At 63.9% G+C, this 115,343-nt stretch carries 96 protein-coding genes, 4 tRNA genes and 2 pseudogenes (2 of these 102 running past the window's edge); 28 read left to right on the top strand and 74 right to left on the bottom strand.

Annotated features, from left to right (window positions below; all coding sequences use genetic code 11):
• The 6 genes from BL8807_RS07280 to BL8807_RS07255 all read right to left on the bottom strand — a co-directional run.
• Positions 1 to 674, bottom strand: the start of a protein-coding gene (locus tag BL8807_RS07280; protein WP_072726550.1) for an immunoglobulin-like domain-containing protein. The gene continues 2,575 nt to the left of window position 1, outside the view; only the first 674 of its 3,249 coding nucleotides appear in the window; it begins with the start codon at positions 672 to 674; its stop codon lies off the left edge, out of view.
• Positions 675 to 760: 86 nt separating this feature from the next.
• The gene (locus BL8807_RS07275; protein ID WP_072726552.1) at positions 761 to 1,666 is read right to left on the bottom strand and encodes a metal ABC transporter solute-binding protein, Zn/Mn family; all 906 of its coding nucleotides are present in this window, start codon (positions 1,664 to 1,666) and stop codon (positions 761 to 763) included.
• Between the two features lie 187 nt (positions 1,667 to 1,853).
• Positions 1,854 to 2,240 carry a Fur family transcriptional regulator gene (locus BL8807_RS07270; protein WP_072726554.1) on the bottom strand — a complete coding sequence of 129 codons (387 nt, stop codon included), beginning with the start codon at positions 2,238 to 2,240 and terminating at the stop codon, positions 1,854 to 1,856.
• Positions 2,241 to 2,307: 67 nt separating this feature from the next.
• Positions 2,308 to 3,465 carry a 5-(carboxyamino)imidazole ribonucleotide synthase gene (gene purK, locus BL8807_RS07265; protein ID WP_072726556.1) on the bottom strand — a complete coding sequence of 386 codons (1,158 nt, stop codon included), beginning with the start codon at positions 3,463 to 3,465 and terminating at the stop codon, positions 2,308 to 2,310.
• On the bottom strand, positions 3,449 to 3,952 hold the full coding sequence (gene purE, locus BL8807_RS07260; protein ID WP_072726558.1) for a 5-(carboxyamino)imidazole ribonucleotide mutase: 504 nt from the start codon (positions 3,950 to 3,952) through the stop codon (positions 3,449 to 3,451). Before purE ends, purK begins: the two co-directional genes overlap by 17 nt.
• Positions 3,953 to 4,228: 276 nt before the next feature.
• Positions 4,229 to 5,224: a zinc-binding dehydrogenase gene (locus BL8807_RS07255; RefSeq protein WP_072726560.1), complete on the bottom strand. Its 996-nt coding sequence runs from the start codon at positions 5,222 to 5,224 to the stop codon at positions 4,229 to 4,231.
• A gap of 297 nt (positions 5,225 to 5,521) precedes the next feature.
• Between BL8807_RS07255 and BL8807_RS07250 the strand changes: the two genes are divergently transcribed.
• Positions 5,522 to 7,510: a 1-deoxy-D-xylulose-5-phosphate synthase gene (locus tag BL8807_RS07250; protein ID WP_094725252.1), complete on the top strand. Its 1,989-nt coding sequence runs from the start codon at positions 5,522 to 5,524 to the stop codon at positions 7,508 to 7,510.
• Positions 7,511 to 7,526: 16 nt separating this feature from the next.
• Here the strand turns inward: BL8807_RS07250 and BL8807_RS07245 are convergent, their stop codons facing one another.
• The 4 genes from BL8807_RS07245 to BL8807_RS07230 form a co-directional block, all read right to left on the bottom strand.
• Positions 7,527 to 8,975 carry an ABC transporter permease gene (locus BL8807_RS07245; protein WP_072726563.1) on the bottom strand — a complete coding sequence of 483 codons (1,449 nt, stop codon included), beginning with the start codon at positions 8,973 to 8,975 and terminating at the stop codon, positions 7,527 to 7,529.
• A 1-nt stretch (position 8,976) separates the two neighbouring features.
• Positions 8,977 to 10,278 (bottom strand): COG1361 family protein, encoded by a 1,302-nt coding sequence (locus tag BL8807_RS07240; RefSeq protein ID WP_226847300.1) that lies wholly within the window; start codon positions 10,276 to 10,278, stop codon positions 8,977 to 8,979.
• Between the two features lie 57 nt (positions 10,279 to 10,335).
• Positions 10,336 to 11,151: an ABC transporter ATP-binding protein gene (locus BL8807_RS07235; RefSeq protein ID WP_083570262.1), complete on the bottom strand. Its 816-nt coding sequence runs from the start codon at positions 11,149 to 11,151 to the stop codon at positions 10,336 to 10,338.
• A 157-nt stretch (positions 11,152 to 11,308) separates the two neighbouring features.
• Complete coding sequence (locus BL8807_RS07230; RefSeq protein ID WP_072726565.1) at positions 11,309 to 11,641, bottom strand: winged helix-turn-helix transcriptional regulator; 333 nt, start codon at positions 11,639 to 11,641, stop codon at positions 11,309 to 11,311.
• A gap of 145 nt (positions 11,642 to 11,786) precedes the next feature.
• Between BL8807_RS07230 and BL8807_RS07225 the strand changes: the two genes are divergently transcribed.
• From BL8807_RS07225 to BL8807_RS07210, 4 genes are all read left to right on the top strand, one after another.
• A complete protein-coding gene (locus tag BL8807_RS07225) occupies positions 11,787 to 12,413 on the top strand; it encodes an SDR family oxidoreductase (RefSeq protein ID WP_072726567.1) in 627 nt (208 codons plus the stop codon).
• A 311-nt stretch (positions 12,414 to 12,724) separates the two neighbouring features.
• Positions 12,725 to 13,528: a protein-ADP-ribose hydrolase gene (locus BL8807_RS07220; RefSeq protein WP_072726569.1), complete on the top strand. Its 804-nt coding sequence runs from the start codon at positions 12,725 to 12,727 to the stop codon at positions 13,526 to 13,528.
• On the top strand, positions 13,509 to 14,537 hold the full coding sequence (locus BL8807_RS07215) for an SIR2 family NAD-dependent protein deacylase (RefSeq protein ID WP_094725250.1): 1,029 nt from the start codon (positions 13,509 to 13,511) through the stop codon (positions 14,535 to 14,537). Before BL8807_RS07220 ends, BL8807_RS07215 begins: the two co-directional genes overlap by 20 nt.
• Before the next feature lie 116 nt (positions 14,538 to 14,653).
• A tRNA-Arg gene (locus BL8807_RS07210) sits at positions 14,654 to 14,727 on the top strand.
• A 16-nt stretch (positions 14,728 to 14,743) separates the two neighbouring features.
• Here the strand turns inward: BL8807_RS07210 and BL8807_RS07205 are convergent.
• Together BL8807_RS07205 and BL8807_RS07200 are read right to left on the bottom strand one after the other, a co-directional pair.
• Entirely contained in the window at positions 14,744 to 15,580 is an 837-nt protein-coding gene (locus tag BL8807_RS07205) for an SDR family NAD(P)-dependent oxidoreductase (protein ID WP_072726571.1), read from the bottom strand.
• A 105-nt stretch (positions 15,581 to 15,685) separates the two neighbouring features.
• Positions 15,686 to 16,585 (bottom strand): N-acyl homoserine lactonase family protein, encoded by a 900-nt coding sequence (locus tag BL8807_RS07200; protein ID WP_072726573.1) that lies wholly within the window; start codon positions 16,583 to 16,585, stop codon positions 15,686 to 15,688.
• Positions 16,586 to 16,751: 166 nt separating this feature from the next.
• Here BL8807_RS07200 and BL8807_RS07195 point away from each other — a divergent pair, with 166 nt between their 5' ends.
• Complete coding sequence (locus BL8807_RS07195; RefSeq protein WP_072726575.1) at positions 16,752 to 17,456, top strand: TetR/AcrR family transcriptional regulator; 705 nt, start codon at positions 16,752 to 16,754, stop codon at positions 17,454 to 17,456.
• A 32-nt stretch (positions 17,457 to 17,488) separates the two neighbouring features.
• Here the strand turns inward: BL8807_RS07195 and BL8807_RS07190 are convergent, their stop codons facing one another.
• From BL8807_RS07190 to BL8807_RS12005, 4 genes are all read right to left on the bottom strand, one after another.
• The gene (locus BL8807_RS07190; RefSeq protein ID WP_072726577.1) at positions 17,489 to 18,034 is read right to left on the bottom strand and encodes a DUF805 domain-containing protein; all 546 of its coding nucleotides are present in this window, start codon (positions 18,032 to 18,034) and stop codon (positions 17,489 to 17,491) included.
• 237 nt (positions 18,035 to 18,271) lie between these two features.
• Positions 18,272 to 19,399: a LytR/AlgR family response regulator transcription factor gene (locus BL8807_RS07185; RefSeq protein WP_072726580.1), complete on the bottom strand. Its 1,128-nt coding sequence runs from the start codon at positions 19,397 to 19,399 to the stop codon at positions 18,272 to 18,274.
• A gap of 100 nt (positions 19,400 to 19,499) precedes the next feature.
• Positions 19,500 to 20,693 (bottom strand): SLC13 family permease, encoded by a 1,194-nt coding sequence (locus BL8807_RS07180; protein ID WP_072726582.1) that lies wholly within the window; start codon positions 20,691 to 20,693, stop codon positions 19,500 to 19,502.
• Positions 20,694 to 20,947: 254 nt separating this feature from the next.
• On the bottom strand, positions 20,948 to 23,380 hold the full coding sequence (locus BL8807_RS12005) for an alpha-L-arabinofuranosidase C-terminal domain-containing protein (protein WP_226847298.1): 2,433 nt from the start codon (positions 23,378 to 23,380) through the stop codon (positions 20,948 to 20,950).
• 169 nt (positions 23,381 to 23,549) lie between these two features.
• On the opposite strand from BL8807_RS12005, the gene BL8807_RS07170 reads away from it, so the two are divergent.
• The 5 genes from BL8807_RS07170 to phnX all read left to right on the top strand — a co-directional run bounded on the left by BL8807_RS07170 (position 23,550) and on the right by phnX (position 30,427).
• Positions 23,550 to 24,419, top strand: a complete 870-nt coding sequence (locus tag BL8807_RS07170; RefSeq protein WP_072726586.1) for a MurR/RpiR family transcriptional regulator — start codon at positions 23,550 to 23,552, stop codon at positions 24,417 to 24,419.
• A 273-nt stretch (positions 24,420 to 24,692) separates the two neighbouring features.
• The gene (locus BL8807_RS07165) at positions 24,693 to 25,478 is read left to right on the top strand and encodes an ABC transporter ATP-binding protein (RefSeq protein WP_072726588.1); all 786 of its coding nucleotides are present in this window, start codon (positions 24,693 to 24,695) and stop codon (positions 25,476 to 25,478) included.
• Between the two features lies 1 nt (position 25,479).
• Positions 25,480 to 28,293 carry an extracellular solute-binding protein gene (locus tag BL8807_RS07160; protein WP_193057463.1) on the top strand — a complete coding sequence of 938 codons (2,814 nt, stop codon included), beginning with the start codon at positions 25,480 to 25,482 and terminating at the stop codon, positions 28,291 to 28,293.
• 84 nt (positions 28,294 to 28,377) lie between these two features.
• Positions 28,378 to 29,583 (top strand): 2-aminoethylphosphonate--pyruvate transaminase, encoded by a 1,206-nt coding sequence (gene phnW / locus BL8807_RS07155; protein ID WP_072726590.1) that lies wholly within the window; start codon positions 28,378 to 28,380, stop codon positions 29,581 to 29,583.
• A gap of 58 nt (positions 29,584 to 29,641) precedes the next feature.
• Positions 29,642 to 30,427: a phosphonoacetaldehyde hydrolase gene (gene phnX / locus BL8807_RS07150; RefSeq protein WP_072726592.1), complete on the top strand. Its 786-nt coding sequence runs from the start codon at positions 29,642 to 29,644 to the stop codon at positions 30,425 to 30,427.
• 161 nt (positions 30,428 to 30,588) lie between these two features.
• Here phnX and dnaG read toward each other — a convergent pair whose 3' ends face one another.
• The 4 genes from dnaG to BL8807_RS07130 all read right to left on the bottom strand — a co-directional run bounded on the left by dnaG (position 30,589) and on the right by BL8807_RS07130 (position 37,812).
• Complete coding sequence (gene dnaG / locus BL8807_RS07145) at positions 30,589 to 32,709, bottom strand: DNA primase (protein WP_072726594.1); 2,121 nt, start codon at positions 32,707 to 32,709, stop codon at positions 30,589 to 30,591.
• Between the two features lie 16 nt (positions 32,710 to 32,725).
• Complete coding sequence (locus tag BL8807_RS07140) at positions 32,726 to 33,985, bottom strand: deoxyguanosinetriphosphate triphosphohydrolase (RefSeq protein WP_072726644.1); 1,260 nt, start codon at positions 33,983 to 33,985, stop codon at positions 32,726 to 32,728.
• A 308-nt stretch (positions 33,986 to 34,293) separates the two neighbouring features.
• On the bottom strand, positions 34,294 to 35,247 hold the full coding sequence (locus BL8807_RS07135) for an AraC family transcriptional regulator (RefSeq protein ID WP_072726596.1): 954 nt from the start codon (positions 35,245 to 35,247) through the stop codon (positions 34,294 to 34,296).
• A 360-nt stretch (positions 35,248 to 35,607) separates the two neighbouring features.
• The gene (locus BL8807_RS07130) at positions 35,608 to 37,812 is read right to left on the bottom strand and encodes a glycoside hydrolase family 127 protein (RefSeq protein WP_072726598.1); all 2,205 of its coding nucleotides are present in this window, start codon (positions 37,810 to 37,812) and stop codon (positions 35,608 to 35,610) included.
• A 227-nt stretch (positions 37,813 to 38,039) separates the two neighbouring features.
• On the opposite strand from BL8807_RS07130, the gene BL8807_RS07125 reads away from it, so the two are divergent.
• Positions 38,040 to 38,264, top strand: coding sequence for a helix-turn-helix transcriptional regulator (locus BL8807_RS07125; RefSeq protein ID WP_072726645.1), 225 nt, complete (start codon positions 38,040 to 38,042; stop codon positions 38,262 to 38,264).
• A gap of 4 nt (positions 38,265 to 38,268) precedes the next feature.
• The gene (locus tag BL8807_RS07120; protein WP_072726600.1) at positions 38,269 to 38,748 is read left to right on the top strand and encodes a DUF2178 domain-containing protein; all 480 of its coding nucleotides are present in this window, start codon (positions 38,269 to 38,271) and stop codon (positions 38,746 to 38,748) included.
• Between the two features lie 148 nt (positions 38,749 to 38,896).
• Here BL8807_RS07120 and alr read toward each other — a convergent pair whose 3' ends face one another.
• Positions 38,897 to 40,255, bottom strand: a complete 1,359-nt coding sequence (gene alr, locus BL8807_RS07115; protein WP_072726601.1) for an alanine racemase — start codon at positions 40,253 to 40,255, stop codon at positions 38,897 to 38,899.
• Between the two features lie 228 nt (positions 40,256 to 40,483).
• On the opposite strand from alr, the gene BL8807_RS07110 reads away from it, so the two are divergent.
• Positions 40,484 to 41,902, top strand: coding sequence for an amino acid permease (locus BL8807_RS07110; RefSeq protein WP_072726602.1), 1,419 nt, complete (start codon positions 40,484 to 40,486; stop codon positions 41,900 to 41,902).
• A 69-nt stretch (positions 41,903 to 41,971) separates the two neighbouring features.
• Here the strand turns inward: BL8807_RS07110 and BL8807_RS07105 are convergent, their stop codons facing one another.
• On the bottom strand, positions 41,972 to 43,306 hold the full coding sequence (locus BL8807_RS07105) for a gluconate:H+ symporter (protein ID WP_072726603.1): 1,335 nt from the start codon (positions 43,304 to 43,306) through the stop codon (positions 41,972 to 41,974).
• Between the two features lie 44 nt (positions 43,307 to 43,350).
• The gene (locus tag BL8807_RS07100) at positions 43,351 to 44,124 is read right to left on the bottom strand and encodes a glucose 1-dehydrogenase (protein ID WP_072726604.1); all 774 of its coding nucleotides are present in this window, start codon (positions 44,122 to 44,124) and stop codon (positions 43,351 to 43,353) included.
• Positions 44,125 to 44,381: 257 nt separating this feature from the next.
• Here BL8807_RS07100 and BL8807_RS07095 point away from each other — a divergent pair, with 257 nt between their 5' ends.
• Positions 44,382 to 45,392, top strand: coding sequence for a LacI family DNA-binding transcriptional regulator (locus BL8807_RS07095; RefSeq protein ID WP_072726605.1), 1,011 nt, complete (start codon positions 44,382 to 44,384; stop codon positions 45,390 to 45,392).
• 108 nt (positions 45,393 to 45,500) lie between these two features.
• On the opposite strand, the gene gnd is transcribed toward BL8807_RS07095, so the two are convergent.
• The 3 genes from gnd to BL8807_RS07080 form a co-directional block, all read right to left on the bottom strand.
• Positions 45,501 to 46,394 (bottom strand): phosphogluconate dehydrogenase (NAD(+)-dependent, decarboxylating), encoded by an 894-nt coding sequence (gnd, locus tag BL8807_RS07090; protein WP_072726606.1) that lies wholly within the window; start codon positions 46,392 to 46,394, stop codon positions 45,501 to 45,503.
• A 93-nt stretch (positions 46,395 to 46,487) separates the two neighbouring features.
• Positions 46,488 to 47,819, bottom strand: coding sequence for a GntP family permease (locus BL8807_RS07085; protein ID WP_072726607.1), 1,332 nt, complete (start codon positions 47,817 to 47,819; stop codon positions 46,488 to 46,490).
• A 111-nt stretch (positions 47,820 to 47,930) separates the two neighbouring features.
• Complete coding sequence (locus BL8807_RS07080; RefSeq protein ID WP_072726608.1) at positions 47,931 to 48,470, bottom strand: gluconokinase; 540 nt, start codon at positions 48,468 to 48,470, stop codon at positions 47,931 to 47,933.
• A 168-nt stretch (positions 48,471 to 48,638) separates the two neighbouring features.
• Here BL8807_RS07080 and BL8807_RS07075 point away from each other — a divergent pair, with 168 nt between their 5' ends.
• Positions 48,639 to 49,346, top strand: a complete 708-nt coding sequence (locus BL8807_RS07075; protein ID WP_072726609.1) for a FadR/GntR family transcriptional regulator — start codon at positions 48,639 to 48,641, stop codon at positions 49,344 to 49,346.
• Between the two features lie 281 nt (positions 49,347 to 49,627).
• On the opposite strand, the gene BL8807_RS07070 is transcribed toward BL8807_RS07075, so the two are convergent.
• The 10 genes from BL8807_RS07070 to BL8807_RS07025 all read right to left on the bottom strand — a co-directional run bounded on the left by BL8807_RS07070 (position 49,628) and on the right by BL8807_RS07025 (position 59,713).
• Positions 49,628 to 50,131, bottom strand: coding sequence for a GNAT family N-acetyltransferase (locus BL8807_RS07070; protein WP_072726646.1), 504 nt, complete (start codon positions 50,129 to 50,131; stop codon positions 49,628 to 49,630).
• A 135-nt stretch (positions 50,132 to 50,266) separates the two neighbouring features.
• Positions 50,267 to 50,758: an S-ribosylhomocysteine lyase gene (locus BL8807_RS07065; protein WP_072726610.1), complete on the bottom strand. Its 492-nt coding sequence runs from the start codon at positions 50,756 to 50,758 to the stop codon at positions 50,267 to 50,269.
• A gap of 239 nt (positions 50,759 to 50,997) precedes the next feature.
• On the bottom strand, positions 50,998 to 52,980 hold the full coding sequence (gene recQ, locus BL8807_RS07060) for a DNA helicase RecQ (RefSeq protein WP_072726611.1): 1,983 nt from the start codon (positions 52,978 to 52,980) through the stop codon (positions 50,998 to 51,000).
• Positions 52,981 to 53,265: 285 nt separating this feature from the next.
• Entirely contained in the window at positions 53,266 to 53,844 is a 579-nt protein-coding gene (hxlB, locus tag BL8807_RS07055) for a 6-phospho-3-hexuloisomerase (protein ID WP_072726612.1), read from the bottom strand.
• Positions 53,841 to 54,452 carry an orotidine 5'-phosphate decarboxylase / HUMPS family protein gene (locus BL8807_RS07050; RefSeq protein WP_072726613.1) on the bottom strand — a complete coding sequence of 204 codons (612 nt, stop codon included), beginning with the start codon at positions 54,450 to 54,452 and terminating at the stop codon, positions 53,841 to 53,843. The genes hxlB and BL8807_RS07050 overlap by 4 nt, the downstream gene beginning before the upstream one ends.
• Complete coding sequence (locus BL8807_RS07045) at positions 54,449 to 55,417, bottom strand: sugar kinase (RefSeq protein WP_072726614.1); 969 nt, start codon at positions 55,415 to 55,417, stop codon at positions 54,449 to 54,451. Before BL8807_RS07045 ends, BL8807_RS07050 begins: the two co-directional genes overlap by 4 nt.
• A 73-nt stretch (positions 55,418 to 55,490) precedes the next feature.
• The gene (locus BL8807_RS07040) at positions 55,491 to 56,240 is read right to left on the bottom strand and encodes a sugar phosphate isomerase/epimerase family protein (protein WP_072726615.1); all 750 of its coding nucleotides are present in this window, start codon (positions 56,238 to 56,240) and stop codon (positions 55,491 to 55,493) included.
• A gap of 153 nt (positions 56,241 to 56,393) precedes the next feature.
• The gene (locus tag BL8807_RS07035; RefSeq protein ID WP_072726616.1) at positions 56,394 to 57,719 is read right to left on the bottom strand and encodes a gluconate:proton symporter; all 1,326 of its coding nucleotides are present in this window, start codon (positions 57,717 to 57,719) and stop codon (positions 56,394 to 56,396) included.
• Positions 57,720 to 57,933: 214 nt separating this feature from the next.
• A complete protein-coding gene (locus BL8807_RS07030; protein WP_072726617.1) occupies positions 57,934 to 59,052 on the bottom strand; it encodes a LacI family DNA-binding transcriptional regulator in 1,119 nt (372 codons plus the stop codon).
• 25 nt (positions 59,053 to 59,077) lie between these two features.
• Positions 59,078 to 59,713 (bottom strand): TetR/AcrR family transcriptional regulator C-terminal domain-containing protein, encoded by a 636-nt coding sequence (locus BL8807_RS07025; protein ID WP_072726618.1) that lies wholly within the window; start codon positions 59,711 to 59,713, stop codon positions 59,078 to 59,080.
• A gap of 187 nt (positions 59,714 to 59,900) precedes the next feature.
• On the opposite strand from BL8807_RS07025, the gene BL8807_RS07020 reads away from it, so the two are divergent.
• From BL8807_RS07020 to BL8807_RS07010, 3 genes are read left to right on the top strand one after another with little or no spacing between them, the layout of a single operon-like run.
• A complete protein-coding gene (locus BL8807_RS07020) occupies positions 59,901 to 60,842 on the top strand; it encodes an ABC transporter ATP-binding protein (protein WP_072726619.1) in 942 nt (313 codons plus the stop codon).
• A complete protein-coding gene (locus tag BL8807_RS07015) occupies positions 60,826 to 61,773 on the top strand; it encodes an ABC transporter ATP-binding protein (protein ID WP_072726620.1) in 948 nt (315 codons plus the stop codon). Before BL8807_RS07020 ends, BL8807_RS07015 begins: the two co-directional genes overlap by 17 nt.
• A 40-nt stretch (positions 61,774 to 61,813) precedes the next feature.
• Positions 61,814 to 63,373, top strand: coding sequence for an ABC-2 transporter permease (locus tag BL8807_RS07010; protein WP_072726621.1), 1,560 nt, complete (start codon positions 61,814 to 61,816; stop codon positions 63,371 to 63,373).
• 201 nt (positions 63,374 to 63,574) lie between these two features.
• Here the strand turns inward: BL8807_RS07010 and BL8807_RS07005 are convergent, their stop codons facing one another.
• The 10 genes from BL8807_RS07005 to BL8807_RS06960 form a co-directional block, all read right to left on the bottom strand.
• On the bottom strand, positions 63,575 to 64,759 hold the full coding sequence (locus tag BL8807_RS07005) for a cystathionine gamma-synthase (protein WP_072726622.1): 1,185 nt from the start codon (positions 64,757 to 64,759) through the stop codon (positions 63,575 to 63,577).
• 279 nt (positions 64,760 to 65,038) lie between these two features.
• Complete coding sequence (locus BL8807_RS07000) at positions 65,039 to 66,061, bottom strand: pyridoxal-phosphate dependent enzyme (protein WP_072726623.1); 1,023 nt, start codon at positions 66,059 to 66,061, stop codon at positions 65,039 to 65,041.
• Positions 66,062 to 66,464: 403 nt separating this feature from the next.
• Positions 66,465 to 67,376: a hypothetical protein gene (locus BL8807_RS06995; protein ID WP_072726624.1), complete on the bottom strand. Its 912-nt coding sequence runs from the start codon at positions 67,374 to 67,376 to the stop codon at positions 66,465 to 66,467.
• Between the two features lies 1 nt (position 67,377).
• A complete protein-coding gene (locus BL8807_RS06990) occupies positions 67,378 to 68,280 on the bottom strand; it encodes an ATP-binding cassette domain-containing protein (RefSeq protein ID WP_072726625.1) in 903 nt (300 codons plus the stop codon).
• 13 nt (positions 68,281 to 68,293) lie between these two features.
• Positions 68,294 to 68,665, bottom strand: a complete 372-nt coding sequence (locus BL8807_RS06985; RefSeq protein ID WP_072726647.1) for a GntR family transcriptional regulator — start codon at positions 68,663 to 68,665, stop codon at positions 68,294 to 68,296.
• A 362-nt stretch (positions 68,666 to 69,027) separates the two neighbouring features.
• Positions 69,028 to 69,903 carry an ABC transporter ATP-binding protein gene (locus BL8807_RS06980; protein WP_370737555.1) on the bottom strand — a complete coding sequence of 292 codons (876 nt, stop codon included), beginning with the start codon at positions 69,901 to 69,903 and terminating at the stop codon, positions 69,028 to 69,030.
• Positions 69,900 to 70,724 (bottom strand): ATP-binding cassette domain-containing protein, encoded by an 825-nt coding sequence (locus BL8807_RS06975; RefSeq protein ID WP_072726627.1) that lies wholly within the window; start codon positions 70,722 to 70,724, stop codon positions 69,900 to 69,902. Before BL8807_RS06975 ends, BL8807_RS06980 begins: the two co-directional genes overlap by 4 nt.
• The gene (locus BL8807_RS06970) at positions 70,714 to 71,577 is read right to left on the bottom strand and encodes an ABC transporter permease (RefSeq protein ID WP_072726628.1); all 864 of its coding nucleotides are present in this window, start codon (positions 71,575 to 71,577) and stop codon (positions 70,714 to 70,716) included. Before BL8807_RS06970 ends, BL8807_RS06975 begins: the two co-directional genes overlap by 11 nt.
• Before the next feature lie 128 nt (positions 71,578 to 71,705).
• Positions 71,706 to 72,680 carry an ABC transporter permease gene (locus BL8807_RS06965; protein ID WP_072726629.1) on the bottom strand — a complete coding sequence of 325 codons (975 nt, stop codon included), beginning with the start codon at positions 72,678 to 72,680 and terminating at the stop codon, positions 71,706 to 71,708.
• A gap of 139 nt (positions 72,681 to 72,819) precedes the next feature.
• Positions 72,820 to 74,484 (bottom strand): ABC transporter substrate-binding protein, encoded by a 1,665-nt coding sequence (locus BL8807_RS06960; RefSeq protein WP_072726630.1) that lies wholly within the window; start codon positions 74,482 to 74,484, stop codon positions 72,820 to 72,822.
• Between the two features lie 290 nt (positions 74,485 to 74,774).
• Here BL8807_RS06960 and BL8807_RS06955 point away from each other — a divergent pair, with 290 nt between their 5' ends.
• The gene (locus BL8807_RS06955) at positions 74,775 to 75,539 is read left to right on the top strand and encodes a type III pantothenate kinase (protein ID WP_072726631.1); all 765 of its coding nucleotides are present in this window, start codon (positions 74,775 to 74,777) and stop codon (positions 75,537 to 75,539) included.
• A 21-nt stretch (positions 75,540 to 75,560) separates the two neighbouring features.
• Here BL8807_RS06955 and BL8807_RS06950 read toward each other — a convergent pair whose 3' ends face one another.
• The 4 genes from BL8807_RS06950 to BL8807_RS06935 all read right to left on the bottom strand — a co-directional run bounded on the left by BL8807_RS06950 (position 75,561) and on the right by BL8807_RS06935 (position 81,819).
• The gene (locus BL8807_RS06950) at positions 75,561 to 76,733 is read right to left on the bottom strand and encodes an ATP-binding protein (protein ID WP_226847296.1); all 1,173 of its coding nucleotides are present in this window, start codon (positions 76,731 to 76,733) and stop codon (positions 75,561 to 75,563) included.
• Between the two features lie 247 nt (positions 76,734 to 76,980).
• Positions 76,981 to 78,405 (bottom strand): ABC transporter substrate-binding protein, encoded by a 1,425-nt coding sequence (locus BL8807_RS06945; RefSeq protein ID WP_072726633.1) that lies wholly within the window; start codon positions 78,403 to 78,405, stop codon positions 76,981 to 76,983.
• Between the two features lie 463 nt (positions 78,406 to 78,868).
• Positions 78,869 to 80,230, bottom strand: coding sequence for an ATP-binding protein (locus tag BL8807_RS06940; RefSeq protein ID WP_083570267.1), 1,362 nt, complete (start codon positions 80,228 to 80,230; stop codon positions 78,869 to 78,871).
• A 233-nt stretch (positions 80,231 to 80,463) separates the two neighbouring features.
• Positions 80,464 to 81,819, bottom strand: a complete 1,356-nt coding sequence (locus BL8807_RS06935; protein ID WP_072726634.1) for an ABC transporter substrate-binding protein — start codon at positions 81,817 to 81,819, stop codon at positions 80,464 to 80,466.
• Positions 81,820 to 82,069: 250 nt separating this feature from the next.
• Here BL8807_RS06935 and BL8807_RS06930 point away from each other — a divergent pair, with 250 nt between their 5' ends.
• Positions 82,070 to 83,656, top strand: coding sequence for an alpha-N-arabinofuranosidase (locus BL8807_RS06930; RefSeq protein ID WP_072726635.1), 1,587 nt, complete (start codon positions 82,070 to 82,072; stop codon positions 83,654 to 83,656).
• 77 nt (positions 83,657 to 83,733) lie between these two features.
• On the opposite strand, the gene BL8807_RS06925 is transcribed toward BL8807_RS06930, so the two are convergent.
• From BL8807_RS06925 to BL8807_RS06915, 3 genes are all read right to left on the bottom strand, one after another.
• Positions 83,734 to 85,809 carry a beta-galactosidase gene (locus BL8807_RS06925; protein WP_072726636.1) on the bottom strand — a complete coding sequence of 692 codons (2,076 nt, stop codon included), beginning with the start codon at positions 85,807 to 85,809 and terminating at the stop codon, positions 83,734 to 83,736.
• Between the two features lie 170 nt (positions 85,810 to 85,979).
• Positions 85,980 to 86,969 (bottom strand): carbohydrate ABC transporter permease, encoded by a 990-nt coding sequence (locus tag BL8807_RS06920; RefSeq protein WP_226847293.1) that lies wholly within the window; start codon positions 86,967 to 86,969, stop codon positions 85,980 to 85,982.
• A gap of 73 nt (positions 86,970 to 87,042) precedes the next feature.
• A complete protein-coding gene (locus tag BL8807_RS06915) occupies positions 87,043 to 87,969 on the bottom strand; it encodes a carbohydrate ABC transporter permease (RefSeq protein WP_193057462.1) in 927 nt (308 codons plus the stop codon).
• 225 nt (positions 87,970 to 88,194) lie between these two features.
• Here BL8807_RS06915 and BL8807_RS06910 point away from each other — a divergent pair, with 225 nt between their 5' ends.
• Positions 88,195 to 89,184, top strand: coding sequence for a LacI family DNA-binding transcriptional regulator (locus tag BL8807_RS06910; RefSeq protein ID WP_083570167.1), 990 nt, complete (start codon positions 88,195 to 88,197; stop codon positions 89,182 to 89,184).
• Here the strand turns inward: BL8807_RS06910 and BL8807_RS06905 are convergent.
• The 13 genes from BL8807_RS06905 to BL8807_RS06850 form a co-directional block, all read right to left on the bottom strand.
• Positions 89,174 to 90,037 carry a pseudouridine synthase gene (locus BL8807_RS06905; RefSeq protein WP_072725110.1) on the bottom strand — a complete coding sequence of 288 codons (864 nt, stop codon included), beginning with the start codon at positions 90,035 to 90,037 and terminating at the stop codon, positions 89,174 to 89,176. The genes BL8807_RS06910 and BL8807_RS06905 overlap by 11 nt on opposite strands.
• Positions 90,038 to 90,269: 232 nt before the next feature.
• A complete protein-coding gene (gene glmS / locus BL8807_RS06900) occupies positions 90,270 to 92,162 on the bottom strand; it encodes a glutamine--fructose-6-phosphate transaminase (isomerizing) (RefSeq protein ID WP_072725054.1) in 1,893 nt (630 codons plus the stop codon).
• A gap of 311 nt (positions 92,163 to 92,473) precedes the next feature.
• Positions 92,474 to 92,953 (bottom strand): SsrA-binding protein SmpB, encoded by a 480-nt coding sequence (smpB, locus tag BL8807_RS06895; RefSeq protein WP_072725048.1) that lies wholly within the window; start codon positions 92,951 to 92,953, stop codon positions 92,474 to 92,476.
• Positions 92,954 to 93,093: 140 nt separating this feature from the next.
• Positions 93,094 to 94,473: a CHAP domain-containing protein gene (locus tag BL8807_RS06890; RefSeq protein ID WP_072725046.1), complete on the bottom strand. Its 1,380-nt coding sequence runs from the start codon at positions 94,471 to 94,473 to the stop codon at positions 93,094 to 93,096.
• 64 nt (positions 94,474 to 94,537) lie between these two features.
• The gene (ftsX, locus tag BL8807_RS06885; protein WP_072725044.1) at positions 94,538 to 95,461 is read right to left on the bottom strand and encodes a permease-like cell division protein FtsX; all 924 of its coding nucleotides are present in this window, start codon (positions 95,459 to 95,461) and stop codon (positions 94,538 to 94,540) included.
• The gene (gene ftsE / locus BL8807_RS06880) at positions 95,458 to 96,759 is read right to left on the bottom strand and encodes a cell division ATP-binding protein FtsE (RefSeq protein WP_072725043.1); all 1,302 of its coding nucleotides are present in this window, start codon (positions 96,757 to 96,759) and stop codon (positions 95,458 to 95,460) included. Before ftsE ends, ftsX begins: the two co-directional genes overlap by 4 nt.
• A 50-nt stretch (positions 96,760 to 96,809) precedes the next feature.
• Entirely contained in the window at positions 96,810 to 97,928 is a 1,119-nt protein-coding gene (gene prfB, locus BL8807_RS06875) for a peptide chain release factor 2 (RefSeq protein WP_072725042.1), read from the bottom strand.
• Between the two features lie 176 nt (positions 97,929 to 98,104).
• Positions 98,105 to 98,236: a hypothetical protein gene (locus BL8807_RS12120; protein WP_264298310.1), complete on the bottom strand. Its 132-nt coding sequence runs from the start codon at positions 98,234 to 98,236 to the stop codon at positions 98,105 to 98,107.
• 33 nt (positions 98,237 to 98,269) lie between these two features.
• Positions 98,270 to 99,955: a DNA polymerase III subunit epsilon gene (locus tag BL8807_RS06870; RefSeq protein ID WP_072725107.1), complete on the bottom strand. Its 1,686-nt coding sequence runs from the start codon at positions 99,953 to 99,955 to the stop codon at positions 98,270 to 98,272.
• A 245-nt stretch (positions 99,956 to 100,200) separates the two neighbouring features.
• Entirely contained in the window at positions 100,201 to 100,857 is a 657-nt protein-coding gene (locus tag BL8807_RS06865; protein WP_072725041.1) for a peptide deformylase, read from the bottom strand.
• A 106-nt stretch (positions 100,858 to 100,963) separates the two neighbouring features.
• Positions 100,964 to 102,349, bottom strand: coding sequence for a phosphoglucosamine mutase (glmM, locus tag BL8807_RS06860; RefSeq protein ID WP_072725040.1), 1,386 nt, complete (start codon positions 102,347 to 102,349; stop codon positions 100,964 to 100,966).
• A gap of 637 nt (positions 102,350 to 102,986) precedes the next feature.
• Entirely contained in the window at positions 102,987 to 104,138 is a 1,152-nt protein-coding gene (gene fucO / locus BL8807_RS06855) for a lactaldehyde reductase (protein WP_072725039.1), read from the bottom strand.
• Positions 104,139 to 104,440: 302 nt separating this feature from the next.
• The gene (locus BL8807_RS06850; RefSeq protein WP_072725037.1) at positions 104,441 to 106,552 is read right to left on the bottom strand and encodes an MBG domain-containing protein; all 2,112 of its coding nucleotides are present in this window, start codon (positions 106,550 to 106,552) and stop codon (positions 104,441 to 104,443) included.
• A gap of 178 nt (positions 106,553 to 106,730) precedes the next feature.
• Between BL8807_RS06850 and BL8807_RS12115 the strand changes: the two genes are divergently transcribed.
• Entirely contained in the window at positions 106,731 to 106,853 is a 123-nt protein-coding gene (locus BL8807_RS12115; protein ID WP_264298339.1) for a hypothetical protein, read from the top strand.
• Positions 106,854 to 106,907: 54 nt separating this feature from the next.
• Here BL8807_RS12115 and BL8807_RS12000 read toward each other — a convergent pair.
• The 3 genes and pseudogenes from BL8807_RS12000 to BL8807_RS06840 all read right to left on the bottom strand — a co-directional run.
• A pseudogene (locus BL8807_RS12000) lies at positions 106,908 to 107,063 on the bottom strand (relaxase); the annotation flags it as partial.
• Between the two features lie 103 nt (positions 107,064 to 107,166).
• Complete coding sequence (locus tag BL8807_RS06845) at positions 107,167 to 107,442, bottom strand: ribbon-helix-helix protein, CopG family (protein ID WP_072725035.1); 276 nt, start codon at positions 107,440 to 107,442, stop codon at positions 107,167 to 107,169.
• A 14-nt stretch (positions 107,443 to 107,456) separates the two neighbouring features.
• Positions 107,457 to 107,711, bottom strand: coding sequence for a hypothetical protein (locus BL8807_RS06840; protein ID WP_072725033.1), 255 nt, complete (start codon positions 107,709 to 107,711; stop codon positions 107,457 to 107,459).
• A 172-nt stretch (positions 107,712 to 107,883) separates the two neighbouring features.
• Between BL8807_RS06840 and BL8807_RS06835 the strand changes: the two genes are divergently transcribed.
• Positions 107,884 to 108,801, top strand: coding sequence for a glycosyltransferase family A protein (locus BL8807_RS06835; protein WP_072725031.1), 918 nt, complete (start codon positions 107,884 to 107,886; stop codon positions 108,799 to 108,801).
• A gap of 487 nt (positions 108,802 to 109,288) precedes the next feature.
• Here BL8807_RS06835 and BL8807_RS06830 read toward each other — a convergent pair.
• Positions 109,289 to 109,360 (bottom strand) — tRNA-Glu (locus BL8807_RS06830).
• A gap of 254 nt (positions 109,361 to 109,614) precedes the next feature.
• Entirely contained in the window at positions 109,615 to 110,472 is an 858-nt protein-coding gene (trmB, locus tag BL8807_RS06825) for a tRNA (guanosine(46)-N7)-methyltransferase TrmB (protein ID WP_083570157.1), read from the bottom strand.
• Between the two features lie 410 nt (positions 110,473 to 110,882).
• Here trmB and galE point away from each other — a divergent pair, with 410 nt between their 5' ends.
• The 4 genes from galE (at position 110,883) to BL8807_RS06805 (ending at position 113,369) form a co-directional block, all read left to right on the top strand.
• Positions 110,883 to 111,893: a UDP-glucose 4-epimerase GalE gene (gene galE, locus BL8807_RS06820; protein ID WP_072725029.1), complete on the top strand. Its 1,011-nt coding sequence runs from the start codon at positions 110,883 to 110,885 to the stop codon at positions 111,891 to 111,893.
• Positions 111,894 to 112,260: 367 nt separating this feature from the next.
• Positions 112,261 to 112,887 (top strand): DUF4190 domain-containing protein, encoded by a 627-nt coding sequence (locus BL8807_RS06815; protein WP_072725027.1) that lies wholly within the window; start codon positions 112,261 to 112,263, stop codon positions 112,885 to 112,887.
• Positions 112,888 to 113,173: 286 nt separating this feature from the next.
• Positions 113,174 to 113,247: transfer RNA gene (locus BL8807_RS06810), tRNA-Asp, on the top strand.
• A gap of 46 nt (positions 113,248 to 113,293) precedes the next feature.
• A tRNA-Phe gene (locus BL8807_RS06805) sits at positions 113,294 to 113,369 on the top strand.
• A gap of 480 nt (positions 113,370 to 113,849) precedes the next feature.
• On the opposite strand, the pseudogene BL8807_RS12205 reads toward BL8807_RS06805, so the two are convergent.
• The 3 genes and pseudogenes from BL8807_RS12205 to BL8807_RS06795 all read right to left on the bottom strand — a co-directional run.
• Positions 113,850 to 114,132 (bottom strand): annotated as a pseudogene (locus tag BL8807_RS12205) (hypothetical protein); the annotation flags it as partial.
• 373 nt (positions 114,133 to 114,505) lie between these two features.
• Positions 114,506 to 114,922: a hypothetical protein gene (locus BL8807_RS06800; protein WP_072725025.1), complete on the bottom strand. Its 417-nt coding sequence runs from the start codon at positions 114,920 to 114,922 to the stop codon at positions 114,506 to 114,508.
• Between the two features lie 144 nt (positions 114,923 to 115,066).
• Positions 115,067 to 115,343, bottom strand: partial view of a glycoside hydrolase family 31 protein gene (locus tag BL8807_RS06795; protein ID WP_226847291.1) — the 3' portion only. It continues 1,334 nt past the right edge of the window; 277 of the gene's 1,611 nt are visible here — the last part of the coding sequence; the start codon falls outside the window, past its right edge — the gene reads right to left on this strand; the stop codon is at positions 115,067 to 115,069.

Here is a 115,343-nt window from a genome sequence, read left to right as displayed (position 1 = left end):
TTCATGGGCGTGTATACGGTCAGCGGGGACGCGCCGGCGGTCGAGCCGGTCAGGGTGGCGCTCCGCCCCGGTTTCACGGTGACGGTTTCGCCGTCGGTGTGCGTGTCGTTCGTCGGCCAGGTGAATTTGACGTCGGTGTCGCCGGTGAGGACCTCCACCTCGACGCTGCCTCCCGCGGGCACGCTCAGTCCGACGGTCTGGCGGTCGTGGGCGTCCATACGCAGGATGCCCTGCAGCTGTGTGTTCCAGGCGCTTGCGTTGTTGTAGACCTTGCGCACGATGGAACGGCGCTCGGTCGAATCGGCGGGCAACACACGCACCGTGGTCGTCATGCTTGCGGTGTTGCCGTCCGAATCCGTCGCGGACGAGGTCAGCGTGTACGTGTTGCCGGCCGCCTCCGCGTCCACCGCGCCGTCAGTGAGGGGAATCTCATCGCCCGTGGTTTCGACGGCGCGCGTCAGGTCGCCGTCCTCGATGTCCTTGGCGTATACGCGGTAGGCGGCCTCGTTCGGCGCGTACGGGTCGCCCACCTTCAATGTCATTTCCTTGGTGCCGTAGAGGACGGGCGCCTGCCGCTCATCCCACTGTTGGATGTCGGCCGCGGCGGCCGCGGGAACGTACGTGGAAGCCAGTATCGCCGCTGTTGCGAGTGCGGCAATGACTTTCGCGCGCATGCAGTCTCCTTGTGTTCGTCATATGGGCGAAAAGCCCCAAGCGTAGCATCGCACCCAAGAAAACCGACATCGCCCGCGTCGCGCCCTTACTCGACCGCCTGCGTGAATTCTCCCACCAGCGCCTCCATCCATGCGATGAGGTCGTCGTATTCGGCCGGCATCTGTTCGGTGATCCCGACGGTCGGCACGTCGGCCTGTTCGGCGGACTGGACGATCTGGTCGGTGGTGGCGTTCGATTCCTGCGTGTTCACCACCAGCAGGGCGATGTCGCCGCCGGCGAACGCGTCGATGAACTCCTTCAGGTCGGATGGGGTGGGTTCGCTGTCGTTGGCCGTGGCCTGCGCGTACCCGGTGGGGGTGGTGTCGTCGAGCTGCAGGTCGTCGGCCAGATACGCGGCGACGGATTCGGTGGCGGCGTAATTCAGCCCGCCCGTCGTGGCGGCGGCCGTCTCGATCGCCGATTCCAGAGCGGCCTCACGCTCATGCCAAGCTTCGTTGAGCTGTTCGAACGTGGCCTGGTTTTCGGGGTCGGCCTCGACATAGGCCTCGGTGATCGCATCGGCCGTGGCGGAGCGGACATCCGCGGAAAACCACACATGCGGATTGTCGCCGGAGGTCTTGCCCGCGGCTTCGGCGGCATCCACCAGTGTTGCCTGCGTGGATTCGGCGGCTTTGACGGCCCAGGAGTCGTAGTCGGCGCCGTTCACCACGACGACCTGCGCCGAAGCGAACCGTCCCACGTCTTGGCTGGTCGGCTCGTAGTCGTGGGCCTCCACGCCGGTGTTGCTCATGATGGTGGTCACATCGACCAGGTCGCCGCCGAGTTCGCGGGCCACCGAACCCCACTGGTTGATCGAGGCGACCACGGCGATCCCATCGCCGTCGCCTGCCGTCGAGCCGCTTCCGTCCGAACCGCAGGCCGCCAATGCCGCCATCATCGAAATCGCCGTCACACCCGCCAGCGTCCGCTTCCATAGGTTCTCACGCATCATCTTTAACCTCTCCATTGTTAATGAGATTCATTTTCATTAACAACCATACACTATCCCCGGATATGCGAAAACCGCCCGAGTGTCCCGAGCGGTTTCCATATTCCATACGCAACCCAGCCGCAGCCATCCATGCGACGGTTTCAACGCGGCCGACGGCGATCCCGCCGCAGCCCCATCACCGATCCCATCACTGGCAGTCCGGGCACAAACCGAACACCTCCAAGGTGTGCGACTCCACGGTGAACCCATGCGCCGAAGCCACCTTACGCAGCCAGCTTTCACTGGGCGGATCCACCTGAACGGTTTTGCCGCACTTCTTGCACACCAGATGGTGGTGATGTCCGTCATCGCCGCATAAGCGGAACAACTGCTGGCCATCCAACCGAACGGTATCGGCCACGCCGGCATCCGCCAGGGCGTTGAGTTGGCGGTACACGGTGGCGAGCCCCACCTTCAGCCCGTCATCCTCCAGTTTGCGGTGCAGCTCCTGCGCCGACATGAACTCGTCGCACTCCTGCAACGCCGCGTGGATGGCGTCCTTCTGTTTGGTATTACGTTCCATACGTTCGACCATGAAATCTCGGTCCTCTTATCCGGCGGACGAGCGGATGCGTCATGCCCCGGCCCGCCCGCCATCGTCGCTATCGCAGATCGTTCCAGCAGCCGGTGCCCTCGATCGCCGCCACGGTCGCGGCGGTGTCGTCGGTGAGCACGGTGATATGGCCCATCTTGCGGTCGTGGCGGCCTTCCGCCTTGCCGTAATCATGCACGTTCCACTCGGGATGCTCTCCGATCAGCGCGCGGGTCGGTTCGACGTGCTGGCCGAGCACGTTGACCATCACGGCCGGACTGAGCAGCTTCGGCTGCGGCATGGGCCAACCGGCGATGCCGCGCACGTGCGCGTCGAACTGGTCGATGGAGCACGCCTCGATCGTGTAATGCCCCGAATTGTGGGGGCGCGGGGCGAGCTCGTTGACGATCACACGGCCGTCTTCGGTCACGAACAGCTCGATGGCGAGCGTGCCCGCGAGCGCGAAGCCGTCCGCCAACCGCAGGGCCAGTTCATGGGCAGCCTGGGCCACATCCTCGCTCACCTCGGCCGGGGCGACGGTCATGTGCAGGATGTTGTTGCGGTGCTCGTTGCGCACGATGGGGAACGTGACGAAATCCTTGCCGTTTCCGGCCACGAGGATGCTCGCCTCGAACGCGAAATCGACGAAGCCCTCGAGGATGCTCGGCGCGAAATCCCCAAAACCGCGCACCTCGTCCAGATCGGCCTCGGAACGCAGCACGGTCTGTCCGTGGCCGTCATAGCCGCCGGAGCGGGTTTTGAGCACCGCAGGGTAGCCGATCTCGCCGAGCGCCGATTCGAGTTCGGCGATGGAGTTCACCGCGCGCCAAGGCGCGGTGTCGGTGCCGTGGTCGTTGATGAACCGTTTTTCGTTGACGCGGTCCTGCGTCACGCGCAGCAGGTCGGTGCCCTGCGGCGCGGCGGCCAGATGGCGCACCTCGTCGATGGCGTCGGCGTCCACGTTCTCGAATTCGTAGGTGAGCACGTCGCAGCGTTCCGCCAGCTCGCGGATGGCGGCGGTGTCGTCGTAGGCGGCGGTCACCTGAAAATCGGCGACCTGCGCGGTCGGACAGTTCTCCGTGGGGTCGAGCACGCCGACCTTGAAACCCATATAGCGGGCGCTTAGGGCCATCATGCGGCCAAGCTGGCCGCCGCCGACGATGCCGATGGTGGATCCGGGCATCAATGTGGACACGCGTCCTTTGGTTTCCTCAGACAAGCTGGGCATTGGATTCCTCCACCTTGTCCTTCAATCCGTCGCGGTATTCCTGCAAGGCTTCGGCCAGACGCTCGTCGGTGGTCGACAGGATGCTCACCGCCAGCAGGCCGGCATTGGTCGCGCCCGAATTGCCGACCGCGGTGGTGGCCACGGGGATGCCGCCTGGCATCTGCACGATGGACAGCAGCGAGTCCCAGCCGGAAAGCGCGTGGGAACGCACCGGAACGCCGATCACCGGCAGCGTGGTCTGCGCGGCGACCATGCCGGGCAGATGGGCGGCGCCGCCGGCGCCGGCGATGATGACCTTGAATCCCTTGGCGCGGGCCTCATGCGCGAACTGCCCCATCAGCTCAGGCGTGCGGTGCGCGGAGATGACCTGCTTGTGGTAGGGAACCTCGAACTGGTCGAGCACGTCGCAGGCGCGCTTCATGGTCTCCCAGTCGCTGGACGAGCCCATAATCACCGCCACTTCGGGCGTGGTTGCATTGTCCGCCATTATCATTTACCTCCGGTTATTGAGAATCCGACTCCACTGTACGCCGCAAGGGCGAAGATTCATAGCCACTCCGCGGTTCCCGCATCCAGTTGGCACCCGTCACACCCAGTTGGCATTTGACGGCTCCAGTTGGCACCCATCTGAAACGCCTAATCCTTGCGATGCCGTAACGACGCGAAAACGTCATACGGGGCGGGTGCCAACCGGAGGGCCCAAGTGCCAACTGGTCGCGACGGGTGCCAACTGGTTTTTGCCGCCGACAGCGCGACAGGCCGATCAGTCCGCGATCGCGATGGCGACCTTGCCGAACACGCCGCCGTCGATGACCTTCTTGAATGCGGAAGGCGCGTCGGCGAGCGCATAGGTCGAGTCGATCACGGGATGCAGGTCGGCGTGCTCGACGAAACGCAGCAGGCGGCCGAAGTCCTCGCGCGAGCCCATGGTGTTGCCCTGCACGCGGATGTCTTGGAAGAACACGCGGGTGAGTTCCGCTCCGGGCTGGTCGCCGGTGGTGGCGCCGCAGATGGCGATGGTGCCGCCGGGTCGCACCGATTTGACGGAATGGCTCCAGGTGGCCGCACCCACCGATTCAATCACCGCGTCGACCTTTTTCGGCAGCCGCGCGCCGGCCTCGAACACGGCGTCCGCGCCGAGCTCCAAAGCCTTGACGCGTTTGGCCTCGTCGCGCGAGGTGACGAACACCTCGAGTCCGGCCGCATGGGCGAGTTGGATGGCTGCGGTGGAGACGCCGCCGCCCGCGCCTTGGACGAGGATCGTGTCGCCGGGCTTCACGTTCGCGGCGGTGAACACCAGCGAATAGGCGGTCAGCCAGCTGGTGCCGAGCGCGGCGGCCTCGACCAGGCTCAGGTTCTTCGGTTTGGCGAACACGTTGGCGCTGGGCACCGAGGTTTTCTCGGCTATGGTGCCGGGATAGCATTCGGACAGGATGGTGCGGCGTTCGCCGGGCAGCACGCCGTTGCCGTCGTTGCCCACGAAGGTGTAAAGCACGACCTCATCGCCGGCCTTGAGACCTTTGCGCACGGGGATGTCCTCGTCGAGGACGCCGGCGGCGTCGGTGCCGAGGATCATCGGCGTCTGTGCGGCGGCAAGGCCCACGCCTTTGAGACTCCACACGTCGTGGTGGTTGACGGTGGCCGCCTTGACGGAGATGGTGGACCAGTACGGGCGGGGTTCGGGTTCGGGCTGCTCGCCCACTTCGAGCATGTCCAGCGGGTTGTCGTAGTCGACTCCTGACGCGTATACGGCCTTCATGTGCGCTCCTTGCGATCCAGGCCGGCCCCCATGGCCGTCCGTCTGACCATATTACGACCGGGGTCGCACGCGGTTCCATCATCCAGACGCCCGTGCGACTTTAGCGCACATGATTCAAACAATCTAACATCACCTATTATGGCGGAATTCCGGGATTCCTAACGGTTTCATGTGCGTTTTCGAAGCGCGGGAGGGTCGCACGGACGCGATTGGAGCGGCGGTTCGTGCGCCGGGACATTAGGAGATGTTGGGGGCATTCACCCAAAACGCCTCCTTTCGGCCACCCACGGTCATATCATGCACTTTCGGCACAGCGAACGGAAAGGAGCCTCGGGTATGAGTGGCGCATTGTTGGGGAACATCACCGGCCCAGCCGACGTGAAGGCGCTTTCGGCCGACCAGCTGCCCCAATTATGCGCGGAGATCCGCCGGACGCTGCTTGACTACGGCAAAGCGCATGGCGGCCATATCGGATCGAATCTCGGCATGGTCGAGGCGACGGTCGCCCTGCACCGCGTGTTCGACTCTCCCCGCGACCGCATCGTCTTCGACGTGTCGCACCAAAGCTATGTGCATAAGATGCTCACCGGACGCGCCGCCGCCTACCTCGACGCGGAGCGCTACGACGAGGTGACGGGATTCACCAATCCGCTCGAAAGCGAGCACGACCATTTCGTGCTGGGACATACCGGCACGTCCATCTCGCTGGCCTGTGGTCTGGCGAAAACTCGCGATATGTCGGCGCAGACGGCATCGGCCGAAGCGGAAGAGGCCGAAGTCCCCCCGATCGGCAATGTGATCGCCGTGATCGGCGACGGTTCGCTCAGCTCCGGCATCGCCTTCGAGGGATTGAACAACGCGGCCGAGCAGGGCGGCAATCTGATCGTCATCGTCAACGACAACGAGATGTCCATCGCGGGCGATTTCGGCGGCATGTACGGACCGCTGGCGCGCCTGCGCGCTTCGGGAGGCACCGCCCAACCCAATATCTTCCAGGCGTTCGGACTGGACTACCGTTACGTCGAGGACGGCAACGATGTGGCCGCGCTGGTCGACGCCTTCGAGGGGGTCAAGAATATCGACCATCCCATCGTGCTGCACATCCATACGTTGAAGGGGCTGGGATTGGCTCCCGCCGGGGATACCGCCGCCCGCCGGCCTTCGACGCCGCCGCACGAAGACGCGCCCTGGCATTCCGATCTATGCGACCTGTCCGACCGCGACCTGCACGCGGGCCAATGCGAGGCCTCGCATTGGCAGTCGCCTGACGCCGCGGCGGACCGTCCGGATGACCCCCGCAAGCATTACGGCAAACTCGCCATGGCCGCGCTGGAGGCCCGGTTCGAGCGAGAGCCGGGACTGGTGGTCATCTCCCCCGCCACCCCGGGTTCGAACGGCATCACCCACGCGTTCCGTGAGCGCGCGGGCCGACATTACGTGGATACGGGCATCACCGAAAGCCATGCGGTGGCGTTCGCCTCCGGCATCGCCAAGGCGGGCGGCGTTCCGGTGCTGGCCACCACGGCGTCGTTCTTCCAACGCGCCTACGACCAGCTGCAGCAGGAGCTGGCGTTGAACGGCACACGCGTGACGCTGCTGGACTTCCTCGGCGGGCTGTCCGGTTCCGACAACACGCATTCCGGGGCGTTCGACATCGCCATGTTCGCCAATATTCCGGGATTGACCTGTCTGGCACCCACCGGCGAGCGGGAGTTCCTCGATATGCTCGCATGGTCCACCGGTCCGGCGAGCACCGGTCCGGTGGTGATCCGCGTTCCCGGCGAGCCGATTCTCGCGGCCGAACGGGCGGGTTCCTATCCACTGTTCACGGCCGAACCCGACGCGTCCGCGGCGGACGATTACACCGGCTATCGCATCACGCACGCCGGCGGCGACGTCGCGGTTCTGGGCTTGGGCAACACGTATCCGCTGGCAGAGCGGGTCGCGGCCACGCTACGGGAGCGGCACGGCATCGACGCGACGGTGGTCAACCCGCGGCAGTGCTCGACGCTGGACACGCGCACGCTGGAGGGCCTGCGCGGTTCCCATCGGTTGGTCGTCACGTTGGAGGACGGCCAGCTTGAGGGCGGTTGGGGCGAGAAGATCACCGCCTATTACGCGAATGCGGACTCGCGCACGTCCACGCGCGCCGGAGACGCCGCGATGCGCGCGCTCAACTTCGGCGCGGCCAAGGAGTTCACCGACCGCGTGCCGCTGGCGGAGCTCGACGCCCGCTATGGGCTGACCGAGGACGGCATCGTCGCGGCCGTGCTTGACGCGCTCTGAAGGGTGCGACCGCGCGTCATTCGCTGTTTTTGATGGCGTCCAACGCGGGGATGCGCACGGCCTTGTTGGCCGGTCCGAATCCTGCGATCACACCGACCAGCATCGAGAACAGCACCGCCGCGAGGAACAGCCACCATGGGATCACCGACACGCGGGTCACGTCCTCGCCGCCGACGATCGCATGCCACAGATTGTCGGGGCTCGGCCCACCCAACGCGAAGATGTTGATGCCCCATGAGACCAGTCCGGAGATCACGCAGCCGACCAATCCGCCGAACAGGCCGATCGCGCCGGCCTCGCCGAGGAACATCACGCGGATGTCGCGCACATAGCAGCCGAGCGCCTTCATGATGCCGATCTCACGCGTGCGTTCGGCCACCGACATGATCATCGTGTTCGCGATGCCGATGGCGGCCACGAGGAACGACACCGCGCCGATGCCGCCCAGCGCCAACTGCACGCCGCGGGACTGCTCCTCGATGCTTTTGCGCATCTCCTCGTACGATGAGGTGTTGAAGCCCATCGCCTTGATCTGCGCCTCCACCTCGGGCACGTCGGACAGGTCGGCGGTTTTGACCAGCACCTGGTTGTAGGTCGTGGATTTCTCCGCGCTCGACGGGTCGATCTTGGCCGTCAGTTTCTTGAGGTCGTCAAGGCTCATGATGATGCCGGACGAGGTGGCGTATCCCTTGTTGTAGTCCCCCTTGAGCACGCCCACCGGAGTGTATTCGACGGTTTGCGTGGCCGACGCGCCGGAGGATCCGCCCGTCGCGCCGACGCCCATACCGTTCATAGTGCCGCTCATGCCGCCGTCGTAGTCCACGCCGGTGGTGAGCTGGAACGTGGTCGCCAGCGGGTCGAAGAAGGGATCGTCGCCCTCGTTCTCCTGGCAGCCGTTCTCGTCGCATATGTATTCGCCCGGAGGGTTGCGCATGTTGTTCATTTCGGAGGCGAAGCGGTCGATGAAGCCGTAGGCGGTGTATTCGCCCACCAGCACTTCTCCGGATTTCAGCGGCGCGCGCCCGTCGAGCAGTTCGTAGCCCATCTGGTCGAGCTGGGTGGTGTCGATGCCCATCACGGAGATGTACTGCTGCATGTAGCGTCCACCCGCGCCGGCGGAGGCGCTGGCGCTGTAGAAGAAGTCCGCCATCGGCGTCGCGCCGGAGACACCGGCGATGGATCGGAAGGATTCCACGGCCTTATCGTCGAGTTTGGCGGGCTCCCCCGTCCCGCCCGAATCGGATGATCCGCCCGACGAGCCTCCGCCGGTGTATACGGTGATGATGCTCAGGTCGCCCATGGATTCGAGCATTCGTTCGTTCTGCTCGTTGATGCCTTGGCCGATGGAGACCATCAGCACGATCGAACAGCAGCCGACGACCACGCCGAGCACGGTGAGGATGGTGCGCGACTTGCGGCGGAAGAGGTTCTGCCGGCACAGGCGCAGGATATCGCCGAACCGCATGTCAGCCCCGGCCCGACTCGCCGGCGGAGGATGGCTCGCCGGCGGAGCGCGGCGCGACCGCGGAAGGCAGGTCGGCGATGACCTGCGTCGTCGTCCCATCCGCACTGTCCGCCGCGCCCGGCTCGCCGACGGTTCCCACGGGGACTGCGGAACCGGAGGCGGCGTCGCCGTTCGCCCAGTCATCCCACTCCTCGTCGATGTCGGCATGCTTGCCGGCCTTACGCTTCCTGCGGCGCGCCAGCATCACCACCAACACGACCGCAGCGGCCACCGCAACGGCGACGATCGCCCACACCCACCAGGCAGGCCCCTGCCGCGGCTCGTCGATCATACCGTCGTCGATCATACCGTCGTCGATCATGCCGTCGTCGATGGGCATGGCTTCCTGCACGTCGAGTGTGAGCGGGAACTCCTTGCTCTGGGACTGCCCGTCGGAATCCTCGTAGGAGACGCGCAGCTTCACCTCGGTGCTCCCGACGGACAGCGGCGTGAAGGCGAATCCGATCTGGCCGGTGGCTCCGGAGGCCACATTGCCGAGATACTGGGTACGCACCGCCGCGTCGACGCCGTCGCCCTCGATGGCGGCCTCGACGTTGGAGATATCGCCTTTGCCCTTGTTCACGTATTCCATCGTGACGGTGGTCTCCTCACCGGCGTTGACGACATCCGGCACCACCGGATCGTTGACCTGGAAGCGGTCGGGCTGGCTCACCGGCACGGAGATCTTGATGTCGGAGGAGTTCGAGGAGCGCATGCCTCCATCCACATACTCGTAGCGGAAGCTCACGGTGATGGGCTGGGCGCCGCTTTGCGCGCTGGAAACGGCCTGCATCGGCAGGCTTTGCGTCATCGTGTATCCGGCCCACAGCGAGTCGACGTAGAAGGTGTTCGTACCACCGGCGATGGCGAAGCTTTCGCCGCCGTCCACGGTCACCACCATGTTGGAAACGGCCACCTGCCCCATGTTCTGGAAGGTGAATCCGAGGGTGAACGAGCCTCCGACCGGCACCGAGCCGTCGCCATAGGAGAAGTTGGTGATGATGACGTTCGGCACCGGCCCCGCGATGGAATCGGAACCCGAACCGTCGGTGACGGAGCCGTCGGCCCCGTCCACCACGGGCACGACGGCACCTGCGCCCCCGTCGGTGGTGGTCAGCACGGCGGCGCCAGCGCGGCCGGAGGCGTCGGAACCGGCCTCGGCGAACGCGGTGGCGGGCGCGGCGAGGCATGCGACCATCATCAGCAGCAAAGCCAGCAACGCGCACAGCGGCGCGATCGCCTTGCGGTGTCGGATATTCGGCATGGCGGTTGTCCCTTCTTCTTGTGGTGGTTCTCTTGGAGACCGGCGTCGAGGTCGTGTTCAGCGGTCCGACGGCGCGGCCGGGCGCTCGCCGTTCATTCGATCGCCGACGATGCGCCCGTCGAGGATGGTGACGATGCGGTCGGCGTAGTCGGCCATCTGCGCGTCATGCGTGACCAGCACGATGGTTTGGTTGAAGTCGCGGGCGAAGGAGCAGATCATCTCCATCACGTCGTTTTTGGTTTTGGAGTCGAGATTGCCGGTGGGCTCGTCGGCGAACACCACCTCGGGCCGGGCCACGAAGGCGCGCGCGATGCCGACGCGTTGCTGCTGTCCGCCTGACATCTGCTTGGGATAGTGGCCGAGCCGATGCCCCAGTCCGACGCGTTTGAGCGCGCCGCGGGCGATCGCCTCGCGTTTGGCTTTGGGCATGCCCCGGAACATCAGCGGCATGGCCACGTTCTCGACGGCGGTGAGGTTGGGCAGCAGATTGTAGGACTGGAACACGAAGCCGAGGTGCCGCTGGCGGAAGGCGGCCAGCTCGCGCTCGTCGAGAGCGGAGACGACCACGCCGCCGATGCGCACGCCGCCGCGCGTGGGTTTCTCCATGCCGGCCAGCTGGTTGAGCAGTGTGGATTTGCCCGAGCCCGACTCGCCGAAGATGCAGCAGATCTGGCCGCGCGGGATGCTCAGGTTGATGCGGTCCAGCGCCACGACGGTCTCGTCGTCCACAGGATATTCCTTGCGCAGGTTCCTGACTTCGATGATCGGGCGGCGAGCGGAGCCTTGGCCGGGCGCGCCGCCTGCGTTGCTTACGGTCGCGGGGGAAGCGCCGCCATCGCGCGCGTCGCCGCGCCTATGCTCAACCGTCGCCATATGAGGCCTTTCTCACGCTCTCTTCTACCCGCTACGCATCAGTATAGGCAACCTCGCGCGGCGGCGCACCCTTAGGGGCTTTCCCCGATGGGCATGTAGCCATGCGTCGACAAGCCTCGACGGCGTCCGGCCACATCGGCCGCCTACCTTCCATCGCTCAGCGCGCGCCGTGGTCCTTCTGGTATTGCTCGCCCCACGCCTTCATCGCGTCGACGATGGGCTGCAGGCTTTTGCCGGTCGCGGTCAGCGAGTATTCGACGCGCGGCGGCACCTCGGCGTACACCTTGCGTTTCACCAGACCGTCCTGCTCCATGGCGCGCAGGTTCGAGGTGAGCACCTTCTGCGAGATCTTGCCGACGGAACGCTGCAGCTCGCCGAAACGCCTCGCGCCGCCCATCAGGTCGCGAAGGATCAGCACCTTCCAGCGGTCGCTGATCAGCATCAGGGTGGTCTCCACAGGACACGCCGGGAGATTGGTTTCTTGGGTCATTTTCTACCTTTTCTTTTCGTTGGAAACTCACAATGCTTCCCTTTTGGTAAGTATAGCACTTTATAGTGCCTACTTCCCAAAATATCCGTACTTGTCTTAAAGTAATCATTGTCAACGAAAACACTTCATCATCAAGGAGCAACTTATGAAGATCGCAGTCGTCGCAGCGAACGGCAAGGCCGGCCAGCTTATCGTCAAGGAGGCCGTGGATCGCGGTCTCGACGTCACCGCGGTGGTGCGCGGCGAGAACAAAACCGTGGCCGAGAACGTGCTGGTCAAGGATCTGTTCGACCTGACCGCCGCCGACCTCGCCGGCTTCGACGTGGTCGTGGACGCCTTCGGCGCCTGGACCCCGGAGACCCTGCCGCAGCACACCACCTCGCTGATGCATCTGGCCGACATCCTCTCCGGCACCGACACCCGCCTGCTGGTGGTCGGCGGCGCCGGCAGCCTCTTCCTCGACGCCACCCACACCGCCCAGGTCCAGGATCTCGAATCCTTCCCGGAGGTCTTCAAGCCGCTCGCCAACGCGATGGGCAACCAGCTCGTCGAGCTGCGCAAGCGCGATGACGTGAACTGGACCTACGTGAGCCCGGCCGCCGACTTCCAGGCCGAAGGCGAGCGCAAGGGCGAGTATGTGCTCGCCGGCGAGGAATACACCGCCGATGCCAACGGCGTGAGCGCGCTGAGCTATGCGGACTACGCCGTCGCCATGGTGGACCTCGCCGTCAACGGCGGCCACGTGCGCGAGCGCATCTCCGTGCGCTACTAATCCACCCTCAAGCGGAGAGCGCTCTCCCTTCTCCGTCATCCTAAGGAAAACGGAGAACCCCTCCCTGTCATCCAAGGCGGAGAACCCTCCACCTTCCCGTCATCCTGAGCGGAGCGAAGCGTAGTCGAAGGATCTCCTAGCATTGCACCAAACTAGATCCCTCGACTACGCGCTTCGCGCTCCGCTCGGGATGACATTGATAATGACCATTCGTCATACTGAGCGGAGCACAACGAAGCCGAAGCATCCCCATGGGATGACGCATAAAGTGGCAGCCCCTCCATCCGGGGGCCGTGCAGCAAGGAGCAGTCATGACCGATTCCGAACTCACTGAGGCCTTGCGCGGCCTCATCCGCCTTATGCTCGAGGAGTGCGGCATGACGGCGGCCGACCACGCTTTGGACGAGCGGGATTTCGACCAGTTGTGGTCCACCTTCCGCGCGTTGGCGAACACCCGCGCGCCGATGGAGGCGTCTCCTGCGTTTCTGGAACCACAGGACCGGGTGCTGCGCGAGGTCATCGCGCGCGCCGGCGTCACCGAGGCCGACGAACTTCCCCGCACCAAAGCCGACGCGCGCCTGTCCGTCTGGCGCGGCGACATCACGACATTGCGCGCGGACGCCATCGTGAACGCGGCCAACGCCGGCATGACCGGCTGCTGGTCGCCGAACCACCATTGCATCGACAACGCGATCCACACTTTCGCCGGCGTGCAGCTGCGTCTGGAATGCGCGCGGCTGATGGAATCCCAGGGCCATTCGGAACCCACAGGACTCGCGAAATCCACCGCCGCATACAATCTGCCGGCGAAGCATGTCATCCACACCGTGGGACCGATCGCGAACGGCGCCCCCACCGACGAACATCGCGCGCAGCTCGCCTCCTCGTACCGCCACTGTTTGGACGAGGCGGCGCGGTTGGGCTGCGCGAGCCTCGCATTCTGCTGCATCAGCACCGGCGTGTTCGGCTTTCCACAACGCGAGGCCGCCGCCATCGCCGTGCGCGAGACGCGCGCATGGCTCGACGGGCATGCCGACGCGGGCGTCACCCATGTGGTGTTCAACGTGTTCGGCGAAGAGGACGAAAGGATCTACCATGCCCTTCTGGACGCATAAGAGACAATCCGCACAGTCCGGCGAGCTCCTCGACGCAACGGACCTGCTGGCCGCGCCGGAACCTTCGGAGACCGGCAGCGACGACTCCGCTTTCGGCGGGAGCGAGGACGTATGGGCGGACGCCGATCACGTCGGCATCGACCTACGACTCGGAGTCGACGACGAAGCCGACGCGGACGATATCCTCGCCGAGGCGCGCGAGCTGATCACGGGCAGCGAACGCGTGCTCATCGGCGCGGGCTCGGGACTGTCCACAGCGGCGGGATTGACGTATTCCGGCGAACGTTTCACCCGCAACTTCGGCCCATGGATCGACAAGTACGGCATATCCGACCTGTACTCCTCATCGTTCTACCCCTACCCCACCGACGAGGAGCGCTGGGCGTATTGGGCGAAGCATGTGGATCTGAGCCGCTACGAGCCGCCGGCGATGCCGCTGTACCGACAGCTGTTGGACGGCGTGCACGACAAGGACTACTTCGTGCTCACCACGAATGTGGACGCGCAGTTCGCCAAGGCGGGCTTCGACCCGTTCCAGATCTTCGCCACGCAGGGCGACTACGGCTTCATGCAGTGCATGCGCGGCTGCCATCAGCGCGTCTACCCGCTGGACGACTTGGTGCCGCGGATGCTCGAGCGCACCGTGGACTGCGCGATTCCCAGCGACCTGGTGCCGCACTGCCCGGTGTGCGGCGGGCAGATGATGGTGCATCTGCGCTGCGACCAGTATTTCGTGCAGGACGAGGCGTGGTATGAGGCGCAGCGCCGCTATAACCGTTTCATCCAACGGCTGCAGGAGCGCCCTGACGTGCCGACCGTGCTGCTTGAGCTCGGCGTGGGCTGGAACACGCCCAGCATCATCCGTTTCCCCTTCGAGGCGATCGCCGCGATGTTCGACATTCCGCTGATCCGCATCAACTACGACGACGCCCGCATCGACGCCGCGGATGTGAGCCAAGGCTTCGAAATCCAGGACGACATCGCCGCCGTGCTATCCAAACTCCTGTAGACAGTACGATTCCCGCCCAGCCTGCGTCTTCATCAAGGCGACAGGCCGGCGGGCTTGGCCGAATCCAGGTGTCGCCGGAAGGGTACCGGTGTTGCTACAGTGGATGACTGTTGTTCGGCCCCGTAGCTCAGCTGGATAGAGCATGTGACTTCTAATCTCAAGGTCGCCGGTTCGAGCCCGGCCGGGGTCACGAAAACACTCGAATCTCAACGATTTTGGGATTTCAGGCTTCCGTTTCGCGCACGTCGGCGACGCTGCCGGCGCGAGGGATCGCCACCGTTCGCAACGGCTGCGAGGCGGCGGGTGACGGCGCGCGGCAGAAGACGTTCGCCGGCCGCCCCGGCTCTGGTGAGATGGCCATGGTAGGCGAGGACGTCGCCACGCATCATCCGACGATAGGCGAATTCGGCGAGGCGGCGGGCGTTGGCCGGCCGACCCATCGTGAAGAAATTACGGCCACCCATCGAAGCCGCCTTGGCGAACCCGGTCGAGGTCGGACCGGGACACACGCAGGTCACGCTCACGCCGGTGCCGCGCAGTTCGTGGGCCACCGCCTCCGAAAAGGAGCGCACGAACGCTTTGGATGCGAAGTACATCGCCATCCAAGGCCCCGCCATCATCGATGAGACCGACGCGATGTTGAGGATGCGTCCATGCCCGGTCTCGCGCATATCACGCCCATATCGGTAGGTGAGCTCCGCGAGCGCGACCATATTCAGTTCCATCATCGCATGCTGACGGTTCCAGTCGGCGTCGAGGAAGCCGGTCCAGTCCGCGAATCCCGCGTTGTTGACCAACGCTTCGACCGTCAAACCATGCGAGTTCGTGAAGTCGTGCAGTCTTCGGGGCGCATCGGCCTCGCTCAGATCGACCGGAAACACCACGACGCGAACGCCATAGCGCGACTCCAACACCGAACGGACCTGGTCCAGCCGCGCCTCGTCGCGCGCCGCGAGGATCAGATCGTATCCGTCCGCGGCGAACAGCACCGCGAGTTCGCGGCCGATGCCGCTCGACGCGCCGGTGACCAACGCATACGCCATAACCGTTATCTCCTTCATCTTCGATATTCGCTTATTCTTCTTCCGTCATCGACGCCGATTCGTCCTGCGTTCCGCACACGCGCCCGCACGAGACGGACGCCTTCTTCAGAATTCGATGACGCGAGGCGTGTTGTCCGGGTCGTGGCAGGCCATGGACGCGATGCAGTCGGGGCTTATGCTCTGTTCGCGGATCCAGGCGAGGGAACGCCGCTGCTCGGATTTGTCGAGCGAGATGCCGGAGGTGACCATGTCCCGCCACGACCGGGTGGCATAGCCGCCGTCCGCGAACAGCAGCACGTATTTGCCGCTCGGGTTGGTGATTTTCACGGCCACCTGACCGCGGGTATGTCCGGGGATGTTCACCAGCCGCACGCTGCCGTCGCCGAATAGGTCGAACGACCGCCGGCATGGACCTTGGTCGTCGTTCCAGTCGTACAGGTCGATGTTGTCCAATCCGGCCCACCATCGGGGGCAGAACCGGATCCTGTTGACGAATCCCGGCTCGTTCGCGCCGTCCATCTCGTCGCGCGCGATCATGATGCGTTTGGCGTCGGCGACGAGTTTCAGCCCGTTCGCGTGGTCGCAGTCGAGGTGGGAGACGACCACATAATCCAGATCGCTTGGTCTCAGGCCTTCGGCGGCGAGCTGCTCGTCGATGGTCTGGCCCGCGGCCACCTCGCCTTGGTTGACCTTGTACAACGCCCATGAGCCAAGCGATTTGATCTGCGCGCGTTTGTCGTACACGCCGTCGGGGCTCATATCGCGATGCCAGCCGGTGTCCACAAGCACACGGCCTTTGGGTGTGGTGACGAGGAACGCGCACACCGGCAGCCACAGGCGTTTGCTTGGCGGCACGAACACGCCGGAGCCTTTGACGATGCCGCAATGGTCGCCGCCGAACGGCAGATTCGGCGAGACGCGCACACGTCCGCATTGGAACACCCGCACCGAAAAACCCGTGTCCGTGCCGTCGCCGTGATATGCGCCATCAGTCGTATAAATCATGATCCCGCTCCTTCCGCCGGTCGCCTGTTTCGCCGTCGCGTGGAGACCGGAACGTCGGAAATCGCCGGTATCCACGCCATGGATTCCATTGAACACGGCAAGGCACAGTGGAAGGCCGATTCCAGCGCTACACAAACGCGCGAAGTGTCCACTATGCTTAGGCGGCATGAGCGCCATCCACCCCTATGCGGCCACGCCTGATGATTATCCCGCGCCGGAACCGACCCCCGCCCGCGAATCCATAGAGTCCGCGCTGCTCGCCTACATGCGTGACACAGGTAAACCCGCGGCGGCCGTATCCGTCACGGAGATCTGCCGACGCGCGTTCGTGGCGCGCAGCACGTTCTACGCGAACTACCGCAATGTCGATGAGGTATTGGAGACCATCGAGAACCGTCTGGTGCGCGCCATTCTCGATCGCAGCGCGTCCATGGTCGACCTCAAGGCCGGTCCGGAATCGGCCGTGGCCTCCTGCGCCAATGTGTTCGCGTTGATCCGCGAACGGGAGCCGGTGTTTCGCACGCTGCTGCTTGATGTGCCCGACCCCCGGTTCGTCGGCAAATGGAAAAAAGCGATATCCCATCATTTCTGGCGAAGGTTGTTCGCTCCGGCCGATGATGCGGCCGCGGTCGTCGGGGCTTCCCGCGATGCCGGCGACGATGCCGGAGGAATCGGCGATTCCGCCGACGCGCGGTTCGCACGCCGGCGTCGCGGCCCCGCCACACTGAACCGGGCGCTTATGCTGGAGATGATCGCCAGCGCCGTCGTCGGCGCCTTCACGTTCTGGCTGGCCCACCCCGATCAGGTGGAGCCGGCCGAAATCGATGATCTGGTCGCGCGTCTGATCGTCGACATCGACGATATCTGGTGACGCGCGGCCTGCGGTCCGATCGGATCGCCGCTTTACTTGTCGAAGCGGGCGCCTTCGGGTTTGCTGGCACCCACGTACAGCGCGAGGGCGAGGACGAATCCCACCAGAATCAGCACGATGCCTCCCACGACGAGCCCGAAGGCGGCATCGTCGCCGAGGGACGAGGCGCCATACTGGCTCAGTGCGTTGAGGCTCAGCGCCTGGCCGACGTAGCCGAACACGGACGGCAGCAGCACGAACCAGCCGGAGCGGTTCCTGTCATGCAGACGGCGCACGGCCACGGACAGGCTGGGGATGATCGTGCCCAGTGTCCACACCACGCTCACCACGCCGACGACCATGGCCACGGAAAGCACCTGGCCCAGCATGTTGAGGGCGGCGTTGACAAGGGCGCAGAACAGGTACGCCCACCAGTATTCGGAACGGGAGGCGCGGCCGGAGAACGTGGCGTACTTCTTGAAGTATCGCACCACGGCACCGCCGAAGCCGATGCCGTAATACGGCTTGTCCAACGCGGGCTCGCCCGGCGTCGTCACGGGGGCGGCGGTGGGAGGAGTCGAATATTCAGGCGCGGTCATGGAACCCTTCTTTCTTGCTCATTATGCGGAGGCCGACGGGAGCGGCCTGTGGCCATTATGTCAGCACACGCCCGCCCAGCACGCCTCCCAAGACCGCGAACGCCCGGCAAACCACGCGTCGACTACCCCAAAAAGGGCATTATTCGCGATCCGCGGCTCCCGCGCGTCCAGCGAACGGGGCGCTCCGAGACGCGACAAGCCGCGTTCGACCGGGAGAGCCCGCCATGACCGTTGAATTCAACGATGGCAGCGTTCGATGATGTCGGTCAGCATTCGGCGCGTCCTCACGTATTTCGCCAGTGGAATCGGCACCACCACGCCGGAGGCCAGTTCCAGTTCGCCTCGGCGGATGGAGGTGACGTAATGCGCGTTGACCAGATATCCGCGGTGCACGCGGCAGCAATAACCCGGCAGCCGTTCCGAAAGCTCGCCAAGCGACACATTGCAGAAGAACGCTTTGGTCAGGGTCACCACCTCGCATCCGTGGTTGCGGCTTTCCACGTAGATCAGGGTGCGCGGATCGACGTACAGCATCCGCCCGCCGCTGGATATGCCCACGCGCTGCGACTCCGCGTCCCCCACCGAAAGTTTGCGTGCGATGAGGAACGCGGCCGCCTTCATCTGCGGGGACTGCCACAACGGTTTGCGTCCACGAAGAGTCGGGGAGCATTCCAGCTCCCACCCGTCGTCGGAGTCCATGACCAGATCCCGCAGGCGAGCGGAGTCTTCGGACCTATACGGGTTGGCGCCATTGCGATCATTGCCGCGCATGACGTTCCCGCCGCGTCCCGGACGTTCGGCGTCCGACCGTCCGTCGGCCCGCTCCAACCCCATCATGGTGGCGCCCAGTCCCTCGCCCTGCCATTCGAACGAATAGTGCTGCATGAGGATTTTCGCGGCGCCTCCCACCACACCATAGGTGATGGAGAACATGGTGCGGAAGCTGCGGCCGGCGTTCGTCCCCTCTTTCAGGCAGGTGATGAGGTCGCCGAACACCAGCGCGGTTTCCTTGCTGTGACGCAGCGTATGGTATTCCTCGATCAGAATGTCGGCTTTCGCGAAGTGGACGAATTCGCGGAAATGGTTCCTGATGGAATCGCCGCCGAACATCATCGACGCGCCGGATCCCAACCAGGCGGTTTGCGGGCAGAGCAGCGAATCCCACAGGGAGGTGTCGCCGCGCAGATGGTAATCGTGCATGACCTGTCGGGTCATCTTCTCGACGTAGCGTAGCGGAGCGGTCGAGATGGCGTCCGCGCCCGCGTCGGAACCACAGGTGCAGGTGGCCCCATCATCAGGGTGACGCGGAGACGAACCGCCATCGTCTCCCGTACGCTCCAGCCGACCGACCAGCTGATGTTCCATGACCTATCACCACCGTGACTTCCCCGTTTTGTGGCACCATCATATGCGGAAACGGCCGGCGGCTCTGAGGCACGGCACGCGGCAGTGACGCAAATCACATCTATTCGATGATCCAGCTCAGCCCCACGAGCACCACGAGGAACAGCACGTTCACCGCCGAATACACGGCGAGATACCGGCCCTTGCGGTCCGGATACCTCTTGGTGACGTTCTTGTAGGAGACCAGCGAGGCCATGGACGCGATCAGCGTGCCCATGCCGCCGAGGTTCGTGCCGATGATGAGCTCGCGCCATTGGTCGCAGAACCCGGAGAGCAGCAGCGTGGTCGGCACGTTGCTGATGATCTGGCTGCTGCCGACGGCCACCTCGAGCGGATGGTCGTTGACCAGGGAGGCGGCGAGCGTGTAGAACTCGGGAACGCGCTTCATATTGCCGATGAAGATGAAGAACATGACGAAGGTGAGCGGCAGCCCCCAGTCGACGTGGCGGAAGGCGCGCCGGTCGGTGAACAGGAAGGTGGCGATCACGATCACGCACATCACCCACAGCGGGATGATGTCGCTGACGGCCAACAGGCAGACGAGGAACAGCGCCGCGTAGACGATGGTGCGCCATCCGCCGTAGCCCGCGCCGTAGCCGGTGATGCGGATCTCATCGGGCTGGGGCAAGGCGTGCTCGGGGGCGAGCACGCCCTGCTCGATGCCCGCGCCGTCGAGGGACCGGAACTCGTCGACCGGCTGGCGGCCGAAGGCGAAGAAGATCACGACGAGCAGCAGCGCCGCCGCGGTGGCGGAATACGGCGCCATGATGCCGATCATCTCCAGCGAGGGCATGCCGGTGAGGGCCTTGAGATACAGGTTGTGCGCGTTGCCGATCGGGGTGAGCATGCTGCCCACGTTCGCGCCGATGGTCATCAGCGTGGCCACGAGGACCACACGGTCCTCCATGTCGGCCATGGTGAGCACGGCGATGGCGAACGGTATGAACGTGACCAGCGCCACGTCGTTGGTGATCAGCATCGCGGAGAAGAAGGTGAGCGAGACCAGCGTGATGATCAGCCCGCGGGCGGTGCTGACCCTGTGCAGCAGACGCGAGCCGATGATGCGGAACACGCCGATGCGCTGCAGACCGCACACCACCAGCATCAGGCAGACAAGCTGCAGGATGGTGCTGGCATGCACGTAGTCGGCGTATTCGGCGTCCGGAGGCACGATGAAGCATGAGATCAACGCGAGGATGGCGGCGATAATGAGGATGGTCTCGTTCTTGACCACTTTGATCAGCAGCTGGCGCATGAACCCTCCATGGAGTGCCTGTAAAGCACTCCATATCTTACGGGTTCGCACGCCAAGCTACGTAGTTTCGGCGTGCTGTTTTCCGACGTTCCGTATAAAAACAGCGTCTTATCCCTTCTATCCACTGACATTCACCGCCGACAGTCGATGCCGCGCCGTCGTTCGCGGCATCATACGTTCCGTCGGCGGCCCCGTCGGTTCGGCGGCTCGACGATGCCGGCGCAAGGCACCGTCCCACCCGCGCGAGCGTCGTCTCAGCCGCGCAATGTGACGACGGTGACGCTATGGGGACGCAGGGTCACCGCGAGTTCCCCGGCGTTCGCCGCCAGATGCGACTCATGATGCGTATGGGACAGCACGCCGTGACCTTCGCCCTCGTAGCCCAAGGTGTTGCGCTCGTCCGAATCGGCGTGGAGCGCATCGATCTCCAGTACGGTTCCGTGCGTCGGGCCGGCGGCCGCGTTCCGTTCCGCATCGTCGCCCTCCGCCGTCGCGTGCTTCGCGCCCGTCGCGCCCAACGCGCGCAATCCACGGGATATATCCAGTGTCACGTTGACGCTCCGCGCGCCGGTGTTCACCATTTTGATGTACCGCACGAACGTCGTGTCCTCCCGCGCCGAGGGGTCGTCGCCGGTGGCCGAGACGAACAGGTCGCGTCGGGGCCGCGCCGTATCCGCCGGATTGGCCGGACGCCCGACGGCATCGCCGACCTCGCACGCATAGGCGGTGCCGCCCAGACGCTCGGCGAACAGCCGCGCCACCTCGTAATTCACCGACGGCATCACGTGCGCCGCATTGAATTCGATGAGGTTCTGCTCCCATCCTTTGGCGGTGGCATGGGCGAACAGCGGCGCGTAGGAGGTCATGCGCACCACATCCGAATTGCGTTCGCAACCGGTGAGGAAGGCGGCCTCGGCGAGCGCGGTCCGCCAGATGTTCGCCGTTTCGGGCTTCTGCGGCTGCCCGGCGAAGTAGCCGTTGGCCGAGTATTCGCCGAAGTAGACGCCCGCTCCGTCGCGCGGATATCTGTCGAAGCGTGTGGCTTGTGCGATGAACCATTCCGGGGAATGGTAGGAGTGCTCGTCCACGATCACCGCGTCGCCGGTGGCCGAGCCGACGGCGGGCAACGGATCGCCGTCGCATCCCCTGCGTCCGTCGCGCGGGGCGACGCCGTCGGCGAGTCCCTCTTGCGTGAGTGCGTTCCGCGCCGTCCCGATCCTCCGGTCCGTCCCGTTCGCCGCGGGGCCGGTCGGCTGGTCGGCGATCCGCCGCGCGTGCTCCCAGCTGCGACGCATCGTGGGTTTGAAGGGGAACAGGCCGGCGCTCATCACGCACAGCATATCGGGATACCGTTCGTGGATGGCCCGCGAGATGATGTCGAATTTCTCCAGATAGTCCGGACCGAAGTTCTCGTTGCCCACGCCCACCATATCCAGGCCGAACGGTTCGGGATGCCCCATATCGCGTCTTACCGCGGCCCATGCGCCGGTGTCGGGATCGCCGTTGGCGAATTCGATCAGGTCGAGGTAGTCCTGCACCACGTTGCTCCGGAAGGCCAGCGCGTCAGTGGGCATGTGTCTGGGGTCGCGGCCGGGCGACTGGCAGGCGATGCCGGCGAACAGGGTGGGCAATGGCTTGGCGCCCAGATCCTCGCAGAGGCAGAAGTATTCGTAGAAGCCGATCTGATAGCTTTGCGAATAGCTGGAGCCGTCCGGCGTTTTGAACGCCCAGATGGAGTACTGCTGGCGTCGGGCGGCCAGCGCGCCCACGGTGTCCTTCCACCGGTATTCGTTGCCCGGAGTCACGCCTTCGACGATGCATCCTCCGGGGAATCTCAGGAACGCCGGCTTCAACGCGGCGATCGATTCGACCATATCGCGCCTGAGCTTGCCGTGACGCCATTTGGGGTCGCCCGCGCCCCAATACTCCGCGTCCATCAGTTCGACGCAGTCGAAGTCGAACACGCAGGCCGCGCCGTTCGTGATATCGACGCGCAGCTTGCCGTAATCGCCGCCCACTCCGCGCAACGTGAACCGCACATGCCGCCAGCCGTCGCCGCCTTTCGTCACGCGGGCGTCGACCGCGGAACGCGCGTCCACGCACGCGCCCGCGCCCCGTCCGGATCCCGCGTCGCAACGGATGTCCCCCACGTCCGTCAGCGGCAGTCCGTATCGGTCGACCACGCATGCATGCAGCGTCGCCTCTCCCGACACGGGGCGCACCCATGCCGCGAATTCGTAGAGCCGGCCGGGCCGAACCGCCATCGCGCAGCGACCGGCATACACGCCGCCGCCGTTGTATCCGAGGTTCTCGATGCGGGCGGCCGTCGCCGCGTTGGCGCCGGCCGGCACGCTCACCCGCGCGTACCGGCTGTGGCGGTGCAGGGGCGGCGCCGGACAGTCGGTGGCCACGCGTTGGCCGTGTTCGCCGCGGATCTCGCTGCCGCAACTGGTCGCCGCGCATCCTTCGAACCGCCAGAAACGCAGCGGATCGGCCTGGGTGCGCCACCGGTCGCCGCCGGACGGACGCATCGTGTGATGGTCGAGATACACGCCGTCGAAGCTGTAGTTGTTCACCATATTGGCGTTGAGTCCGCCGTCCGCGGACAGGTTGATGTCCTCGAAGAACACGCCATAGAGTCGATCGCTGACCGGATGCGTCGGTGCGCCCACGGAAATCCTCACCATGCGCCCATTGTAGGGACGACGGGAGGCAAATTCACGAGGCGTTCATGTGCGTGTCACCCGCACGTCGCCCATCGTCCTTCCCGCGCATACCTGAGGACTCTACGCTGGTGGGCACAACGGCGCGGATAAGGCCGTCCGTTCCATAGATCGTGGCTGAGGAGTCGGCATCATGCACACCCTGACGGGCATTCGCGAACGCATCGACCATGTGTACCCGAATCTGCGTCCCGCGGAACGGGCGGCCGCCTCCTACGTGCGGAACCATATCGCGCAGGCGGCGGAACTGACGGTGGGGCAGCTGGCCGACGCCGCGCATGTGAGCCAGCCGACGGTGATCCGGTTCGCCCGCAAACTCGGATTCGGAGGATACCGTGAGCTGCGCTACGCGCTGCGCCATCCGGAGGCCGAGCATCGCGTGGCCTTCGACCCGCTGGCGGGGTTCGACCTCAATCCATGGGACAGTCCAGACGAGGTGCCGGCCAAGGCCATGGCCGGCATCTCCGCCGTGATCGACGAGCTGCGCCGGGCGCTTGACATCACGGCCTTTCGCAAAACATGCGCCGCGTTGCGGGCGGCCAGTCTCATCGACGTATATGCGGTGGAGAATTCGCTGACGCCCGCCACCGACCTGTTCACCAAACTGTCCTATCTGGGATTGCCCTGCCGTCTCAACACGGACGCCTACTTGCAGCATATCGGCGCGGGGCATCTGACACAGGACGCGGTGGCGGTCGCGATCTCGCATTCGGGAACCTCGGCGGACACGGTCGCGGCGCTGCGTCTGGCGAAGTCGGCGGGAGCGAAAACCATCGCCGTGACGAACACCCCTTCCTCCCCGCTTGCGGCGACGGCCGACATCACGCTGCTCACCGGCACCAACGAACATACGATCCACGGCAACGCGATCTTCTCGCGCGTGGCCGATGTGGCTTTGGTCGACATGCTGTACATGGGCGTGCTGCTCAGCGACTACGGCCGTTTCTCCACCGCGCTCGACGAGTCGGGCCGCATGATCCGCGACCGCGCGGTCAGCCTCTAGGCAGCGCATCCGCCCGCGGCAACGCATCCGGAATCACCGACGCATCCGCCGGCCCGACGGATGCGTTCGACGAGGGAAAACTACAAAACTTCATCAAAGCGACGTAGTTTCGCTTGCTGTTCACATTCATTTCCCATGGCTTTCCCCCAATCCGACGCCATACGCCAGTCCGCGGGGCGACGATGGTATCGGGCCGACGCCCACGCCGGACCGTCCGGCGACACCTGTCCTCCACGTCGGGAAGACGTGGCGCATCGTCAAGAAATGAGAACCATGCTCGAACTGAAGAACATCTCCAAGTCGTTTGGGGACGCACGCGTGCTCGACGACATCAGCCTGACGCTGGATGACGGCCAGATCATGTCGATCCTCGGCCCCTCGGGCGGCGGCAAAACCACCCTGCTCAACATCGTGCTCGGCATCACCGACGCGACCTCCGGCCGCCTCCTGCTCGACGACGAGGATCTGACCGACGTGCCGATGGAGAAGCGCGGTTTCAACATCGTGTTCCAGGACTACGCGCTGTTTCCCAACCTCAACGCCTATGAGAACATCACCTACGGCCTGCGCAACCATCCGGGCGTCTCGACCGCGGACGAGATCCGCGAACTGATCGGACTGCTCGGTCTCGAAGAGCATCTGGACAAGCGGATCGACGAATTGTCGGGCGGACAGAAGCAGCGCGTGGCGTTGGCCCGCACGCTGGTGATGAAGCCCCGGCTGCTGCTGCTCGACGAGCCGCTCGCCGCCCTCGACGGCGTGATCAAGGAGTCGATCAAAGCCAAGATCGCGCAGATCGTCGAGCAATACCGGCTCACGACGATCATGGTCACGCATGATCCGGAGGAGGCGTGCACGATGAGCGACCGCGTGCTCATCCTCAACGGAGGCCACATCGCGCAATACGACACCCCGGAGAACATCCTCGAACATCCGGCGAGCGATTTCGTCCGCTCGTTCATCCTGCGCCAGCTGGAGGTCAAACGCAACAACATCTACTCGCTGTTCAGCGACGACGACGGCGCGCGGCCCCTTGACGCCGCGGCGCAGGAGGCGTGAGATGTCCGTCGAATCCATCCGGGCCGGCAGGCAGCTGTCCAACATCCGCCCCGACGTCGTCAATTACGAACGCCGCCCCCACGCTCCCAAACAGACCGAGCTGTGGACGCTGTTCGCGATCGTCGCCATCGCCTTCGGCTGCTTCCTCATCGCGCCGATGGCGCTGGTCGCCATCACCTCGTTCCAAAACGGCGAGGGAGCGGCCACGTTGGCGAATTGGACGTCGGTGGTCTCCCAACCCGAATTCGCCACGTCGACGCTCAACTCGCTGAAGGTGTCCGCCGCATCGGCCGCACTGGCCGTGCTGCTCGCGTTCCTGCTGGCCTACACGGTCAACTGCACCAACGTGCCCGGCTGGCTCAAACGGGCCATCACGCTGCTCACGCAGGTGCCGATGCTGCTGCCGACCATCACCTACGGCTTCGCCATCATCTACTCGTTCGGCAAGCAGGGCCTCATCACCCGTCTTCTGGGATGGCAGCCATTCGACATCTACGGATTCAACGGACTGCTGATCGGCTATGTGGTCTACACGCTGCCGACCTGCTTCCTGCTCATCCACAACGGTTTCCGATTCGTGGACAAGAGGTTCGTCATCGTCTCGCATATCATGGGCGACCCTCCCGTGACGACGTTCCTGAACACCATCGTGCGCCCGCTGATCGGCACGCTGGCGACCGCGTTCATCCAGGCGTTCTTCCTGAGCTTCACCGACTACGGCATCCCCACCTCGGTCGGAGGCACCTATGACGTGCTCGCCATGACCCTGTTCAACCAGATGCTCGGCTCCATCCCGAACTTCAACCGCGGCGCGGTCATCGCCGTGTTCATGCTCGTCCCCTCGATCATCTCCATCACGTTGATGGCCGTGCTCGAACGTTTCTCGATCCGCTATACGAAGGTCTCACCGGTCGACCCTCCCAAAGGTCGCCGTCGCGACTGGGCGTGCGCCCTGGCCTCGGTGGCGACGCTGGCCGCCATGCTGAGCCTGTTCGTCGTGATCGCGCTTATCCCCTTCGTCAACGAATGGCCCTTCGACACCGGGTTCACGCTTGGCCGCATCACCGCGTTGTTCGGGGACTCCGAACTCACGCAGGTGTTCGTCAACTCGCTGTATGTCGCGGTCATGACCGCGCTTATCGGATGCCTGTTCGCCTACGCGGCCGCCTTGGTCTCCTCGCGTTCGAAACTGCCCGTCTGGGCGAAACGCGCCGTGGACTCCGTCTCGGCGGTGATCAACACCGTGCCCGGCATGGTGCTCGGCATCGCGTTCCTGTTCGCCTTCTCCGGCACCGGACTGCAGAACACGTTCTGGATCCTCATCATCGCGAATGTGGTGCACTACTTCGCCACGCCCTATCAGATGATCAAGGATTCCCTGTCCAAAATGAACGGCTCGTGGGAGACCACCGCCCGTCTGATGGGCGACAACTGGGCCAAGACGATCGTGCGCGTGGTCACGCCGAACGCGGCGCCGACGATTCTGCAGGCGTTCGGCTACTACTTCGTCAACGCGATGGTCACGATCTCCGCGGTCGTGTTCCTGACCGGCGCGCATACGCAGGTCATCACCACGAAGATCTCCGCCTTGCAGCATCTGGCGCAGTTCGATGAGATCTTCACGCTGTCGCTGCTCATCCTCGCCGCCAATCTGGCCGTCAAAGGCCTGGTCGCGCTGCTCACCCGCAAACGCCGCGTCACGGCCGCGTCCGCGATCACGGTCGCATCGGCGGCCCGCGCCGACATGTCGGCGGGATTGCGAACACGGATGGCGGCGGCCGGCGGCCGCATCCGCCGCGGCGCCACCGGAGCGCTGGCGGGCACGCTCGCCGTGCTGCTCGTCGCGTTCGGATGCGGCGCCTTCTCCGGCACGGCCACCGCGGACGGTCAGGTGGTGATCTACACGAACGCCGACGACGAGGCGGTGGAAGCCTTCCAGCATGCGTTGGATGGCAACGGCTATAAGGACCAGTACATCATCCAGTCCTTCGGCACCTCCGAACTCGGCGGCAAGATGCTGGCCGAAGGCAGGGCGCTGGAGGCCGATGTGGTCACGATGAGCTCCTACTACATCGATTCGGCGCAGAAACGCAACCACATGTTCGCCGACCTGACCGAGGTCACCAGCAAGCCGCTCGGCGACAGCGAGAATTCGAAGGCCCCTGATTGGAGGCGTCCGACCACCGCGCAGGAGGGAGCGATCTTCGTCAACACCACCGCGCTGGCGGAAGCCGGAGTCGACGCGCCGACCAGTCTGGCCGATCTGGCCGATCCGCAATACGAGGGATTGATCGCCGTGCCCGATATGGAAGGCTCCTCAACCGGCTGGCTGATGGTGCAGGCGATCGCCGACGCCTACGGCACCGGCGACGAAGGCAAGCGCATCCTCGCCGCGATCTACCGCAACGCGGGCCCTCATCTGGAACAATCGGGATCCGGCCCGTTGAAATCCGTGCGCGCCGGCGAGGCGGTCATCGGCTTCGGACTGCGCCATCAGGCTGTGGCCGACCAGCGCGACGGATTGCCGATCGAGGTGGTCGATCCCAGCGAGGGCAACTACGCGATCACCGAATCGGTGGCGGTGCTCGACAAGGGCGACGACACCAATCCCAAAGCGCAGGCCATGGCCGCGGTCATGGTCGACCAAGCGCGCGGCGAACTGTTGGAGACGTATCCGACGCCGCTGTACGTGGGAGAACAGGCGCCGGCCGGCGGATCAGCCAATCCGAGGACCTTCCCCGAGTCATTGAGCGTCGACCTGCTGCAACGGCACCAGGACTTCTCGGCCGCATGCAAACGCGCCGCCGAACAATAGGCGAACCATCGCATCCGCCGATCCGCGCATCCATCAACCCTCAATCCATCAATCCACCTCTGGACCAACCATAAGGAGAACCCCATGAACGACTACAAGCTGCTCACCCCCGGACCGCTGACCACCACCCGCACGGTCAAGGAGCGGATGCTGTTCGACCATTGCACGTGGGATGACGACTACAAGGCCATCACCCAGCGCATCCGCGCGGAACTGGTCGAGCTCGCCCACTGCGACCCCTCGCATTACACCGCCGTGCTGATGCAGGGCTCCGGCACCTTCGGTGTGGAAAGCGTGATCACCTCGGTGGTCGGCAAGGATGAGAAAGTGCTGCTGTGCACCAACGGCGCGTACGGCGACCGTCAGGTGAAGATCTGCGAGCACGCGGGCGTGCGGTACGTGCGCTACGCGGAACCCTACGACCGCATCCCCAGCGCGGCACGCGTGGCCGAACTGCTGGACGCCGACCCCACCATCACCCACGTGTCGATGATCCATTCGGAGACCACCTCCGGCCTGCTCAATGACATCGAAGACGTGGCCCGCGTGGCCAAATCGCGCGCCCGGACCGTCATGGTGGACGCGATGAGCTCGTTCGGCGGCGTGGACATCCCCGTCGAGGAGTGGGGCATCGATTTTCTGGTCAGCTCCGCGAACAAATGCATCCAAGGCGTGCCGGGATTCAGCTTCATCATCGCCAACCGCGACGCGCTCGAGGCCTCCCGGGGCAAGGCCCGCAGCCTGTCGCTCGACCTGTACGACCAGTGGCGCGGTCTTGAGGACGGCCGGGGCAAGTGGCGCTACACCTCGCCGACGCATGTGGTGCTCGCCTTCGCCAAGGCCTTGGACGAGATGCGCGCCGAAGGCGGACTGCCGGCGCGCGCCGCCCGCTACGCGCTCAACAACCGTCTGCTTATCGCCCGTATGGCGAAGCTCGGATTCTCCACGTACCTGACGGATCATCAGGGACCGATCATTACCACCTTCCTCTACCCCGAAGGCACGGATTTCGACTTCTCCGACATGTACGCGTTCATCAAGGAACGCGGCTACGCGATCTACCCCGGCAAGCTCACCGACGAGGAGACGTTCCGACTGGGCAATATCGGCGAGATCTACGCCGACGACATCGAACGGGTCACCACGCTGTTCGCCGAATACATGGACGCGCGCGGCCTGCTCGAGGCGGCCTGCGGCGCCGCCGACCTCGCCGAGGCGTTGGCCCGCATGGACGCCGCCGGTGCCGACATCAAGGCCGAGGCCCCCGACAACGTCAAGCTCGCCGCCTGACGCGCCGTACGGCCGCATCATTCATTCGATAGACAAATAGACAAGGAGACACCTCACTATGATTTCCCGTTTCGACGCCGTGATCTTCGACTGGGCGGGCACCACCGTGGACTACGGCTGTTTCGCCCCCGTCGCCGCGTTCCAGGAGACCTTCCGCGAATTCGGCATGGATCCCACCATGGATGAGACGCGCGCCCCGATGGGCATGCTCAAATGGGACCATATCAAAACCATGCTCGCCGGCGAACGTCTGTCGGACCAGTGGACGGCGGCGCATGCCGGTTCCTCACCCACCGACGCGGATGTGGACGCCATGTACGCGGTGTACGAGCCGAAGCTGCTGTCCATCCTCGACCACTACGCCGACCCCAAGCCGGGCGTGCTCGACGCGGTCGCGTCGCTGCGGGAGCAGGGGCTGCGCATCGGCTCGACCACCGGCTTCACCGACTCGATGATGGCCATCGTGGCACCGAAGGCCGCCGAGCGGGGCTATGCGCCCGACTGCTGGATCACGCCGGATTCCACCGACGGGTTCGGCCGCCCCTACCCGTATATGGTGTTCGCGAACATGCGCGCGCTGCGGCTGCCCGATGTGCGCCGCGTGGCCAAGGTGGGCGACACGATCTCCGACGTCAGGGAAGGCAAGGCCGCCGGCTGCTTCACCATAGCCGTGACCGAGGGCAGTTCCCAGATGGGATTCGGCGAGTCCGAATTCGAAGCGCTCTCCCCCGCCGATCGTCAGTCCGCCCGTGACGCGGCCCGTGACGCGTTCCTCGCCGCGGGCGCCGATGCCGTCATCGACACGATGGCGGAACTTCCCGTTCTGCTCTCCCAGCTCGGCTGAGCGGCGGAGCGGCGGAGCGGCCCTGTTTGGAGATCCCTCGACTCCGCTCGGGATGACATCGATCACGCATCAACGTCATGCCGAGCGGAGTGCAGCGAGGCACAAGCATCCCCGACTGGAACGACGTTGATCAGACCAGGCGGAAGGCGCAACCGAAGGATTCAGACGCCGCTGTTGTAGATCTGCGACTGCAGGTCCTTGCGCTCGGTCTCCATGCGGGTGATCTCGCCGAGCAGGGCGATCTTCTCCCCACCGTCGGGCAGCGCGGCCATCTTCCGTTTGGCCGCGCCGATCCGCCGCATCAGTCCCATATCAAGCAGTTTGGCGATGAGTTCTGCGGCGTAGCGCCTCTCCTCTTTGCTGGCGGGCTTGAGCTGCGCGGCGGCGGCACCGCCCGACTGCGCGCCTGCGGGCGGCTCGCCCTGCCTGTCGGATTCCGGCAGGGGCAGCGGCATGACGGCCAGCTCGTTGATCGTCGACTCCAGCATCGGGCCGCCCGCCTTGGTGAGATTGTGCATCCACAGTCCCTGCGGGGTGTCGTCGCCGGGCAGTCCGCCGGCCGCGGCGACCGCTTGGAACATCGTGCGGAACACCGGGGTCATGAAGCTGGCGAGCGCGAGACGTCCGAACATCTCCCGATCGATGGCGCGCGGCACTTGGATCAGCATGGCCATGAACTGTTGTTCGGCGATGAACACCGCGTCGTCGATGCGGAAATACGTCTGTTCGGCGGCGTCGCGGTGTTCCAGCGCCCGGCGTCGCGCCGGATCGTCGTAGGGGTTGCGGCCCTGCTCGCCGCGATGCGTCCCGTCCGCGGCGGCCATGCCGTTGCCCGCGCCGTTCGCGCCGCCCGAAGCGCCGAATCGCCGTTTGGGGGCGTAGGCGTCGTCCTCGCGCACGTTGAGCCGGGCGCGCGCGGCGTTCACTTCCCGGCGCATGATGTCGAGGTCCACGCCGATGCGCCGCGTGGCCTTGCGGGTGTAGAGGTCCACCAGCGAACGGTCGCGGATCTGCGCGATCAGCGGGGCCGCGGCTTTCACCGCGCCCATCTGCCCGGTGGCGTAGGTGGTGTCGAAACGGTTGATCGCCGCGTCGATCACGAAGTCGAACAGGGGCTTGGCGTGGCCGATCAGCGAGCGCACCGCCTCGTTGCCGCGTTCGATGCGCAGATCGCACGGGTCGAGATTGTCGTCGGCCACGGCCACGAAGGTCTGCGAAAGGAACGCCGAATCGAGGCCGAAGGCGTGCAGGGCGGCCTTCTGCCCGGCGGCGTCGCCGTCGAAGGTGAACACGATGCGCGAGCTTAGGGCCTGCCCCTCCACTTTCAGCGGACCGATGAGCTGGATTCCGCCCAACGAGTCGTCGGCGATCAGACGACGCACGATTTTCGCGTGCTCCATGCCGAACGCGGTGCCGCAGGTGGCCACGGCGGTGTCGATGCCGGCCAGATGCATGGCCATCACATCGGTGTAGCCTTCGACGATCACCACCTGGCGTTTTTTCACGATCGCGGCTTTGGCCAGATCGATGCCGTACAGCACCTGCGTTTTGCGGTAGAGCTGCGTGTCGGGGGTGTTGATGTATTTCGCGGAGATCTGGTCGTCGTCGTAGAGTTTGCGCGCGCCGAAGCCGAGCGTGCGTCCGGTGGAGTCGCGGATCGGCCAGGTCACGCGGCCGCGGAAGTAGTCGTAGATGCCGCGCTGGCCTTGGCGCGCGAGCCCGGCGTCGAGCATCTCCTGTTGGGTGAAGCCTTTGCCGGCCAGATGGCGCACGAGATTGTCCCATCCTTGGGGAGCGTAGCCGCATCCGAAACGCTCGCAATCGGCTTGGGTGAAGTTGCGGCCGCCGAGGAGTTTGCGCGCGGCGAGCGCCTCCTTGCTCATGATCTGCGAGACGAAGAAGCGCTGAGCCTCCTCGTTCGCCTCCAGCAGGCGCGTGCGCTTCGAGTCGGCGTGCTCGGGCCGGGCGGGACCGTTCTGCTCGTAGTGCAGTTCGATATGGTAGCGGTCGGCGAGCAGCTCGACCGCGCCGCGGAAGTCGACGTTCTCCTGCCTCTCGACGTATTTGAACACGTCGCCGCCGAGTCCGCAGCCGAAGCAATGCCAGACCCCGAGGTTGGGGCGCACGTTGAAGCTGCCGGTTTTCTCGTCGTGGAAGGGGCATAGGCCCACGTAGGTGCCGGTTCCGGAAGGCCGCAGCGTGACGGATGCGGATACGATGTCGTAGAGGTCCGCGCTCGCGCGCACCTTCTCCACGTCCTCTTTCAGAATCATTCCGGCCATGGCGTCCAGACTACCGTCAGCACAGAATCGAATGGAGCGCGAGGGCGGAGCTGTCGGTCAGCGAAGCCACCTGATCCACGGCGACACGCAGACGCTCGTCGTCATTGGTCGATTCGTTCCAGTCGGCGAGGAATTGGCTTTCCAGCACGTCCGAGGCTCGCGGGGCGTCCCGCATCAGCACGTCGACCAGATCCTCCACGATGTCAAGCTCGCGCTGGTGGAACGGCTCCTGTTCGCGCGGCGCCATCACGAAATGCACGGCGACGCCTTTGAGCGCCATGATCTCGTAGCCGGTCCGCTCGGGGACCACCACATGCGCCGAATAGCGGGTGAGCGGCCCCGCGCCGTAGACCTCGCGGGTGGTCTCCTCCACCGAATGGCAGAAACGGCCGATCAGGTCGCTGGTGATGTTCTTCAGCTGGGCCAGGGCGGACCGGGAGCCGTTGAAATGCTCGGGGAACATACGTTCCTTTTGCAGGCGTTCGAAAGCCGCGACCAGTTCGTCGCCATCCCACTTCTCGCCGTACCACTGATGGGTTTCCTCGACGATGCGGTCCAGCACGCGCGGATCGGTCAGCGCGATCGGGTTGAACGCGCCGGTGGCGATGGCGTCCTCCACGTCGTGCACCGAATAGGCGATGTCGTCGGCCAGGTCCATCACCTGGCATTCCATGGGTTTGACGCGCGGCGGGGCGCCGGTTTTCAGCCAGCGGAACACGGGCTCGTCGTCGGGATAGACGCAGAATTTCACGCTTCGCCCGCCGGGATCGTCCCGTATGGCTTCGGCGTAGGTCCACGGATATTTGACGGCGGCGTCGAGGGCCGCGCGGGTGAGGTTCACGCCGGCGGAGCGGCCGTCCTCGTGGAAGACCTTGGGTTCCAGCCGGGTCAGGATGCGCAGGGTCTGCGCGTTGCCTTCGAATCCGCCGATATTGCGGGCGATGGCGGCGAGCGCCTTCTCGCCGTTGTGTCCGAAGGGTGGGTGGCCGAGGTCGTGCGCCAGGCAGGCGGTGTCGACCACGTCCGGGTCGCAGCCGAGCATCGCGCCGATCTGCCGGCCGATTTGGGCGACTTCCAGCGTATGGGTCAGGCGGGTGCGGGCGAAGTCGTCGGTGCCGGCGACCAGCACCTGGCTTTTCGCGCCCAGACGGCGCAGGGCCGACGAATGGATCAGACGGGCGCGGTCGCGTTCGAACGCGGTTCGGCTTTTGGATTTCGGCGGCTCGTGGGCCCAACGCTCCTCGTCGGCCTCGGTATACCCTTCCCCCACCGGCATCGTCTCGTGTTCGTTGGCGGGGCGTTCGCGGCCATTCTCATACGCAACGCTCATGGACCTCCCCTTTCGCCGCGGAATCAAGCCGCTTTCAGACTATCATCCGACTTACAACGATTTAACCATTTCGTCCTTGGCGCGATGACAAAACGGCGGCATACCGCCATTCGTGATTTCATGGTGGTTAAAGCGTTGTAACTGACAAAACGTCAAAAACAACGATTTAACCATTCCGCTCATGCCGCGACACCAAAACGGCGGAATACCGCCAACCTCGACAACGCGGCGGTTAAAGCGTTGCAATCGCCGTACTACACGGTGTTGTAAAGCCGCGCGGGAAAGGCGGCGCGGTATTGCGTCGGGGTCAGGCCGGTGCGGCGTTTGAACACGCGCATGAAATATTTGGCGTCCTCATAACCCACTTCGGCGGCGATGGCCGCGACCGGCGACGAGGTGGTGGAGAGCAGCTCGCGTGCCCTATCGACGCGGTATTCGACGATCTGCTCCACGATGCCGATGCCGAAGGCCTGGTGGTACAACGACGTCAGATAGCTCGGCGAGTAATGGAACCGCGCGGCCACATCGGCCACGGAGATGTCGTCGAAGGCGTTGGCGCGTATCCACGAATGCACCGACCGCAAGGAGCCACGCGCGCGCCGTTCGCGAGCCTCCGCGACTCCCATGCCTTCCGCGGCCGCAATAGCGCCGCCCCCGCGGCTGCCGCCGGCGGCACCCGGACCGTCGCCATCCGCGTTCGCGCAACGTCGCCGCATCTGCATGGTGATCTCCAGCAGCAGGGCGGTGGCGCAATACGAACAGTAGGCGTTGGGTCGGGAGTCCGCCTCCGCGAACAGGTCGAGCAGCTGGTTGGACATCACGGCGAGGCGACCCGCATCGTCCACCGCGCCATACAACGGCAATGACACGCACCGATCGTCGGACGACGGTCTGGAGGCGGTCGTCCAAGTCCCGCCGCCTCCGTCGGCGGCACCGGCGAAACGGAAATGCATCCACACGAATTCAAGGGACGCGGTGATGGCCTCGGTGCCGACATGCTCCACGCCGGCGGGAACCAACGCCATCTCGCCTTCGCGAATCAGCAGGTCGGATTCCCCCACCCGGATCGGCAACACGCCCCGGCGCACGATGATCAACTCGAAGTCGTCCATCGTGCGCCGCATATGCCGCCAGCCCGGCCCCGACACAAAATGTCCTATCGACGAAAACTGCACCGGGGTCTCGACACGGGCGGTTACGAATTCCATGCCTCCATGGTAGCGTTCGCCATCTCGAGCGGAGCATCCACCCCGTCACCCCGGGCAGGTCTCCGCCCCGTCATACCAACGGAACCACCCCACCCGTCATCCCGGGCAATCTCCACCTCGTCATCCCGAACGGAACCATCCCATCCCGTCATCCCAACGGAACCGCCCCACCCCGTCATCCCGAGCGGAGCGCAGCGGAGTCGAGGGATCCCAGCCCATGCATAAGAGATCCCTCGACTCCGCTCGGGATGACGGGCGGGTGGCAATCCGCTCGGAACGAAAAACTCCACCCGGAATGACGGGTGGGCGACAATCCGCTCGGAATGACGGAAAACTCCGCTCGGGATGTCCAAGACGACCTTATAGATTCAGCCACACGCGCATCTCGCTCAGGCCGCGGTTGGCCCACGCGAAATACGGGATCAGCGTGATGTCGACCGGCTGACGATCCGGCGCGCAGGCCGGGTCGAAACGGCGGTACAGGGGCACGCGAGGCGCGTCGACGGGCGCGTCGTCCGCGGTGTCGGGCTCGACGGGCTCGCGCCAGCCGGGAACGGTCAGCCTGACCATATCCCAGTCCACCGGATCCACCACCCCCGTGCGCCCGCTGCCGTCGGTGCGGCTTTCGTCGAAACCGGCGTGCATCGTGAACTTCTCGGCCGTGGCCTCGTCCAAACGGGCCGCGTCCACATGCAGACGGCCCAGCCCCTCGCCGTTATCGACGCCTTCCGCACAGAAGGTGATCGGCCCGCGCACGAAGGCGACCTTGCCGATGTTCTCGCCCACGCGCGGATTGGCGGCCACCGGCACCACCGGCATGGGGAAATCGAAGGCGACCACGTCGCCGTCCCGCCATTCGCCGGTCAGGTAGAGATAGCCGTCGCGGATCTCGCGGCTGACGCGTCCCTCGTTCTCGCCGCTCGCCGTCACCACGGCGGCCGCGCCGGTCTCGTCGCCGGCCCATGCGGGCAGACGGAAGGCCAACGTGCCGCTCGCCGCACGCTCGAGGTGGACGGTCGCCTTGCCTTCGCCGCTCCACGGCATCGCGGCCTCGACGCCCAACTCCATCGCCGCGCCCGCGAAGTCGAACCGCGCGCGGCCGCCCATATACAGGTGCGTGTACAGCGTGGCGCCGTCCTCGCCCAACGTGTAGGCGTACTGCTGGATCGAGCTGACGATGCGGGTGATGTTCGGCGGGCAGCAGGCGCAGCCGAACCACTTCTGACGCACCGGCTTGACGTGTTCGAAGTTGCGGTCGCGGTTGAGCGCGGCCTCGGGACGCACCTCCAGCGGGTTCACATAGAAGAAGCTTTTGCCGTCGAGGGCCATGCCGGCCAGCACGGTGTTGTAGAGCGCGCGCTCCATCACGTCCGCATACTCGCCTTTGGCGCGGATCTGCAGCATGCGGCGCGCGAAGAAGGCCAGCGCGATCGCGGCGCAGGTCTCCGAATAGGCCAGATCGTTGGGCAGATCGTAGTCGTAGGAGAAGGCCTCGCCATGGCGGGTGCCGCCGATGCCGCCGGTGATGTAGAGCTTCTTGTCGACGATGTTGCGCCAGAGTTTGTCGACCGCGTCGGTCAGGTCGCGCGCGTCGGTCAGGCGGGCCACATCGGCCACGCCGGAATAGAGGTAGGCGGCGCGCACGGCATGGCCGACGGCCTCATGCTGGTCGGCCACCGGCTGGTGCGCCTGATAGTAGGCGTACGGCAGCGGCATATCCTCGTTCGGCTGGTACTTGTTGCCGTCGTGGACGGCGCGCGCCCGGTCTTCCTGCTCGAAATACAGCGGGGATGCGCCGCGCTCGCGTACGAAATATTCGGCCAGATCGGCGTATCTGCGCTCGCCCGTGGCCTCGGCCAGACGGATCAGCGCCATCTCGGCGATCTCGTGACCGGGGTATCCGCGCAGTTTGCCCTCTTCGGTGCCGAAGCGGGAGGCCACGTAGTCGGCGAAGCGGGCGGCGGCCTTGAGCAGCTTGTCTTTGCCGGTGCCTTGATAGTAGGCGACCGCGCCTTCGACGAGGTGCCCCAGGCAGTACAGCTCGTGGTGGTCCTTCAGGTAGGTGAAGTGACGGTCCATGCCGTTGAGGATGTAGTAGGTGTCGAGATAGCCGTTGTCGAGCTGGGCGGCGCAGACGATGTCGATCGCCTCGTCGGCGGTGCGCTCGAGTTCGGGGTCGGGATGGGTGGCCAGCGTGTAGCCCACGGCTTCGATCCATTTGGAGAAGTCGGTGTCCTGGAACACGAAGCCGTAGAATTTGTCCGCGTCGGGGTTGGCGGGGTCTTCGGGCAGCGCGTTGAAGCCGCGGTCGGTGTAGGTGGGCGGCACGAACCGTTTGCCGGAGCTTTCGGCGGTGCGCTTGCTGGCGTTCTGCGCGGCGGCGGCCTTGAAGTTGTGCATGCAGTAGCTCGGATCCGCGCCGGGCACGCGGTCGTTCAACGCCTCCCACTGGTAGGGGATCACGGCGGTGCGGGCGAGATGCTGCTCGGCGGACCAGAAGGGGTCGTCGACGGTGACGTCGGCGACGTTCAATGGCGTGCTGTGTTGCGGTGTGACGGACATCATCGTCTCCTTCGGAATACGGGTTGCCGGTGGATGGCGCCGGCTCCCCTCGGTCGGGAATGCCGCGCTCTCGCAGCCTCAGCTTAGGAGATGCCCCGCGCCCACACAGGTGGACTTTTCGTTGCTCAAGTGGATTTCACCTCAGACTCGCCCATCATGAAGCTGACTTCACATGAAGGAAGCTTCATGTTATGGTGATGACAAAAGAACATCACGAAAGCAGATATGCGATGAAGACGAAGGTCCGCGAATACCGCAACGCGGCGGGCATGACCCAGCAGGAGCTGGCGCGGCTCGTCGGGGTGTCGTCGCGCACCATCATCTCCATCGAACGCGAGCAGTACAGCCCCTCGCTGATGCTCGCCTACCGCATGGCGCGGCTGTTCGGCGTCAGCGTCGAAGATCTTTGCCAACTTGAGGAGAACCGTCTCATCGAAGACGGCGAAGGGAAGTGACACCATGAACGGCAACGGCAACGGCAACGGCAACAAACTACTCCAGAGCCAGCGGCAGAACCGCGTCTTCGGCATCGTGTTCCTCATCCTCGCTCTCCAGGATGCGCTGTCGATCGCCTTGGGGCACGACCCCATGTCATGGCGAAACATCTTTCCCATGATGGCATACGCTATGACGAGCGTCCTCATGCTCGCCGCATCGCGCTCACCGATAACGGCCATCTCCGCGAATCCCGCCCTCGCCGAAGACGAGCGCGACCGGCTCATCGTGATGAAAACCTACGCAAAGGCCATACGTGTCATGGAGTTCGCACTTGCCCTCGTCGGCATGGTTTGCGGAATCCTCGCCAACTATGACGGTTCGGCCACGCTGGCCAACATTTCGGGCGCGCTTGCAATCATCAGCGGCACCTGCCTGATCACCATGTGCGCCACGATGCTGCTGTGCGCCGCGTTGTCGGCGCATTACAACCGCACCATGTAACGCGCCATGCCCATTCGCGCGCCATGGTGCGGTGGTCACATGGTGCGGTGGGTTGGAATTTCAACGTTTTCAAGGCACCGCACCATGGAAAGTACGGCACCATGGGCACCACCGCACGATGTGCCGCACCATGTATGGGTCACATGGGTTACAGCAGGGTGGCGGGGTCGAGGCGCGAGAGGTCGGCGGGACCGAACACGTCGGAGGCGTGCAGGTACAGGCGCGGGATGCGGCTGCGCAGGCAGGTGAAGATCTCGTAGCTGATGGTGTCGGCGGCGCGCGCCCAATCGTCGGCCGTCGGTTCGGCGAAGGCCTCGCCGCGCCCCGGTCCGAACAGTTCGACCGTATCGCCCTCATGCACGCCGAGCTCGGCGGCGGATCCACGCAGGTCGAGGATGAACTGGTCCATGCACACGCGCCCCGAAACGCGGAACAGCCTGGGCCCGTCCGTGGTCATCACCCGCACCGGGCCGCCCGGCTTATCCATATGCTTCGCGCCGGCCATATCGAATCCGGAGGCGGAACGGTGGATGCCGTCGGCGTATCCCAAAGGGACGATGGCGGTGGATGTGCGTCCGTCGGTCAGATAGGTGCGCCCGTAGGAGATGCCATGCCCGGCGGCCACGTCTTTGACGGTGCCGAGCTGCGCCTGCAGGCTCATCGCGGGACGCAGCGCGTATTTGGCGGGCGTGCCCATGGCCGGGTCGGGCTCGTAGCCGTACAGTCCGATGCCGGGGCGCACGAGCTCGAAGTGGATCTCCGGGCGGCTGAGCGTGGCGGCGGTGTTCGCCAGATGGCGAATCCGAGGCGCGAGTCCGGCGGCTTCCATACGCCGGGTGAAATCGTTGAACCGCTCGATCTGCCGGTCGGTGGACTCCACGAATTCGGGCACGTCGGGCGCGTCGGCCACGGCCAAATGACTCCACTGGCCCACGATATCGAGCGCGCCTTCACGCGCGAGCAGCGCCAGCCGGGCGAGCGCTTCGTCGAAATTCTCCTCGGTGAAGCCGTTGCGTCCGAACCCGGAGTCGACCTTCACATGCACGCGGGCCGGTTTGCCGACTTGGCGAGCGGCGCAGGACAGCCGGTCGAGACCGGCCAGGGAGCCGACCGACACGTCGATGTCGTTGGCGATGAGCTCGTCGAAGGGCACCTGCGCGCCGTTGTACATCCAGGTGAGCATGCGGCAGCGGTCGGGGCCGATGCCCAGTTTGCGCAGCGTCAGCGCCTCATGCGCCTGCGCGGTGCCCAACCAGGTGGCGCCGCCGGCCAAGGCGGCCAGCGCGGCGGGCAGCAGGCCATGCCCGTAGGCGTCGGCTTTCACCACACCCATCACCGCGGTGCCCGAATGCGCCCCGCCGACGACATCCACCAGATGGCGCATATTGTCGCGCAGGGCGGCCAGATCGACGATGGCCTGCGCCGGATACCGACGTTTGGCCGCCTCGTAATTGGCCTTGCCCTGCTCGGACGAGAACGAGATTTCGGGTGCCGCGTTCAAACTCATACCCGCCATTGTGTCTCGCGCATGTGACGAATCGTCGGAGAACCCACCGGCGTTTCCCCAACGGGGCACATTCCCCACGCCGTCAGACCGAACGGAGCGCGGATAGGGCACCGTATCATGTCGTGGGCAAAAACACGGCCATGTCACCCCACCTTTTATCATGGTGCCTCGGTCGCTGCTTCACGCAGTTCGCATCCGAATCCACACGAATCCAAATGAGAGAAGATCATGGACCTGTTTCGTAAGAAAACCGTGGACCAACTGACGGCGGAATCCACGCCGCTCAAGCGCACCATGCGCACCTTCGACCTGACGATGCTGGGCATCGGCGCGATCATCGGCACCGGCATCTTCGTGCTCACCGGCAAGGGCGCGCTCACCGCGGGCCCGGCGCTGTCGGTGTCGTTCCTGCTGGCGGCCGTCTGCTGCGGCTTCGCCGGCCTGTGCTACGCCGAGTTCGCCTCGATGGCACCCGTCTCCGGCTCGGCCTACTCCTACGCCTATCTGGCGTTCGGCGAACTCATCGCCTTTATGATCGGCTGGGACCTGATCCTGGAATACGCGCTGCAGGCGGCCACCGTCTCCGCCGGCTGGTCCGGGTACTTCAACAAGCTGTTGGAGGGATTCGGCCTGCATCTGCCGGTCGAACTGACCGCCGCGTACGGCACCACGGAGGGCGTGACCACCTACTTCAACCTGCCGGGCTTCGTGATCGTGCTGGTCATCACCTGGGTGCTGTCCATCGGCATCAACCAGACGAAACGCACCAACGACGTTATGGTGCTGATCAAGCTCGCGATCATCGTGCTGTTCATCGTGTGCACCGTCTGGTATGTGAATCCCGACAATTGGAAGCCCTTCTCCCCCTACGGCATCTACACCTTCCAGCCCGGCTCCACCCAGCCGATGGGCATCGTGCCGGCCGCCTCGATAGTGTTCTTCAGCTTCATCGGCTTCGACGCGGTCAGCTCCTCCGCCGAGGAGACCGTCAATCCGAACAAGACGCTGCCGCGCGGCATCCTGCTCTCGCTGGCCGTGTCCACCGTGCTGTATGTGATCATGACGCTGATCATGACCGGCATCGTTCCCTATCAGGAGTTCGCGAACTTCATCGACGCGCCGGTCGCCGGCGTGATCCTCGCCACCGGCCTCAACTGGCTGGCGTTCATCGTGAACCTCGGCGCGCTGGTGGGCATGACCACGGTGATGCTCGTGCAGCTGTACGGCCAGAGCCGCATCTGCTATGCGATGAGCCGCGACGGCCTGTTCCCCAAGCTTTTCGGCGAGGTGCATCCCAAGCACCGCACGCCGTTCAAGGGCACATGGTTCTTCGGGCTGCTCACCGCGTTCGCGGGCGGCTTCATCAACATCAACATCCTGTTCGAGCTGGTGAACATCGGCACGCTGAGCGCGTTCATCATCGTCTCGGCGGGCGTTCTGTGGATGCGCCGCACCCAGCCTGACGCTCACCGCGGCTTCAGAGCGCCGGGCGTGCCGTTCACGCCGATCGTCTCGATCGTGTTCTGCCTCATTCTGATCGCCGGACTCAATTGGGAGACCTGGGTGCGTTTCGCCGTATGGTTCGCGCTGGGCCTGGTGGTGTACTTCGCCTACAGCCGCAAGCGCTCCAAGCTCAACAAGCAATAGCCCGACCCATTCCACGAAAAGCCGCCCGCTTCTTCAGGAGACGGGCGGCTTTCGCATGTCGGCGGACGGTCACACCACCATCGACAGGGCGAGCACGGAGGCCAGGCCGGTCAACGAGAGCACCGAGGTGAGCGTGGTCCACGACATCAGCGTCTCCTTAAGAGACAGGCCGAAATACTCCTTGATCATCCAGAATCCGGCGTCGTTCACATGGTCGGCGAACACGGAGCCCGCGCCCACGGCAAGCACCATCAGCGCCGGGTTGACGCCGGTGGCGGCGACCAGCGGGGCGACCAGTCCGGCCGCGGTGAGCGCGGAGACCGTGGCCGAGCCGAGGCACACGCGCAGCACGGCGGCGACCAGCCAGGCGGCCAACAGCGGAGGCATGTTGATATTGGTGAACAGTGTGGAGATGAAGTCGGCGATGCCGCCTTCGGTGAGCACCTGCTTGAAGGCGCCGCCACCGCCGATGATCAGCAGCATCATGGCCACCTGTTTGACCGACTCGACCATGGAGTCGCCGATCTGCGCCATGCTCAGCTTGCGGCACACGCCCATGGTGAACACGGCCACGATCAGCGAGATCAGCATGGCGATGTCCGGCGCGCCGACGAATTGGATGGCCTCGTTGACCAGGCTCCCCTCGGGCAGCACGAACGAAAACACCGTGGCGAGAGCGATGAGGATGACCGGCATCATCGAGGTCAGCACGCTGATGCCGAAGCCCGGCGTCTCGTCGTCGTTGAATTCCTTGACGTCGCCGAGCACGGCCACATCGATGTCCTTGCGGTACAGGCTCGGCCTGATGCGGTGCAGCACCATGTTGAACAGCGGACCGCACACGATCACCGTCGGAATGGATACGATGACGCCGTAGATCAGCACCTGTCCCATGCTTGCGCCCAGCGTTTCGGTGATGGCGGTGGGCGCGGGATGCGGCGGCAGGAACGCGTGGGTGACGTTGAGCGTGGCGGCCATCGGAATGCCCAGATACATCAGCGGCATATCCAGCTCGCGGGCGATGACGAAGATGATCGGCAGCAGCACGACCAGACCGACTTCGAAGAACAACGCCAGTCCGACGATGAACGAGGCGAGCACCACGGCGATCTGGATGCGGGTGCGGCCGAATCTGCGGATCAGCGTGGTGGCGATGCGGTGGCCGCCGCCGCAGTCGGCGACGAGTTTGCCGAGCATGGAGCCGAAACCGAAGATCACGGCGAGATGGCCCAGCTGGCCGCCGATGCCCGTCTCGATGACGGTGGGGATGTCGGCGGTGGGGATGCCCAGCGCCAACGCGGCCAGAATCGACGTGATGATCAGCGCGACGAAGGTGTTGAGCTTGAGCTTGACGATGAGGAAGATCAGCACCGCGACGGCGCAGGCGACGATAACCAATGGCATGATGTGACCTCTTTCGATCCGAACGATTCGATCCGAACGATGGCCTAGCGCAGCAGATAGCCGCCGTCGACCGGCAGCATCACGCCGTTGATGTAGTCGGAGGCCGACGAGCACAGGAACACCATCGCGCCCATCAGCTCGTGGGGCTCGCCCCAATGTCCGGCGGGGATGTGCTCGCGGATCTCCACGCTGCGCACCGGATCCTCCTGCAATGCCTTGGTCATGGGCGTGTTGATATAGCCGGGGGCCAGCGCGTTGACCTGGATGTTGTGGGGCGCCAGCGCGTCGGCGTAGGCGCGGGTCAGGCCCATCACCGCATGCTTGCTCGCCGCGTACGGGAAGATGAACTTGCCAGCGCGGTAGGACTGCATGGAGCCGATATTGACGATTTTGCCGCTGCCCTGCCCGATCATGACCTTGGCCACCTCATGAGAGAGGTAGTACAGCGCGTTGAGGTTCAGTTCGATGACGGCCTGCCAGTCGGAGTCGGGGAAGTCCACCAGCTCGTGACGGCGCTGCATGCCGGCGTTGTTGATGAGCACGTCGATGCGGCCGAATTCCGCCATCGCCCGTTCCGTGATCTTCTTGGCGGCACCGGGCTCGGTGATGTCCTGCAGCATGAACACGGCTTTGCGTCCGTTGGCCTCGACCGCGGCGCGGGTCTCGTCCCAGCCCTGCTGGTCGTAGGAGACGATGAACACGTCGGCGCCGACCTTGCTCACCGCCTGCGTGTAGTACTGCCCCAGTCCGCTGGCGCCGCCGGTGATCAGCACCACTTTGTCGGTCAGGTCGAAGCTGGCGATCGAGAACTGTTCCATAATCTCTCCTTTGGGTGTCTGCCGGGTGCGCCCCGACGGTGGGTGGCGTCGCGCCGGATATGGACGCACTTCGTTGGCGTCCGTTGGTCTCAGTCTGTTTTATTGGTGTATCGATTTCCCAATCTGACACAACTTTGTTTACTGAATTATATTCAAGGTTGGTGTATCGATACCATTAAAAAGTACTCTTTTTAATCGGGGTTGTCAACGCGTGTCGCGAAGATGGTGTCGCGAACGATTTTTCCCGGAGGTGGCGCATGGCCAAAGCGACGATCGCCGACATCGCACGCGAGGCGGGAGTCTCGGTCACCACGGTGTCGCGTTTCATCAACGGCAACTTCAGCAAAATGCGTCCCGAAACGCGCCAGCGCATCGAACAGACGGTGGCCCGCCTCGACTATCGCCCCAGCGCGTCCGCGAGACGCATGCGCCAACAGCGCACCCATGTGGTGGGCGTCATCGTCGGCGACATCTCCAACGTGTTCTCCTCGCTGCTGTTCAAAGGCATCTACACACAGCTGCAGCCGGCCGGCTACGACGTGATGCTGATGAACTCCAACAATTCCGTCGACGAGGAGCGCGACGAGATCAGCCGACTGCTCTCGCAGGAGGTCGACGGCCTTATCATCCAGCCGAACTGCAAGCGGTTCTCCGCATATTCCCCCATCGTTTCGGCCTCGATCCCGCTGGTGATGGTGGACCGCGAACCCGACGACCAGCCCGGCGACATCGCCAAAGTGACCGTCGACAACCACGGATCCTGCCGCACGCTGGCCGGGCTGCTGGCCGAACGCGGCTACGAGAACGTGGTGGCTCTGAGCAACATCCGCAGCGAGATCTCCGCGCAGATGCCGCGTCTCGAAGGGCTCAGGCGGGGATGCGACGAGCACGGCATGCTGATGATCCCTATTGAGGCCAACGGCCACGACGTGGCTTGGCTCACCCAGGAGCTGCGCGCGCTCACCGGGCGGCTGGCCGGCCGGACCGCGCTGGTCTCGCTGATGGGCCCCATGCTGTTCGACACGCTGGCGGCATTGCGCGAGCTGGGGTTGCGCTTCCCCGAGGACGTGGGCGTGGTGAGTTTCGACGATTGGCGATGGTCGCAGTACGTAAGGCAAGGCATCCATCTGCTGGAACAGGATCCGCAACGCATGGGGCAGGAGGCCGCGGCCAATCTGCTCGAACAGATGAACGCCGACGCAGATCCCTACGCCTTGGCCAAGCAGACCACCCTGTCCGTCGCCGAAATCCCCGCCCCATCGATCTGACGCGGCCGGGCAGACATACGCAAACGCCCGTCGCCTTACACAATGCGCAAGACGACGGGCGGGAGCCTTCCCCATGCATCGGCCCTGACGGCCGAGCATACGGCGGAATCAGTGGGTGGCGATTTCGTCGATCTTGGTGATGTGGCCGCCGAACTGGGCGCGCATCGCGGTCACCACGCGCAGGATGTCGTCGGCGCCGCCTCGCGAGGTCTGGCGGGCGTACAGGGCGGCCGCGGTGGCGGGGGTCGGCACGCCCAGGCCGAGCGCCGCCTCCACCATCCACTTGGCCTCGCCGGACTCGTTGGCCACCGGCGGCATGTTCTTCAGTTCCGGATCGTCCTTGGTGGCGTTCTCGAACAGGTCGAGCAGCCAGGAGGCCACCACCGAGCCGGACCTCCACGAGACCATCGTCGCGGCCGGATCATCCACATACTCGCTGCGCATCATCGTGGCGAAGCCTTCACCGAAGGCCTGCATCATACCGTATTCGATGCCGTTGTGCACCATTTTGGCGAAGTGTCCGCCGCCGACCGGTCCGGCGAGCACCAGACCATACTCGCCTTCGGGTTTGAGCGTCTCCAACAGCGGACGCACCGCCTCGAAGGTCTCCTTCTCGCCGCCGACCATCAGCGCGTAGCCACGTTCCGCGCCCCACACGCCGCCGGAGACGCCGCAATCAAGGAACTTCACGCCCTTGGCGGCGAGCAGTTCGGCATGGCGTTCGTCGTCGGTGTAGCGGGAATTACCGCCGTCGATCACGATGTCGCCGGCGTCGAGCAGGCCGGCCAACGTCTCGACGGTGGAGTCGGTGGCGGCGCCGGCCGGCACCATCACCCACACGACGCGCGGCGCGTCCAACGCGGCGACCAGAGCCTCGAGGCTGTCCACGTCGCGGGCCGAATCGGGATTCATGTCGAATCCGACCACGGTGTGGCCGCCGTCGCGCAGGCGCTTGACCATGTTGCCGCCCATGCGGCCCAGTCCGATCATTCCCATTTGCATGATGTGCTTCTTTCTCTTGAGGGTTTTGCGGTATATGTTGGTTGGATTGTCGATTGTTGGCTGTGGATTGTTGATGGCCGATGGCCGCCGGCGTTAGACGATCAGCGAAAGCAGCATCGTGAAACCGAGGCCCACCACGGAGAGCACGGTCTCCATCACCGACCAGGTTTTGATCGTCTGCCCCACCGTCATGCCGAAGTACTCCTTGACCAGCCAGAAGCCGGCGTCGTTGAGATGCGAGAAGAACACGGAGCCGGCGCCGATGGCGAGCACGAGCAGCGACAGGTGCGCGGGATCCATGCCGGCGGTCAGCGGCGTCATGATGCCGGCCGCGGTGACGGTGGCAACGGTGGCGGAGCCGGTGGCCAGACGGATGAGCACGGCCACCAGCCAGCCGGCGAACAGCGGGTTGAGCGCGGATTCGGTGATCGACTGGGCGATCACGTCGCTGATGCCGGAGTCGACCAGCGTCTGCTTGAAGCCGCCGCCGGCCGCGACGATGAGGATGATGCCGGCGACCGTGCCGAAGGACTTGCCCACCATGCCGTTGACGGCGTCGCGGGTGGCGTGCTGCATGAAGCCAAGCACGATCATCGCGAGCACGGCGGTGAGGAACAGCGCGGTCAGCGGCTCGCCGATGAACGCGAGCGCGCGTCCCCACTGGGTGGTGGCGTTCAGGCCGGTCAGGTCCACTATGGAGGCGGCGAGCATCAGCACCACGGGGAAGAGGATCACGCAGATGGCCTGGGCGAAGCTGGGACGGTTCTCTTTGGATTGCGGCGCGTCCTGTTCGCCCTGGTTCTCCGGTGCCATGATCGGCACCCAACGGGCCATCAGCCTGCCGAGCAGCGGGCCGGAGATGATGACGGTGGGGATGGCGACGAGCAGGCCGAGCGCCAATGTGACGCCGAGGTTCGCGCCGATCGCGTCGATGGCGGCGAGGGGGCCGGGATGCGGCGGCACGAAGGCGTGCAGCGTGGACAGGCCGGCGAGCGCGGGGATGGCGATGAGCATAACCGGCGCTTTGGCGCGGCGGGCGGCGAACAGCACGACCGGGATGAGGATCACGACGCCGACTTCGAAGAACATGGGGATGCCGACGATGAAGGCGATCAGCGCCATCGCCCACGGCAGGCGTTGCAGCGGGGTTTTGTCCATGATGGTGTCGACGATCACGTCGGCGCCGCCTGAAGAGAACAGGATGGTGCCGATGATCGCGCCGAACGCGATGAGCAGGCCGACGCCGGAGAATGTGGAGCCGGCGCCCGAGGTGAAGCTGTCGATGGCTTCGTCGTAAGGCACGCCCGCGCATACGGCCATGACGAACGAGCCGAGCAACAGGGATAGGAAGGGATGCAGTTTGACGACGGCGATCAGGATGACGATCGCCAGAATGCCGACGATGGCGGCGATGATGAGATTCATGGAATCCTCCTCGATTCTGGATGATCTCGTGTGGCGGTGATGCCGGACTTCCTTGCTGCGGGAACATCCCGCCCGGAAGCCTTCGACGTGAATATCGTGAAAGGGGTCCGCCTAGGCGACGGCGGCCGTCAGAGCGGCCTCTTCTTTGGCGGCGTGTTCCTTGACCGCCTCAAGGGCGCGTTCGACCATATCGTCGACCGAACCTTCGATGGAGATTTCGATGCCGGGCTCGTCCTCCTGGAGGGGTTCGAGGATGGCGAACTGGCTGGGCAGCAGGGCCGGGGGCATGAAGTGGCCCTTGCGGGCGGCGAGGCGCTCGGAGATCATCTCCTGCGTGCCGACGAGATGCACGAAAAACACCGGCACGTTCTCGCGCAGCACGTCGCGGTAGGCGCGCTTGAGCGCGGAGCTGGAGACCACGGTGGACTGGTCGAGCGAGTCGCGGGCGATCATCCATGTGTTGATGACGCGCAGCCACGGCCAGCGGTCCTCATCGGTGAGCGGAATGCCGGCGGACATCTTGTCGATATTGGCCTGCGGATGGAAGTCGTCGCCTTCGGCGAGCTCGAATCCCAGACGGTCGCGGATTGCCTCGGCCACGGTGGATTTGCCGCATCCCGCGACACCCATAACCACCACATGAATGTTCATAACACGCTCCTTGTTGCTTCGTTGCCAGGATGACAAGACCTCAACGTCTCCTGTTGAAGAATACGATAAATCAGAATCTGATTCTTTGTCAAATTAAAAAGAGTACTTTTATTGATGGCGTGTCGCGCTTATGTTTCTTTCGTCATCTCCAACAGTGATAATCGGCATATGAATAACAGCACCGAATCCTCACTCATGCACCTGCCGGTCACCGACAGCCTGGCCATCGCGATTCTCAACGGCGATTGGACGCCCGGCAGCAGCAAAACCCTCGAAGCCATCCAAGAGGAATTCGGCATCTCCCGCACCGTGGCCCGCGAGGCCGCCCGCAGCCTCGAAGCGGTGAACGCGGTCGCCATCCGGCGCAGAGTCGGACTGATCGCCCAATCCCCCGACCAATGGTCGGCCCTCAGCCCGCAGGTCATCCAATGGAAGCTGCGCTCCGACCATCGCGCGCAGGAACTGCTCTCCCTGACCGAACTTCGTCTGGCCATCGAACCGGCCGCCGCCGACGGCGCCGCGCGACATGCCTCAATCGACGTGAAGGCCAAATTCCCCGTGCTTGCGATGGAACTGCGCAAACACGGCGAAAGCGGCGACCTCGAAACCTTCCACAAACTGGACATCCAATTCCACAGTCTGCTTCTGCGCAACAGCGGCAATGAGATATTCGCCGCCCTGGCCGACATCGTCGCCGTGATCCTGCGCGGCCGCGTGGAGATCGACATGTATCCGCGACGCCCGGAAGCCTCGGCGCTCGACGCGCATGAGGCCGTGGCCGAAGCGATATGGAAAGGAGACGGGCAGGCGGCCCGGCAGGCGATGCACGACATCGTCGACGAAGTGGAGACGGCGATTACCGGAGGGACGCAGTAGGCGGTCTGGATACGCGGTTGGCGCGTGTCGCGGTTGGGTTATATGGATGGCTCGGGCGGCGGGGAAGCCTTACGTCGGCAGACGTACGGTTGCGATGTGTGACAGTTGGGATATATGGACGGCTCGGGCGGCGGGGAAGCCCTACGTCGGCAGACGTACGGTTGGTGCCATATAACAGTTGGGTTATATGGATGGCTCCGCCGGCACGGAAGCCCACTGGGCTTCCTCTACGGCCGGCTCGCGTGACTTGCATATGCAATTCTTTCAGAATTGCAGGCAAGTCACCATTCATGGCGTTGATATGCGATGCGGGTGGTGTCGGTCGGACGGTCGATGAGCTGAATCAGACCGCAGCGGGCGAAGCCGGAGGTCTCCAGCACATGTTGCATGGCTTTGTTGTTCGGATGGGTGTCCGCGCGCACGTTGCCGTAATGCTGCAACGTCCAGTTGATGCAGTCGCGCGCCGCATGCTTCGCCAATCCGGACGCGGCGATGCGGTGGATCGTCACATACGGATCGTCATCCAGCCACGCGCCCTCGATGGTCCGATAGGTCGGATCCTCACCCGGGCAAAGGGCGAACTGCGCGAGGATGCGTTCCTCTCCATCCAGATGATCGACCAACAGCATGGTGCGTTGGGAGGCGATATCCTCGCGCACCACCGCCTCACGGGGAAACTCGGTGCCCCATTGCGTGGGGTTGCCGCCGGCGGCCATCAGCTCGCGCGCATGCGCGTAGATCTCCAACATCCGAGGCAGATCCTGCGGCGTGGCATGGCGGAACATCCGCGCGTCGGCGGCGGCATTGGCGTTGACGCCGGCACCGGCCGTCACGTTGGCATTCACCTCATCCGACATGGTCACCCGTCCTCTCTCAATCAACTGACGGCAAAACTACCATGCGCTCCGCACAAACCAGCCTCAGACGACCTTGCGCTCGAAGGGGTCGGAACTGATGCCCTTGGCGAGGATGTCCTTGCACCACTCCTTGGCGGTGAACAGACTGTGGTCGCGGTAGTTGCCGCAGCTTTCCTCGGTGGTGGCGGGCACGTCCTCCCATGTGGCCTCATTGGCGATGAATTCCAGCGACTCCTTCACCGCCCGCGCCACATCCTCGGTGCTGTGCTCGCCCCAAGTGAGCAGATGGAATCCCGTGCGGCAACCGAACGGCGAGCAGTCGATATAGCCGGGGATACGCTCGCGCAGCAGCACGGCGATGGTGTGTTCGATGGTGTGCAGACCACCGGTGGGTATCGCGGTTTCGTTCGGCTGTGTCAGACGCACGTCGTAATTCGAGATCACATCGCCGTTGGGTCCGGTTTCGGTGTCGATGTAGCGCACATAGGGCGCCTTGACCTTGGTGTGGTCCAGCTGGAAGCTCTCCACGACCGGCTTATCCTGCTGCTGCGTCATATCTCATCCTTTCAACGAAAAACATCCGCATACCACTGTCGCCGATACGCGCCCCCTCGTCAACCCCATGACCGCGCGTGTTTCCAACGGCACGTTCCCGATGCGCCGCTACAGGCCGCACGTCGCGCTTTGCGGACCATCCAAGGCGCATGCCCGAACCCCAACATCCGACGACGGAAACCTATCCGACGCCGCGTGGCGCCACCACGCCGCCACGCGCGGACAACAGGTGATCCGATCTAATCCCGACCTGCCTGAGGCGCGGCGACCTCGGCTTGAAACGCGGCCACGGCCTCCATGAAACGCTTGCCGTACTGGTTGAGCTTGTTCTCGCCCACGCCGTTCACCGCAAGGAACTGCGCGTTGGTGAGAGGACGGATGGCGGCCATATCGCGCAATGTCTTGTCGGAGAACACGATGTAGGGCGGCTTGCCGATCTCCTGCGCGATCTCGCGGCGCAGCGCGCGCAATCGTTCGAACAGCGCCTCATCCTCGTCGCTGGGCGCGGCGACACCCGTCGAAGCGACGGACGCGACCATCGAACCACGGCTCGCGCCGCCCTTGGACCCGACACCCCCGCCGAAGGCCGTTCCACCGGTGGCGGCGGACGAACGCCGCACCCTCTTGATCTCGTAGTGGAAATCCGCAGCGATGGTCTCGCCGGCCCGAACGCCGAACCGCACGATCGGCATGCGGCCTTCCGCGATGAACAGGAAGCCGTCGGTGGCCATCTGGCTGAGCACATCACGCACGCGCGCCTCGTTCACATCCCTAAGCATGCCGAAAGTGGGCATGGCCTCGGGATTGAGCCAGGCGAGATCCTGCGCTTTGGAACCGCGCAGGATTTTGACGATCTTACCGGAGCCGACCCGTTGGTCCACGTCGTGCACGCATTGGCTGATCGCCCGCGCGATGTTCGTCACATCGATGGTCTCGAAGGTCTGCCCGCAATTCGAGCAGGCGGTGCAAGGCGAGCCATCATCCCCCTCTTGTCCGAAATACCGCGTCATATACCGATGCAGGCAGTCGGTGGTGCGGCAGTATCCGACCATGCCGTCGAGCAGACGGCGTTTGGCCATACGCACGATCTCCTGCTCTTCAGGGCTGAGCCGCTCGTTCTCATAGTCGCCGTCAAGCAACCGCCGTCTTGTGACGATGTCTGATTCGTTCCACAGCAGCGTGCATCGGCTGGGTTCGCCGTCCCGCCCCGCACGGCCGGCCTCCTGATAATAGGCCTCGATGCTTTCGGGCATATTGTGGTGGATCACGTAGCGCACGTTCGATTTGTCGATGCCCATGCCGAAGGCGTTGGTGGCCACGACCACGGGCACACGATCGGCGACGAAGTCGGCCTGCGCCCGATTGCGCTCGTCGGCCAACATGCCGCCGTGGTAGGCCACGGCGATAGGGCCCGCGGCCGTGTGCGCGCCTTTGGCCTCCCGCAGCTGCGGCACGCTTTGGTTGAGCGTGGCGGCGAGCGCCTCGGTGTCCTTGCGGGTGGCGCAGTAGATGATGCCGGATTCCTCCGCATGCTCGGCCACATAGCTCGCCACCCATGCGGCCTTGTGTTTGGACTCCATGTTGAGCACGTCGAAATACAGATTCGGCCGGTCGAAGCCGGTCACGGTCACCGCCGGATTCCTCAATCCCAGCAGGCCCACGACGTCGCGGCGCACGCGTTCGGTGGCGGTGGCGGTGAACGCGCCGACGACCGGACGCGCGGGCAGACCCGCGATGAATTCACCGATACCCAGATAGGATGAGCGGAAATCCTGGCCCCATTGCGAAACGCAATGAGCCTCGTCGACGGCGACCAGAGAGATGGGCACGCGCGCGGCGAAGTCGCGGAACCGCGTGGTCTCCAAACGTTCCGGCGCGACATACAGCAGTTTGATCTGGCCGGCGGCGGCCTGCGCGAGCACCATGCCCTGCTCGTCGGGAGCCTGCGTGCCATTGACGAAGGCCGCGGGAACGCCGGCGTCGTTCAGACCGTCGACTTGGTCGCGCATCAGCGAAATCAACGGCGAGATCACGACGGTGATGCCAGGCATCAGCACGGCGGGAATCTGATAGCACACGGATTTGCCCGCACCGGTGGGCATCACGCCCAACACGTCCCGGCCGGCGAGCAGCGTGTCCACGATGCCCGCCTGTCCCGGGCGGAACGAATCGTATCCGAAATAGCGTTTCAGCGCGCCAAGCGCCGCCGTGTTGTCAGTCATACCCGACAAGTCTAATGCGCCGACGGGCCGGCCACACGGCCGGTCCGCCTCTGACGCCGGATCGTCCACGTTCATGGCGCGCGATTCGGCCGCATGCGGCGATGAATCGCACCTCGCCAATATACGCCTGTCAGCCAGTTGGCACTTGAGGCCTCCAGTTGGCACCCGACTTTCGAGCCGACGATATATCGTTGGCGTTATTCCGCCGATCCTTCTCTATCGTCGACTTCGATCCCAATAATCGGGTGCCAACTGGAGGCCTCAAGTGCCAACTGGTTATTTGCCTCACTCCACGTTGGCGTGCTGGGCTTCGGCGTCGGCGTCGGAGACGTTGTCGCGACGCGACAGCATCAGGCATAGCGCGTCGAGCGCGATATGAACGCTCTGGTCGAACAGGGAGCTCAGCAGCTGGATGGAGCCGCCGGCCTCGCCCTTGACGCGGCCGGGCACCACGATGACCGCGTCGGCGGCCTCGCCCAGCGGCGAGGCGGGCTTGGAGGTGACCGCGATGACCTTCACGCCCAGCTTCTTCGCGGCTTCGGCGTCCTCGACCGTGCGGCGGGTGGTGCCGGAGCCGGAGATGGCCAGCAACACGTCGCCCTCATGCATGGAGGGACAGATGGTTTCGCCCATCATGTAGCTGGTGTAGCCGATATGCATCAGGCGCATGGCGAAGCTGCGCGCCTGGAAGCCGGAGCGGCCCTCGCCGGCGGCGTAGACGCGGCTGTTCCTGGTGATGACGTCGGTCGCGGCTTTGAGGTCGCCCTCGTCCATTTTGGCGACGACGCCCTGGATCTCCTCGACGATCTGGTCGAGGATGCGCGGCTCGTTGGCGTTGGCTGCGGTGTTGTCGGTGTTGGTCATTGCATTTCCTCCTTGCATGCGCGGCATGCTGCTTGAATGTCGTCGGCTTTGGTGATGGCCGACCCCATGATGACGATGTCGAGGCCTTCCGCGGCGAGCGCGGAAAGTTGGTTCTGTTTGATGCCTCCGGCGATGGCGATGCGCGCGATCTGCGGGAAGCGCCGTTTGAACGCCCGCACCTGGGCGACGGGATCCTTGGTGGCGCCGGAGTCGACCGAAGTGTGCAGGCAGTAGACGGCGTCGGGGAACACGGCGATCTTCTCGATGCGCGCCTCGTCGCATTCGAGCAGGTCGACCATCATCACGCCGTCATGCTCGGCGGCGGAGGCGGCGCACGCCTCGAGCGTGCCCATCGATGACGAGCCCATGACGGTCAGATACTTGAAACCGCATGCGAATCCAAGGTCGAATTCGTATTTGCCCTCGTCGCAGGTTTTGATGTCGCCCAGCAATGTGGCCTTGCGGGTGAGCGGCTCGAGGGCGCGCACGCCGAACTCCTTGGTGAGCGAGGTGCCGATCTCGATGATATCGGCCTCGCCGGCGATCCGCTCGACGAGTTCCCGCGCGCGTTCCATATCCACACGGTCGATGGCGACTTGCAGTTTCACAGCGTGACCTCCTTGCGGTCGGTGGTGGCGATGAACCGTTCCAGCTCTTCGGCCGTGGGCAGGCCTTCGGAGTCAGAGACGCTCGTGACCTGAATGGCGCCCACGGCGTTGGCGCGCTCCAGCAGACGCTCGTCGTCCAGGCCTTCGAGCAGCGCGGTGATCACGCCGGAGGCGAAGCCGTCACCGGCGCCCACCGTGTCGACCACCTCGACCTCGAAGCTCGGCACCACGGTTTCTACGCGCTCGCCGTTCGCGTCGCGCTCGAAGGAGGCGGAGCCGCTGTCGCCCAGTTTGATGATAACCTTCTTGACACCCATGTCGAGGTAGAAGTCGGCAATGGCGCGCGGATCGTCGAGACCGGCGAACAGCTGCCCCTCGGACAGGCCCGGCATGAACACGTCGCATTTGGCGGCGAGACGGTTGGTCGCCTCGATCATGGCCTCCTGGCTCGGCCACAGGGTGGGGCGGGGGTTCGGGTCGAAGGTGACGGTCACGCCATGCGCGCGGGCCGCGTCCACAAGAGCGCTCACCGTGTCGTAGGTTCGGGGGGTCAGGGCGGAGAAGATGCCGGTGACGTGCAGGATCTTCAGTCCCGCGAAGTCGATGCCGTCCACGATGTCGGGGGTGGTCTGCGAGGCGGCGGAACCGGCGCGGAAGTAGATCACCTTGGAATCGGTCTCCGAGGGCAGTTTGAGCTGGAATCCGGTGGCGGCGCCGGAGACGCGGCGGATGTTCGCCGTGTCGATGCCGGAGTCGTTCATATAGTCGATGATCAGGTCGCCCTGCCAGTCATCGCCCAGTTGGGTGACGTAGCTGATGGAGTGGCCCTGGCGGTTCACGCCGATGGCCACGTTGAATTCGGCGCCGGCCATCTGGCGGGGCAGGGTGCGGGCTTCCATATAGGTTTCGTCGGAGTCGGCGATGAGGTTCACCATCGGCTCGCCGATCGTCATCACTTCGCTCATGATGCTGCTTCCTTCTTGAATGTTCTGGTGTGTGCGATTACTGGGATGAATTACCGGATGAGTCGGAGAGGCGTCACCGCGCGTCGACGACCGCGCGCAGCTCGGCCACCTGCTCGGCCACACGGTCGGCCTCGATGGGGAATTCGAGGAACACCGGCACGTCGGGCCCCAACTGCGGGAGCATCGCCCGCCAGTCGATGACGCCGTCCTGAAGCATGGTGGTGCTCAGCTCCTCGCGGTTCGCGGCGCCGTTCACGTTCTTCAGATGGAACACGGTGATCCGCTCTCGCAGCCGGCCGAACGCCTCGTCCGGATCCTCGCCGCGCCAGAACCAGTTGCCCAGATCGAAGGTGTAGCCGATTTTGCCGCCGACCTGTTCGATATGCGCGAGCGAGGCGGTGGTGCAGGCGAGGGTGCCGTTCTCGGGGGTCTGGTCGTTCTCGATGGTCAGGCTCACGCCGCGTGCGGCGGCTTCGGCGTCGAGTCCGGCGATCACGGAGGCGTCCACGTCTTTGACGTCGCCTTGGTTGAACTTCACGTTCCTGACGCCCATGCGCCTCGCTTCGTCGAGGAATCCCGCGAAGCCGGGGTGCGCCGCGCCGTCGATGGTGATGGATTCGGGCACGGAGTAGAACAGCTCGAGGCCATGTTCGCGGGCCGCCGCGGCGATGGCGTCGAATTCGGCGTCGTCGGCGATGTATTCGCGGCGCACTTCGGCGAGCGTGACGCCGTGGCCGGCGATGGTGGGGAGAATGGCGGACTGCGGGGTGCCGGACTGCAGTTCGTTCATATAAACAAGGGTGTTGATGCCGATGGTGGTCATGGCGGGCTCCTTATGGACTGAGGGTTTGCTTGGTGGAGGCGGCGGTCCGCGCGCGTTCGGGGACCGCTCAGGTGGGTCGATGGTTGGACCGGATGACGGGGCCGGGTGGCGGGCGGCGGACCGTATGTCGGCCGCCCGTCCGAGGGGGATGGTTTAGAACAGCAGCAGGGAGGCGAGTCCCATGATCGGGAAGCTGCACAGCCAGTAGACCGGCACGCCGTTCTTGAGGAAGGTCTTCGGCTCGAGTTCGTTGTAGTTGACGGCCCACATATTCCACGACTGGGTGACGCAGGCGGAGATGCAGGTCATCGAGGGCACCACGAGCATCGCGAAGAGGAACCAGGCGTTGAAGACGCCCATGCCCATGAGGATGCCGATCACCGCGGAGCCCGCGCCGTAGAGCTCCAGGGGCCCGCGGAACAGCGCCAGCGGGGCGAGGATGCACACGGCGAGCGCGAGAATGAACTCGTTGTTGGGCACGATGGAGGTGAGGGCCGGGCCGAAATCGGCCATGACGGTGACGGCGGTCTGCTGGAAGAAGCGCAGCACGAGCAGCATGATGATCAGGCTGCCGATGTCGCCGATGGCGGTTTTGGCGGTGGAGTTGAGGATCTCGACGAAGCCCTTGTAGGTCTTCATGTAGCCGGTGCCGAGGAAGGCGATGATGGAGGCGAGGAACAGCGCGGGCACGGAATCCCACTGGAAGAGGATGCTCAGGGCCACGGGCACGACCGGCAGCACGTAGGTCCACACCGGCACGTCGGGGATGTCGGTCGGGCGGTCGGCGGGATCGCCCACCTCGTACGGGGTGCCGTTCTTGATGGCTTTGGAGTTGATGAGGATGAAGATGATGACGCCGGTCATCTGCACGATCATGGCGGGGATGCCGAAGCTCAGATAGTGGTTGCCCCATTCGATCACCTGTCCGTCCGGGGATTCGTATCCCTGGTAGAAGGCGGCGAACTGCACGAACATCACGTTGTTGATCCACATGGCCGCGCCGATGGAGAGGGTGAACACGGGCACGGAGACGCGCTTGGGCACGCCGAGACGGCCGAGGATCGGGAAGAGGATCACGCCGATGGCGATGGCGGAACCGACGCCGTAGGCGCTGGTGAAAATCAGGCAGGTGACGAGGGCCACGGCGATGGTGGCCAGTATCGGGCTTTTCTCGCCGACCTTGGCGGTGCGGTACGAGATGGAGGCGGCGATGCCGGTGTCCACGAGCACGCGGCCGAACCATGCGCCGCAGATGATCTGGATGATGGTCGGGCCGTAGGTCAGGGCCGGTTGGGCGAAGGTCTCCTCGATCACGTCGAAGGATTCGCCGACGCCGAACGGCACGCCCATGAAGTAGATCAGCGTCCAAACGATGGTCAGGATGAAGAACCCGACGGTGAGGTTGCCGCCGCGCATCGCGTAGATCACGAAGCAGGCGAAGGAAGCAATGAGCAGGATGCCCATGATCCACATAATCATGTTCTCGCTCCTCCTTGAGCAGGTGGTGACTCTATTTTCCAGTGCCGATCGGTCGGATTACGTTGACCGTTCGTGTTGACCGATTTAGTTTATCGGTTTCGTAAACCGATAAACATAGGATACATCGAAGCTGAAAATATGGAATTCACGGCGTGTCGCCAACAACGGCAACAAAAAACGCGCCCGAAGGCGCGTTGGTTATCAACCGGAACCACTATCTCATAGTGGAGGCGTGGATATGAAGTTGCGCGGGCACTTCAAACAGGAGGTGGCCGTCGTTCCGTGCGGCCACGACGATGCCATCCGCGGCGCCCTCTTCGAGGATGGCGTCCTCGGCATCGCCGCCGCCACAGGTTCGCGCCAGCAACGCCTTGGCCACGGTCCGCCCCATCAGCACCGGCTGCTGGTCGAGACAGGTGATGCCCTCGCCGCTGTAACGGGCCCATCGCTCGTCGGCGAAGGCGCACACGCCGATCCGCCCACGCTCGCCATCGAGCTCAGGCATCGCCTCCATCACATCGCGCATGCTCTCCTCGTTGTTGGCGAACAGGCAGACGCGCCCGGCCCCGCGCTCCCCCACCACGGCGGCCAGACGCGCGCGCAGGTCGTCGATTCCACCGTCGTACACCAGCACCTCGCCGCTTAGCCCGCCATCGTCCGACGCGCCATTCACCGACGCGCCATGCCCGGCCAGATAGCGCTCCACCGCCTCGCGACGGATGGAACGGGTGCTGACGCCCCGGTCGGAACGGGTCACGAACACCACGTGGGAGAAGCCCCGCGCGGCCACGTGGTCGAGCATCTCGACCGTGGCCTCATGGTTGTTGGTCGCCACGCAATCGCATACCATCGGCCGCACGAAACGGTCGAGCATCACCATCGGCTTGGGCTCGCCGCCGGTGCAGTAGGCCGTGAGGTACGCGTCGTTGCCCCCCACCGTGTTCACGATCAGCCCGTCCACCTGCGCGTCGAGCAGCGCCTCGATGTTCGCGCGTTCGATCGCCGGATCGTTGTTCGAGTCGCTGACCAGCAGCTGGATGTCGCGCGCGCGCAGCTCCTGCTGGATGCCCTTGAGCATCTGCGAGCTGAACGGATTGCCGATGTCGGCGATCGTCACGCCCACCATGTTGCTCACGGTGGATTTCAGCCCCTGCGCCATCCGGTTCGGCCGATAGCCGAGCTCCTTGATGGCCGTCTCGATCCTGGCTTTCGTCTCGTCGGACATATACCCGTACTCGCCGTGCAGGTAGCGCGAGATCGTGGTTTTCGACACTCCGACCGCGGCCGCCACATCCCCCATGCTCGGCTGTTTGCGTCCGGAGTCTCGTTTCATTGCGCCCCCTGCGTGCGATGTCGGTTTATCGGTTTATCACGTGTTCGTCTTCCATGATAGACGCGTCGCCGTCGCCATCCGGTTTCATCGTGGTGACGAAGCGATGCACCTTCATCAGCGCGCCGGCCACCTGATGGGCGGAGATGGGCCGGTTGTTCTGCACCCACCACACGATCAGCCCCGCCGCCGAGGACGCGATGAGCTGCGCCATGAACTCCGTCTCCAATGGGGAGGCCTGCAATTGGTCGGTGGCCGGCATCTCGCGCATCAGCGTCAGGATCATCGGCTTGAGCCGCCTTTGCAGCAGATCGCCGCCGCCGTTCGACAGCAGCAACGCGTAGGTGTCGAAATGCCGGTCCAGATGGGCGAACAGCCGCTCCAGCGTCTGCGACTGCTGCAGTTCGTCGATCGGCACGTCGGGCCGGCCCATCTCCTCGGCCAGCTCCTCGAACAGCCCGTCCACGTAGGCGTTCATCCAATCGTATTTGTCCACGTAATGCAGGTAGAAGGTGGCTCGGTTGATATCCGCGCGTTCGGCCACCTCGCCCACCGTGATGCGTTCGAATCCCTTCTGCCGCATCAACGAGAGGAACGCCTCGTCGATCGCCTTGCGCGTGCGCCGCGCCCTGCGGTCGCGGGTTTCGCTTTTCGCCACGGTCATACTCGCTCCTTCGACGGTTACTCGACAGTTTTCTTGCTATGTCGTTTAGTCCACAACTGACGCATGTTGCGTATTGCAGTCCTCATGCCTTCATTTGTACTCTCGTTCATCGACAAGTGTTGATTATCAATCTTACGTCGATTATCAATCAATCGTCGTCAACTAGACAAAAGGAGGCAAGCGTTTCGTGGACATCATCGAAGTGAGTCATCTCACCAAGGACTACGGGTTCAACCGTGGCGTGTTCGACGTCTCGTTCGCCGTCGAACAGGGCGAGGTGTTCGGATTCCTCGGCCCCAACGGCGCGGGCAAAACCACCACCATCCGGCATATCATGGGCTTCTCGAAACCGCAGGAGGGCACCATCCGGGTGCAGGGACGGGACAGTTGGCGCGAGGCGGCGACCATCAAACGCTCGCTCGGCTATCTGCCGGGCGAATTGGAGTTCCCCTCGGGCATGACCGGCACGCAGTTCATCGACTATATGGCCGAGCTGCGCCATGTGCCCGACCGCGCGCGCACCGACGAGCTCATCGAACGCTTCCGGGTGAACCCAAACGGCGAGATCGCACGCATGAGCCTGGGCCAGAAGCGCAAACTCGCCATCGTCGCGGCCTTCATGCACGACCCGGACGTGCTGGTGCTCGACGAGCCCACCAGCGGACTCGACCCGATCATGCAGGAGCGGTTCATCGAATTCGTGGCCGACGAGAAACGCCGGGGCAAAACCATCCTGCTCTCCAGCCACATCTTCTCCGAGGTCGACGCCACCTGCGACCGCATCGCCATCATCAAGGACGGCCATCTGGTCTCCACCGTGGTGGCCGACGAGCTGCGGCACAACGACGAGAAGGTGTTCGAGGCGGAGTTCACCACCGACGAGGAATACGAGCGCTTCCTCGCCGAGACGACCCTCACCGTCGATTCCGCGCGCCCCGAACGCCGGCAGGTGCGCGTGCGCTTCACCGATGACCGCGACCGCGAGTTCTTCGCCCAGATGGGCCGCCGCCAACTCGTGTTCCTCACCGAGGTCAAATTCACATTGGAGGACTATTTCATGGCGTTCTACGACCGCAAGAAATCCGTCGAGGAAGGAAAGGAGGGCATGGCTCATGGCCTCGTGCATTGAGATCCGAAACCTCACCCACGACTACGGCGCGGGCCGCGGCGTCTTCGACGTGTCGCTGGACGTGCAAGACGGCGAATGCTTCGGATTCGCCGGCATCAACGGCGCGGGCAAAACCACCACCATCCGCCATCTCATGGGCTTTTTGAAACCCGACTCCGGCACGGCGGCCATCCGCGGACGCGACTGCTGGCGTGACGCCTGCGAGATCAAACGGTCGGTCGGCTACGTTCCCGGCGAGATCGCCTTCCCCGCCGTGGGAACCGGCAACGACTTCCTCGACCTGCAGATGGAGCGCGCCCGCACGCACGACCGGGCCTACCGCGACTATGTGTGCGACGCCCTGCAGCTCGACCCCACGGCCGGGCTCAAGGCGATGAGCAAGGGCATGAAGCAGAAGACCGCGCTGGCCGCCGCGTTCATGGCCAAGCCGGACATCCTCATCATGGACGAGCCCACCACCGGACTCGACCCGCTGATGCGCGACCGCTTCCTCGAACTGCTCGACGAGCGGCTCAAGGCGGGTTGCACGGTGTTCATGTCCAGCCATATCTTCGGCGAGATGGAACGCAGCTGCGACCGCGTGGCGCTGATCAAGGACGGCCATATCGCCGACGTGAAGGACGTCAACGAGATCCGCCACAACCATCACAAGGAGTTCCGCGTCGAATTCGCCACGCGCGAGGAATACGAGAGGGCCCGCGCCCTTGGATTCGAACTGGCCGAGGAGCGCCCCGAACGGCTGCAGATCACCTTCGGCGTCGACGACGGCGACATCGCCCTGCTGCTGAACGCGCTGATGGAGTTCGACGTGCTCTGGTTCAAGGAGATCAAGCATTCGCTGGAGGAATACGTCCTCACCGTGTTCGAGGCCGAGGAGGCCGGCAAGGCCGACGACGCCGACGGCACCGACACGACCGACGCACTCCGGTAACCCACCTTCCACCCATAGTTTCAAGGAGACCAATCCCATCATGATCAACAAGTCGATCCTCAAACAATGCCTGAAAAGCAACGGCAAGATGTGGGCGGTGTTCACCGCCGCGGCCGTGGCGTTCCTGGCGCTGATCATCTGCACCTTCGACCCGACCGCGTTCTCGGCCATCGCCAGCGCCGCCGAGGGCACCGCGCTGTCCGGCGTGACCGAGAATCTCGGATCGCTGCTCGGCACGCTGGAGACGTACTATTCGATGATCGCCGTGCTGCTCGGGCTCGTGTTCGTGTACCTCACCTCTAACAGCCTGGTCGTGGAGGAGGTGGACTCCGGCTCGATGGCCTACACGCTGTCCACGCCGATCCGCCGCAGCAGCGTGGTCATCACCAAAATGACGTATCTCATCGTCTCGCTCGCGCTGATGATGGGCGTGATCGCCGGTTCGGGCTACGCCATCACGGAGCTGCGCTGGGGCGCCGTGTCCGATACCGCGATCACCGACGACGTGTCCGTGGCGGCCAAATCCATGAACAAGGACGAGGATTACGTGCGCACGCATCTGTACGTCATCAAGGACGACGCCGAGGCGCTGTCGGTGGGCGCCGACGCGCGCGATCTGGACGAGGACTCCTATCTGGCGTACCTCGATATGAAGATGGACGACAACGCCTATAAGGCCGCCGCCAAGGAGCTCACCAAGAACCGCTTCGACCAGTACAAGGACGTGACCGGCGACGACCGCCCGGACAACGACGAGATCGAGATCACCAAGGAGGAGCTGGAGGCCGATCCTTCGCTGATGCTCGATGACGACGACGCGCTGAAGGCGGGTGCGGAGCCAAAGGGCATGACGCTGATCGAATACCGCGACTACATCCAGCAGATCGTCGACGAGCAGGACGCGTCCGCGGATGAGGCGGCCGATGCCGAAGCCGCGGCCGACAGCACCGCCAACGCCGATTCCTCCTCGTCCTCAGATGACGCAATCGCCGCGACCGGCGCCGAAGCCGCGGCCCTCACCGACGCGACGACGCTCACCCTGACCGAACCGTCCGACATCATGCAGGTTGCGTTGATGGCCTCCGCCGAGGCGCTCGACACCAACACCGCCACCTTAAGCGACAATCTGATCCTGATGAAGGACCAGAAGGCCCTGGACGCGGCCAGCGCCGCGACCGGCGTGCCCGCCGAGCAGCTCACCACACTCATCAACCAGTCGATGGCCAGCGCCGCCTTGTCCGAGGATAACGGCATCAGCTTCGACAACGAGGCCTACGCTTGGCTGAACTTCGGCTGCTTCCTGCTGTTGCTGGCGATCTCCGCCATCGGCTTCTTCGCCAGCTGCGTGTTCAACCGTTCGAAGACGGCGATGGCGTTGGGCGGCGGCCTGCCGTTCGCCTTCTTCCTGATCGAGGTGATCACGCAGATGGGTGAGTCGCTGGAGAACCTCAAGTACTTCACGATCAACACCCTGTTCGACACGGAGAAGATCGTGGCGATGGACAACTTCGCGCCGGGATTGTGCGCGCTGGCGGGCATCGCCGTGACGCTCTACGCCGCCGGCTGCGCGATCTTCTGCAAGAAGGACCTGCCGCTGTGATGCCACAGTGATGTCACAGTGATACCGCTGTGATTCCACTGACCCTCACTGTGATTCCACCGCACTCCCCACGCACAGCGGAATCACAACCTCATGAGGCCACGGCCGCGCCGCCCCGACCGGCGACCGCGCGGCCGCCCTCCACAACCGCATATGCCGCCCGCCGACTCCCCTATCGGCGGGCGGCATCTTGCATGCGCCTCACAGCACGCGCAATGCCTGCTCCAGATCGGCGATGAGATCATCGACGCCTTCGATGCCGACGGACAGACGCACCAGATTCTCCGGCACTTCAAGCGTGGTGCCGGACACCGAGGCGTGGGTCATGGCGCCCGGATGCTCGATCAGGCTTTCCACACCTCCCAGCGATTCGGCCAGCGTAAAGATCCTTGTAGCTTCGGCGAAGCGTTTCGCCGCCTCAAGCCCGCCCTTGACCTGCACGGAGATCATGCCGCCGAATCCGCCGTGCATCTGGCGCGCGGCGACCTCATGCCCCGGATGCGATTCCAAGCCCGGATACCAGACGCGTTCGATCTCGGGCCGCCCCTCCAGCCAGCGCGCGATCGCCAACGCGTTCTCGCTATGCCGCCGCACGCGCAGGTCGAGGGTTTTGAGCCCGCGGATGTCGAGCCAGGAGTCGAAAGGCGAGGGCACCGCACCGGCGGCGTTCTGCAGGAAGGCGATCTTTTCGCGCGTCTCCTCGTCGTTGAGCGCCACCGCGCCGCCGACCACGTCGGAGTGGCCGCCGATGTATTTGGTGGTCGAATACACCACCACGTCGGCGCCGTCCTCAAGCGGATGTTGCAGGGCGGGCGAGGCGAAGGTGTTGTCGACCGCGACCTTGACGCCATGCTCGTGCGCGACGGCGGAGACCGCGGCGATGTCGGTGATGTTGAGCAGCGGATTGCTCGGCGTCTCCACCCACAGGTAGCGGTACTCCTTGGCCTCCATCGCGGCGGCCACCGCGGCCGTGTCGGTCACGTCCACCACGTCGAGGCCGATCCCCCACGGCACGAACACTTTGGCAAGCAGACGGTAGGTGCCGCCGTACACGTCGTTGCCGAGCAGGATGTTGTCGCCGGGGCGCAATGTGGAGCGCAGCAACACGTCGATGGCGGCCAGGCCGGACGAGAAGCTCAATGCGTAGCGCGCGCCCTCCACGGCGGCGAGCTGCGCGTCGAAGGAGTCGCGGGTCGGATTCACGGAACGGCTGTAATCGTAGCCGTTGCGCGGCGCGCCGACGGCATCCTGCTTATAGGTGGAGGTCATATAGATCGGCGTCACCACGGCACCGGTGGCCGGATCAGGCTCCTGACCGGCGTGGATGGCGCGCGTGGCGGTGGCGAAGGCGGCGGAATCGGCGAAGTCGAAGGTTGCGGTGGTCATATGCTTGGTTCCTTTACGCTGAAATGTTCTCTATTGTGCGTGTTTTCGCTGGCTATGTGTTGTTTTTGAACGGTCTTGGCTTGTCGACGAAACGCGTTTGGGGCGTCAATCGAGTTTGGTGTGCGCAAATCGCGATCCTGAGCGTTGCCGACGTTTTCTCAAACGAGAGACCGGCGGAATTCCGCGGTTCCGTTTCTCCGCTCATACCGACCGCCCGTACACGGCCACACCAAACTCGAAAACGCGTGTTGTGACGATACGAACATCGTTGGCATTCCCTTAATTCGCCAGATACCGCTCGGCGATCGAGGGGCGGGTGGTGCGTTCCACCACGTCGGCGAAGCCGTTGGCGCGCATCCATTCGTCGTTGAAGATCTTGTCGAGGTAGCTGCGGCCGGAGTCGGGCGCGAGCACCACGACGGTCTGGCTCTCGTCGAGGTCGTTGTCTCGCGCGTACTTGATGGCGGCGGCCACGGCCATGCCGGACGATCCGCCGACCAGCAGTCCCTCCTCGGCGGCGAGACGCCGGGTCGTCTCGAAGGCCTCGGCGTCGCCGATCTGCACGATGCTGTCGGTGATGTTTCGGTCGAAGGCCTTGGGGTAGAAATCCTCGCCCACGCCTTCGATTTTGTACTGGTGCACATCGTCGGGATTGGAGTAGATGGAGCCTTCCGGATCGGCGCCGATCACCTTCACCGCGCCGTTCGACGCCTCCTTGAGGTAGCGGCCGGTGCCGGAGATGGTGCCGCCGGTGCCGATGCCGGCCACGAAATGTGTGACCTTGCCTTCGCTGGCCCGCCAGATCTCCGGACCGGTGGTGGCGTAGTGGCTGGCCGGACCGTTGGGATTGTCGTACTGGTTGGGTTTGAACGCGCCGGGGATGGCGGCGGCGAGACGGTCGGAGACGCGGTAGTAGGAGCGCGGATCATCCGGCTCCACATCGGTGGGGGCCACGACGACCTCGGCTCCATAGGCGCGCAGCACCGCGCGCTTCGATTCGCTGACTTTGTCTTGCACGACGAAGATCGCGCGGTAGCCGCGCTGCTGGGCCACCATGGCCAGCCCCACGCCGGTGTTGCCCGAGGTGGGTTCGACGATCACGCCGCCGGGCTTGAGTTGTCCGGAGCGTTCGGCCGCGTCGATGATGCGTTCGGCGATGCGGTCCTTCGAGGAGCCGCCCGGATTCATGTATTCGATTTTGACGACGATGGTGGCCTTGACGCCGGCCGCTTGGGGCAGGTGGCGAAGCTTGACGAGTGGGGTGTTGCCGATCAGGTCGGCGGTGGAGTCGGCGATGGTCATGGCTGGGGTTCCTTCTGCTGGGCTGACTGTTCGGGATGGTGACTGGTGTTCTGGTGTATGACCGACGTCTCCAGGTGAACAGTGCTCGGCAGTTGAACCGTTGAGAAGAACCGTTGCGGTATCTGCGTTCGCGTTCGGGCGTATGCCACGAACCCACGCGTATTCGTTGTGATGTTCCTCGCGAAGCTATGCGTCGAATTTTTCCGGGAAGAGAAGGAAAACGAGGACCGCGGCCTGATCGCCGCGAAGAAGGTTCTATCTCAAGTTATGCGTCGTCAACCGCTCGCCTAGGGGCGTCGGTCAGCGACAACAACATGAGATGAACTGCATGGTTCATGACCATAGCATAAGGGGCGGCGTCGGCGCGCCGCCCCTTTCCGCATAATGGACATGCCGGGACGTCTCAGACGACCGCGCCTTTCGGAACCGGCATGACCTCGCGCCGCTTGGTGAGCATCCACGTGACCCATACGACCAGCGCCGCGAATACCACGACCAAGGCCAACGGAATCCATACGACCGGCTTGTCCACATACACCGAGGCGTCGTCGTCCGGCGACAGTCCGACGCCGCCTTTGAGAGCGTCCCACAGCCACTGCGGCCGACCCGGAATGAGGGATTCCCGGAATCCCCCTGCGACCGCGACGATCGCGGACACGACCACCGCGAACCACACGACGCCGTGGGATCTGGCCTTCGCCAATACGGCACCGGCCAGCTGTCCCGCCATCGCGACGCCCAGCATCAGAACGAACACCGCGAGGAACACGAACAGCATGCCGAGCGGCAGCACACGAGGCACATATTCGTCAGGCAGACCGGTCGGCGGAATCGCGCCCGCGACCATCTCCTCACCGGAGACGCCTTGAAATCCACCATCCGAAGTCGGGGATTCCACGATGGCCAGCGAATACGTGTAGAGGAACCGCTCGGAACCCAACGTCAACTGCAACGGGGTCTGCAACGCGCGCGTAATCGCCCATGGCACATAGACCATAACCGTGGCGCACAACGCCAATGCGGCGTTCGCAACGCTTTGCTCCCAAACGATCGTCCGTCGGGACACGCCATGGCAGAGCAGCGGGTCGACGCCCAGCACCGCCCATGCCGCGGCCGCCAGAAACAGGCAGACCAAGACTTGCGTCTCCAACACGTCGGTACTCCAGGATTCGTCCCAAGACAAACGCTGCCACCATGCGATCGCGTCGAAGGCGATCACCGCCAGCAGGCCCGCGGCGAACACCAGCGCGAACAAGCCGTGTTTGTGCAGGGACGCGCGCCATTGACGACTGAACATCCAAGTTTTACGCACCATATCAGACCTCGATTCCATCACGACGGTTCCGTTCGGCGGCCGCCTGGGCATAGGAGGAGGTGAGATGGACGCAATACTCCTGCAATCCGAGCGGACGCGCCGTGACTCCCTCCGGCAGGTCGGCGGCGTCCACCTCGCCTTTGACCGTCAGCGCGACCATCGCTCCCAGCGACTGCCGCCGCATCACCAGCAGCCAGTTGCCGGCCGCGTACGCCTCCACCACATCGGCGGGCCCGGTGAGCTCGGCGGCGCGCCTCGCCACGCGGTCCATTGCGAAATCGTCGAACACCTGACCTTCTTCAAGGATGATCGCATGTTCGATGACATGCGCGATCTCGTCGATGATATGCGTGGAGATGACGATGGTGCGCGGACGTTCGGCGTATGCCTCCAGCAGGAACCGGTAGAACAGCTCGCGGTTGACCGCGTCGAGGCCGAGCACCGGCTCGTCGAGCAGCAGCACGTCGACGGGCACGCATAACGCGGCGACCAAACGCACGATCATGCGCGAGCCGAGCGAGAGGCCACCGTATTTCGAGGCGGGGTCGATGTCGAACGCGACCAGCATGCGTGTGGCCAGTGTCCAGTCGAAGCCACCGTAGAACCGCTCTTCATTGCGGAAGAACGACTTGAGCGAATGGGCCATGAGGAACGGCAGCGTCTCATTGACCAGATAGACGCGCCCCTGCGCACGCTCGTTGTCCAGCGCGTTGGCGCCGTCCAGGGTGATGCCGCCGCCGCTGGGCACGATCCGGTTGGCGATGGTGGCCATCAGCGTGGATTTGCCCGCGCCGTTGCGGCCGAACAGCCCGTAGATCACGCCGTCGTTGAGCACCAGGCTCACGCGGTCGAGCGCCGGCACGCCGTCGAATGTTTTGCTCAGATTGGTGATGACGAGGCTCATGCTGCGCCCTCTTTCATGATTGACGGTACCCCTTCTCGATCAGCTCGGACAGCTCGTCCGGTCCGATGCCGAGCCGTTTGGCCTCGGCCACCAGTTGGGCGACGCGTTTCGTGAGGAATTCCTCGCGCATGGCCGCCCGGGCTTTTTCCCTGGCTCCTGTGGCGACGAACATACCCAGCCCCCGTCGCTTCTCCAACAATCCTTGGTCGACCAACAGGTTCATGCCTTTGAGCACGGTGGCCGGGTTGATGCGATATGCGGAGGAGATCTCGGTGGTGCTGGGCACCTGCTCGCCTTCCCGGTAGGTTCCGGCGACGATGGCCTCGTTGAGCTGGGTCGCCACCTGTTTGAACAGCGGTTCGCCGCTGGTGTCGTCGAATCGCACGACCACCTCCCCGGCAAGTTCTTTGGTTAGTTACTTATGTAACTAACCATATAACTCAAATGAGGGGCTGTCAACATATCAATACGCGCACAAGCGCAAAAGACTTGGGAACATCAACCGAATCAAGGGACAACGCGCATACGCAACGGACGGCTCACATCGTATCTGCGCTACCGGTAGTGGATAATCGGTGTTGCAAACATCGATCTGCGTTACCGGTAGTGTGCAAACGCGGCGAACCTCACTATGTTTGGCGTAATATCAAGGCCCATAGGCGAGATAACGGCAAACTGGCACTACCGGTAACGCAGATCGATGTTTGCAATGCCGCAAAAACACTACCGGTAACGCAGATACCCTTATCACCAACGCATCGAGGCCGCGTCAATCAGCTGACGCGTGTATGCGTTCCGCGAATCGGCAAGCATGGCGTCGGTTTCGCCGACCTCTTCGACACGACCGTCATGCAGCACGACGATGCGGTCGGCCAGATGCTGTACTACACCCAGATCATGAGACACCACAATCAGCGCGGTACCGGGCCTGGCCTGACGGATCGCACGGAAGGCCTCGAGAATCTGGACACGGGCCGCCACATCGATGGCGCTCATCGGCTCGTCCGCGAGAATCACACGGGGCTCGTTGACGATGGCGCGGGCGATGGCGACGCGTTGCGCCTGTCCGCCGGAGAGATTCGCCGGATGCCGCCGGGCGAACACCGCCGGATCAAGCCCCACGGTGCGCAACGCCTGATCCACCCGTTCCAACACCGCCTCGCGGGGCATATCCTTATGCCGCAGCATCACCGGTTCGGCCACCGAACGCCATACGCTCCAATGCGGGTCGAGCGATCCGAACGGATCCTGGAACACCAGTCCGGACTCCCGCCGCAACGCTTGGAATCCAGGCAATTTGCGCATGGCCGACAATGACGACGGCTTGACGCGTGCTGCACCGGAATCCACATTCGTATCCACGACCGCGGCATCGGCCACCGATTGGGAGGAGTTGACCGCGAGCCCGTCATAGCACACCACACCCGCGTCCGCGGTCTCCAGACCGAGCAGAATACGCGTCAACGTGGATTTGCCGGATCCCGAACCCCCGATGACGGCGAGGCACTCCCCCTCGCGCACGTCGATATCCACGTCGAACAGCACCTGTTCGCGCGCGGCGCCGCGGCCGAAGGATTTACTCAATCCCCGCCCTTGCAGTATCGCCTTGGTCCCGTCCATCAGATCTCCCCACTCGCCGCCGCGGATCGGCCCGGCAGCGGATTCCCGGATAATGTGAGCCGTCTCGCCGCAGTGACCAGCCGCCGCGTCGCATCGGTGCGCGGCGAGGCCAACAGGTCGGAGGTCGCGCCGGATTCCGCGACGCGCCCCTCGTCGAGCACATAGCAGCGTGTGGTGGCGCGCGCCAACACCGAGAAATCATGGGTGATGAACAGCATGGACGCGCCCGCGTCGTCGACCAGCGACACCAGCAGATCGACGATCTGACGCTGGGTGATGGAGTCCAGCGCGGTGGTCGGCTCGTCGGCGATGATCAGACGCGGCGAGGTGACCAACGCGGTGGCAAGCCCCACGCGCTGCTGCTGGCCGCCGGAGAGCTCGTGGGGGAATTTGCGCGCCAAATCGGCGTCAAGCCCGACTTTGGCGAGCATCGCCATCGCACGGTCCCGACGTTCGGCGCGGTTCAGATCGTAATGCAACGCGAGCGGCAGCTCCACCTGCTGCGCGACGGTCATCACCGGATTAAGGGAGGCGGCCGGATTCTGGAACACCGTGCCCACATAACGTCCACGCAGGTCCGCGAGCGCGCGCTCGTCGGCGAACCGCTCCCCCTCGCATACGACCGCGTCCCCCATCCGAATCAGGCCGGACACCTGCGCGCGCGGCGGCAGCAGACCCAGCATCGCCTTGGAGATCATCGATTTGCCCGACCCCGACGAGCCGACCAGGCCGACCCGTTCGCCGTCGCCGACACGCAGATCCACGTCGCGCACGATCGGCGCGCCCTGGATGGCGATGTTCAAACCGCGAATCTCAACGCCCATATTCCGCCTCCTCCTGCGCGGCCGTGACATACCGCTCCTCCAACGCGTCGCGCAGCGCGTCGCCGAACACGTTCAGGGCGATGACCACCACCGTGACGATCAGGCCCGGCCACAATACGGTCAGCGGATACACATTGATGAATTTGACCGACGTGGCCAGCGAATGACCCCAGCTCGGCACGCCCGAGGGCACGCCTATGCCGAGGTAGGTCAGTCCGCTTTCGGCCAGCACCGCCGTGCCCGCGGACAGCGACAACTGCACCAGCAGCACGGGGAGGATATTGGGAACGATATGGGTCGCGAGCACGCGTATGCCGCAGGCGCCGTTGGCCATCGCGGACTCCACATAGCTCGACCGCGCGGCCAGCAGCGCCGCGGGCCGCGCCACGCGCGCGAGGTTCAAGCCATATCCGAATCCGCAGGCCACCACGATCACCATAATGGACGCGCCCAGCGGCACGGCCAGAATCAACGCGATCAGCACGGTGGGAATGGAGATGAGCGCGTCGACCACCACCACGGAGGTGTTGGCGAGCGCGGAATTGCGCGACACCATCAGCGTGACCAACAGCAGACCGAACGCGCCCGAGAAAGCGACGGTGAGGATGACGATGAGCAGATTCGTGCGTGAGCCCGCCATCAGCCAGCTGAACACGTCCGCGCCGGTGCCGTCGGTGCCGAGCCAGTGCGAGGCGGAGGGTTTGTCCCACACGTTGTAGCCGTCGGTCGCCCATAGGGATCGCGGGGTCCAGAACAGGGAGATGAGGGCGATGAGAATCCACAGCGCGAGGACGACCAGCGAGAACCGGCCTTCGGGTTTGCGCCAGACGGCACGCAGAAGGGAGACGATCATCCTCCCGATTCCGTCCCGCGTCTGGGACGTCAGGGCGGGGCTCCCCTTTGGGGACGACGGGGACGAACGCTCCGTTCGGGGCGACGAGGGCGACGGATGCCGTCTCGAGGATGATAGGGGGCTGCGGCTCATCGGTTCACCTCCGAGGCGTCGGCGGATTTGAGACGGGGGTCGAGCAGACGGTGCAGCAGGTCAACGATCAGGCCGACCCCCAGGAAGAACGCGGCGAGCAGGAACAGCTCGCTTTGCACGGCGATGAGGTCGCGGTTGCCCACGTCGGTGACCAGTCCGCTGCCGATGCCGGGCAGCGCGAACAGGTTTTCGATCACCATCACGCCGGTGACCATGGAGGCGAACGTCAGTCCGACCACCGACACGAGCTGCGGGGTCGCGAGCCGCAGCCCGACGCGCAGCACCGCCTGGGTGCGGGTCATGCCGCAGGCGCGGGCCATATCGACGTAGCCGGACGAGGCCAACGATTCCAATGTGGAACGCGTGTAGCGCATGATGCTCGCCCCCACGATGACGCCCACCGACAGGGCCGGCAGGATCAGCGACCAGATCGCCTCTCCGGGGGAGCCCCACCCCTCCTGGGGGAAGCCTTGCGAGGGGAAGATCCCCAACAGTCCGGAGCCGCGCGAGAACAGCAGGATGAGCAGGAGTCCGCCCCACAGGGCCGGAATCGCACCGCCGATGACGGCCACGACGCGCAACGCAGAGCGTGTGCGGGGCGAGCGCGCCAGCACGGCCGCGCATCCGAGCGGCAGTCCGATGGCCAACGCCACCAGCAGTCCGAGGATGATCAGCGGAAAGGTGATCGAGGCGCGCGTGCCGACCAGCGTGGTGATCGAGCGGCCGGTCAGGATCGACGTGCCGAAGTCGCCGTGCAGCAGCGCACCCGCCCAGTCGACGTACTGGACGGCCAACGGTTTGTTCAGACCGAGCTGTTCACGCAGCGCCTCCACCCGTTCGGGAGAGGAGTTGACCCCCGCCATAACGGAGGCGACGTCGCCCGGCAGGACGCGCAGCGCGGCGAACACCAGCACGGAGATGCCGAACAACGCCGCCGCGAACAGCAGCAGACGGCGAAGAACGAACCTCATATCGGCATCTCCTTACGTGATTGCCACTCTCTTGTCTATCGGGCGGACCCATCGCCCCGCCCTCGTCCGTTGGACGGACCGTCCCCACTCCGTCATGCTGAGCGGAGCGTAGCGCAGTCGAAGCATCCCCTGCCACTGGTCACGCGGTGTAGGTCACGTCGTACAGGGGCAGCAGGGTCTGGTTCATGTTGAACGGGAATCCCTCCACGCCGTTGGCCATGGCGGTGGTGACGCGGAAGTTGAACAGCCAGTCGGCGGGCGCGTCCTCGGAGACGATGCGAGCGGCCTCGGCGAATTTGGCGTCGCTCTCCTCGTCGGAGGTGGCGGCCACGCCTTCGGCGTACAGCCGCTGCACTTCGGCGTTGTCGTAGCCGTAGTAGTAGTCCGGGTCGGCCCACTGGTAGAGGTCGTGGCTGTCGTTGTGGTTCACCAGGGACAGGTCGTAGTCGTGGTTGGTGTACACATCCTGCAGCCAGGTGGAGAACTCCACCACGTTCACCGTCAGTTCGATGCCGACCTGCTTGAGCTGCGAGCGCAGCTGGTCGCCCAGTTCGGTGCCGTAGGTGCTCGCGTCATAGGTGAGGGTGAGCTCCAGCGGATGCTCGGTGGAGTATCCGGCCTCGGCGAGCAGTTCCTTGGCTTTGTCCACATCGTGCGGATATAGGTCGGTCAAGTCCTCGTAGCCGGGGTCGAGGGAGGGGATCGGCCCGCCGAGCGCCTTGTCGGCCCCGCCGCGCGAGGCGATCAGCTCGTCATGGTCGATGGCGTAGCGGATGGCCTGGCGCACGCGCAGGTCGGAGGTCTTCTCGCCTTTCGAGTTGAAGGCGAGCACGTATTTGTCGGTGCCGTCGCCCGTCTGCACGGTGTAGTGCTCGGAATCGGAGGCGAAAGGCTCGGCCAGGTTCTCGACGATCGGCGCGAGCACCTGCACATCGCCGGATTTGAGCGCGTTCACCGCGGCGTTGTCGTCGGCGAAGTATTTGACGACCACGGTCGGGGTTTTGGCCGCGTGCTCCCCCCAGTAGTTCTCGTTGGCCGTCAGCGTGACGGAATCGTTCTCCACGAATTTCGACACCGTGTACGGGCCGGAGCCGACGGCCTCGGTTTTGGCGTCGTAGTCGGCGTCCTTGTCGAACACAAGGCCGGGACGCCCGGTGAGGGTCCACAGCAGGTTCGAATTCGGCGCCTCCAGCGTGATGACCACGGTGTTCTCGCCGTCGTCGGTCACGGAGGTCACGCCTTCGAGCGAGTCGGCGTCATGGTACTGCTGGTCGATGAGCTCGTTGATCGACCAGGCCACGTCCTCGGCGGTGAGCGCGTCGCCGTTGGAGAAGCTCATGTTCTCGTTCAGGGCGAAGGTGTAGGTCAGGCCGTCGTCGGAGACCGTCCAGCTTTTCGCGATGGCGGGCACGACCTGGTTGTCCGAGTCGCGTCCCACCAGCCCCTCGTACACATTGCCGATGAGCAGCTGGTCGAGCGCGGAGCCGGACTGGTTGCGGATGTCGAGATTGGTGGGGGCGAGTTTCAGTCCGATGGTCACGGTGCTCGCGGTCTGCCCGGAGCCGGACGCGGCATCGTCGGATTTCCTGCCGAATATGGTTGCGCCGATGACGATCGCCACGACGGCGACGACGGCGATCAGCACCCATACCCACGCCTTGGGCCCGTGATGCTGGTTCGATGATTTCGCGCGCCCCTCCAGGGTCGCGTCGGTGCTGGCCACGGCGTTCGCGCCGGTGGCGGGGTTTGTCTTCTGCTCTTCGGTTGCGTCGGCGTCGCCGTACACACCATGATCGTGAGACATGGATCTTCCTTATGCAATTATCGTTGGTTTTTCGATTGGTTGTCCGCCCGAATAGGGTCGTCCACCAAAGGATGAGTATAGCGCAGCGCACGAACGTCGTTCCCGTTTCCGTTCGTGCGATTCTCCCGCGGGGTCCAAACGAACACGTTTTCGATGAAATCGTTGCGATTTCGCCAAATCGGGCGATGTGCGATTGTTCGCGACATGTTCGGAATGTTCGCACGACCGCGAGTCTCGCAACGCTCCGTGCGACCCCATCCCGTATAATCGCATCAGCAAGGGAGGCAATCATGCTCGTCGCAGTCGATATCGGCAACACCAACATCGTCCTCGGATTCCTGGAAGGCGATGAGATCGTCGGAACCTACCGCATCACCACCAAAGCCGACCACACGTCGGACGAGTACGGCCTGATGCTTACGGAATTCCTCGCGATGAGCGGCTACTCCGCGAATGATGTGGACGATGTGGTCATCTGCTCGGTGGTGCCCAAGGTGATGTACTCCTTCCGCGCGAGCATCGTCAAATTCCTCAAAATCGAGCCGATGATCATCGGCCCCGGCATCAAAACCGGCATCAACGTGCGCGTCGACGATCCCAAGTCGCTGGGCGCGGACATCCTGGCCGGATGCGCCGGCGCGTACTTCACCTACGGCGGCCCCGCCCTGGTGGCGGATTTCGGCACCGCGACCACACTGATCTACGTGGACGGCAAGGGCACGATCACCAGCGGAGTCATCACCACAGGCGTGCGGTCCTCCGCCGCCGCGCTGTGGGGGCAGACCGCGCAGCTTCCCGAGGTGGAGATCGCCCGCCCGTCCTCCATCCTCGGCACCAACACGCGCGACTGCATGCAGGCCGGCCTGTATTACAGCACGCTCGGCGGCATCGAACGCATCATCGCCCAGTTCCATGAGGAGATCGACGAGCCGTTCCAGGTGATCGCCACCGGCGGCTTGGGACGCATGTTCAAAGACGATACGGATGTGATCGACGTGTACGATCCCGACCTGATCTTCAAAGGCATGAAGCACATCCACACCCGCAACGCCTAGCCTGCGCTTCACCGCCGCCGATTATCTTGTCAGCCAATCGGCGGCGCTCACCACGTGAACGCCCTTCGACTGGAAACTGTCGGCGACACGTATCACCACATACCGTTCGTCTTCCGGGATGCCGAGTTGCGCGCCCACAGTGCCAACGCTTTTCGCGAAACGGTCATGATAGGTCTGACCAGACTTGATTTCGACCAGCCGCGGGTGACGCATATCCGTATAGTCGAGAAGATCCACTTCGACCTTGCTGTCGTCTCGATAGAACATGAGTCGAGGTTCCCGGCCCTGGTTGAGATACCTCTTCATGGTTTCGGCAATGATCAGGTTCTCGAACACCATGCCCAGATGCGGGGACACCAACAAATCCTCAAGAGCATCATATCCCAGCAGATGGCAGAGCAATCCGGTGTCATAGAAATACAATTTGGGGGTCTTGGTCAGCCTTTTGCGGATATTGGCCGCATACGGCATCAAAGAGAAAGTGATGTAGCTAGATTCCAAAACAGACGTCCATGAACGAACGGTCGCCGCAGCGACCTCAAGTTCATTCGCCAGTTTCGAGTAATTGACAAGATTGCCGGCATTCAACGCACACAAACCAAGAAAACGACGAAAAGCCGTAAGATTACGCACATCTAGATACTCTCCGACATCACGCTCGATGTAGGTGTTGATGTAATTGTCGAAGAACACGTCATATGGCATTCCCGTGTCGTACAACCGCGGATAGCCGCCACGCAGCATAAAGTCGTCGGAGGAAAGCGATGGCGAGTCCCGCAGAGTCTCCCCATACGACAACGGCAGCAACTTCAACAGCCCCACACGTCCGGCAAGCGATTGGGTGATGCTGTCGAGCAGCAGGAAATTCTGCGAGCCGGACAGCACATATTGCCCCACCGCACCACGTTCATCGGACACCACTTGAATCATCGAAAACAAATCGGGAACATACTGGACCTCATCGAGGACGAGCTTTCCGGAACGATTCCGGATGAAACCCACTGGATCTTCCAAGGCGGCGGTGCGCAACTGGGGATCCTCGAGATTGAGGTATTCGTAATCCTTGAACACGCTTCTGACCAGCGTGGTTTTTCCGCTCTGTCTGGGGCCTGTGACCGAAACCACGGGGAACCATTCGGAAAGCTGTTTCGCGCGATCTGCCAATATTCGAGGTATCATCGCCCCTCCAGCCATTGTGCCCATAATCTGTAAGTAGATAATACCATATTTGATAAATAGGAATTACCATAATTGATAAGTAGAAACCACCATAATCTGTAAATAGCACTGAGATTCATTAGTGATTTCAACGTTTTTGGGATGTGAAGCCAGTTCGACCGCCCCGACTCGAGTCGGCTCGCCGCATCAATCGAATTGCCCCGCCTCCCGAACGCCCGTACCGTGGGTATCGACAGATCAGGCAACACGGATCACCTTACGTTTATTGGATGGTGAAGCCCTGGTTGAATCCGTATTCCTCCAGGTCCTTCTGCCAGAGGGCGATGCCGTCGGCGAGGCTGATCTTCTCTCCCGGGTGCTCCAATGATTCCAGCGGATCGCCGTGGCTGTCCGTCCGGCCCTGCTCGATGGCGTTTTCACGCGCCTGATACGCGTGATAGGAGCTCGACCAGCGGTAGGCCCGCCCCACGGTGGATCTGAAGTCGCTGCGCGCGTACACCTCGAACGGCAGATACTGGTAGTCGGTGGAGACGTTCTCCGCCGCCTGCGCCAGCACCTCGTTGAACCGTTGCCCGCCGAAGTAGGCCACGTCGACGCCGCGCGAGTCGCGGATGGTGGTTCTGCTCAAAAAGTCACGGCTGTTCAGGGTGGCGTTGTCCGCGGGGAAGGCGCCGCCGTCCACGCGCGTGGAGATGCCTTCGGTGCTGTGGGTGACGAATTCCACGAAGCGGAACGCCGCGTCGGGTTTGCGGGTCAGCTGCAGCACCGCCAGCGCGGAGCCGCCGTTCTCGGCGTTGGCTGGCTGGCCGTCCGGCGTGGGCATCTGGGTCACGCGCCATAGGCCCGCGGTGCCGGGCACGTCGGCGAGCAGCAGCGAGGGCATCCACGCGCCGGAGAACACGGAGGCGATGGTGCCGTCGCCGATGCCTTCCTGCCAGTCATCGGACCAGATCTGCGAGCGCGTGTCGATCAGGTCCTCGTCGATCATCTTCTGCCAGAACTCGGTGAACGCCTGCACGCCCGGGTCGTTCTCCAGGTCGATGGTCACGGTTTTGCCGTCCGTGGAGGTGCGGAAGGGCTGTCCGCCCGCCAGCCAGATCATCGCGTCGTAGAAGCTGGCGTCGCCCGCGTCGGCGGCGATGTACACGCCGATCGCCTTGAGTTTTTTGGCCGCCTCGTAGAAGTCGTCCCAGGTTTTAATCTGTTCGGCGTCCACGCCGGCCTGATCGAACACGTCTTTGTTGTAGAAGAACGCCATGGGGCCGGAGTCCATGGGCAGTCCGTACACGCGGTCGGCGAGCTGCACGGACGACCAGGTGCCCGGCGTGAAGAATTCGGAGTATCCGGAGGTGACGCGGTCGGTGATGTCGAGCAATTGGCCGGACACCGCGTATTGGCGCAGGGCGAAATATTCCAGCTGCACCACGTCGGGGGTGCCGTAGCCGTCCTGGATGGCCGTGTTGAGGTTGTCGTAGCCGCTGATGTCGGTGAGCTCCACGCGGATGTCGGGATTCGCCGCCTCAAACTGTTCGACCACGGCCGCCATGCTCGGCTCCCATGACCACACGTTGATCACGGTGCGGTTGTCGACCGCGGACGCGGCCCCGCAGCCCGCAAGGCAGACGGCGAGCGTGACGGCGGCGAGCGTCGTGGCCAATCGTTTGAGTCTCCGTCCGATAATGCGCATGCCCTCGAGTCTACCCGGTGGCCCGGGCCGGCCTCTGACTTCCGATTCGTTCCACATCAATCCGCGCATGCGGCATCCGAAAGCTTCGATTACCCTTATACGCACTTTTCATAGCCTTGCGACCACTGTTTTTTACATTTTTATGAGCCTTGATAAGGGTGAATCACACACTTTTATGAACCTTGAACACCGCCTATTCCACACTTTTCCGGACCTTGATGCGCAGGTGCGACGGGAATAACGGCCGCTTTCCAATAGCGAACCCCGGAACCGCTCAACCAGCCCGGCATCACGAAGCCGTTCTCACAACAACACGACGCGAACCACGCATTCCCGAAAGCAAGCACCGTACATGTCATTCCGAGCGGAGCAAAGCGGAGTCGAGGAATCTCAACCGCACGTGAGATCCCTCGGCTCCGCTCGGGATGACGAGGAGAACACTCGGGATGACAAGGAATCCAGCTCACAAACAGAAGGCCATGTACAGCGGCAGATACACGCGGCCGTCTTTGACGTCCATCTGTTTGGGATGAATCACGTATTGCACACCGACGCGTTTGCCGAATTTCGCTCCGAACCGATCCAATGATGTGGTGCCATACTGGCGCGGGGATTTGACCTCGACCGGACTGACGCGCGGCTTCATCGCGGCATCGGCATACGGACGGATGATTAGGAAGTCGATTTCCATGCGTTCCTCGTTTCCCTTTTGCCCCGATTGGGTATAGAAGAACAATTTATGTCCGTTGGCCCGCAGCATCTGAGCCACGATGTTCTCCGTGAGCATGCCCTCATTCAGCCCGATGTCACCGCGAAGCACGGCACGATACACGTTTTCGTCGGTTGCGGCGCTGTCGGCGAACGCCAGGGACACCAACAGTCCGGTGTCCGCCATATAGCATTTGAGCGATGTCTGTTCCATACTGAGCGACAGTCCCACGGAGGGATCAGCGCAGGCGAAACAGAGGTTGGCGATACGGGCATCGGCCAACCAGAAAAAGGATTCCTCGTAATCACGCATGCGAGCGCTTTTGCCCAATGAGCTTAACGAGAACCGTTTCTCATGCTTGGAGAGCTGTCCCGGAATCCCGTCAAGCACGGAGGCGACTTTGAACTCGTATCCACGCGCGAACCTTGCCACATCATTGCGATAGAGTTCGAGGATGCGCCGTTTGCTGGCATCCACAGAGGCGAATTTCCGCTGTTCAACGTAGATGCTCACCGGATCCGGCATACCTCCGACCAGCATGTATTCTCGGAGCAGCCCCATGGCGCGTCGATGCAATCCGTCAGGCAGTGGCCGCGACGCCGCGAACTGACGACGAATGAGGTCGGCGAGCTGTCGTTGCCCCATCGCCCACAGGAATTCCTCGAAATCCATCGGATTCAAGTCCATGGATTCCTCTTCCGAGGGAATGACGATATCTTGAATGTTCTGCCTGATGGATAGCAGAGAACCGGTTTCGATGTAGTCGAAGCGGCCATCCGCAACCAGATATTTAATCAAACCGCGCGCTTCGGGGAACATCTGCACTTCGTCGAACACCACCAACGTGTCCCGCTCATACAATTCGACGCCATAGTACGTCGACAGGTAAAGGAACAGCGTGTCCAGATCCGTGCGATAGTCGCGGAAATACTGACGCACCTCCTCGGTGGCCTGGAAAAAATCGATGAACAGGCACGAACGGTATTCCTGTTTGCCAAATTGGGAGACCAACGTGCTTTTGCCCACACGACGTGCCCCCTCCACCATCAGAGCGGTTTTGCCGCGGCTGGTGTTCTTCCACTCCACCAACCGTTGATACGCCTTACGTTCCAACATGTCCAGCCTCACCACCAACACGAAATGCAGAACTTCACATCTCCGATGTTACACGAAATGCAGAACTTCGGAAGTCGTTTCTCACACGAAATGCAGAACTTCATCTCTCTGCCGACACACGAAATCACCGACTTCGGAACACACAAGCCACGACCGACGGCACAGCGACGCGGCCCGCCGATGGGTTTCCATCGACGGGCCGCGTCAGCGATCGTTCCAGCTGCGGAGCGCCGTTACTTCACGGTGTAGCCCTGCTGCTCGGCATAGGACTTGAGGTTCTCCTCCCAAGCCGCCACGCCGTCGGCGAGCGTGATGGACTGGTCGGTGTAGGCGGCGCCGGCGTCGTCGGCGAAGACGCCGCGGGCGTAGACCTCGAAGGGCAGGAACTTGTAGCCGGTGGACACGTTGGCCGCGGCCTTGGCGAGCTCCTCGTTGAACTTCTGTCCGCCGAAGTACTCGTGGGCGTTGCCGTCGGAGTCGGTCAGCGAGGTCATGTTGAGGAAGTCCTCGGAGGCGAGGGTGTCGTTGTCGGCCGGGAAGGCGCCGCCGTCGACGCGGGTGGCGATGCCGTCGGCGTTGTGGCAGGCGTATTCCATGAACTTGTAGGCGGCCTCGGCCTTGGCGGTGTCGTCGGTCTGGATCAGAGCCAGCGAGGAGCCGCCGTTCTCGGAATTGGTTTCGGATCCGTCGGCGGTGGGCATCTGGGTGATGCGCCACTTGCCGTCGCCGTCGGGAGCGCCGGAGAGCAGGTTGTACGGCATCCAGGCGCCGGTCAGCAGAGAGGCGATGGAGCCGTCGTTCAGACCCCTGTTCCATTCGTCGGACCAGCCGACGGTCTGGGTGTCGATGAGGTCCTCATCGATGAGCTTCTGCCAGAATTCGGTGAAGGTCGTGACGCCGCTGTCGCCCGTCAGATCGATGGTCACCTCGGTGCCGTCGGAGGAGGTGTCGAAGGGCGTCGCGCCGGCGAGCCAGGACATCGAATCGAAGAAGCCGGCGTCGCCGGAGTCGGAGGTGATGTAGGAGCCGGTGGCGCGGATGGCCTTGGCGGCCTCGTAGAAGTCGTCCCACGTGCGCACCTGGGTCGGGTCGACGCCGGCGGCGTCGAAGACGTCCTTGTTGTAGAACCAGGCCATCGGGCCGGAATCCATCGGCAGGGCGTACACGCCGCCGTTGAGGTTCACGGAGCTCCAGGTGCCCGGAGTGTAGAAGTCCGAGAACTCGTCGGCGCCGTATTCGCTCAGGTCCATCACATAACCGCGGATCTGGTATTCGGGCAGCGCGTAGTACTCGATCTGGGCGATGTCGGGAGCGCCGGAGCCGCCTTCGATGGCGTTGTTCAACGCGTTGTACTCGTCCGTGTTGGTGCCGGCGTTGGTCACCGTCACCGAGATGTCGGGATTCTCGGCCTCGAAGCCCTCGATGGTGCGCTCCAGGGTGGGCTCCCAGGCCCACACCGTGATCTCGGTCGTGCCCGAACCGGATTCGTCGGCGGAGGTGTCGGCGTTGGACGAGCCGCAAGCCGCGATACCAACCATCATCGCGATTGCGCCGGTGGCTGCGATCGCCTTTTGAGCAGTGAACTTCATCGTTCCATTCCTTCTTCCAGGATTATTGGTTCCAACGACGCAACATCTGGATCATTCGCAGTTTGCTTCGTTGCGTATGACACTATCACGATAAAAATGTTTACGCAAACACGACACACGGAAGCGCAAAAATGCACATATCCATCACTACAGTTATATGAGTTAATATGGCGACGCAACCATAACAATGACGACCGCGGCATAAGACGGCTCCGCACGCACCGACGCGCGCCAACCGGAAAGGAAGCATATGACCATCACCATCACCATCGGCTCCGATTCGGCGGTCGCCGACGTTCCCCCACGCATGTTCGGCTCCTTCGTCGAACATGTGGGCCGCTGCGTGTACGGCGGCATCTACGAGCCCGACCACCCCACCGCCAACGCCGACGGATTCCGCCAGGACGTGCTCGACCTGGTCAGGGAGCTGGGCGTCACCTGCGTGCGCTACCCCGGCGGCAACTTCGTGTCGAACTACAACTGGGAGGACGGCACCGGCCCCAAGGAACGGCGTCCCGTGCGCCGCGACCTCGCCTGGCACCAGACGGAGACCAACCAGGTCGGCATCGACGACTTCCACAAATGGAGCAAATCCGCCGGCACCGAGATCATGCTCGCCGTGAACCTCGGCACGCGTGGCCTGCATGCGGCGCTTGAGGAACTCGAATACGTCAACGGAGCGCCGGGAACCGCATTGGCCGACCGCCGTGTGGCCAACGGCATCCCCGAACCGATGGACGTCAAGATGTGGTGCATCGGCAACGAGATGGACGGCCCCTGGCAGGTCGGGCATATGACTCCGGACGAGTACGCCGCCGCGGTCGACAAGGTGGCCCATGCGATGAAACTCGCCGAATCCGGGCTCGAACTGGTGGCCTGCGGCTCGTCGAGCGCGCATATGCCCACCTTCGGCCAGTGGGAGCGCACCGTGCTCACCAAGGCCTACGACAACCTCGATTTCGTCTCCTGCCACGCCTACTACTACGAACGCGGCGCGAGCTCCATGCAGGACTACCTCGCCTCGGCCGAGGATATGAAGCAATTCATCGCCACGGTGGCGGCATGCGCCGACGAGGCCAAAGCCGCCAACAAGGGAGACCACGACATCGCGTTGAGCTTCGACGAATGGGGCGTGTGGTATTCCGACGTGTGGAACCGGCAGGAGGACGAATGGAAGGCCGCCGCCGGCGAGGGCCTGCACCACGAGCCTTGGCCCGTCGCCCCGCATCTGCTGGAGGACATCTACTCCGCGGCCGACGCCGTGGTGGAGGGCTCGCTGATGATCACACTGCTCAAGCATTGCGACCGCGTGCGTTCCGCCTCCCGCGCGCAGCTGGTCAACGTGATCGCCCCGATCATGGCCGAGCCGGACGGCGGCCCCGCCTGGAGACAGACCGTGTTCTACCCCTTCGCCGAGGCCGCGCGGCACGCCAAGGGCATGGTGTTCGCGCCGCGGATCGACGCGCCCGTCATCCGCACCGAGGCGTACGGCGAGGTGGACGCGGTGGATGCGGTGGTGACGTGGGACGAGACGTCGCGCACCGGCCTGCTGCTGGCCGTCAACCGCGACGTCTCACACGCGCACGACCTGCGCATCGACCTCACCGCGCTGCCGGGCGTCAATGCGAACGCACCGTCCGACACCGACGCAAGCGACGCGCATGTCGCCATCGCGAAGGCGATCGTGTTGCACGACGACGATCCGCACCGCCAGAACACGGCGGACGAGCCGAACGCGGTGACGCCTCGGCCGCTGCCCGCCACACTCGGCGGGGACGGCCGAATCGCCTGTTCGTTGCCCGCGATCTCCTGGGCCGCGATCGAATTCACCGCCTAAGCGAAACCGCCACCGAACATGACATAAGGGGTGATGTCCGCATGGGACATCACCCCTTGGTGATTGTTAGCGGTGCGTCAGCGCTTGAGCACCAGCACGCCGTTGGGGGAGATCTCGGCGGTGCCGGACTCGTCGACCCGAGCCAGCGAGGCGACCAGCGGCTCGCCCTCCACATCGACCTCCACCGTCTCATGGGTGCGGTTGAACAGGAAGACGAAACGCCTCCCACCAGTCTCGTCCACACGTTCGACGCGCAGCACCTTGCCGGAACCGGGGCCGCCGGCGGCGATACCCATCTCATCCAACAATTGCGGAAGGCTGGCGGACAGGCCTTCACGACCCAAGCGCGCCCCCACATAGGCCGCCTTGCCATCTCCGTACGTGTTGACGGTGATCGCGGGCGCGCCGTCGAATCCAGTCCACGGATCGGCCTGGAAGGTGGCGAGCACACGCGCGCTCTCGGCCACGTCGCCGATCACATCGGCGAAATCATACGCCTCGACTCCGTTGCTCAACTTCAGACTGGCCATTGTGCCGGGATGATCCGTGCCCAGCGGCGCGAACTCCTCGACGCGCACGCCGACCACATCGCGGATGGATCCGGGATATCCGCCCAGCCAGATATGGTCCCGCTCGTCCGCCAGCCCGGTGTAATAGGTCACGAACAGCTTGCCGCCTCGCTCCACATACTCGCGCACGCGGCGCGACGTCTCCTCGGAGAGGAGGTACAGGCTGGGCAGCACCGCGGCCTCGTATTGGTCCCAGCCGCCCCGCACCGGCACCACGTCGGCGGTCAACCCTTGGTCGGCCAGCGCGCGGAACCAGTCGAGAGGCTCGGTCCAATGGCGCACCTGCTGGCTGGGGGTGGCGGTGTGTTCGGTCGCCCACTGCGATTCATAGTCGAACACCACGGCAACCGACGACTTGGCCAGTCTGGTGCCAGGCAACCCCTCGTCGGAAAGCCGGTCCAGCTCGGCGCCCAGCTCGCACACGTCACGGAACACCTGCGAATCCGGGCCGGCGTGCGGCACCATCGAGGAATGCCACTTCTCCGCGCCCGCCTTGGATTGCCGCCACTGGAAGTAGCAGATCGCGTCCGCGCCCATGGCCAGATGCGCCAGGGAGTCCCGCACCAGCTCGCCGGGCTCGCAGCGGTGGTTGATCGGCCGCCAGTTCACCGCGGAGGTGGAATGCTCCATCAGCGCCCACGGGTTCTTGCGGGCGATGCCGTCGCACAGCGAGGCGGAATACGCCAGCTCGTCGAGATGCGCCTCCCCGGGCGTGAAATAGTGGTCGTTGGAGACGAAATCGACGTCGTAGCCCCACTTGTCGTAATCGATGCCGGTACCGGACGCGGAGACCATGAAGTTCGTGGTCTGCGGCTTGCCGGGGGTGATCTCAAGCAGCGCGTCGCGTTCGGCCCGGTAGAATTCGAGCAGCGCGTCGGAGCTGAAGCGCTTCCAGTCGAGCAGTTTGCCGGGGTTCATGAAGTTGCCGTCGCCGATGAAGCGGGGCGGGATGATTTCGGAGAAGTCGTTCATCCGCTGCGCCCAGAAGGCGGTGCCCCACGCGTCGTTCACCGCCTCGATGGTGCCGTAGCGCGCCTCGCACCACTTCTGGAAGGCGCGCATCGCGTCGTCCGAATAGTCGAAGCGGTTGTGGCAGCCGTATTCGTTGCCCACATGCCAGGCCACAACATAGGGATTGTCCTGGTAATGCTCGGCCATGGCACGGCACAGTTTGAGCGCGTAGTCGAGGAAGACCGGACTGGTGGCGCGCCAATGCTGACGGGCGCCGGGCCAGCAGGTGTCGCCGCGCTCGTCCTCCCACAGCACCTCGGGGTGCTTTTGGGTGAGCCACATCGGCGGGGATGCGGTGCCCGAGGCGAGGTCGACGGCGATGCCGGCCTTGCCCAGCTTGTCGATCACGCGGTCGAGCCAGTCGAAATCATAGACGCCCTCTTCAGGTTCGAGTTTGGCCCATGAGAAGATGCCGACGGAGACGAAATTGACTCCGGCCCGGTGCATCAGCTCGATGTCCTCGTCCCAGACCTCCTCCGGCCACTGGTCGGGGTTGTAGTCGCCGCCGTACCAGATGCGGGGCCGGTTGCCTTCCAGCGGCTGCGGCCATTGGAACTGCTTACGTTCGTTCATAGTTGTTCTTCACTCCTTGGGTTGTTCCGTCTGATATGCCTCGTCGGATTCAGACGGCCACGCAAGGAGGCACCTGCACGATGCGCAACCGCGCGAATACCTGCATGATGCCTCCACACGTGGTGAGCCACTCTCTCGATCCCATCATCCGCGACTCTCGCGGGACGGACCTATTCTTTGACGGCTCCTGCGGCGAGTCCTGACTGCCAGTATTTCTGGAGCATGAGGAACGCGATGACCAGGGGGATGATGGTGATCAGGCTTCCGGTGATCACGAGGTTCTGGATCGCCTGCCCGCCCGCGGTCGAGGCTTGGTCCTTCCATTGGTTCAGGCCGATGGTCAGGGGGTACCAGTCGGCGTCCTTGAGCATGATCAACGGGAGGAAGTAGTTGTTCCAGGTCGCCACGATCGTGAACAGCGCGGTCGTCACGATCCCGGGCGCGAGCAGGGGCAGGCTGACCTGCCAGAACGTGCGCCACTCGCCCGCCCCGTCCACGCGCGCCGCCTCCAGGAGCTCGGTGGGCACGGCCTGCTCCGAGAAGATCCACATCAGGTACAGGCCGAACGGCGAGATCAGGCTCGGGATGATCATCGCCCACGGCGTGTTCGTCAACCCCAGTTTGGCGAACAGGAGGAACTGCGGGACCGCCAATGCGATGCCGGGCACCGAGATGGAGCCGATGATGACCGCGAACACGGCCCTGCGGCCCGGGAAGCGGAACTTGGCCAGGGCGTAGCCGCCCATGATCGCCAGCAGGGTCGCCCCGCCCGCGCCCACCACCACGTACAGGAGCGTGTTCACCAGCCAGCGGGCGAAGATCCCGTCCTGGTAGGCGAACACCGTGGCGATGTTGTCCCACAGGGCGAACGTGTCGCCGAAGCCCAGGCCGAACGTGGACGTGAAGTCCGCCTGCGTCTTGGTCGCGTTGATCAGCAGGTACACGAACGGGAACAGGCAGTACACGGCGAACACCGCGCACACCACCGTCAGCAGCACCGACCTCCTGGGGTTGGCCACGTTCGCGAACCCGTTCCTGGCGGCCCGTTTGCGCTCGGCCTTCTCGTCGCGCGCGACCCTCCTCTGGCGCTCCCTCTCGGCCCTTTTCGCGGCCCGCTCCTGCGCCCTGAGATCCGAGGCCGTCATCGTCGCCGTGCTCATCGCAGTCCTCCCTCGTGTCCGCGCGCCATGCGCGCCGTCGTCCCGATCGTCCTCGCCCGTTCAACCCGCGCGCTCATTTCATCTGCTCCTTCATGCTGTTGAGCTGCACCGCGTACGCGATCGCCATGGTGATCACGGCCATCACGATCGCCAGGGCGGCCGCGTAATTGCTCTGGTTGCCGCTGAAGCTCAGGTTGTACGCGTACATGTTCGGCGTGTAATACGTCGTGATCGCGTTGCCCGGCACCATGTTCTCCATGATCGACGGCTCGTTGAACAGCTGGAACGAGCCGATGATCGAGAAGATCACCGTGATCGCCAACGACCCCTTCAACTCCGGCAATTTGATCCGGCGGATGATCTGCCACTCCGACGCGCCGTCGATGCTCGCCGCCTCGTACAGGGAATGCGGGATCGTGGAAAGCGAGCTGTAGAAGATCAGCATGTTGTAGCCCGTGAACTCCCACGTCACGATGTTCCCGATGCTCGCCAACAGCACGCTCGGCGCCAGCACGTCCAGATCAGTGCCCAGCAGATCGTTCAACGAGCCCACCAGACCGTACTTCGCGCCGTACATGAACCCCCAGATCATCGTCGAGACCACGGCCGGCACCGCGTACGGCAGGAAGGTCGAGATGCGGAAGAACTTCGCGCCGTGCAGCTTCATCGAATCCAACGCCAACGCCAACGCGGCGGCCAGGAACAGCATGATCGGCACCTGCACCACCGTGAACAGGGCCACCCGGCCCACCGAACTCCAGAAATTCGGATCCTGGAACAAACGCACGTAATTATCGACCCCCACGAACCGGGTACCGCCCACCATGCGCTTCTGGAAGAACGAGATGTACACCGCGTACACGATCGGCACGATGAACACGAACACGAACACCACCGCGAACGGCCACATGAACTTCCAACCACGCCAATCAGCCCTATGCCGATTCACACGCGCCGACGTCGAATGCGACGCCGCCGCGGACGCTTCAGCTGAAACCATCCTCAACCCCTCTCCTTCGAAGGTATTCCGCAGATTGGCCTGCGCGGAGCGATCCACGGAAGTCAATCATCGCTAAAATGTTTGCGTTACCATACTAACACCATCGCCACTACATCCGCAACACAGTCGTGTCGAAACAATTTCAAAGGAGTTTATAATGATAACGAAAACATTGTTGTTTGTTCTTCTAAAGTAGGAACCATGGAACGCACACCACAGGCGTCAATGCAGGACGTCGCCAAAGAAGCCGGAGTCTCGCCCCAAACCGTATCCCGCGTGGCCAACGGCAGCAACGCGGTACGCCCCGAAACACGCCAGCGCGTCGAAGCGGCGATGGAGAAGCTCGGATACCGCCCCAACTACGCGGCCAGGGCGCTCAAACACGGACGTTTCAAAGACATCGGCGTCGTACTGTTCAACATGACCACCTATGGCAACGCGCGCATCCTCAACGGCATCGCCACCACCGCGGCGGACAACGACTATTCGATCACCGTGCAGACCATGAAGCACGGCCCCGAACGCACACTCAACACCGCCATCGAACGCATGAAGCAACAACCTGTGGACGGCGTGATCGTGGTGTTGGAGGAGATGATCGCCGATTTCAACACCTTCGTCCCACCCAAGGAACTGCCGGTCGTACTGGTCACCGAAGGGCCGTCCGACAACTGCCCCACCATCGACACCGACCAGTATGGATGCTCCACCGCGGTCGTCGATTTCCTGCTGAGCAAAGGCCACCGCACGGTCTACCACATCTGCGGCCCCTCATCCTCACGCGCGGCCGAAAGCCGTCTCAAGGGATGGCGCGACGCGCTCGAACAGGTCGGAGCGCGCGTGCCGTCGACATATGTGGGCGATTGGGAGGCCGACAGCGGATATCAGGCCGGCCTCGCCTTGGCGCACGATCCCGAATGCACGGCGATCTACGCCGCCAACGACCAGATGGCCTACGGGGCGATCTGCGGATTGGAGGCCGCCGGCAAACGCGTGCCGGAGGATGTGAGCGTGATCGGCGTCGACGATTCATTGGTCGGTATGGTGCCCCGGCTCAATCTCACCACCATGCGCATGCGCTTCGACCGTATCGGCAGCGAGGCCTTCGCGATGATCCGACGCCAATGCGAGGGCGAGAAAGTCCCCGTCGGCGTCAAAACGGTGATTCCGCCCGAGCTCGTCGAACGCGGATCCGTGCGCGACATCAGCGCATAGCCCCAAGCGGGACGCGTGAAACGAAGTCACGCGGCTCGCCGGTGATGGGGTCGGTGAATTCCAAGCGGCGGGCCACCAGTTCCAGCGGCTGGCTGAAGTCGTCGTAGGCGCGCTCGATGATGCGCGGGTAGAAGTCATCGCCGAGAATCGGCAGTCCCAGCGAGTTCATATGCACGCGCAGCTGATGCGTTTTGCCGGTACGCGGATGCAGCACATACCGGCAGACCGGTGCGCGATTTTCCGCCGACATACAGCGCCTTACGCCAATGCCGCCAACCACACCAGCGGCACCGGCACCGACGCCCCTATCGGAACGGCCATCTCCGTCGCACTCCCCCGACGCGTCTGAACGACGCACGAACGCTATGCCGCCGCGTTCGATCAGGGTCTCCGCGTTCACGACGCCCGGCTCCTCATAGGCCTGCAGCACACCGCGGTCTTTGGTGATATGCGAGCGGCGCAGCAGCGGAAACGGCCGAGGCGGCTCGAGCCGCGTCACCGTGCCGAAGCGCGGCGTCGCCACCGGACGGCATACCGCCAGGCATTCATAGGTTTTGACCGTCTGCCGGTTCTGGAACAGCATCTGATACGCGCCGCGCGCCGCAGGATCGCGCACGAACACCACCACGCCGGCCGTGAGCCGGTCCAGCCGATGCGCCGGAACGATATCCGGCTCGCCATACCGCTCGCGAAGCCGGATCAGCGCCGTCTCGCGATACCACATGCCGCGCGGAGTCGTCGCCAGAAAATGCGGCTTGTCCACGACGATGATCCGATCATCCTCGTACAGCACCTCGCATTCAAACGGAATCCGAGGCTCCTCAACCACATACCGATGTCGTTTCCCACCCATCACATCACCCATTCGTCTCAGCGAAACGAGCGGACACCAAGCGTCCAACGCCGCCAATCTCCGTAAGACCCTGCACCTAACGAGCAGGCGTCCGGCATATTCCGTTCACGGGTGTAAGGCTTGGCCCAAGCGGCCTGGAGCGATCCCGTGAACGGAATATGCCGGACGTCTGCGGACACCGCACTGTCAGACACTATACGGACGAACGCTGCGAACAGCGGCAATCCACGGATCACTCAACGGTGACGGACTTGGCGAGGTTGCGCGGCTTGTCCACGTCGTAGCCCTTGAGTTTGGCCATATCCATGGCGAAGATCTGCAACGGCACCACATCCACCAAGGGGCTCAGGAGAGTCGGGCATTCGGGACGCCAGAACACCACGTCCGCATAGCGCTCCACATCCTTGTCGCCGCGTTCCGCCACGGCGATGATGTAGGCGCCGCGGGCCTTGACCTCTTCGATGCCGGACAGCACCTTGGCGTGCAGCACGTCGCGGCCGTGCGAGGGCGGCACGATGAACACCACGGGCTCGCCTTCGTCCACCAGGGCGATCGGCCCGTGCTTGAGTTCGCCGGCGGCGAATCCTTCGGTGAAGGTGTAGGCGATCTCCTTGAGCTTGAGCGCGCCCTCCATGGCCACGGGATAGCCCACATGGCGGCCGAGGAACAGGAAGGAATGCGCGTCGACCATATCGGCGGCGGCCTCGTGCACGGCGGTCATCTGCGTGTCGAGGATCCACTGGATTTTGGCGGGCATGTCCTTGAGCGCGTCGAGGATCTGACGGATCTCGTCGCGGAACATCGCGCCTTTGACCTGCGCGAGATACAGTCCCAGCAGATAGGAGGCGGTGACCTGCGCGACGAAGGCCTTCGTGGAGGCGACGGCCACTTCGGGGCCGGCGTGCGTGTAGAGCACCGCGTCGGATTCGCGCGGGATCGAGGCGCCCTGCGTATTGCAGATGGCCAGCACCTTGGAGCCTTGTTCGCGGGCGTGGCGCAGGGCCATCAGCGTATCCATCGTCTCACCGGACTGCGAGATGGCCACCACCAGCGTGCGCGGGGTCAGGATCGGATCGCGGTAGCGGAATTCGTGGGCGAGCTCCACCTCCACGGGCACGCGCACCCAATGCTCGATGGCGTATTTGGCCACCTGTCCGGCGTAGGCGGCGGTGCCGCAGGCGATGACGATGATCTTGTCGATGGATTTGAAGTCGTGGTCGTCGATGCGCACCTCGTCGAGGGTGATGTCGCCGCGCTCGTCGAAGCGGCCCAGCAGCGTGCGCTGCACGGCGGCCGGATCCTCATGGATCTCCTTGTCCATGAACGAGTCCCAGCCGCCCTTCTCGGCGGCCGAAGCGTCCCAGTCCACGGTGTAGGTGGAGGGATCCTCGATCACGTTGCCGTAGAAATCGTTCACCACCACGGCGTCGGCGGACACGCACACGCACTGGTCCTGGCCCACTTCGAGCGCGCGTTTGGTGTAGGCGACGAACGCGGCCACATCGGAACCGAGGAAATTCTCGCCTTCGCCCAGGCCCACCACCAGCGGCGAGTCGTGGCGCGCGCCCACGACGATGCCGGGCTGGCGGCAGTCGGTCGCCAGAATGGTGAACGCGCCCTCCAGCATGCGGGCCATGCGGCGCATCGCTTTGAACAGGTCGGGCGCACCTTCTTCGGCGATGATCGCGTCCACGATTTTGCCGAGCAGTTTGGCGGCCACTTCGGTGTCGGTTTTGGAGGCGAAACGGTAGCCTTCGGATTGCAGGTCGAGACGCAGTTGCGAGGCGTTCTCGATGATGCCGTTGTGGATGATCGCGACTTTGCCGTCGCGGCTGGTGTGCGGATGCGCGTTCACGTCGGACGGCACGCCGTTGGTGGCCCAGCGCGTGTGTCCGATCGCCACGGTGGCCTGCGGCATCGGGCGGCGTTCGATGTCTTCGGTGAGGTTGGCCAGCCGTCCGGCTTTCTTGCGCACTTCGACATGGTCCATGCCGGGGGCGGTCAGCGCCACGCCGGCCGAGTCGTATCCGCGGTATTCCAGTCGGGCCAGTCCCTGAAGGCATACCTCAAGCGGCTTGTCGCACGCGGTTTCCAGATTTCCTGCATATCCAACGATTCCACACATAGCTCACCAGCCTAACCGATGGCGATGCCACGCTTCGTTACCGACCCGCTTCTGCGCACATCTCTTACGCCGTCATTCCAAGCGAAACACAACGCCGCACCAGTCATCCTGAGCGGAGCAGCCTCCACCCCGTCATCCTGGGCGGAGCGCAGCGCCTCCACCCTGTCATCCTGAGCGGAGACCGTTGGGCCGGAGTCGAAGGATCTCATGAGGCAACATGGTTTTGAGATCCTTGCGTCTCGCTGCGCTCCGCCCAGGATGACGGCGGGGCACCACGCTCCCGCTCAGGGTGACGATGGAGATTCGCAAATTCAGCGGGAGCGCTTGTTGGCGTAGCGCATGGCGCGCAGGGCCTCACGCTTGTCCTGCTCCTCGCGCAGGGCCTGGCGCTTGTCGAATTCGCGCTTGCCCCGCGCCAGCGCGATCTCGACCTTGGCGCGGCCGTCTTTGAAGTACAGGCTCAACGGCACGATCGTGTAGCCTTTGGCCTCGGATTGGCGCGCGAGTTTGGCGATCTGCTGGGCGTGCAGCAACAGCTTGCGCTTGCGCTTGGGCGCGTGGTTGTTCCACGTGCCGTTGAAGTATTCGGGGATGTTGGCGCCTTCCATCCAGATCTCCCCGCGGCGGTCGATGGTGATGAACGCCTCGGCCAGCGAGGCGCGCCCTTCGCGCAGAGATTTGACCTCGGTGCCGGTGAGCACCAGCCCGGCCTCGTACCGGTCCTCGATGGCGTAGTCGTGCCGCGCCTTCTTGTTCTGCGCGATCGGCTTCACGCCTTGTTCCTTCGCCATCGGGACCTCCTTTCGTCCATACCGCTCCCGCTAGCAACGAACGACACTATCACAAAACGCGCCGCCCGGATATCGGGCAGCGCGTTGGGCGAACATGCGTATGGTCGGCCGGCGGTCGGAACGCGCCGCCCAGAACCCGGTCAGTGCACGAACCAGTACTGGCCGTTGTTGGTCAGAGTGCGGTAGTGCATGATCCAGGGGCCACCCCAGTTCATTTCGGAGATCAGGAAAGTACCGTCGCTGTACACGGCCTCCACCACGGCCACATGGCCGTAGAAGCCGTCGGCACCGTCCTGGCCGGGCAGGAAGGAGAGCGCGGCGCCCACCTCGGGATTGTGGTCCACGCGAAGGCCGTAGCTCGGCGCGGTTTTATACCAGTCTCCGCCGTTACCCAAATAGGACGGCGTGCCGATGCCCATCTGGCGGCGGCGTTCGTACGCCCAATACGTGCACTGGCCGGCCACGTAGGCGTTGCCGTAGTCGCCGTAGCTGGTGCCTTGGCCGCTGCTGGTGGAGCCGCTCGTGGAGCCACCGGTCGAACCACCGGTGCTGCCTCCGGTCGAGCCACCGGTATTGCCGCCGGTGTTTCCTCCGGTATTGCCGCCGGTGCTGCCCTGGCTGCCGCCATTGACCGTGCCGGACGCCGCGGCCTGCTCCTGCTGCCACTGACGGTTGTACGAGTCGATCTGCGATTGCAGCAGCACGGTTTGCGCCGCCTGCTGGGCCGCCTCGCTGTCCAGCTGGTCCTGCATGCTTTCCAGTTCGGCGCGCTGTTCCTCGCCCTGCTGGCGCAGCGCGTCCAGTTCGTCGCGCTCCTGCTGGGCCGTGGTGGCGGCGGTCTGCGCGGTCGCGGCCTTCTCGTCGGCCTTGGTCTTCAGTTCGCTGATCTGCTTTTCGATGGCGGCAAGACGCTCGCTGCGGTTCATCGACGTGTTCAATGTCACCGCGGCGGATGAGGCGGCGTTCGCCTCGTTGCGCGAGAGCGCGTCACGCGACTGCATCGAGTTGATGAACTCCTCGGTGCTGGTGGAACCGGTGACCACGCTCATCAGATCCGAGGTGTCGGATCCGTGCATGTCCTCACGGGCCAGCTGGGCCACGGCCGCGTGCGCGTCATCGTAGTCCTCGCCGGTCTGCTCGATCTGCGCCTCGAGATCCTCCTTGTCCTTCTGCGCGGCGGCGAGACGCTCGGCGGCGGCATCGGCCTCGGATTGGGCGGAGGCGGCGTCCTCGTTCGCCTGGGTGACCTTCTCCTGCGCGGCGGGGATCTGCGTGTTGGTCAGATTGTCCAGTTGGATGATCTTCTCCGCGAGGTCTTCGTTCACGCCGGCGAGCTGCGAGCGCAGTTCGGCCTCACGCTGGGCGCTGGAGGCATGCTGGTTCTGCGCGTTGACCAGATCGCTGTAGGTGTCGGCATGCGCTTCGGGAGCCGGGGCCACCACCATCAGCCCCATCGCGCACAGGCCGGCGGCGGCCAGCGCCGCGGCGGATCGGCGAATCACACGTGCGTAGGTTCTCATAGCCGTACAGTGTCCTTTCCGTAACAACGGGCAATACCATAACATGCTTGTCTGGGAGTCCGAATCAGGTCTTGAGGTAGCGCCGCAGCGAGATGGTCGAGGCGATGATCGACAGCAGAATCGCGCCGAGGATCAGGAACGGCGAGATCATCAGCACGGTCCACTGATTCACATAGGGAATCCAGCTGATCGACTCGGCCAGCCATCCTTCGATGAACACGCGCACGATCACCGACAACATCAGGCAGGAGAGCACGGATCCCACCAGCGAGGCCAGCACGCCCTCCAGCACGAAGGGCATGCGAATCGTCCAGTTCGAGGCGCCCACCAGGCGCATGATCTCCGTTTCGGTCCGGCGCGAAGCCGCGGACATGCGGATCGTCGTGCCAGTGAGCATGATGGCGACCAGCACCATCACCGCGGCCAGACCGATGGTCACGGCGGTGGCGCGGTTGAGCACGGCGAACACCGGTTCGAAGATCTGCCGCTGGTCGGTCACCTCCTCGACGCCGTCTCGGCTGGACAGCACCTCGGAGACGATCTGGTATTTCTCGGGGTCGCTGAGTTTGAGCCACAGCGAATCCTGCATGTCGTCCGCGGTGAGCGTGCGGCCCTGGTATTCGCCGTTCGGGTACTGCTGGGTGAAGGTGTCGTCGTAGAACTCCTGCTTGCTCACATAGGTGATGTCCTCGACCACGTCCGAAAGCTCGTCGCGGATGGTCTGCTGCAGTTCGTTGATCTCGGAGGCTGTCGGGGAGACTCCCGACGCGCAGTTCGCCGACTGGCTGGTGCCGTCCGGGCACAGCCAGACCACGACCTCGACCCTGTCATACCAGTCGCCCTTCGCCTTGACGATCTGCGCCTGCGTGAGCACGGCCGCGCCGATGAACACGAAGGAGATGAAGGTGACCAGCATCACCGACAGGATCATCGGCACATTGCGCTTCAGACTGGTCCAGGTTTCCGACAGGATAAAACGCATTCTCATGACTGCTGCTCCTCGTTCTGGGCGCTACGGGCGGCGGCCGGCGGCATCGGCGGGGCCGGCGGCGCGGGAGGAAGGGGAACCGCGGCGGAGGCGGGCGGCGCGGCCGGACCGACCGGCTCGGCCGATGCCGACTGCTGGGCGGTCGACGCATCCGTCTCGTCCGGGTCCGACACCCCGGCCGATTCAACCGATTCAACCGGCTCAGCCAACGCAGGTGGCTCAGAGGCGGTCATCTCAGGCACGGCCACGTCAGGCACCGACAGACCGGTCCCCTCGGTCGTGGTCGTTTCGACGGACGGCGCGAATCCGGAACCGCTCTCCTGCGCGCGCTGATACTCGTCGAGTTTCAATCCCTTGCCCCAGGTCAGCGTGTCCTCCAGCGGCGCGAACGCCTCGCCGTAACGTCCGGTGCGGCCCGAATGCATGGAGTTGGCCAGACGGGCGATGCCCTCGTCGCGCTCGTAATCCGGCTGCGAGACCGCCGCAGCCGCATCGCCTTCGACGTTTTCGGCGATTCCGCCCGCAGGCGCGGCCTCGATCGCCTCGGACCGCTCGGATTCCATCACCTTGACGGCGTTGGCCTCCACTTGGGAATCGGGGAAGTACAGCGCGGAATCATACGAGCCATGGGCCTCGTCGCGCACGATTTTGCCGTTGTGCAGCTCCACCACGCGTTTGCGCATCGAATTGACGATCTCCTCGTTATGCGTGGCCATCACGATGGTGGTTCCGGTGCGGTTGATCGCGTCCAGCACCTCCATGATGCCCAGCGAGGTGGTCGGGTCGAGATTGCCGGTGGGCTCGTCGGCCAGCAGAATCTGCGGATGGTTCACATACGCGCGGGCGATCGCCACGCGCTGCTGCTCGCCGCCGGACAGCTCGTGCGGATAGTTCCTCTCCTTGCCGGTCAGTCCCACCGTGGCCAGCACCTTGGGCACCAGCGACTTGATGGCGGAGCGGCGGGTGCCGAGCACCTCCAGCGCGAACGCCACGTTCTGCCACACGGTTTTGTTGTTGAGCAGCTTGTAGTCCTGGAACACGAAGCCGATGGAGCGGCGGTACTGCGGCACCTGACGGTCGGAGATGCGGCGCAGGTCATTGCCCGCCACGCGGATCTCGCCGTCGGTGGCCTCCTCCTCGCGCAACAGCAGGCTCAGCAGCGTGGTTTTGCCGGAGCCGGAGGCACCGACCAGGAACACGAAGTCCCCGCGCTCGATGTTCAAATCAACGGTATCGAGCGCTGGACGCGTGCCCCTCGGATAGATCTTGCTCACCTGGCTCAACGAGATGAGTGCCATGATGCCTCCTTCTGCGGGCTCTTCGGAAGCCCGCGCGCATGTCTGCCGGTTTAGTCCTCGGCGGCCCGTCGCTGTTCATGACGCCAGCGGATGCCCGCTTCGATGAACGCGTCGATGTCGCCGTCGAACACGGCCTGGGTCTGGCTGGTTTCGTAGCCGGTGCGCAGATCCTTGACCATCTGGTAGGGGTGCAGCACGTAGGAGCGCATCTGGTCGCCCCAACTGGCCTTGATGTCGCCGGCGAGCTCCTTCTTCTTCTTCGCCTCCTCCTCATGGCGCAGCACCAGCAGTCGCGACTGCAGCACGGCCATGGCGGCGGCGCGGTTCTGGATCTGCGAACGCTCGTCCTGCATGGTCACGACGATGCCGGTGGGCAGGTGGGTGATGCGCACGGCCGAGTAGGTCGTGTTCACGCCCTGGCCGCCGGGGCCGGAGGCGCAGTAGGTGTCCACGCGGATTTCGGTGTCGGGGATTTCGATATGGTCGGTCGCCTCGACGAGCGGCACCACTTCGACGGCGGCGAAGCTGGTCTGGCGGCGGCCCTGGTTGTCGAAGGGCGAGATGCGCACCAGACGGTGGGTGCCGCCCTCCACGCTCATACGGCCGTAGGCGTAGGGCGCGTCCACTTGGAAGGTGGCGGACTTGATGCCCGCCTCCTCGGCGTACGAGGTGTCCATCACCTTGGCTTTGAAGCCGTTGCGCTCGCACCAGCGCAGGTACATGCGCAGCAGCATCTGCGCGAAGTCGGCGGCGTCCACGCCACCGGCGCCGGAGCGGATGGTCACCACCGCGGAACGCTCGTCGTATTCGCCGTCGAGCAGCGTCTGGATCTCCATGGAGTCGAGATCCGCCTGGATGCGGCCGATCTCCTCCTGCGCCTCGGCGAGCGTGTCGGCGTCGGATTCCTCACGGCCGAGCTCGACCAGCGTCTCCACATCGTCGATACGCTGCACGGCCGAATTGAGCCGCTTGAGCTGCGATTCGGCGGCGGAAAGCTTGCTGGTCACCTTCTGCGCGTTTTCGGGGTTGTCCCACAGTCCGGGGGCGGCGGCCTGCGCCTCGAGATCCTTGATCTCGGCCATCAGCCGGTCCATATCCAACGCCTTGGCGATGGATTCGTACTTGGCGCGCGCGTCGGCGACCGCTTGGGAAAAATCAAATTCTGCCATCGTTCTAACCTTACCTATGTCACTTATGAAAAGCTGGGATTACGTCGTCCATCTCGGATTCCACACATATTCCTCTTCAGGGAACGTTCCGTACTCCTTGGCCGGCACGGCTGCGAACCTGCAGTGCGGCTTTCGGCGGAGACGCCCCGCGGAATACGCGAGGGGCGCGCGAGACGTCAAAGGCTCGCGTAGATCGCCGGAACCACCAAAGACACCAGCATGGCCGCGGCGATGACGATGCACACCGCGCGCACGATGGCGCGGCGGCGCTTGTCACGCTGCTCTCGCTGGATCCGGTATTCACTCACGGGCTCCAGTGTAACCGCACCCCCGCCCCATCGCTACCAGCGACGACGCCCGCAGGCTTTGCCGCCGACGCCGGAACGTCCCGAAGCGCCCCACGGCCCCGCTCCTTCGCGCCGCAGCGTCGTCAGGTGCCGTTTCATCGCCACGAGCATAATATGCGCGTCCTCCAATCCCAGATGCCGCTCTGCATGCGCGGGGTCGAGCGCCCCTTGGCGTTTGGCGTAGGCCTCCAACGTGTTGTCGCCGTATGGATGATTCTCGTCGGGGGCGGAACCGGGGTCCCACTGCCGGCTCATCGGCAGCGTGTCGATGATGGTGACGCGTCCGGCGCGGTATGCCTCCGCATAGCCGGCCACGTTGAGCATGAAGAAGCCGTGCTCGAAGGTGGCGTTGTGCGCCACATACGGCTGCTGGGTCAGACGGGCGAGCAGGCCGGTCTGCGCTTCGGGCCATTCGTCGAACAGCCGGTACTCCCCCGAGCCGCGTTCGCGCACGTCGATGCCGGTCAGATCGCGGATCAGCCCGTTGCCGTGCCTCGCGTTGGCCGGCGTCACGCCGAAACTCAGCCGCGCCTGCCCGTAGGCGTCGCCGGCATCGTAATACGGCTGTTCGTAGACGTACCCGGACGGGGCGTCGGCGGGCCGAGGCGAGGCCATGTTCATGAATTCGAAGCCGACGTCGATGATGTACACGCGCGCCGGATCGGTGCCGGTGGTTTCGATGTCGATGCCCATCACCGTGTCCACGTCACGGCCGGGCAGGTAGACGTCGCGCCAGTCGCCCTGCTTGGCGGCGGGCGAGGAACCGCCCGTCGGCGCGGACCGCGATGACGCCGCGGCGGCGTCCGTGCCCGAGGATGCATTCTCAAGCAACAGCGAAGGTGATTTCCCTGGCAAAGGCGAGGATGCGTTCCCGGACAAAGGCGAGAATGTGGACGCGCCACCCGGCGACGCCACACCGGAAAGATTGGCCCGAGCCATGCCTGCCGCGCCGGACTCGCGTTGGATCCGCTGCGCCTTGCGGCGTTCGGCGCGCGCGTTGAGAATCCGCGCGGTGCGGTCCTGAATCTCCTCCAAACCGACGGAGTCTTCCCCTTTGGCGGCCCCTCCGTCGACGAAGGTGGAGTTCATGCCGTCGCCCACGGAGCCTTCCCCATTAGCGGATTCTCCAACATCGAGGGTGAGGTTCATGCCGGCAGGATCGGAACATTCCCCATTGACGGCTCCTCCGGCATCGGTCGTGTCGGGCGCATCTCCGACTTTGGCCGGCGCCGTCAGCACCGGCACGGTGACGCGGCCCTGCCGCTCGTAACTCACCTGCCACAACCCATCGGCCACACCGCGGTCGAGCAGCAGATTGATCTCGTCGTTCAGGCGGCGGTTCGCGTAGGCGAGCGCGCGTGGCAACCGGTAGGAGGCGACCAGCCGGTCGAAGTCGGTCATGAACGCGGTGCTCGTCTGCGCGAGAATCGCCTCCACACGGTCGCGCACCGCGTAATCGCGCTTCAGCAGGGCATGGACGTTCTGCTGCGGGTTGTCCACAGCGGCCAATCCCACGCCGATGCCGCCGGCCAGATCAAGCGAGCGCACCCATCGCCAGTCGATCGGCTGTCCGTCGGCATCCTTGGGGCAGACCAGTTCCCACTGGTCGGTATCCTCCTTGGCCTGCTCCAGCCATTCCGATACCGCTTGGTTCCGCCGCCCGCCCGCTGTCTGTGTCATGCGCAACATCGTAGCCCACCGGCCCGGACGCAGAAGCGCATCTCTTCGTCACCCCGTCTATGTCGACGACCGAGCCACAGGCCCGGACGCAGGAGCGCATCGCTCAGACGTCGTGCCCTTCGCACTTGAACGGAGCGTGTGCGAAGAACACGACGTTTCCGGATAAGAAAACGTCGTCGATTTCGCACACCCTCCGTTCAAGTGCGAAATCGACGACGTTGCGGTTCACCGCGGTTCGGCGTCGGTCACAGGTCGAAGCCGAGTTCCGAGGCCGCCAGGGTGGGGACGGGATCGTCGCACCAGAAGTCCTCGAGGTTCTCGTAGGTGGTGAGGGAGCGGATCTCCGCCTTGTCGATGTAAAGCTCGCCGCTTAGATGGTCGGTCTCATGCTGGAAGATGCGCGCCGGCCATCCGTGCATCCGCTCCTTGTGGCGCTCCCCATTCTCGTCATCCCACTCCGCGATGATGTCGAGCCAACGCCTACGCACGGCCTGATAGCCGTCGAAGCTCAGGCACCCCTCGTAGAAGCTGGTGGTCTGCTCTCCGACCGGCTCGTAGCTCGGGTTGATGATCACGCGGAACGGAAGCTCCGCCATCTCGCGCGAATCGCCCTCGTCCTCCTCGCGCATATGGTCCTCGAGCACGGCGATGGACAATCCCAGACCGATCTGCGTGGCGGCCAGACCCACTCCCGGCGCCTCGATCATGGTGGAGCGCATCGTTTCGATGAGTTTGGACAGCGTATGCTTGCTCAGCTGGCCCGCATACGGCACGGTGACTTGGCGGAGCACCGGCTCCCCCGCCTGCACGATGGGGAGGATCCGGTCCTTGCCGCCGGTCGCGATGAGCTTCTCCACATCGCGGTTGAGCGCGAGGTCGACTTTGCTGTTCCTGCCAAACATGTGGAGTCCTTTATATCCTTGACTACATCCGTACAAACAAACTTATTGTGCAGCATATGCGCGACGGATCGCCAAACGGCTTGCGAAGCGGATGCCGCTCGCCTGATTACAGCGCGAGTTCGTCGGCGACCACCTGCGCCAGGCGGGCGCACACCTCGTCGGCCATCTCCTGCGTGGCGGCCTCGGCCATCACGCGCACCAACGGCTCGGTGCCGGAGGGGCGCAGCAGCACGCGTCCGGTGCCGCCCAACAGCTCCTCCTCGCGCGCGACCGCGGCCTGCACGGCGGCGTTCGTGTCCGCGGCGGCCTTGTCGACATTCGGCACATTCACCAGCGTCTGCGGCAGCTGGGGGAAGTCGGCGGCGAGGGCTTTCAGGCTCTTGCCCGACCTCATCACCTCGTTGCACAGCATCAGCGCGGTCAGCGTGCCGTCGCCGGTGGTGGCGAACTCGCGGTTGATCACATGGCCGGACTGTTCGCCGCCGAGCGTGTAGCCGCCGCGCAGCATCTCCTCCAGCACGTAACGATCGCCCACGCCGGTCTCCACCGTCTTGATGCCCATGTCCTTCAGCGCGAGTTTGAGGCCGAGGTTGCTCATCACGGTGATGACCAGCGTGTCGTGCGCGAGCGTGCCCTCGTTCTTCTTGGCGCGGGCGAGAATGCCCATGATCTGGTCGCCGTTGACCATATTGCCGTCCTCGTCCACCGCGAGGCAACGGTCGGCGTCGCCGTCGAAGGCCACGCCCATCATCGCATCCGAGGCTTTGACCATGGCCTGCAGCTGCTCGGGATGCGTGGATCCGGCGTTCTTGTTGATGTTGTAGCCGTCCGGCGAGGCGTTGATCACCACCACTTCGGCGCCCGCGCGGCGCAGCGCTTCGGGGGCGACCACCGAGGTGGCGCCGTTCGCGCAGTCGGCGACGATCTTCAATCCCTTCAGCGGCGTCGGCTGGCTTTTGTCGGCCTGCACCGGGGCGATGGTGGAGACCAGATGGTCGATGTACAGGTTGGTGGCGGTCACGGTGTCATGGCTCACGCGGCCCACGCCCGCGCCGGTCGGACGGTCCCAATCCTGGCCGAGCACCGCCTCGATCTGCTCCTCCTTGCTGTCGGGCAGTTTGAAACCGCCGCGCGCGAAGAACTTGATGCCGTTGTCCGGCATGGCGTTGTGGGAGGCGGAGATCACCGCGCCCATCTCCACGTTCAGCACGGAGGTCAGATACGCCACGCCGGGCGTGGGGATGATGCCCGCGTCGATCACGTCGAAACCGCCGGCGCTCATGCCGGCGGACAGGGCGGCGGCCAGAAAGTCGCCGGAGACGCGGGTGTCGCGGCCGACCAACGCGCGACGGCGGCCTTCGGGCTGGTCGTCCTTCGTGCCCGAATCGCCCAGCACTCGCACCGCCGCGTCGCCCAGATCCAGCGCCAACTGCGCCGTCAGATCGCGATTCGCCAGTCCGCGCACGCCATCGGTTCCAAACATCTTCGGCATATCAGCCCGCCTATCCTTCGCTCAGGTTCGTCCGGCGACGAACACGGCCGCCAAGCGAACGAATCCACACCGGTCATTCGTTTTTTACGTTTTTACCGTGAACCATCGTAATCGTCATGTGCGGATAATCGCCCGTCAGGCTCGCAATGTTGCCCTTTTCTTCAAACTATGGATCGCCACGCGACCAATCGGACACGATGGCAGATGTTGCCGAACAGCTGAGAGAGGAAATCGATGGCTTGCCACACCCCACTGCGACACGATGGCACCTGTCGTCTGAAGCCCTTGCCAACGAGTTGGCACTTGATGGCTCTAGTTGGCACCCGTGTCCATCGTCTTCGTGTGTGTCGTGACGTCATTCCGCCATTTGCTGTTCGGGGTCGCGATGCCCGGGTGCCAACTGGAGGCGTCAGGTGCCAACTCGTCGCGCGTGCCGCGCGCCGTCGCGTCGGGGAAATGCCGGACCGGTGGGCGCTTCCGGCGTTCATGCGGTCCTCCTATGCAAAAGCCGCGGCGGATGTGTCCGTCGCGGCTTTCCTTCTTCGTCATCCCGAGCGGAGGCCGTCAGGCCGCAGCCGAGGGATCCCTCGACTGCGTTCGCTTCGTTCGCTTCGCTCGGGATGGCGATGCGAGGGTTTTACATGAGGCTGGTGTAGATGGCGAGGATGTCCTCCTCGGTGGCCTGGCGGGGGTTGCCCGGGGTGCACACGTCGTTGAACGCGTCGTGGGCGAGGCCGGCGAGGTCGTCCTCGGTGGCGCCGACCTCGCTGATGGTGGTCGGGTTGCCGAGTTTGACGGTCAGCTCGCGCACCGCGTCGACGGCGGCCTTGCGGGCGTCCTCGAGCGGCATGTCGTACGCGCCGGCCACGCCGAACGCGTCGGCGATGTCGCGGTACTTCTCGCCGGTGTGGTCCTTGTTGTAGTCCATGACCGGGGCGAGCAGGATGCCGTTGGCCACGCCGTGGGCCACGTTCAGGCGGCCGCCGAGCGGGTGGGCCATGCCGTGCACGAGTCCCAGGCCGACGTTGGAGTAGGCCATGCCGGTGATGTAGCTGGCGTAGGCCATCTGCTCGCCGGCGGGCACGTCGCCGTCCGCGCTCTTGGCGAGGTTCTGGGCGATCATGCGGATGGTCTGCATGCTCAGGCAGTCGGACAGGCTCCACGCGCCCGGGGTGATGTAGCCCTCGATGGCGTGGGTCAGGGCGTCCAGGCCGGTGGCGACCTTCAGGCCGCGCGGCATGGAGTCGGTCAGGTCGGGGTCCACGAACGCGACGATCGGGATGTCGTGCGGGTCGACGGCCACGAACTTGCGCTTGTTGGCGGTGTCGGTGACCACGTAGTTGATGGTGGTCTCGGAGGCGGTGCCGGCGGTGGTGGGCACGCCGAAGATCGGCACGGAGGGGTTCTTGGTGTCGGCCACGCCCTCGAGGGAGAGCACGTCGGAGAACTCGGGGTTGGCGGTCACGATGCCGATGCCCTTGCACGTGTCCTGCGGGCTGCCGCCGCCCAGGCCGATCAGGAAGTCCGCGCCGGAGGCGGCGAACTTCTCCACGCCGTCCTTGATGCATTCGACCGGCGGGTTCGGCTTGACGTTGTCGAAGATCTCGTAGGGCATGCCGGCGGCGTCGAGCACGTCGGTGACCTTCCCCACGGTGCCGGTCTCGACCAGCACCGGATCGGTCACGACGAAGGCCTTCGTGAAGCCGTGGGACCTGGCCACGCCCGGAATCTCCTGGATCGCGCCACGACCGAAATACGCCGTCTGGTTGAAAATCATGCGGTAGACCATACTTGCTCTCCTTTGAAGCTGGTGCGTTCTATGGTGGCGAATTGTTCATCCTCTGAACAATTCAACGATTTCCTAGTGTAGTCCCGCCTGTGAGCGTTCACTGAAAACACGCTGAACGTGTCGTGTCCCGTCGCCCGTCGCCATCCACGCACGAAGGCACGGCACAGCACACCTCACCCCGAGATACTTCGACTCCGGCTCCACCCAGCACGACGAGGAAACAATCGTCGCCATCCCGAGCGGAGCGAACGCAGCCTTCACCGCGTCATCCCGAGCGGAGGTGAAGCCGGAGTCGAGGGATCTCAACCCCTCCTGCGCAAGGCGACGCCGGCCAAACCAAGCACGGTCAAGACAGCCACGGCCACGAGAGGCACCGTCACACCGGCGCCGGTCTTGGTCAGGTCCTCCTGACTCTTGTCTCCCGAACCGTTGCCATCGCCGACGGGCGAGACCGTCAATATGCCCGGCTTGAACTCCACCGCATAATTCGACAAAGCGGCGGGTTCACCATCAGCCCACTTCGGTGTGACCGTATAACCGGCCGCCGTCACGGGAGAACCCTTCGCATACCCGCAGTCAAAAGCCAACGCGGCGAGCAGCGTCTGGCCTAACGAATCGCCATCACCGCCGGCCCACCCCTCAACCGTGACCGAATACACGGGGACATCCGCACCATAGACCACTCCGATGTCATCCGCCGTCACCGTCAACGAACGCCGTTCGACGGTGAACGTGCCCGTCCTCGTCACAGCCGCCCAACGCGCGCCATCCGCACCGGCCGCATACTCCGCGCTCCCGGCCGACATCTGAACCTCATACACGCCCGCGGCCGACGGAGTCCCATCCGTCCACGCATCCCCGTCCGCGTCCACAGGACGATACCTGACCGACACCTCGACACCATCAGCGGCCGCGTCATCAGACACGGACGCCACATCGGAGACGGACACCGCAGAACCGCTATACACAACCGAATCCTTTAACGACAACACCGGATCACGTCCCACCGCCAACGGATACGCCCCATTCGAAGACTCGTCATCGTTCGCGTACACCACATAACCCTCGGCAGGCGCCAAGCCATACACCTCCGTCGCCAACGAAGGATCATCCGACGTCCCATCCGCGAACACACCACCAATGATGGAAACCTCAGCCGGATCGCCCTGCTTATTGAGGCCGTCGCCTATAGCGGCATCAGCATCTTCGCCCGCATTGGCCGTGATCTGGCCACCAGAAATCTCAATGCCGACCGATCCGGCAGTCTCATATCCGCCACCAATACCGGCGGCATAGAGGCCGCCGGTCGCATCAACCTCACCACCTGAAATCACAACACTCGTCGAACCGGAAGCTCTATACCCGCCGCCAATACCAGCGGCACCGCCGTAAGGACCTTCATTCCTATCGCCGCCTACCGCATAGAGCGAGCCGCCCGAAACCACGATATTCGAACCCGGACCACCAAATCCACCACCGACGCCGGCACCACTGACGCCGCCTCGAGCGATGACCACGCCATCTAAAATCCTGATATTCGAACCCGGACGACCATATCCGCCGCCGATACCGGCAGCGTACGAGCCGCCAAACGCTCCGACCTGAACACATGAGATCCTGATATTCGAACCCGAACCACCGTAGCCGCCGCCAATACCAGAAGCGAGCGCGCCACCCCACGCGCTGACCTGACCACCTGAAATCTCAATATCCGAACCCGAACCACCTTCGCCACCACCAATACCGGCAGCAAACACGCCACCCCGAGCGACGACCCAGTAACCTGAAGAAATCCTGATATTCGAACCCGAACCACCGTAGCCGCCACCGATACCGGCAGCGGACTCGCCACCCGACGTGTTGAGGAAGCCATCACAGGAAATGGATAGCGGCTGCTCTTGGTTATGCAAGCCAGCGTAACGCTCGCCGCTCTTGAGCACGCTCGTTCCCTCAAGCGTCGTGAGGTCCAATGAGCCCGACTGCACCAGCACGGCGGCAGAACCATTGTCGCTTTGGTCGATCACCACATTGTCGAAAGTCACATGAGCGGTCTCGTTCTCGGCGACGGCCACGACGATATTGTCCGTCGTGGTGCCGTGGGCGGCCTTTTCAACAAAGCCGTTGGCATCCAGGTATTCGATCTCTTCCTTCGCCGCGTCGGACATGCCCACCGTCACGGGCTTCTCAGTGGTGATGGTCAGCGTGGTGCCCTCGTACCGGTAGTCGGTGTTCTCGACCAAACCGCCCTCGTCGGTGGTGGACAGCGTGAACGCGCCTCTGACCACCTTCATATCCTGCGCCTGCGCTGGAGCCGAGAACACACCCAAAGCGAACACCGCGGCGAACGTGGCGAACGCCATCAGCAACGCGAGCAACACGAACTTCTGACCGGGCTTCCTCAACGCTTCCATCATCACAACACCTCAGTTCTCTCCTGTGCGTACAACGTCATACGACACAATCCGATTCCAATCTAACAAGCCCGTCTCCCAAGGCATGGTTCGCCATGGCGGATTCTCGTGGTGGTTGCGACGAGATCTTTCGACTCCGCGCTCCGCTCAAGATGACGAAAAGAGGCGCTCACGCAAAACGATGTCGGAACAGAGGGACACGCAAGACGCGCGGGAGACGTTCGATGTCCCCGACCGGTACGGCACCGGCGTCGACTGGAACGAATTTCACACCCACATCCCCTACACCGATGCCACCGAATAACAGGAACCGCCAGACACACATTGGACTATACCCCCTAGGGGGTCGGGGGTCGTGCTCCATCGCCCGGCAGGCGCGTTGCACCTTCCTATGGTCGTTGAACGGGTTGTACCAGCCATTATCCTTGGCGAGTTGCACGACAAGATGCACATAATTGTTGCCGTTCCGGGACAAGCCGTGACGGACCGCCGCCCAGGTCACACCCTCGCCGTCCGCGTGGGTCATACCCACCGAACGCGAACAAATTGATAACACATCACAACACGTGTGCAGCAGGACGTTCGAGATGCGTCAACGGCGTGACTCCGTGTTCGCCCTAGGCATATGCGAGTTCGCGGGTCAAGGTTTCGCGTATGAACTGGCTGCGCGTCTCGCCCCTACTCTCGGCCTTCGCATCAAGCGCGTCACGCTGGGAACGGGGAACCCTGAACGTGATGCTCACCAGTTCCTCGTCGCTGAGCGCGGGCCTGCCCTGCGGTCGTACGATCCATTCTCCCGGAGTGCCGGGATAGTTGCCGGCCTCGGCCTGGTCGGCCAAGCGGTCGAAGTCGGCGTCACTGAGCGTGACACCGCCTTTAAGCCTGTAGTCCATGTCGGCCTCCTTTCCTAAAGATCCAACTCATTTGCCATTTTCCGGGTCAGCTTCATAGCGTGATAGACGATGAAGCCGCCATCCTCCTGCTCGGCCAGCAACAGTTCGACCAAGTTGCCCGCCTCGTCGGGGCCAGCCGCCGCATAGATGCACGGGATGTCGAAATTACGTCGTCTAATGGCCTTGGCGTTGCGCCAGGCACACTGGATGTCATCTTCCGACAATCCGTGCTTCAGGGCACGAGGCAAAACGATCACATCGTCTCCCATCGCGCCTCCAAACACTCAGCATATGTCTTACGATATTGTAACACAAAAACATAAGACATGATTGAGGAGTATCAGTAGTTGCCGGCAATGCAGTTCGGGCGCGCATCGAGGTGGCACGAAACCGCCGGGGCTGACGGACGAGTTTGGAGTGGATTCCGCTTACGCTAGTGCTATGAGCAGTGCAAATGGTTCCGTCGATGTAGTCATCACCAGTTTCAACCAAGTCGATTTCATCCGCGAGGCCGTGGAATCCGCGGCCCAGCAAAGCCTACACCCCGATACGATCGTCATCGTGGACGACGGATCCAGCGACCCGGCTTCGCTGGACGTGCTGGCGCAGCTGGAGCAATCAACCGTCTTCCCTGGCATCGCGTTGAAGGTCATCCGCCAGGCCAACGCCGGCCCGTCCGCCGCGCGCAACACGGGCATCCGCGCCACGCACGGCGATTACGTGTGCGTGCTGGACGGCGATGACCGGCTCCTTCCGACCTTTCTGGAACGCACGGCCGCCATGTTGGACGCCGATCCGATGGCCATGGCGGCCTCCGGCTGGATGGCGACCTTCGGAGTCATGCAATCCGTGGTGCGGCCGACGGGCGGCCGCATCGAACGCTTCTTGGCCCGCAACTGTTGCCCGGCCACCTGTCTGATCCGACGGAGCATGTGGGAGCGATGCGGCGGTTACGACGAGTCGATGAGAAGCGGCTTCGAGGACTGGGACTGCTCACTGTCATTGTTGGAGGCGGGCGGCGAGGGCGCGCATGTGGCCATCGTGGACGAGCCGCTGATCGAATACCGCACGGCGCCGGCCTCCCCGAACATCACCAGCATGAACCGACGGCTGGAACTCATGCGCTTCATCATCAACAAGCACCGCGAAACCTACCAAGCTCACATGGCCGACGCAATCTGCGGCGTGGAAGCCATCTCCATCGAACGGCTCAATATGTGGGAGCGCGCGGTGCAGGCATGCCCCGACTTGGCATCCTCCCCATCCGCCGAACCCCACGCGGCCGAATTCATGGCCCACCCCTCCTACGGCGACGGAGGCATGGCCGCCGCCGTACGCCTCCGCTCCGCCGGCGTATAGCACATGTAGTCGCCATGCGGCCATGCCGCATAACGGCTGATAAGGTAACAGGCGGAATGCAGAGATTCCAAGAAAATGCCGATGCAACTACCAAGTTGTTCACGCACATCGCATTCCCGAGACCAACGAGCTAGATTGGTCGAGTTCCCCCAACGGGCATTGTGGACAATATCCCAAGATGATTTGAGTTCTTCAAAACGTTGCCGCAAGCTCGCCATGCCTATGCTCCCGGCAAAAGTGTTCAGCATCTTGGAGTAAGAGCCCATCGCTCCTATCGGTTCCCCTTTCATGTTTCTTTCGGCCCCGTTTCGAATTAAGACAGGTACTACATACCATCAAAGTCGTTCGACGCTTGTATGCATGCCTCCGCTGTGACTTTGCGCGGCTTGGATGTGTGGTGCTGTTGCGGATCCCTCCGGCTGGTGCAACCCGTTGAAAACAAAAAGGCTCCTGTCGAATCACAATGATGGCGACAGGAGCAAACCGGTACCCCCAGAGAGAGTCGAACTCTCGTTGTCAGATTGAAAGTCTGGTGTCCTAACCGTTAGACGATGGGGGCAGACAACTCGTGTTATGTTACACAGCGGCGCTCATGCGCGCAAACACGGCGTGTCGCAGAGTACATTTTCGTATTTAATAATTACCGTTCGCATTCAACAAACACCGCCGACCCTCTTCCCAAAAGCCTTGTATTCCAAGGAAGATCAAGCGGATCCCAGTTTTTTCCATTATAAAAATTCCCCGTTTCCCTACAATAATTCCCGCTTTCCCACAATTCACCCATCGCCTCGCCAGCGACAGTCCCGACGGAACTCACACCTTGCGATAGGTGAAGTCGTGGATGATTCGGCCGGCGGCCAGGCCCTTCTTTTCGAAGTTGGTGAGCACGCGGCCGTCGAAACGCGCGGATTCCTCGAAGTCGGCGTGTGGCATCTCGGCGGCGAGCTCGGCATTGCCCTTGCCGACGTGGCCGGTGGGCAGGCTCACGGTCAGACCGCCCTCGTTGCGCCATCCCTCAAGCCCGTCCATCACCTCGTGCACATGCAACGCGTAGTCCTCGATGTCGGTGGCGATGCGCCACGCTCCCCTATCGGCCAACACGCGGCGGATCTCGCCGGCCAGCTCCTCCTGCACGATGCGGCGCTTGTGATGCTTCTTCTTGGGCCACGGATCGGGGAAGAAGGTCCACACCTCGGCGGCCACGCCATCGGCCATGACCTTGAACAGCTCGGGCGCGTTGACCTGGGCCACGCGGATATTGGGCAGCTCCTGCTTGCCGGCCAGCAGCAGCGTATGGGCCACGCCGGGGTCGTACACCTCCAGCGCGAGGAAATTCACCTCCGGATGCGCGGCCGCGGCAGCCACCACGTTCTCGCCCTGTCCGCTGCCGATCTCCACCACCAGCGGATTGTCGTTGCCCCAGACCTCCCGCACGTACGCCTGGTCGAACACGAATCCGGAGCGCACATCCAGAGACCCCTCGCCGGCGTTGACATCCAGCAGATACCGCTCGGCGAACGCGTCCCATGCACGCTGCAGACGCGTGTCCAGACGTCCGGATCGACGCACGAATGACAGCACCTTGTGCAGCGGATGCCCCGACGGGGTTCCACCCGCCGCGAGGATGTCGTTCTCGTTGGTTTCTGGGGAGCCTGTCGCTCGCTCGGTCATCACAGCTCACTTCCGTAGATGTTTTCGTTCCGTGGGTGCCGTCCCATTATCCACCATGGCCTACCGATTCCCGGAACCACGTCAATCACCGCCGCTTCATCGTCGCGCCAAACGCCCCACCCGCACCGAACAGACCGATCCCCAACCGTCCGGCCGAGCCCCGATCGACCAACCAATCCCGCTCGACCAGCCGATCCTCCGGTCAGCCGTCCTACCAACCGCGTCAAAACCATGACGGCCCCGCATGAGCGAAACCGCCAACACGCCACAAACCCATCACTGCGTGTTCGATTATGTTCATGTGATACACTCAAATTGTTTCAAAAGATAACAAACTAGAGCAAAAGTGAACAGCAATCATATTCCATCGCCACCCACTTTTGCCTACCAACGAAACGAAAGGCCAGCACATGACAGTACTCGTCACAGGCGGATGCGGATACATCGGCGCCCACGTCGTCCACGCGCTTCATCAGGCCGGAGAGAAGGTCGTCGTGGTCGACGACCTGAGCTATGGCAAACCCACCCGCATCGAAGGCGCGCGCCTCTACGGCATGGACATCGCCTCCCCCGACGCGGGCAGCCGCCTCGCCGAAATCATGAAGACGGAGGATGTGGATTCCGTCATCCACTTCGCAGCCCGCAAGCAGGTGGGCGAATCCGTCGAAAAGCCGCTGTGGTACTACCAGCAGAACATCAACGGCATGCTCAACGTGCTGATCGGCATGAAGGAGTCCGGCGCGAGGAAGCTCGTGTTCTCGTCCTCCGCCGCCACCTACGGCGTGCCGCCGGTCGACGTGGTGCCCGAGGACGTGGTGCCGATGCTGCCGATCAATCCCTACGGCCAGACCAAACTGTTCGGCGAGTGGATGGCCCGCGCCTGCGAGGAGCCCTACGGCATCCGCTTCTGCGGCCTGCGCTACTTCAACGTGGCCGGCTGCGGCCCGGTCGAACTCGAGGATCCGGCGATCCTGAACCTCATCCCCATGCTGTTCGACCGTCTGAAGAAAGGCAAGGCGCCCGCCATCTTCGGCGACGACTACCCCACCCCGGACGGCACCTGCGTGCGCGACTACATCCACGTCTCCGACCTGGCCGACGCGCATATCGCCGCCCTGAAGTACCTCGACCGCGACGAACGCAAGTACGACGCCTTCAACGTGGGCACCGGCGAGGGCACCTCCGTGCGCCAGATCGTCGACGAGGTCAAGAAGGTCACCGGACTGCCGTTCACCGAGGCGGTCATGCCCCGCCGCGCCGGCGACCCGCCGCACCTGATCGGCTCCCCCAAGCGCATCAACGAGGAGATGGGCTGGCACGCCAAGTATGACGTGGAGGAGATCGTGAAGTCCGCATGGGAGGCGTGGCAAGCCAATCCGGAGCACCACATCGACGTCGAGACCTGGACGCAGGCCGACTGACGGCCCCGCACGACCAGCGTCCTGCGTTCGACGGAGGCTTCTCCCAACGCGACACGGCCCGACCCCGGAAGCACGGAACCCCGCGCGACCGGGGTCTCCCGATTCAAAGTAAGCCCCTGAACGCATTCGCCAACGGAACCCCACGCGGCCGGGGCCCCACCATTGCGCGGGCGCATACGGACCGCATCTTCCGAGACCGAGGTTTCACCCATCATCCATAAAGCGAACGGGCGGCGAGAATCGTCCGAACGCCACCATCACGCACCCATCGCCCCTCTCGAAGAACCCCACATCACCCGCGCGCCTCCTGTCATCAGCCGTCCACGAAATCGGCGAATAATGCCCGCGCGGTCTATACTTGGAGTGCATGAGCGATACCAACACCTCACCGACGCCTCAGCCGTCGAATAATCCCGAAACCGATTCTTTCTCCGCCAGCCCCGCACAGCCCAATCCCGCATCGGATTCCACAGCCGCGCAGCAGACCGCACAGCCCGTCTACAACTACGAGCAGCCCACCACCGCGCAATCCGCCCCCTACACCCAGCCTTATGCGCAGCCGTATGCCCAACAGACGGCCCAGCAAACCGCCCAAGCCGGCGAGCAGTCGGCCCCGCCCGCATACGGCCAGTACGGCGCGCCCGAGTACGGCCAGTACGCCCAGCCCAACACCGGATACGGATACCCGCCGCAGGGCGTTCCCGGGCAGCAGTATCCGCCGCAGGGAGCCTACTACTACGGACAGCCGCCGACCGAACGCTGGAACGCGCTGTCCATCGCCGGATTCGTCCTGTCGTTCCTGATCGCGCCCGTCGGCCTGATTCTGTCGATCGTCGCACTGGTGCAGATCAACAAAACCCATGAGAAGAGCAAGGGGATGTCCATCGCCGGCATCATCATCGGCGCGCTGGGCACGGTGCTGACCATCGTGCTGATCGCGCTCGTCGTATGGCTTGTCGGCTACTCGGTCGACCATTGGACGACTACAGCGTAACCTGCGACACCAACGGCAATTGCTACTTCTGCGACTCCAGCGGCAGCTGCTACTTCGAAAACGGCGAGTACGGCATGACCTACGAGGAACTGCAACATGCTCGACGGCTACACCCCGTCACTGCCCTCGACCTGATCGGCAAACCCTGATTCCACAAGGCTTCCGGAGTGATTCGGAAGCCTTTTTCATTGCCTGAGACCTTTGCGACACGCCGGGGTTTGCATGAAGCTTGATTATCGGTAATATATCTACTCGTTGCCTCACGGAAACGAGAGAACAACACCAAGGCCCCGTAGCTCAGTTGGTTAGAGCGCCGCCCTGTCACGGCGGAGGTCGCCGGTTCAAGTCCGGTCGGGGTCGCTTGGATAGTAGGAACCCGGTTCGCCGGGTTTTTTTAACTGTTCACGGCTCTGTAGCTCAGTTGGTAGAGCGAACGACTGAAAATCGTTAGGTCAGCGGATCGATCCCGCTCGGAGCCACCACCAAACCTCGCAGAAATGCGGGGTTTTTTGTTTTCCCTCCCCCGCATGGTGCGGTAGCGGTTATAGGCCAAATTGGAGTTATAGGCCAAAATGTGTCTGGTGGTTCCCGCTATTCGGTGGCGTCGAGGTATCGGGCGTCTAAGTTCCAATACCGTTCGGGCGGTTCCAATACCGTTCGGGCGGTTCCAATCATCTCTCGGGCGGTTGATTTGACTCTCGGGCGGTTTCAATACCGTTCGGGCGGTTACCGGATTGGGGATTCCTCGCTGCCGAATCATTCATTGAAATCAAGAATGGCGGAATTTCAACGTTTTTGACTTTTGCTGCTAATAGACAGCAAGGAATCCGCATAAACGCCAACCGCCCGAACGGTATTGAAACCGCCCGAATGGAGGCATGACCGCCCGAACGATGTTGAAACCGCCCGAGTGGGTGGCGTGACCGTGGGCTATAGGCCAACTTGTGTGTCTGGTGGTTCCTGTCATTCGATGGCGTCGGGTATCGGGTGCGGATGTGGAATTCGTTCCGGTCGACGCCGGTACCGTACCGGTTGGGGATGCCGAACGTCTCCCACGCGCCCTGCGGACTTCGCCCCCCCCCCACGCATCCCGCGGATTTCGCGTCCACGCGCGCATATAAAGCGCCTCGGCCCATTCGTCCGCGACCGCGCTGGCGACGAGCCACACCACGCCGCGCGGACGTTCGATGCGTTGGTGGCGCCACCAGCGGATTCCTTGATCCGCCGTATCAGGCACAAGGCGCGGCGGTCGTACGGACTGGTCGATGAAGGGCCGCATGCCGGATCCTTGCACCGTCAGCGGGTCCTTCCCGCCGGGCTCCCACCGTGCCTCTTCGTCCGAGAGCCGCACACCGGGCACAATGGAATCCTCTGCCATCCAGAGAACCACTTTCGAACCCCGCGCACACCAACCGAGACAACCCCAAACGCGTTTCCGGACACACATTCTGGCCGACCTCAAAACGGCGCCAGTCACATTCGAACACCCCGGAACCCAACAGACACAACACACCACGGGCTATCTCAGACACACATTTTGGCCTATCGCCAACAGCACCATGGGCACCACCACACCATGGACCGCACGATGGACAGTTGCGGAACCTGCTCGGAAGAATCAATCCTCCAGAAAATCGATAGCCAGCGCGATGACTGTGACGACCACAAAAATGCTCACACCGACCAACACATGCACGTGAATCACCGGTTCACGAAGAGACACGGCAATACAACCGCCTATCCCCAGACCCACCCCATAGCCGACCCATGTGGCGATTTTGCGACGGGACCAACGCTCCCGCCCGAACATATCGAAAACATGGCGAGTGAGCTGCCGCGCCAGAGCAATCGCCAGCGTGATGAATATCGCGTATTGAATAATGGTGCCTAGAGAAACGACCAGCATTGGCAACGTCGAGTCGACGCACCCACAAATAAGCCCCGACAGCAACAAGCATCCGCACTCAAACGACAGCACGGCGAACAGCACGCCCAGATGTCCGAGGAAACGCCGCTTGAGCGACGCATGCGGCACGGCGGCGATGATTTCATCGCAGAAAGCCTGATATCATCAAGTCGAAGACCTATTCACACGCCAGTCCAGATACGGTGGATGACGACACCGCCGTCATCCACCGTGCGAATAGCCAACAACGTCAAACCGGTCGCCGGGTAACAATCAGACCATTCCGGCCAAACCGCAATCTCGACCATCACGAGCGAACACTGGAACGACGTCCAAAGGCGCATCGGCCGTCACAACACGACCGCCACACCAACGGGTCCCGGTATGCAGCTCCACCCAGTCGACCTGTTCACCACCCGGCAAATACACCTCGCGCGAAGTCGCCCCTGCTTCGACGACCGGCGCGACGAGCAGATCGGAACCGAACATGTATTCGTCACCGACCGACTGAGCCATCTCGTCGTCAGGGAATTCATAGAACAAACCACGC

Origin of the sequence: Bifidobacterium lemurum, assembly GCF_014898175.1 — a bacterium.
GTDB classification, from domain to species: Bacteria; Actinomycetota; Actinomycetes; order Actinomycetales; family Bifidobacteriaceae; genus Bifidobacterium; species Bifidobacterium lemurum.
This window is presented reverse-complemented; position numbering and strand designations above follow the sequence as displayed.

Excerpts from the sequence above, each read along its gene's own strand:
- BL8807_RS07165 (WP_072726588.1), top strand. The coding sequence starts at position 24,693 with ATGCTCGAACTGAAGAACATCTCCAAGTCGTTTGGGGACGCACGCGTG.
- BL8807_RS07185 (WP_072726580.1), bottom strand. The coding sequence starts at position 19,399 with ATGGAACATCAGCTGGTCGGTCGGCTGGAGCGTACGGGAGACGATGGC.
- BL8807_RS06845 (WP_072725035.1), bottom strand. The coding sequence starts at position 107,442 with ATGGACTACAGGCTTAAAGGCGGTGTCACGCTCAGTGACGCCGACTTC.
- purE (WP_072726558.1), bottom strand. The coding sequence starts at position 3,952 with ATGGCGGACAATGCAACCACGCCCGAAGTGGCGGTGATTATGGGCTCG.
- prfB (WP_072725042.1), bottom strand. The coding sequence starts at position 97,928 with ATGGCAGAATTTGATTTTTCCCAAGCGGTCGCCGACGCGCGCGCCAAG.
- BL8807_RS07010 (WP_072726621.1), top strand. The coding sequence starts at position 61,814 with ATGATCAACAAGTCGATCCTCAAACAATGCCTGAAAAGCAACGGCAAG.
- BL8807_RS07075 (WP_072726609.1), top strand. The coding sequence starts at position 48,639 with ATGAATAACAGCACCGAATCCTCACTCATGCACCTGCCGGTCACCGAC.
- smpB (WP_072725048.1), bottom strand. The coding sequence starts at position 92,953 with ATGGCGAAGGAACAAGGCGTGAAGCCGATCGCGCAGAACAAGAAGGCG.
- BL8807_RS07100 (WP_072726604.1), bottom strand. The coding sequence starts at position 44,124 with ATGGAACAGTTCTCGATCGCCAGCTTCGACCTGACCGACAAAGTGGTG.
- BL8807_RS06950 (WP_226847296.1), bottom strand. The coding sequence starts at position 76,733 with ATGGCTGGAGGGGCGATGATACCTCGAATATTGGCAGATCGCGCGAAA.
- BL8807_RS07040 (WP_072726615.1), bottom strand. The coding sequence starts at position 56,240 with ATGACCACCATCGGCATCAACACCCTTGTTTATATGAACGAACTGCAG.
- BL8807_RS07135 (WP_072726596.1), bottom strand. The coding sequence starts at position 35,247 with ATGGAATTCGTAACCGCCCGTGTCGAGACCCCGGTGCAGTTTTCGTCG.
- BL8807_RS07005 (WP_072726622.1), bottom strand. The coding sequence starts at position 64,759 with ATGACCACCGCAACCTTCGACTTCGCCGATTCCGCCGCCTTCGCCACC.
- dnaG (WP_072726594.1), bottom strand. The coding sequence starts at position 32,709 with ATGGCCGGAATGATTCTGAAAGAGGACGTGGAGAAGGTGCGCGCGAGC.
- BL8807_RS07270 (WP_072726554.1), bottom strand. The coding sequence starts at position 2,240 with ATGGTCGAACGTATGGAACGTAATACCAAACAGAAGGACGCCATCCAC.
- BL8807_RS06815 (WP_072725027.1), top strand. The coding sequence starts at position 112,261 with ATGAGCGATACCAACACCTCACCGACGCCTCAGCCGTCGAATAATCCC.
- BL8807_RS06955 (WP_072726631.1), top strand. The coding sequence starts at position 74,775 with ATGCTCGTCGCAGTCGATATCGGCAACACCAACATCGTCCTCGGATTC.
- BL8807_RS06960 (WP_072726630.1), bottom strand. The coding sequence starts at position 74,484 with ATGTCTCACGATCATGGTGTGTACGGCGACGCCGACGCAACCGAAGAG.
- BL8807_RS12005 (WP_226847298.1), bottom strand. The coding sequence starts at position 23,380 with ATGGTGAGGATTTCCGTGGGCGCACCGACGCATCCGGTCAGCGATCGA.
- BL8807_RS06970 (WP_072726628.1), bottom strand. The coding sequence starts at position 71,577 with ATGATCGTCTCCCTTCTGCGTGCCGTCTGGCGCAAACCCGAAGGCCGG.
- BL8807_RS06930 (WP_072726635.1), top strand. The coding sequence starts at position 82,070 with ATGACCATCACCATCACCATCGGCTCCGATTCGGCGGTCGCCGACGTT.
- phnX (WP_072726592.1), top strand. The coding sequence starts at position 29,642 with ATGATTTCCCGTTTCGACGCCGTGATCTTCGACTGGGCGGGCACCACC.
- BL8807_RS06945 (WP_072726633.1), bottom strand. The coding sequence starts at position 78,405 with ATGCGCATTATCGGACGGAGACTCAAACGATTGGCCACGACGCTCGCC.
- BL8807_RS07030 (WP_072726617.1), bottom strand. The coding sequence starts at position 59,052 with ATGAAACGAGACTCCGGACGCAAACAGCCGAGCATGGGGGATGTGGCG.
- BL8807_RS06840 (WP_072725033.1), bottom strand. The coding sequence starts at position 107,711 with ATGGGAGACGATGTGATCGTTTTGCCTCGTGCCCTGAAGCACGGATTG.
- glmM (WP_072725040.1), bottom strand. The coding sequence starts at position 102,349 with ATGCCGAAGATGTTTGGAACCGATGGCGTGCGCGGACTGGCGAATCGC.
- BL8807_RS07015 (WP_072726620.1), top strand. The coding sequence starts at position 60,826 with ATGGCCTCGTGCATTGAGATCCGAAACCTCACCCACGACTACGGCGCG.
- BL8807_RS07035 (WP_072726616.1), bottom strand. The coding sequence starts at position 57,719 with ATGATTATGTGGATCATGGGCATCCTGCTCATTGCTTCCTTCGCCTGC.
- BL8807_RS06975 (WP_072726627.1), bottom strand. The coding sequence starts at position 70,724 with ATGGGCGTTGAGATTCGCGGTTTGAACATCGCCATCCAGGGCGCGCCG.
- BL8807_RS07220 (WP_072726569.1), top strand. The coding sequence starts at position 12,725 with ATGACCGATTCCGAACTCACTGAGGCCTTGCGCGGCCTCATCCGCCTT.
- BL8807_RS06925 (WP_072726636.1), bottom strand. The coding sequence starts at position 85,809 with ATGAACGAACGTAAGCAGTTCCAATGGCCGCAGCCGCTGGAAGGCAAC.
- BL8807_RS06940 (WP_083570267.1), bottom strand. The coding sequence starts at position 80,230 with ATGTTGGAACGTAAGGCGTATCAACGGTTGGTGGAGTGGAAGAACACC.
- BL8807_RS06990 (WP_072726625.1), bottom strand. The coding sequence starts at position 68,280 with ATGAGCCTCGTCATCACCAATCTGAGCAAAACATTCGACGGCGTGCCG.
- BL8807_RS07245 (WP_072726563.1), bottom strand. The coding sequence starts at position 8,975 with ATGCGGTTCGGCGATATCCTGCGCCTGTGCCGGCAGAACCTCTTCCGC.
- BL8807_RS07200 (WP_072726573.1), bottom strand. The coding sequence starts at position 16,585 with ATGATTTATACGACTGATGGCGCATATCACGGCGACGGCACGGACACG.
- BL8807_RS06910 (WP_083570167.1), top strand. The coding sequence starts at position 88,195 with ATGCAGGACGTCGCCAAAGAAGCCGGAGTCTCGCCCCAAACCGTATCC.
- BL8807_RS07065 (WP_072726610.1), bottom strand. The coding sequence starts at position 50,758 with ATGACGCAGCAGCAGGATAAGCCGGTCGTGGAGAGCTTCCAGCTGGAC.
- BL8807_RS07190 (WP_072726577.1), bottom strand. The coding sequence starts at position 18,034 with ATGACCGCGCCTGAATATTCGACTCCTCCCACCGCCGCCCCCGTGACG.
- recQ (WP_072726611.1), bottom strand. The coding sequence starts at position 52,980 with ATGACTGACAACACGGCGGCGCTTGGCGCGCTGAAACGCTATTTCGGA.
- ftsX (WP_072725044.1), bottom strand. The coding sequence starts at position 95,461 with ATGAGAATGCGTTTTATCCTGTCGGAAACCTGGACCAGTCTGAAGCGC.
- BL8807_RS06890 (WP_072725046.1), bottom strand. The coding sequence starts at position 94,473 with ATGAGAACCTACGCACGTGTGATTCGCCGATCCGCCGCGGCGCTGGCC.
- BL8807_RS07085 (WP_072726607.1), bottom strand. The coding sequence starts at position 47,819 with ATGAATCTCATCATCGCCGCCATCGTCGGCATTCTGGCGATCGTCATC.
- BL8807_RS07215 (WP_094725250.1), top strand. The coding sequence starts at position 13,509 with ATGCCCTTCTGGACGCATAAGAGACAATCCGCACAGTCCGGCGAGCTC.
- BL8807_RS07125 (WP_072726645.1), top strand. The coding sequence starts at position 38,040 with ATGAAGACGAAGGTCCGCGAATACCGCAACGCGGCGGGCATGACCCAG.
- trmB (WP_083570157.1), bottom strand. The coding sequence starts at position 110,472 with ATGACCGAGCGAGCGACAGGCTCCCCAGAAACCAACGAGAACGACATC.
- BL8807_RS06865 (WP_072725041.1), bottom strand. The coding sequence starts at position 100,857 with ATGTTTGGCAGGAACAGCAAAGTCGACCTCGCGCTCAACCGCGATGTG.
- BL8807_RS07225 (WP_072726567.1), top strand. The coding sequence starts at position 11,787 with ATGAAGATCGCAGTCGTCGCAGCGAACGGCAAGGCCGGCCAGCTTATC.
- BL8807_RS07045 (WP_072726614.1), bottom strand. The coding sequence starts at position 55,417 with ATGAGCGAAGTGATGACGATCGGCGAGCCGATGGTGAACCTCATCGCC.
- BL8807_RS07000 (WP_072726623.1), bottom strand. The coding sequence starts at position 66,061 with ATGACCATCGCCGACTCCACCGCCGACCTGATCGGCAACACCCCACTC.
- BL8807_RS07255 (WP_072726560.1), bottom strand. The coding sequence starts at position 5,224 with ATGAAGGCCGTATACGCGTCAGGAGTCGACTACGACAACCCGCTGGAC.
- BL8807_RS07235 (WP_083570262.1), bottom strand. The coding sequence starts at position 11,151 with ATGGCGACGGTTGAGCATAGGCGCGGCGACGCGCGCGATGGCGGCGCT.
- BL8807_RS07070 (WP_072726646.1), bottom strand. The coding sequence starts at position 50,131 with ATGTTCCGCCATGCCACGCCGCAGGATCTGCCTCGGATGTTGGAGATC.
- BL8807_RS06995 (WP_072726624.1), bottom strand. The coding sequence starts at position 67,376 with ATGGTGCGTAAAACTTGGATGTTCAGTCGTCAATGGCGCGCGTCCCTG.
- BL8807_RS06870 (WP_072725107.1), bottom strand. The coding sequence starts at position 99,955 with ATGACACAGACAGCGGGCGGGCGGCGGAACCAAGCGGTATCGGAATGG.
- BL8807_RS07110 (WP_072726602.1), top strand. The coding sequence starts at position 40,484 with ATGGACCTGTTTCGTAAGAAAACCGTGGACCAACTGACGGCGGAATCC.
- BL8807_RS07170 (WP_072726586.1), top strand. The coding sequence starts at position 23,550 with ATGCACACCCTGACGGGCATTCGCGAACGCATCGACCATGTGTACCCG.
- BL8807_RS07160 (WP_193057463.1), top strand. The coding sequence starts at position 25,480 with ATGTCCGTCGAATCCATCCGGGCCGGCAGGCAGCTGTCCAACATCCGC.
- hxlB (WP_072726612.1), bottom strand. The coding sequence starts at position 53,844 with ATGACCAACACCGACAACACCGCAGCCAACGCCAACGAGCCGCGCATC.
- gnd (WP_072726606.1), bottom strand. The coding sequence starts at position 46,394 with ATGCAAATGGGAATGATCGGACTGGGCCGCATGGGCGGCAACATGGTC.
- BL8807_RS07130 (WP_072726598.1), bottom strand. The coding sequence starts at position 37,812 with ATGATGTCCGTCACACCGCAACACAGCACGCCATTGAACGTCGCCGAC.
- BL8807_RS07230 (WP_072726565.1), bottom strand. The coding sequence starts at position 11,641 with ATGACCCAAGAAACCAATCTCCCGGCGTGTCCTGTGGAGACCACCCTG.
- purK (WP_072726556.1), bottom strand. The coding sequence starts at position 3,465 with ATGCCCAGCTTGTCTGAGGAAACCAAAGGACGCGTGTCCACATTGATG.
- BL8807_RS07140 (WP_072726644.1), bottom strand. The coding sequence starts at position 33,985 with ATGCCGGTGGGGGAAGGGTATACCGAGGCCGACGAGGAGCGTTGGGCC.
- BL8807_RS06915 (WP_193057462.1), bottom strand. The coding sequence starts at position 87,969 with ATGGTTTCAGCTGAAGCGTCCGCGGCGGCGTCGCATTCGACGTCGGCG.
- BL8807_RS07205 (WP_072726571.1), bottom strand. The coding sequence starts at position 15,580 with ATGGCGTATGCGTTGGTCACCGGCGCGTCGAGCGGCATCGGCCGCGAA.
- BL8807_RS07120 (WP_072726600.1), top strand. The coding sequence starts at position 38,269 with ATGAACGGCAACGGCAACGGCAACGGCAACAAACTACTCCAGAGCCAG.
- BL8807_RS07195 (WP_072726575.1), top strand. The coding sequence starts at position 16,752 with ATGAGCGCCATCCACCCCTATGCGGCCACGCCTGATGATTATCCCGCG.
- BL8807_RS12115 (WP_264298339.1), top strand. The coding sequence starts at position 106,731 with ATGTCGGAACAGAGGGACACGCAAGACGCGCGGGAGACGTTCGATGTC.
- BL8807_RS06920 (WP_226847293.1), bottom strand. The coding sequence starts at position 86,969 with ATGAGCACGGCGACGATGACGGCCTCGGATCTCAGGGCGCAGGAGCGG.
- BL8807_RS07275 (WP_072726552.1), bottom strand. The coding sequence starts at position 1,666 with ATGATGCGTGAGAACCTATGGAAGCGGACGCTGGCGGGTGTGACGGCG.
- BL8807_RS06965 (WP_072726629.1), bottom strand. The coding sequence starts at position 72,680 with ATGAGGTTCGTTCTTCGCCGTCTGCTGCTGTTCGCGGCGGCGTTGTTC.
- BL8807_RS07240 (WP_226847300.1), bottom strand. The coding sequence starts at position 10,278 with ATGCCGAATATCCGACACCGCAAGGCGATCGCGCCGCTGTGCGCGTTG.
- galE (WP_072725029.1), top strand. The coding sequence starts at position 110,883 with ATGACAGTACTCGTCACAGGCGGATGCGGATACATCGGCGCCCACGTC.
- BL8807_RS07080 (WP_072726608.1), bottom strand. The coding sequence starts at position 48,470 with ATGAACATTCATGTGGTGGTTATGGGTGTCGCGGGATGCGGCAAATCC.
- fucO (WP_072725039.1), bottom strand. The coding sequence starts at position 104,138 with ATGGTCTACCGCATGATTTTCAACCAGACGGCGTATTTCGGTCGTGGC.
- BL8807_RS06935 (WP_072726634.1), bottom strand. The coding sequence starts at position 81,819 with ATGAAGTTCACTGCTCAAAAGGCGATCGCAGCCACCGGCGCAATCGCG.
- BL8807_RS06835 (WP_072725031.1), top strand. The coding sequence starts at position 107,884 with ATGAGCAGTGCAAATGGTTCCGTCGATGTAGTCATCACCAGTTTCAAC.
- BL8807_RS06905 (WP_072725110.1), bottom strand. The coding sequence starts at position 90,037 with ATGGGTGGGAAACGACATCGGTATGTGGTTGAGGAGCCTCGGATTCCG.
- BL8807_RS07250 (WP_094725252.1), top strand. The coding sequence starts at position 5,522 with ATGCACTTTCGGCACAGCGAACGGAAAGGAGCCTCGGGTATGAGTGGC.
- BL8807_RS07180 (WP_072726582.1), bottom strand. The coding sequence starts at position 20,693 with ATGCGCCAGCTGCTGATCAAAGTGGTCAAGAACGAGACCATCCTCATT.
- ftsE (WP_072725043.1), bottom strand. The coding sequence starts at position 96,759 with ATGGCACTCATCTCGTTGAGCCAGGTGAGCAAGATCTATCCGAGGGGC.
- BL8807_RS07095 (WP_072726605.1), top strand. The coding sequence starts at position 44,382 with ATGGCCAAAGCGACGATCGCCGACATCGCACGCGAGGCGGGAGTCTCG.
- glmS (WP_072725054.1), bottom strand. The coding sequence starts at position 92,162 with ATGTGTGGAATCGTTGGATATGCAGGAAATCTGGAAACCGCGTGCGAC.
- BL8807_RS07025 (WP_072726618.1), bottom strand. The coding sequence starts at position 59,713 with ATGACCGTGGCGAAAAGCGAAACCCGCGACCGCAGGGCGCGGCGCACG.
- BL8807_RS06850 (WP_072725037.1), bottom strand. The coding sequence starts at position 106,552 with ATGATGGAAGCGTTGAGGAAGCCCGGTCAGAAGTTCGTGTTGCTCGCG.
- phnW (WP_072726590.1), top strand. The coding sequence starts at position 28,378 with ATGAACGACTACAAGCTGCTCACCCCCGGACCGCTGACCACCACCCGC.
- BL8807_RS07105 (WP_072726603.1), bottom strand. The coding sequence starts at position 43,306 with ATGCCATTGGTTATCGTCGCCTGCGCCGTCGCGGTGCTGATCTTCCTC.
- alr (WP_072726601.1), bottom strand. The coding sequence starts at position 40,255 with ATGAGTTTGAACGCGGCACCCGAAATCTCGTTCTCGTCCGAGCAGGGC.